Source organism: Nocardia sp. NPDC060249 (assembly GCF_042728755.1).
Classification (GTDB): Bacteria; Actinomycetota; Actinomycetes; order Mycobacteriales; family Mycobacteriaceae; genus Nocardia.
In genome coordinates, this window is the sequence record NZ_JBHXAQ010000001.1 from 1,544,386 (window position 1) to 1,658,139 (window position 113,754).

Here is a 113,754-nt window from a genome sequence, read left to right on the forward strand (position 1 = left end):
GAGCATGTAGCGCCGGTTGGTGATCTCGCCGCGGGTGGCGCGGCGCAGGTGCGACACATCGGCTTTGAGCGTGTTCAGCGACACCGGCCGCTCACCGTAGACCGCGGCGTGCAATTGCTCGGGGGTGTAGCCGTCGGGCTCGAGGGCCAGCAGCGCGAGGATCTCGAGTTGGCGCGGCGGCAGCGGCACCGGCCTGCCGTCGCGCAAAAGCCGTGCGGCGCCGAGGCATTCGAGTCGAACACCCGGTGCCGGGGTGGGCGCCTCGGCACGCAGCATGGTCTCCACGGCGGTGACCAGCGCGCGGACCGAGGTCATCACCATCGGATGCGACCGTTCCCACGTCGAGGACAGATCGAGCACACCCACCGTGCGGCCGTCGGGGCCGTGGATCGGCGCGGAGTAGCAGACCCAGCCGTGCAGCGCGGCGACGAGATGCTCGGCCGAGAACACGGTGACGGCCCTGTCGTCGTGCAGGGCCAGGGACAACCCGTTGGTGCCCATGTGGCTTTCGTCCCAGACCCCGCCCGGCGCGAAGTTCACCGCCTCCCCTTGGCGGCGCAGCGTGCGATCGCCCGCGGTCCACAAGATGGTGCCCGATTCGTCACTGACGACAGCGAGATAGCCCGACTCCTCGGCCATTCCGCGCAGCTGACCCGCGAGTTCGGTGACCGGTCTGCGCAGCGGGGATTCCGACCAGCGGTCACTGATGTCGTTGAATCCGGGCGCGACTTCGGTGGCGGGGTCGACGGTGTGCAGGGAGCGCTGCCAGGATTTGGCGACATCGTTGCGCACGGCCCCTGTGTCGCGGGGCAGGGTCAGCGGGCGTGAGGGTGCGGCGAGGCGGTTCCACTGTTTCTCGAGTTCGACCCGGTAGTCCGAGAGTCGTTCGGGCCGGTGCGGTCCGGCGATCGGGTCGTCGTGGGCGCCTGGTGCCCTGCCCAGTTCCTCGCCCACGTTCACTCCCTGCTCGTCGGTGACGCACCGTTCCAGCGACGAGAACGGGTGTGGCGCTTACTGTCTATCAGCTGTGCCACCGCCGTGGGAACGTTTGCGCCGAGGACGACCGGTCACCGGTCGCCGCGCTGTCGCGTTGCCTTGACGCCGGTCACTACTTGTTCAGGAAGATTCCGGCGATATCGGCGTTCTTGATCGGGGTGTCGACATTGCGCTGGGTCGCGCACAGCAGGTCGACCTGCACGATCATCGAGTCGACCACGGTGCCCGCCGGTTCGTTGTCGTTGCCGGTCTGCTGCTTGATCGCCTTGGTGATGGTGATCCGCTTGGTGTTCGCGTCCTGGTTGACGTAGTCGCGACAGCTCGTGTCACCACCCTGGTTGAGCACCCGCTCGACCTCGGTGCACCCGGTGGCCAGTGCCGCCAGCACCGCGACGCCCACCGCGACGGCGCCGGTTCGGGTGTTGGCGTGCATGATTCCTCCTGGAATGGTTCGCTGCGCGCGGTTGCGCGCCGACGCCAGCTTATGCGGTGGTGCTCAAACGCGGTGGATTCGCAGGGGAACCCGCAGCTCGGCGGCGGTGAGCGAGCCGTGATGGCCGACCATCATCGATTGCAGCGGCTCGGCGCCCGACCGCACGACACCGCCGTCGCCGCTCGCGATCACCACGAGATCGCCGATGCGCGCGGCGGCGTCACGGGTGACAACCGGGCCGAACCAGCCCGCGTCGATCGCCTCGTCTCGGGTGCGCACCAGGAAGCCGCTCCCGAGCACGCCGCGCCAGGTGCCGGCGACCGCGGCGGGGTCGTCGGTGTAGACGTGGCGGGCGCGTGGTTCACCGCCGAGTGCCGTGACGTTGTCCGACAGGTGGGGGTGGGTGTCGTAGTCGACGCGCTCGACGAGTTCGACCATGCCGTGATCGGCGGTGACGATGAGCGCCGAGCGCGCGGGCAGCCGGGCCGCGATCTCGGCGGCGATCCGGTCGACATTGGCCAGCTCGAACCGCCACGCCCGGCTGGCGGGCCCGCGCGCGTGGCCGGTGGTGTCGAGCTCCGAATGATAGGTGTAGACCAGGGTTTTCGGCGCCGAGGTCAGGGCGTTGAGAACGCCGTCGACGAGATCGCCGACGGAGTAGGCGGTGCGGAATCCGCCGCCGCGCCAGCCGGCCAGGGTCAGCCCGGATCCGTCCTGGTAGCTCGGTGCGACCTGGACCGCCGCGATGCCCGCCTCGGTGGCGCGCTCGAAGACGGTGCGCTGCGGCTGGATTCGGTCCGGTGGGAGTGTGGCGCGCGCGTCGACCTTCGGTCCGTCGCCCATGAGCTGCCACCGGAGCGAATTGAACAGGCGGTCCTCGCCGGGCAGGCGCATGCAGTAGCCGACGATGCCGTGCTCGCCGGCGGGCAGGCCGGTGCCGAGGGTGGTCAGGCTCGTCGCGGTGGTGCTCGGGAACCCGGCGTCGATACTCGTGTCGGGCAGGCTCGTCAGGAACGGCGCCGCCGCGGATTCGGCCGCCAGGGCTTGGGCGCCGAGTCCGTCCACGAGCAGGACGCAGACACGGTCGACATCGAGGTCGAGGCCGAGCCGATCGGTGTCGCCGGGCGCGCCGAGGCAGGCCATGACCGAGGGGAGTAGATCGGCGAGTGCGGCTGTGCCGTAACGCGGGGTGAGAAGAAGATCGTCGGTCACGCCTGTCCTGTTTCGAATCGGCTGATCAGCCCGTCGCGCAGGACGAACTGCCAGGTGGTGCGCATCGAACCCCACCGGGTGTTGGTGTAGTCGGCGGTGAGTGCGAGGCCGTCGTCGGAGTCGACCGTGTCCACGACCAGATGTCCGTTGCTGCTGAAGATCTCGGCCTCGGTCCACTGGGCGAGGTTGCGTTCGACACCATCATCGGACATCGTCGCGTCCTCGGTGAGCACACCGTAGAACTGGTCGGTGTCCTGTGCGTTGAGCGCGTCGACGAACGCTTCGACCACGGGATCGAGTTTCGCGGTGCCGGACATCGGGCCTCCTTGCTCGAAGCGGGTACGCATGGACAAAGACGGTGTCACTCACTCTAGGTGAGCGGACGTGCCGGTTCGCCGGAATTTCGGCGGCGCGTCAGGCGGTGGCCGGTCCCGGTGCGATCAGCGCGGTGAAGGTGCGCATGATCGTGTCGACGAGTTCGGGCGCGTGCGTGCCCATCTGTTCACTGCGCTTTTCGAGATGTCCGTCGAGCCACAGCGATGCCAGCCCGTGTGCCAGTCCCCACCAGGCGACGGCGAGGGTTTCGGCGCGATCGGCGGGCAGGGCCCCGACGGCGACACACTCGGCGACTGTCCGGACCAGAACCTCGAAGGCGGCGTCGCCGGCGGCGTGGGCGTCGGGATGTTTATCCGGCTGGGACAGTTCGGGCCGGAACATGAGCCGGAACTGGGCGGGGTGTTCGCGGGAGAACCGCACGTAGGCATCGCCGAGTGCGGTGAGCGCCGCCAGCGGGTCGGTGGTCGTCGCCCTGGCGGTGGTCATGTACGTGGCCAGCTGCTGGAAGCCGTCGATCGACAGTGCCGAGAGCAGCGCGGCGCGGTCGGCGAAATGGTGATAGGGCGCGCCGCTGCTGACCCCCGCCTCCCTGGCGACCCGGCGCAAGCTCACCGCGGCCAGGCCCTCGCTCTCGATCAGGCGCAGGCAGGCGTCCATCAGTGTGGCGCGCAGGTCGCCGTGGTGGTAACTGGTGCGCTTCACCCTCCGAGCGTATGCGAGACCCCGGTCGGAATTGGTACTGGACAGGAAATCTATGCAGTGTTTAGATTAATTGAGCATCGCTTAGATGCCTGCTCCACCGAATCGACGGAATGGATGACCACCATGACCACCCGGGTACTCGTCACCGGCGCGACAGGTTTCGTCGCCGGCCACTGCATCGCCGAACTCCTCGACCACGGCTACGCCGTCCGCGCCACCGTGCGCGACCTCGCCGCGCACACCACCCGCGCCCACCTGACCGAACTCGCTCGCCGCACCGGCGGTGAGCTCGAGTTCGTCGCCGCCTCGCTCGGCGACGACACGGGCTGGGCCGCGGCGGTCACCGGCTGCGACATCGTGCTGCACGTCGCATCGCCGTTCCCCGCCACGCCGCCCGAGAACGAGCAGGATCTCATCGAGCCCGCGGTGCAGGGCACCCTGCGGGTGCTGCGCGCCGCCGCGGCCGCCGGCGTACGCCGCGTCGTGCTGACGTCCTCGGTCGCCGCCGTCGCCTACGGCCATGACGTGGACGAGGTGCGCACCGAGCGCGACTGGTCGGTGGTCGACCGCATTCCCGCGTATCAGAAGAGCAAGACCCTCGCCGAGCGCGCGGCCTGGGACTTCGTCGAATCCCTGCCCGCCGCATCGGGTCTCGAACTGGTGGTGGTCAATCCCGGCATGATCCTCGGCCCGCTGCTCGAAGCCAGGACCAGTACCTCCCATGAGCCGGTCCGCCGCCTGCTGGCCCGCGACGTCCCCGGTTCGGTGAAAACCGGCTGGACCCCCGTGGACGTGCGCGACCTCGCTGTCGCGCACCGGCTGGCGATGGAAGTCCCCGAAGCCGCGGGCAATCGATACATCTGCGCGACCGATCCGCTCTGGATGGGAGAGCTGGCCGGCCTGCTGGCCCGCGACTACGCCGCTGAGGGGTTCCGGGTGCCCACCCGGGTCCTGCCGAACTGGGTGGTCCGTCTCGTCGCCGTCTTCGACAAAGGCGTGCGCCTGACCGTGCCGGTCCTCGGCCGCACCGAACACGTCAGCGCGGACAAGGCCCGCCGTGAACTGGGCTGGACCATGCGCCCGATCGAGCAGACCGTGCGTGACACCGCCGACAGCCTGATCGCCTTCGGCATCGTCACCGCCCCCGGACGGCTCGCGACGTCATCGCGTGCTGCTGTCGGAACTCGTTGAGCGGGAAGGGAACACGATGTTGATCACCGCACTCGTTCTCACTCTGCTCGGCGTCGTCCGCCGGAAACTGCGCGGTCGCGCGGACACCGAGACCGCGGGGCGTTCGACCCTCGGGAGCCGGCTCGAGCGGGCAGGTGCCGCCGTGCGGCGCGGCGCGACGCGGTTGGTTCGCGAACCGGCCCCGGCGTTGTCGGCGGCGGTCGCCGTCCTCGGGCTCGTCATCGTCGGTACGCATCTGGCCTGTTCGGGTCAGGTCTGAGGTCAACGCCATTCTTGGCGTTGCAGATCCAGGATCACCGGACGCATCAACGTGGAGACCTCGGGGTCGACGGCCCGGCGGTCCGGGGGAAAGACGGTGGCCGCGGTGAGGGTGGGTTCATCCAGCGAACGCAGGGGACCGGGGCCGCGCAGGGCCGGAGCCGGCGGTGAGCCGGCCGAGGCCAGCACGAAGCCCCAGTCGCCGAAGCTCGGGACGTCCACGTGATACGGGGTGGTGCGCAGACCCGCGGAGCGCACAGTGGCGTCGATGGTCCAGAAGGAGCGCGGGGCGAAGAACGGCGAACCCGATTGGACGACCATGCGGGCGCCGGGGGCCAGCACGCTGGCGGTCATCGCGTAGAACTCCTGCGAGTACAGCTTGGCCACCGAGGTCTGGTCGGGATCGGGCAGGTCGACGATCACCGCGTCGAAAAGGCCAGGGGCACTACGCAACCAGGTGAACGCGTCGGCGTTGACCACGGTTACCCGGTGATCGTCGAAGGCATGGCGATTGAGGTCGGTGAGCCGGTCGTCGGTGCGGGCCAGCTCGATCATCGCCGGGTCGAGTTCGACCAGGGTCACCGCGGCGATGTCGGGGTAGCGCAGGATCTCGCGCAGTGCGAGACCGTCGCCGCCGCCCAGCACCAGCACCGAACGGCGCGGGCCCGCCAGCACCGGGTGCACCAGCGCCTCGTGATAGCGGTATTCGTCGACCGAGGAGAACTGGAGTCCACCGTTGAGATAGAGCCGGGTGTCGGTGGTGGCGAACGGGGAGGACGATTCGGTGAGCACGATCTGCTGGTAGGGCGTGCGCGTCTGCCACACGATCGGGTGGGCGAACAGGGCCTGCTGCGCGGTCGCCTCGAAACGGTCGGCGTAGAGGTAACTGCCGGTCAGCCCGCAGGCCACCGCCAGGGTGGCGGCGATCAGGGTGTGGCGGGCGCCGCGCGTCATCTTGTCGCGAAAGAAGAAGAACGCCAGCGCGAGTCCGGCGATCGCGTTCACGACCCCGACCACCAGGCTGCCGCGGATCTGCCCGAACACCGGCAGCAGCAGGAACGGAAACGCCAGGCCACCCAGCAGCGCACCCACGTAGTCGGCCGCGAAGAGGTCGGCGACGGCGCTACCGGCCTCCTGCTCGCGGATGTCCTGGAGCAACTCCATCAGCAACGGGATCTCCGCACCGACGAGCATTCCGATCACGGCCGCGGCCAAGACCAGTGTGCCGGTATAGATATTGAGCCACGCGTAACTGGCGTACAGCGCGGCGACCGAGAGCCCGCCGACGACGGCCAGTGCCAGCTCCACCGCCACAAAGGCCGCGGCGGCACGCGACCGCAGCGGTTTCGCCAGCAGCGCGCCGACACCCATCGAACAGACCATCACGCTCAACGTGATCGACGCCTGCGCGGCGGTGTCCCCGATCAGATAGCTGCCCAGGGTGACCAGCGACAGCTCGTACACCAAACCGCATGCCGCACAGACGAACACGGTCGCCAGCAGCGCCGCCCTGGCCAGGCGGTGCCGGGGCATCAGGTCAGGCCTGCGGCCACCACCAGCGCGACCGCGACATGCGCCGACGCCGTGACCCACACCGCCGGATGCGGTTCGGCGTCGGCGACGACGGCCCGGAAGTCACCGGGGGTGAGCGCGTCGAGCAGCACGAACGCCACCGCCATCGCGGCCAGCCCGATCACCCCGTAGATCGCGCTGGACAGCAGCGCCTCGGCGATCTGGCCTTCCGAGGTCCAGATGGCCACGGCCACGATGATCCCGACTCCGAACAGGTTCGAGGCGAGCAGGATCGCGGCATTGCGGTTGCGTTCGATCCAGATCTGGGCGCGCAGGTCGCCCGGTGTGAGCAGGTCGACGACGCCGAAACCGACGGCCATCAACACGATTCCCACCGCGGAATAGGCGAGCGCGGCGCCCGCGTTCGCCGCCAGGTCGGCGAGCATGAGTGTCCTCCTGTGCTGTGCGGGCGAGATGCCCGAATGAACTACTTGCCGCCGTTGTCGCTGCCGCCGCCGCGGTAGTCGCCCGCCGCCGAGCCGCTGGTCCAGCCGTAACCGCTGGTGTGGCCGTGGTGGCGGCGCGTGCCGTTGGCGTAGCTGTCGACGAGTATCAGGGAGCCGCCGGCGTGCGGTGACACCGCGACGAGATCGTGGTCGAAGCGCAGATAGTGGTTGTCGCCGGTGTTGCGCTTGCCGCGTGGGTCGGTGGCTTTCGCGATCGTGGCGGCCACCGCGGCCGGTGCGGCGGTGGCGAGGAACGCCAGGCCGTTGTTCGCCTGATCGAGCTGTTGGGCTCGCCGGTACTTCTCCGCGACGAATTCACGCGGATCCTCGTCGCGGGTGACCACCACGACAGCGACCACCGCCACGACGATCGCGACCACCGCGACCAGGCTCGCGATGATCCACCTGGCGCGATTCATCGAGCCGTCCCCCCGAACCCGGTGCGCCACACAACTGTCCGTGATGCGTTGATGACTGACCCTCCCCATCGAAAAATCCTGCCGGACTGTATCACCCGGGTCTGCGGACCTCCCTTATTGATTCGGACATTACGGACCGCTGGAGGCCGGCCCGATCTCCCGCCGCCCGCGTTGTGAGCCGGCGATTCGGCAACATCGGCGAGCTCGCCGCCGTTTTCCGCGGTGACAGCTCAGCGGGGGCGCTGCCAGCGCAGCGTGTAGCGCCACATCAGGCGGCGGTGGATCTCGGCACCGGGCAGGTGTTCGGCAGCGGCGGAACGGATTTCGGCCAGGGATTCGCGGGGATCGGCCAGCGCGACATCGGGGCCGCCGAACGAGCGGCGCCGCCACCGGTCCAGGCCCCAGATCGCCGGGAGCAGAGGGAGATAGTGGAAGTCGCTGACCGGGTGCATCTTCCAGAGACCGACCACCGCGAGAGTGCCGCCGGGGGCGACGAGATGGCGCAGGGCGGTGACGCCCTCACGCACCGGGACATGGTGCAAGGTGGCGACGGCGGTGACCACGTCGAAGGTTTGGTCGAGGTCGCGGAAGTCGGCGTGTTCGAGGTGGACGTTGGGTGCGGCGGGCGCGCCGGCGATGACCCGGTCGTCGATGTCGACGCCGAGCACCGCGTCGCAGCGGGTCGCTAATTTGCGGGCGAGTAACCCGTCACCGCAGCCGATATCCAATGCCGTGCGGGCAGTGTCGGGCACCTGATCGAGTACCCAGGGGTGGTAGTGCGTGTTGTGGTTCCAGTAGGGGTCGGTCGGCATGACCGGTGAACGTGCCGGGCCGCGGATGGGTTCCGGAACTGGTGTGCGTCACAAGCTGTTTCGTGGCCTATCGCCCGGATGCCTGATCGGCCAGCCATTCGGCGAATCGGGTGAGATCCTCGAGCACCACATCGGCGCCGGCGGTCCACAAGCTGTCGGCGTCATAAGGCCCGGTCGTGACGCCGACGGCCACCACGCCTGCGGCCTTGGCGCCGCGCATATCGCCGGCGTGGTCGCCGACGAACACGTGGGCTGATTCCGCGCGCAACACCTCGGCCTTGCCCGTCGCCCACAGATCACCGGCGAGACGATCGACCTGCCAGCCCAAATGGTCGACGTGCAGGCGCGCGTGCGGCTCGAATTTCCCGGTGACGACCAACGTTCGCCCACCGCCCGCCCGCACGGCGGCCAGGGCGTCGTCGGCGCCGGGCAGAGCGGCGATGTGGCCGATGACGTCCGGGTACAGCTCGCGGTAGCGGGTGACCAGGTGGGGGATCAGATCGTCGGGCGCGCCCGCGTCGCCGAGCAGCGTGGCCAGGGGCGGGCCGAGGTGCTCGGCGAAGTGCGAGCCGTCCATCGGGAGATCGAACTCGCGCGCGAGGGTGTCGATCGCCAGGGCCACACCCGGACGCGAGTCGATGAGAGTCATGTCCAGGTCGAAGCCGACGGTGAGGGTCACGCTGTCGAGCCTATCGCCGCGGGCCGCCGATCCGGTCGATCGCTGCCCGGACCTGCTCCGAACTGCACTGATTCACGTGGAACCCCGGTTGCACTCGATGCCGAAAACAGTTGGGGGAGCGTGGTGCAGCCAGGCACGCTGTGCGTCATGGCATTTGAGTCCTGCCGGTCGGTAGTCGGACAAACCGCAGGTCACGTTCTCATCGAAAGGTGTTGGGCCAAGGTGTCACCCGGCAAACGGCAGTCAGGGCAGGTGTGCAGCAACTGCCATTGCCGAGTGTCGAACCTCGGGGCGCGGCCCTGAACCGGGCGCGCCCCGAGACGTCAGCTGCTGGCGGCCGCGGTGAACGGCGCGACGGTGGGCACCGACACCGGCCGCGAGGGGTGGGTCCACACACCCTTGCGCTCCAGGATCGGCAGCACACCCTCGCCGAACCAGTACGCCTCCTCCAGATGCGGATATCCGGACAGGATGAAGTGGTCGATCCCGATCGCGGCGTACTCGAGCAGACGATCGGCCACCTCGGCGTGCGACCCGACCAGCGCCGTGCCCGCGCCACCGCGCACCAGGCCGACACCAGCCCACAGATTCGGGGCGATCTCGAGCCCGTCGGTGCGACCGTTGTGCAGTCGCGCCATCCGGCGCTGGCCCTCGGAGTCGCTCTTGGCCAGATTCGCCTGCACCCGTTCGATCTCACCGGGTGAGATGCCGTCGAGGAGCCGCTCGGCCTCGGTCCACGCCTCGGCGGCGGTGTCGCGGCTGATCACGTGAATGCGCAGGCCGAAGTCGACGGTGCGGCCCTCGATCGCGGCCAGCCCGCGGATCCAGTCCAGTTTCTTCGCGACCGCGTCCACCGGTTCGCCCCAGGTGAGATAGGTATCGGCGTAGCGGGCGGCGATCGGCCCGGCCGGCCCCGACGAACCGCCGAAGAACACCGGCGGAACCGGATCGGGGCGGGCGCTGAGGATCGCGTCTTTCACCCGCAGATGCTCGCCGGTGAAGCTGAACGGCTCGGTCGCCGACCACAGCTCGCGCACGATGTGCAGGAACTCGCCGGTGCGCGCGTAGCGCTCGGACTTGTCCAGGAAGTCGCCGTAGGCCTCCTGCTCGCGCTGCTCGCCACCGGTGACGACATTGAGCAGCAGCCGCCCGGCGGAATGCCGCTGGAAGGTCGCCGCCATCTGGGCCGCCAGGGTGGGGCTGGTCAGGCCGGGACGCAGCGCGACCAGGAACTTCAGCGTCTCGCTGGTCTGCACGAGCATGGCGGTGGTCAGCCAGGCGTCCTCGCACCAGGCGCCGGTCGGGGTCAGCACGCCCTCGAAGCCGTTGTCCTCGGCGGCGGCGGTGAGCTGGTTGAGATAGCGCAGCGTCGCGGGACGATCACCGGACATGAAACTGCCGTGTCCGCCCGCCATCAGGCCGCGCGAGTCGCCGTAGGTGGGCAGGAACCAGTGAAACGACAGTCGGTGATCGGTCATCCCTCGATGCTGACCGGTGCGCTCGCCCCCGTCACGGATTCCGATCACCGTGCGCGCAACCCCCGACACGCCGCGGCGCGGCCACGCCGAACTAGACGTAACTAAGCGAAACACGTAACCTCGTGACAAGCTCGGGCGACGGTGCTCGGGCCGGCGACCCTACGAAACGAGTTTCCTCAATGACGCGGCATGTCGACGTACTGATCATCGGCGCTGGCCTCTCCGGAATCGGTACGGCCTGTCACCTGACTCGCGAGCAGACCGGACGCACCTACGCGATCCTCGAGCGCCGCGAGAACATCGGTGGTACCTGGGACCTGTTCAAGTACCCCGGCATCCGCTCGGACTCGGACATGCTCACCTTCGGTTTCGGCTTCCGACCCTGGATCGGCACCAAGGTGCTCGCCGACGGCGCCAGCATCCGGCAGTACGTCGAGGACACTGCCAGGGAATACGGCGTCACCGACCACATCACGTTCGGTCGCAAGGTCCTCACCGCCGATTTCGATCGGGGCACCGCGCTGTGGACCGTACAGGCCGTGATCGAGGCGACCGGTGAGACCGAGACCTGGACCGCGAACTTCGTCGTCGGCGCCAGCGGCTACTACAACTACGACAAGGGCTACCAGCCCGAATTCCCCGGTCAGGACGACTTCACGGGCCAGATCGTGCACCCGCAGCACTGGCCCGAGGACCTGGACTACGCGGGCAAGAAGGTCGTCGTCATCGGTTCCGGCGCCACCGCGATCACGCTGATCCCGTCGATGGCCGACACCGCCGCGCACGTCACCATGCTGCAGCGTTCGCCCACCTGGATTCAGGCACTGCCGTCGGACGACCCCGTCGCGATCGGGTTCAAGAAGTCGCGCGTGCCCGATTCGGTCGCCTATAAGATCGGCCGCGCCCGCAACATCGCGCTGCAGCGCGCCAGCTTCCAGCTCTCGCGCACCAACCCCGAGCTGGCCAAGAAGCTCATGCTGGCCCAGGTGCGCCTGCAGCTCGGCAAGAAGGTGGACCTGCGCCACTTCACCCCCAGCTACAACCCGTGGGATCAGCGCCTGTGTGTGGTGCCCAACGGTGACCTGTTCAAGGTGCTCAAGAGCGGCAAGGCCGACATCGTCACCGACCGCATCGCGAAATTCACCGAGAAGGGCATCCTGACCGAGTCGGGCCAGGAGCTCGAGGCCGACATCATCGTCACCGCCACCGGCCTGAACGTGCAGATGCTCGGCGGCATCACGCTCACCATCGACGGTGTCCCGGTGAAGTTCAACGAGACGGTCGCCTACAAGAGCGTCCTGTACTCCGACATCCCGAACTTCCTGATGATCATCGGCTACACCAACGCCTCCTGGACCCTGAAGGCCGACCTCGCCGCCGCGTACCTGTGCCGCGTCCTCAACATCATGCGCGACCGGGGTTACACCACCTTCGAGGTGCACGCCAACCCCGAGGACATCGCCGACGAGTCGCTCATGGGTGGCGCCCTCACCTCGGGCTACATCCAGCGCGGCAACGACGCCATGCCCCGTCAGGGCGCGCGCGGTGCCTGGAAACTGGTCAACAACTACTACCGGGACCGCACCCTGATGCACAAGGCCCCGGTCGAGGACGGCGTGCTGCGGTTCACCAAGACCGGCACCACCGTCGAGCCGGGCGAGCAGAGCATCGGCGTCCAGGCGTAACTAGCGCTCGTCCTTCGCGGCTTGACGCCGTGCCCCCGCGGCGATGCTGGAGGCCTCGAACTTCTTTCGACCGGCGGACTCGCGGGTGGCATCGGTGCGCGCTTTCCCCGCGGAGCGCACCTTTCCGGCACTGGTGTCGATCTCGCTGAACGACGGCGCGTCCTTGCGGGCGCGGGCGAGCCGCTCGGCCTTCAACTTGCGGGCATTGCGCTTCGAGGCCGTGGCCAACTGGCGGCTCACCCGGCTGAGCGCGCTTTCGAAGACTTCCGCTTTGCCTGCGTTGTGGGTGTTTGCCGATTTTCCGGCGCCACGCGCCCCCTTGGCTTCTACCTTTGCCGCGCCGGATCGGCGATACACCTTGACGAATTTGTTGCGCGCCCGACGCACACGGGTATGCAGCCGGATCAGCGCCTCTTCGTCGAGGTCGGCCATCTGGGCTTTCTTTGTGCCGCGGATCAGGACGTACTCATCTTCGGACAAGGAATTCAGCAACTTCGACATGTCGACTCCGATCTACCCGAGGGTCACCGTAGGAAACGAGTGTAGCCCCACCCATTCACGGTCATTGTCGACAATCTTGTTCAACTAATTCGTGGGCGATAAGGGTCCGGAATTGTCTGCATCAGATTTCAGCGTGGGAATTACGGGACTTCGAAGGGTGAAATGCGGATTGTCCGTACGCCGGTCGGGCCGACGCCGACGACCACCCGTGAGACACCGCGTGGCGGGCCTTCTCCTGTCTCGTTTCGGCCGATTTCCTTCCCCCGGGCGAACTTTCAGCGGCTCCCGTACTATCGCGATCGAAGACACCGCCCGGGGAGATGAAGGAGGACGGTGTGGCATCTCGCCTACCGGCGACCATCCGTGACGCGGGGACGTGGCTGCGGCGATTCGCCGCGACGACACCAGGTGCGATCGGGGTGGTCCTCGTCGTGACCACGGTGGCCTGTCTGGTTGCCGGATCCACTGCGGGCCGGCAGCTCGACGCCAAGATCGTGCGCACCGAACAGGTGCTGGATCGGACCGAGCCGCTGGCCTTCGCCGCGCAGAGCCTGTATGTGTCGCTCTCGGCCGCCGACGCGGGCGCCGCCACGGCCTTCCTGTCCGGTGGCATCGAATCACCGCAGGTGCGAGACACTTACGAACAGGCACTCGCCGAGGCCGCCGCCGCGCTGGCGGAGGCGACCGCCGGTGCCACCGACGCGCAGACCAGGGCGATCGTCGCTCGCATCGCCGCCGACCTGCCGACCTACACGGGCCTGGTGGAGACCGCGCGCGCCAACAACCGTCAGGGCTTCCCGGTGGGTTCGGCGTATCTGCGTCAGGCCTCGGATCTGATGCAGACCTCGTTGCTGCCCAACGCCGAACAACTCAGCAAGGCTCGCTTCGCCGCGGTGCGTGCCGACCAGCAGCGCATCGGCGCGCTGCCGTGGACGAGCATCGTGCTCCTGCTGCTGGTCCTCGTGGTGTGCCTGGCCGGGTCGATCGTATTGCTGCGCCGGACCAATCGCCTGGTGAACACCGGCCTGGCGATGGCGGCGCTGGCCGCCCTGGTGGCGCTGCTGTGGACCGCGGGGGCCACCCTGACCGCCGCGCAACTGCTCGAGGACGGAAGTTCGGGCGCCGGAGCGCGCGTGGAGAATCTGGCGGGGGCCCGCATCCTGGCCCAGCAGGCCCGCACCGACGAAACCCTGGCCCTGATCACCCGCGGCGACATCACCGCCACGGAGAAGGCCTTCCAAACCCACAGCGGCGACCTGCGTGGGCGCCTCACCGCGGCCGGTGGCGGCGACTCCGATGCCGAACGCGCGCTGACGAATTGGAACGCGGGGCACAACGCCCAGCGCACCGCCTACGAGAAGGCCGATTATCCCGGCGCGGTCACCCAGGCGATCGGCACCGGCCCCGACAGCTCGGCTGCCAGCTTCGCCCGCCTCGACCAGGAACTGCGCGACGACCTCGCCCAGGCCCGCGACGACCTGCGCGACGGCGTCGCCGCCGCCGCGACATCGTTGACGCTCAGCCCCTTCGGCACCCTGCTCCTGCTGCTGGCCGCGGCCGGCGCGGTGATCTCCGGACTCTGGCCACGACTCAAGGAGTTCTTGTGAGGCGCCCACTGCTGGTCGCGTTCGCCGCGGCCGTCGCGTTGGTCGCGGGCTGCGCCGACGCACCCGAACCGTCGATCATCGCCGCGTCCGCGGTCGCCCCACCGCTGCCCGGCGCCGAGGCGATCACCTCGGCACCGGCCGCCGAAGGCACCGGAACCTGCGATACCGAAGCGACGCTGGCGCCGACGAGCCGGCCGCGACCGGGCGCGATGCCCGCGGGGTCGGCGATGGCCGCCATCATCGCCAACGGCAGGCTGCGGGTGGGCGTCGATCAGAACACCTACATGTTCGGGTTCCGCAATCCCTCGACCGGCAGGCTCGAAGGCTTCGACATCGACCTCGCCCGGGAGATCGCGCGCGATCTGTTCGGTGACCCGGACAAGATCGAACTGCGCTCGGTCACCGCGGCCGACCGGATCCCGCTGTTGCAGGAGAAGAAGGTCGACATGATCGTGCGCACCTTCTCGGCGACCTGCGAACGCCGCCGAGAGGTCGACTTCTCCAGCGTGTACTACCGTGCGGCGCAACGCATCGCGGCCCCACACGGCGCGGGCATCAGCAACGGGACCGGGCTCGCGGGCAAGCGGGTCTGCGTCGCGAAGGGCACGACCGCCGCCGCACCGCTGTTCACGTTGCCCACCCCACCCATCGTGCTCGGCGTGACCAACTGGACCGACTGCCTGGTGGCCCTGCAGCAGGGCACCGTCGACGCGATCAGCGGTGACGAGCCGATTCTGGCGGGTCTGGTCGCCCAGGACCACAATCTCGAGGTCGTCGGCGACCCGATCGGCGCGGGCGCGTACGCGGTGGGGGTGCCGCGCGGCAGCGACGAGCTGGTGCGGTTCGTCAACGGCGTGCTCGACCGCGCCCGCACCGACGGCACCTGGCAGCGGATCTACGCCCAGCACCTCTCGACTCTGGGCCCCTCACAGGGCCCGCCGGTGCCCCGGTACGTCGGATGAGCTGGCCGACGCTCGGGGTGCCCGAGATCGATCGGGAACTGGCGGGGCGCACAGCGGAATTGGCGACAGTGACCACGACCCTGCTGGAACTGGACCGCCACCCCGGCCTGGCCCTGGTGCGCCGCTATCCGCCGACGGGGGAGACCGCGCGTCGCTGGGCGCCGGTGGAGAAGGCGCTGGGCGAGCTCTGGGAAGACCTGGGGCGGGTGCGCGCCATCCTCGGCGAGGCGCAGACGGTGCGTGGCGGTCGCGGCAGGGTCGACGACCGGTCGCGGGGACGGCTCACCGAGCTGCTGCGCGGTCGGCCGCACGAGGTGGCGAGAATCCCGATTCCCTTGGCGCAGCGCGGCCTGACCGGGCCCAGCGAGACCGTGGTGACGGTCGGCATCGCCGATTGCCTGGACCGGATGCGCGCGGCGTTCGCCGTCGTCGCCCCGTTCGCCGACGAGGTCGCGGCGGTCGACAGCCGGGTGCTCGGTGCGCTCGCCCCGCTGCAACAGCGCGTCGAGCACGCTCGTGGCGCGCTGGACGCGGCCACCGAACCGCTGTCCACCCTCTTGCGTCGGGCGGGCACCGATCCGCTCGGTTTCGGACCGGGCGAGATCGACACCGCCCTCGCCTCGCTCACGGCGCTGATCGACACCGAGTCCGCCCGTCACAGCGACCATCTCGCCGTCGCCGCGGATCTGCCCGGTGCTGTCGCTGCGCTGCGCGCACAGTTGGCCGAACTCGGCGAACGGCAAGATCGCGCCGACGACACCGTCACCCAGGCTCAGCACAAGGTCGCGACCGGCGAACTACCCGACGGCGGCGAACCGGCCCCGCGACTGCGCGCCGAACTCGACACTCTCGGCGCCACACCCGATCGGCCGACGGTGCACCATCTGCTCGCGCTGCGTGCTCGGGCCGGCGACGCTGCCGAAAAGACCACGCGGCGAGAGGAATTGGCCCGCGGTCTGCTCGATCGGCGCGCCGAACTGCGCGGCAGACTCACCGCCTACCGCGCCAAAGCCTCGCGGCTGGGGGTGAGCGAGGACCGGGACGTGCTCGCCGCCGACCGGATCGCGGCCGGTCTGCTCACCCGCACACCGTGCGATCTGGCCGCGGTCACCCGGGCTGTCGCGGACTATCGTTCGATCATCGGGGAGAAAGCGGGGCGGACAGCATGACGTGTAGTGAACCGGGGTGCGGCGGCACGATCGAGGACGGCTACTGCGCACTGTGCGGGACCGCGCCCGTCGCGAGCGCGCCACCGGTACCGCAGGCCCGACCCGCGGGCAACGGCCGATCGGGACGCACGACAGCCCAGCCGCGCAGCGCGAACCCGCAGCCGCCACCGATCCCCGCGCCGGTTCCCGGCGCCTGTGGCGAACCCGAGTGCGACGGCACGATCGTCGACGGGTACTGCGACACCTGCGGTACCGCGCCCGCCACGGTGACGGGCCCGACGCACAGCCCGTCCGCGTCGACGGTCAGCGCGAGCGGGCGCACCTCGAGCCGCTCGGTCCGGACCCGGTCGGGCTCGGCGCGTTCGGCCGCGCGCGGCAGGCTCGGAGCCGGGCTGGTCGAAGTGCCGCCGGTTCCGCGCGTCGACCCGGCCACGGCGGTGCTCACCGACCCCCAGGTGCCCGAATCCGACCGCTTCTGCGGCAAATGTGACAAGCCTGTCGGTCGCGGCCAGGCCGGTGTTCCCGGGCGTACCTCCGGGTTCTGCCCGCACTGTGGGACCCGCTACTCGTTCGTGCCCCGGCTGCGGGCAGGCGATCTCGTCGGCGGCCAGTACGAAGTGGCGGGGGCGCTGGCCCACGGTGGTCTGGGCTGGATCTATCTGGCCACCGACCGTGCCGTCAACAAACGCTGGGTGGTCCTCAAAGGCCTCATCGACACCGGCGACGCCGACGCGCTGGCCGCCGCCCTGGCCGAACGTCGCTTCCTCGCCGAGGTCGACCACCCCAACATCGTCAAGATCCACAACTTCACCGAACACGCCGACGCCGACGGCGAGCCCGTCGGCTACATCGTCATGGCCTATGTCGGCGGTACGTCGCTGAAGCAGATCCTGCGCGCCCACCGTGCCGAAACCCAGCGCTATCTGCCCCCCGCGCAGGCGATCGCCTATGTGCTGGAAATGCTGCCGGCCCTCGGCTATCTGCACGCTCGTGGCTGGGCCTACTGCGACTTCAAGCCCGACAACGTGATGCAGACCGAGGAACGCCTCGAGCTGATCGACCTCGGCGCGGTGATCGCGATGGACGACCGCACCAGCCCGATCTACGGCACCCTCGGCTACCAGGCTCCCGAGATCGCCGAAACCGGGCCGACCGTGGCCACCGAGATCTACACCGCGGGCCGCACCCTGGCCGTGCTGATGATGCGAGTGCCCTCTGTCGACGGCAAGCTCGGCCCGATCCCCGGCCCCGAGACCGAACCGCTGCTGGCCGAGCATGATTCGCTGTACCGATTCCTGCAGCGGTCCACCGACCCCGACCCGCTGGCGCGTTTCGCCTCGACGAGCGAAATGGCCGACCAGCTCACCGGTGTGCTGCGGGAGGTGCTGGCGACCGGTGACGGCATTCCACGGCCCGGCATGTCGAGCCAGTTCGGTCCGGCCCGCGCCGTCTTCGGCATCGACAGCGTCACACCCGAACCGGGCGCCCTCATCACCGGCCTGCCCGCCCCACTGGTCGATCCCGGCGACAGCGGCGCCGCCCTGCTGGCGACCACCGATGCCGCGACCCCGGCCGAACTCGAGCAGGCACTCACCGCCGGACTGCGCGCGGTGGTGACAGGATCGGGCGAGTCGGTCGAGATCCCGCTGCGACTGGTGCGCGCCGAACTCGAGGCGGGTGACGCGGCAGCGGCGCTGACCCGCCTGGCCACCGTGGACGCCGAGCTCGAATTCGACTGGCGTCCCGTCTGGTATCGAGCCCAGGCCGCCCTGCTCACCGGCGACTATGCCGCGGCGGCCGCGGATTTCGAATCCGTCTACGCGGCCCTGCCCGGTGAACCCGCTCCCAAACTCGCGTTGGCGGCCGCACTGGAGCTGGGCGCTGCCGCCCGCGGCGAGCAGCCGGACGCCGCGGCCTTCGAGCACGGCCGCGCGCTCTACGAGGTGGTCTGGCGCACCGACCACACCTACCTGTCCGCCGCCTTCGGCGCCGCGCGCCTGCGCCGCACCAGCGGCGACCGCGCGGGCGCGGTGGCGGTCCTGGATCAGGTCGACCGCACCTCCTCGATGTTCACCGAGGCGCGGGTCGCCGCCATCGAAACGCTACTGACACACCGTGATCCGGCCGACCTCGACGAAGATCTGCTCCGCCGGACCGGCGAGCGGGTCGACCACTTGCGCCTCGACTCGCGCAAACGCACCGCGCAGGTGCGGATGTTCGTCTTCGAGGCGGCACTGAACTGGATCCGGTCGGGACAGCGGCCGAGCGCACCAGGCAAGCTGTTGGACGTGGAATTCACCGAGCAGGGCGTGCGGACGGGATTGGAACGATGCTTGCGGACACTGGCGCGCGAGGCCGACGACATGTGGACCCGATTCGTCCTGGTGGACCAGGCGAACTCGGTGCGCCCCAGGACCACGCTGTGACGGCGCCGGGCTGTGCCGACTGCGCGGGCTCGGCGCGGGCGGGATACCGCTTCTGCGAAGGCTGCGGTCGCGAACTCGGCGTGCGCAAAGTCGCACTGCCCGTGCACGATCCGGTCGCGGTGCCGCAGTGCTCGACGTGTGGTGAACGCCGCTACGAGGGCGGCTACTGCGTCAAGTGCGGCAGCCCCAAGCCCGTTCCCGACCGTTTCGAGGAGGACCTCGGTGCGGTGTATGTGCTCACCGACCGCGGAATCAGCCACTCCCGCAACGAAGACGCGGTCGCGGCCGCGGTGCGCGAGGGCGACGGCATCCGGGTGATCGTGGTCAGCGACGGCGTCTCCACCTCCCAGGATCCGCAAGCGGCCTCCGGCAACGCCGCCCGCACCGGTGTCGATGCCGCCCTGGCCGCCCTGGCCGAGGGCCGGGCCGACTCCGACGCCGCGATGGCGGGCCTGGCGGCGGCGACCGCGGCGGTGCGCGGCATGTCACGCACTCCCGAGTACGCGCCGTCGTGCACCTATGTGTCCGCGATCGTGCGCGAGACGAGCCTCGGCACCGACATCACCGTCGCCAATGTCGGTGACAGCAGGGCGTTCTGGCTCGCCGCGGGCGATCCGACCGCCTCGCGCCGGCTCAGCGTCGACGATTCCTGGGCTCAGGCTCTCGTCGACGCGGGCGCCCTCGACGAGACCGCGGCGATGAACGACCCGCGCGCTCACACCCTGCTGCGCTGGCTCGGCGCCGACGGTGGCGAAGCGCCGTGGTCGGCGAACTGCCTGCAACGCATGCTCGCCACCGAACCCGGCACGTTGCTGCTGTGCAGCGACGGCCTGTGGAACTACCTGCCCGAGGCGGTCGCGCTCGCCGGCTTCACCGTCGAGACCTCGCCACAGGCCGCCGCTCGCGCGCTCGCCGACTTCGCCTTGAACAGCGGGGGTAGTGACAACATCACGGTCGCCCTGGCTCCGGTGCCCGTTGCCGTTTCGCACGAACCAGGAGTGTCATGAGTTCCCCTGAGACAGCCGGTATCTCGATCGCCGTCGACCAGAACGAATTCCTCGCCGAAGGCGCGAGCGTGGTGGACGCGGTGCTGACGGTGACCACCGGCCCCGAACTCGCGGCCGTCGCGACACCACCGCCGCGGCTGGAGATCCTGATCATCGACTGCTCCGGTTCGATGGGCAACAAGCGCAAGTTCGAGAACGCCCGCAACGCCACCCGCACCGCGCTGGACGAGATCCCCGACGGCACCGCGTTCGCCATCATCGAGGGCACCGAGTCGGCCCGGATGATCTACCCGAGCAACAACACCCTGTCCGCCCCCGCCGACCGCGCCCACCGTGGCTCGGCCCGTCGGGCTCTGGATCGGTTGCGGCCCGACGGCGGTACCGCGATGGGTTCCTGGCTGGCGCTGGCCCGCGAGGTCGCTGCCGGGCACCCCGGCGCGCAGGCGCACGCGATTCTGCTCACCGACGGCAAGAACGAGCACGAGACCCCGGAGCAGCTCGCGATCGAACTCGACCGGGCCGAAGGACTTTTCGTCTGCGACTGCCGCGGTGTCGGTGACGACTGGGTCGCCGAGGAACTGCGCAAGATCGCCTCGAAACTGTCCGGTGACGCGAACATCGTCGCCGATCCGAAGGACCTGGCCCGAGACTTCGCCGCGATGATGCGATCCTCGGCCGCGCGCGTGATCCCGGAACTGACGTTGAAGGTGTGGACCCCCGCCGGTGCGCGGGTGCGGATGGTCAAACAGGTCTCGCCGGTGCTCGAGGACCTCACCGGGCGCCGGATCGACGCGGGCGCGCAGGTGGGGGAGTACCCACTGTCGTCGTGGGCCGCCGAGGAACGCGAGTACCACGTGCAGATCGAACTGGAACCGGCCGCGCCCGGCCGGGAGAAGCTGGCCGCGCGGTTGAGTGTGCTGGCGGGTGCGGAGGTTCTCGGCCAGGGCCTGGTGCGCGCGGTCTGGACCACCGATTCGACCCTGTCGACCCGCATCAGTACCCGGGTCGCCCACTACACCGGCCAGGTCGAACTGGCCCAGGCCGTGCAGGAGGGTCTGGCGGCGCGCCGCAGCGGTGATGTCACCACCGCGACGGCGAAGCTGCGCCGCGCGGTGGAACTGGCCGCCGCCTCCGGCCACGAGTCCACCGCCAAACTGCTGCGCGGTGTGGTCGAGGTCGAGCACGACGGCACGGTGAAGCTGCGCGGCCAGGTCGCCGCGGCCGACGAACTCGCCCTCGATATCCGCTCCACCAAGACCGCCCGGGTGCGGCCCGAGGGCGGCTGACATGCCGATGTGCGCGGACGGACACCAGTCGCAGTCGACGGACTACTGCGATGTGTGCGGATCGGCTCTGGGCGCGGCACCCGCGCCCGACCCGGCGGCTCTGCGCCTGTGCCCGAACTGCCACGCGCCGACCAGCGGACGTTTCTGCGAAGGCTGCGGCCACGATTGCGCCCTACCGCCACCGACCGCGACGTCGCCGCGTTCCGGTGACCGACCGGAATCGGCCGACCCCGTCGGGGCCGGCTTCGGCGACCCCTCGGCCGGGCGGCGGCCCGAACCGTCACGTGCGGGTGCGCATCCCGGTCATCGAGGTGGGTTCGATCCCACCATGATCGCTTCCGGCGCGCCGCCCGACAGCGGCCGATCCGGGGTGTGGGTCGCGCGGATCTTCGCCGACCGCGAGTTCTACGCGCGCGTTCAGGCTCGCAAGGGACCCGATGCCGAACGTGTCGAATTCCCGGACTTCTACCCCGAGCGTCGAATCATCTTGCGTGGCAACCAGTTCCTGATCGGAAAAAGGTCGGCCTCGCAGGGGATCGTGCCCGAGATCGACCTCGGCATCGCCCCGGCGGATATCGGCGTCTCGCGCGCGCATGCGATGATCCAGGTCGATCAGGGCGGCGCGCTCACCATCACCGACCTCGGTTCCACCAACGGAACCAGCCTGGACGGCGCCGAAACACCGATCACTCCGCAGCAGACGGTCGCACTGCGCGAAGGCAGCCGGATCCATGTCGGCGGCTGGACCACCATCGCGATCACCGCGGAGCCGTAGACGCATCTGTTCACCAAACGTAGGGTCGGGGCCATGACGAAGTTCGACGGGAAGACCTGCCTGATCACCGGGGCCGCCAGCGGCCTCGGCCGTGCCACGGCGTTCGCGGCCGCCGCGAAAGGGGCGTCGCTCGTCCTCACCGACATCACGGCCGACGCACTCGCCACCACCACCGAGGAACTGCGCGCGGCCGGTGCGACGGTGCACCTCGCGCACGCGGCCGACGTCAGCGACCATTCCGCGGTCGTCGGTCTGGCTGCCCATACCTTCGAGGCCGTGCGCCATGTCGACATCGTCATGAACGTGGCGGGCATCGCCACCTGGGGCACCGTCGACAAGCTCACGCCCCAGCAGTGGCGCCGGACCGTCGACATCAACCTGATGGGCCCGATCCACATCATCGAGGAGTTCGTGCGCCCGATGATCACCGCCGGTCGCGGCGGTCACCTGGTGAACGTGTCCTCGGCGGCGGGCATCTTCGGCCTACCGTGGCACGCGCCCTACAGCGCCACCAAGTTCGGCCTGCGCGGAGTCTCGGAGGTGCTGCGGTTCGACCTACGCCGTCACAAGATCGGCGTCAGCCTGGTCTGCCCCGGCGCGATGGCCACCCCGATGGTCGACAGCGTCGACATCGCGGGCATCGACCGCGACAACGCGGCGCTGAACAAGGCGATCGGCCTGTTCATGCGCCACGCCGTCACCCCCGAGCAGGCGGCCACGTCGGTGATCAAGGGTGTCGAGCGCAACCGCTACTGGGTGTACACCTCCCGTGACATCCAAGTGGCGCACTGGGGTCAGCGGTACTTCCCCTACGGCTACACCTTGGCCATGCGCGGCCTGAACTCCGCGATGACCAACTATGTCGACAAGAACGCCCTGGTCCGCTAGACGAGGTCGCTGGGGTCGGTATTGGCCCCACACAGGATCACGCACACCCGTTCGCCGGGTTCGGGCCGATAGGCCGGGCCCGAACCGGTGTCGAGCAGTGCCGCCATCGCGGTGGCCGCGCCGTTCTCCACGGCGATGCGATGGGAGGTCCACAGCTGCTGCCTGGCCGCGCGGATCGCCTCGTCGGGCACCAGCAGTGAGCGCACACTCGGATGCTGGGCGGTGGCCAAGGCCATCGCCGACACATTCGGGGCGCCGAGGGAATCCGCGGCGATCGAGTCGACGGCGACGTCCACCGGGTGACCGGCTTCGAGCGCGGCGTTCAGCGATCGACAGCCCTCGGGTTCGACGGCCACCGTGCGGACCCCGAAATGCTGTGCGGCGACCGCTGTCCCGGTGAACAACCCGCCGCCGCCGACGGCGACGAGCACCGTGTCCAGGTCGGGGATGCGCGCCCCGATCTCGCGCATCAGCGTGCCGGCGCCCGCGGCCACGAGCGTATCGTCATAGGCATGGGCGGCCAGCGCACCACTGGTCTCGGCGAATTCCCGGCAAGCGGCCAACGCCTGCTTGTATTCCGGACCGATCAGTCGCACCCGCGCGCCGTAGTCACGAAGTCGACCGATTTTGACCGCAGGCGCGGTCTCGGGCAGAAACACCGTCGCGGGCACCCCCGCCTCCCGTGCCGCCCATGCGCACGCCAACCCGGCATTGCCGCCCGAGGCGATCGTCACACCCGCGTCCGGCAACGTTTCCGCGGCCGCGTGCGCGCGCACGAAATTCTGCGCACCACGCGCCTTGAACGTGCCGGTGAACTGCAAGAACTCCAGTGCGAAGCAGAGCGGGTCCGGCCCTGGTCCGGCCGGGGCGACAGTGATCGGGCGAACCAGTCCGTCGATGCGCGCCGCGGCGGCTTCGATATCAGCGAAAGTCGGGGTCACCCCCCGACTATGCCACCGGCCACGCCCCGTCGAACCGCCTGTTGAGCAGGCGAATTGTTACGACGGGTTTACGCCCGCACCAGTCTGGGTACATAACAGATCGGTAACAAGCTCGAAGGCGGGATGTCGTGTCGGTCTGGGGACGCGAAACCCCCCAGTGCACCGGCACACGCCCGGCGTGTCAGCAAAGGATGTGCACATGAGCGCGAACCTGATGATCGTGGACGACGATGTCCAGATGCGCGGCGACCTGCGTCGTGCGATGGAAGACGAAGGGTATGCCGTAGCCGAGGCAGGCGTGCCTTCCGACGCCCTCGATCGGCTGCGCAACGACGGGCCACCCGATCTGATGATCGTCGACCTGATGCGCGGCGAAGCCGACGGCTTCGACTGCATCAGGGAGATCCGTCGTGACCACGACGTGCCGATCATCGTGATCAGCACCCGTTACGACACCCACGACGTGGTCGCGGCCCTGGAGGCGGGGGCCGACGACTTCGTGAGCAAGCCGTTCGAAATCAAGGAGATCACCGCCAGGATGCGCGCGCTCCGCCGTCGCGCCCGCATCACCGCCGATCGCGACACGACCCCCGAGGCCGTGCTCGACGCCGATCCGCACGCACCACTGGTGCTGGCGGCCGACGCGGGCGCGGTGCGACGCGGCGCCGAGGAGATCCACCTCACGGTCACCGAATTCCGGTTGCTGTGTGAATTGGCGGAGACCCCCGGCCGCGTGCTGAGTCGATCCGTGCTGCTCGAAAGAGTATGGGATCAGGGCTTTTTCGGTGACGAACGCATTGTCGACGTCCACGTGCGACGCCTGCGCACCAAGATCGAACGCGACCCGTCCGACCCGCGCATCGTGGTTACCGTGCGCGGTCTCGGGTATCGCCTCGATGTGCAGTCGTAGTAAACGATTCGTCATACAACCGCAAAGAGCTCGACACAAAGACCGCAAAGTCTGCTGGGCACGTTAGATATATGACAACGTCCACCATGTCCATCGAGCCGGCCGCCAGCGCGGCGGCCCCTGGTTCGGAACCGAGATTGCGTCATCCACGGCTGGGCGACGGTGCCCAGCTGTGGCGGATCGCCCGCGATTCGCAGGTACTCGACGTCAATTCCAGCTACGCGTACCTGCTGTGGTGTCGCGATTTCGCCGCAACCTCGCTGGTTGCCGAAAGTGACGGTCAGCCCGTCGGATTCGTCATCGGATATGTGCGTCCGGAAGCTCCGGACACGCTGTTCGTCTGGCAGATCGCCGTCGACGCGCAAGCCCGTGGCCGTGGCCTCGCCGCCGCCATCCTGCACGCGCTGCTCGATTCGGTAGCCGGCGCCGGCATCACCACCTTGGAAACCACGATCTCACCCGGAAACACCGCCTCGCAGGCGCTGTTCTCCGCGGTGGCCCGGGAACGCGGTGCCGATTTGCGCACCGAGGACCTGTTCGAAGAAAACGATTTCCCCGATTCACACGAGGCCGAGCTGCTGTATGTGATTTCACCGGCTCAGCGCCAGGAGGAACGACGATGATCACGACCACCGACACCAGCATTTTCGAGGCCATGGAATCGAACGTGCGCGGATACTGCCGTGACTGGCCGGCCATCTTCAGCACCGCCGAAGGCGCCTGGTTGCGCGACGAGCAAGGCCGCGAATACCTCGATTTCTTCGCGGGCGCCGGCGCGTTGAACTACGGGCACAACAACCCGATTCTGAAGAAAGCGCTGCTGGAATACATCGGCAGCAACGGCATCACCCACGGTCTGGATATGTCGACCGTGGCCAAGCGTGAACTGCTCGAGACCGTCCGCGACAATCTGCTCTCGCCGCGTGGCCTCGACTACAAGGTCCAGTTCCCCGGGCCGACCGGCGCGAACGCCGTCGAAGCCGCCCTCAAGCTGGCCCGCAAGGTCACCGGGCGCAAGACGATCCTGAGCTTCACCAACGCCTTCCACGGCATGACCCTTGGCGCGCTGTCGGTGACCGGCAACGCCGCCAAACGGGCCGGTGCGGGGGTGCCGCTCGAGCACTCCACCCCGATGCCCTACGACGGCTACTTCGACAACACCATCGAGGACTTCGGCTGGATGCAGCGCGTTCTCGACGACAGCTCCTCGGGTTTCGATCGCCCCGCCGCGGTGATCGTGGAGACCGTGCAGGGTGAGGGCGGCGTCAACCTGGCCCGCGCCGAATGGCTGCGGCACCTGGCCGGACTGTGCGCCGCGCGCGACATCCTGCTCATCGTCGACGACGTGCAGATGGGCTGCGGGCGCACCGGGCCGTTCTTCTCCTTCGAGATCGCCGGCATCACCCCCGACATCGTGACGCTGTCCAAGTCGATCGGCGGCTACGGTCTGCCGATGGCGCTGGTGCTGCTCAAGCCCGAGCACGACCAGTGGGCGCCCGGCGAGCACAACGGCACCTTCCGTGGCAACAACCCCGCCTTCGTCACCGCGACCGCCGCCCTGCGCGAGTACTGGTCCGATGACAAGCTCGCCCAGCGCACCGCCGAGAACGGCGCCTATGTGGGCCGCACGCTGAGCGCGGTCGCGCAGCGGCACGAGGGAGTGTCCACCCGTGGGCGCGGCATGGTGCACGGCATCGTCTTCGACGACCCGTCGCAGGCGGGCAAGGTGTGCCGCACCGCGTTCGAACAGGGTCTGTTGGTGGAGACCTCGGGGTCGATGGACGAGGTCGTGAAACTGCTGCCGCCGTTGACACTCGGTAGCGACGAACTCGATCAGGGCCTGTCGGTGCTGGTCTCCTCCATCGACACCGTCTGTGGCGGTGCCGCATGATCGTGCGCACCACCGAAGAGATCACCGGTACCGAACGCGATGTGGCAGGGCCGGGTTGGCGCAGCAAGCGCATCGTGCTCGGCGGCGACAAGGTCGGTTTCTCCTTTCACGAGACGACGATCGAGGCGGGGACCGTCCACCGGTTCCACTACCAGAATCACGTCGAGGCGGTGTGGCTGGTCGAGGGCGAGGGCAGCCTGCTCGATCTCGACAACCAGACCGAATACCCGCTGGGCCCCGGCTCGATGTACCTGCTCGACGGCCACGAACGCCACCAGGTCACCGCCCGCACCCAGCTGCGGATGCTGTGTGTTTTCAATCCGCCGGTCACCGGCCGCGAGGTACACGATGAGAACGGGGTGTATCCGCTGATTATCGAGGAGGATGCCGCCAGTGTCTGACCAGCTCGACCGCTACCCGACCCGGTTGTCCGAACCGGCCCCGCATGTCGAACGCACCGATCCGACGGTGTGGGGCACGGTCACATCGCCGGAGCTGGCCGGATTCGACGCGAACGGTTTCGCGTCGATCCCCGACCTGCTCACTCCCGACGAGGTGGCCGCGTTCGGCGCCGAGATCGGCCACCTCGCGGCCGACCCCGTGCTCTACGGCGACGAACGGGTGATCGTGGAACCCGTTGCGGGGCAGGTGCGCTCGGTGTTCCAGGTACACCAGCTCAGCAAACCGATCGCGGAGCTGGTCGCGGAATCGCGGATCGCGGGCCTGGCCGAGCAGATCCTCGGTTCGCCGGTGTACCTGCACCAGACCAGGGTGAACTACATGCCCGGGTTCGGTGGTAGCGGATTCGGCTGGCATTCGGATTTCGAGACCTGGCACGCGGAGGACGGCATGCCCGCCCCGCGGGCGGTGAGCCTGTCGATCGCGCTGACCGACAACTACCCGTTCAACGGCAGCCTGATGCTGATGCCCGGCTCACACCGCACCTACGTGCCGTGCCTGGGCGAAACGCCGAGCGGTCACTATCGGGAGTCGTTGCGCGAGCAGCGGATCGGGATCCCGACGACGGACGACATCACGTTCCTCGCCGCCCGCTACGGCATCACCCAGTTCACCGGGCGGGCGGGTTCGGCCCTGCTGTTCGACTCCAATCTCATGCACGGTTCCTCGAACAACATCACCCCGTTCCCCCGCTCGAACATCTTCGTGGTGTTCAACAGCGTGGACAACGCACTGACGGAGCCCTTCGCGGCCCCCCAGCGCCGCCCGCAACACATCGCCGCCCGCGATTTCACGCCCTTGCGTGAGATCACGGCCGAAGCCGGTGCGGTCCTGGCGGACCAGGCGCCCTAAGCAGGTCGGACACGAAGCCGCCGCCCGCGGATCACCGCGGACGGCGGCTTTCTCGTCCTAGGGCAGTTCGGGCAGGGCGGTGAGAGAGGCGGCCGCACGTGGGTCGTCGTGGGCGGCTGCCGTCCACCAGTGTGCGGCGGCGGCGCGGTCGCCCTGTTGCAGGAGGAGAGTGCCCAGGTCATAGGCGGCGCCGCTGTGGCCTGCCTGTGCGGCTTGGGTCCACAGCGCGCGGGCCGAGTCGTGGTCGCCGCGTTCGTGCATGGCGGTTCCCAGGTCGTGGAGGGCGCCGCCGACGCCCTGATCGGCTCGTGTGGGCGGGTCGGCCTCGGCGATCGAGATCGCCGGCGGGGGATCCGAGGACGCCGGTTCGGTGGAAGTGATTGGGGGACTCGGTTCGACGGGGGGAGTCGAAGGAGCCGGGGGGAGCGGTGTCGTAGCCGGGTCGGTCACCTCGAGGGGTAGTTCGGGGCGGGCCGGTTGGGCCGGGCCGGTACTGAGTTCGACGACCAGTTCGTTGAAATCGGGGGTACCGGGGCCGGTGCTGCACCACAGTGTCGACGCGCCGTCGGGAAGTAGATCGACGACCATGCCGTAATTGCCGGTCCAGGACTGGTGGGTGCCCGATTCGGCCACCCAGACGGGCGTGAGGGTGAACAGCGCGTCGGGTGCGTCCGCGGTGACCGAGATGTCGATACCGTCGGCGAGGGCTTCGTACCAGATGTCGACGCCCGCCAGCGATTTCCCGTTCAGATTCACGTGCCCGTCGTGGACGGAGAGACCGAGACCGAGGCCGGTCACGTCCTCGGGCGCCATCGCCGAGAGGGCACGCAGGTGTACCGCGGTCGTTCCGGCGGGCAGCGCCTCGGTGTACATCGGATACACCGCCGCGCCACACCATTCGATCGGATCGGGGCCGTGATAGCGCTGATCGAGGGGAACAGGGTCGCCAGGGCGTTGCGCGCCGGGGTCATTCATCGGTGGCACCCACCCTCTCGCTGTCACACCCCCTCGCGGCGCCAGACGGTCCGCGGTTGCGCGCTACACCGTACTCGCCTCTACGTGTAGCCGTGGCCGATTCACGACAACGTCGGCGCGGAAAAAGACAGCGCCCCGGCGACCCGTTGACCTGGTCCGGACCTGGGTGTCCGGATGTCGGGCAACGGGATTCGCTGGGGCGTATCCCGGCTGATCGGGCGTGGCGTCCCACGCTCAGACGGCGACCGATTCGCCGATCTCCTCCTCGACCGCGGCGGGAGCGACCGGCTGGGGTGCGTGGCGTGCCTCGTACCGACCGGCCACCACGACCAGCACCACGCCCACGGCCAACCAGGCGAACAACCCGAGCAGGCGGGAACCGAACCCGGCACCACCGTCGAAATAGAGCAGACTGCGCAGCCCTTCGACGAAGTCGGCGCCGTTCCAGAACGAGTGCAGCGCACCGAAGAACCCGTTCTGCAGCTCGGGGCCGTAGACGCCACCGGAGGTGGTGAAGTTCAGCATCACGAACAGGGTGATCAAGGCGAGGGTGGTCCAGCGCTTCAAGAATGTGTGCAGGCCGAGGCCGATCAGGATGATGCCCGAGGTGTAGACCCAGGCGATGCCGAACACGCTCGCGAGGTCGCTGTCGATCACGCCGAACACCGGACCCGCCACCACTACGCCGATGAGGCTGACGATCAGCGCGGTCACCACACCGATGGTGGCGCGCACCCGCATTCGCAACAGCGCGCCCGCGGCGCCGATCACCGCGACGCTGCCGTACGCGCCCACGCTCAACGCGACCAGCAGGAAGAAGATGCCCTGTCCCGTCGGGTCACCGCCCGCCTTGGTCGTCACATCGGTGACCACCAGCGGCACGCCCTGATGATCCGAGACCGACCGGAACGCCACCTCCGCGGCCATCGCGCTGGTATCGGAGCTCGCCGTGGCGACCAGCAGTTCCGGGTCGGCGCCGGGCACGTAGGCGCCGACGAGCTCGCGGTTGCGCAGCGCGGTGACGGCCGCGTCGCGATCGGGCACGGTGACCATGTCGAGCCCGGCACCGCCTTTGTCCTTCATCGTCTGTGCCAGCACCATCGTCTGCGGGGTGTCGCCGACCACCGCGAGCGCGAGATTGTTCGGCTCGGGCTGATGGAACGCGCCGAGGTAGGCGAAAGCCATGCCCAGGCACATCAGCAGCGGCGTCAGCAGATGGCCGGCGATGTGCCGGAACTGGGTGCGAGTCATCGGGGAAGATCTCCAAACAGTTGGTAAATGCAACTAAGTATGGTTGTATGATACAACTATGAACGCGCGGAGCACAAGAACCCAGGCCGTCGACACCATCCAGCGGGAACTCACCGCCTTCGCCCGCCGTGCCCGCGGTCGCGCCGCCGAACTGCACCCCGAGCTGAGCCTGGTCGCCTACAGCATTCTCGACCTGATCCTCGAACGCGACGGTTGCCTGGCCACCGACCTGGCCGAACAGTTCCTGCTCGACAAATCGACCGTCAGCAGGCAGGTCGGCGCGCTCGAGCGGCTCGGCTACCTCGAACGCGCGGTCGACCCCGGCAATCGGCGCAATCACGTCCTGCACGCCACCCCCGAGGGCCGAACCGTCGCCCGGGAGGCCGAACGCCGTCGCCGGGAAGCCTTCCAAGCACGTTTCGCCGACTGGACGGACGAGGATGTCGCGGCCATGGCCGGTTACCTGACCCGCTACAACCGCGGGGACTGACCAGCCCCGTATTCAGCGCGTTAGGTCCGTGGGCGGGCATCCGCCTGGCTATTGTGCGCGTCACCCCGGGCGATGGGCGGTGCCCCCGTAGCGCGTGCGAGTCGGTATAGTCGCCGCGGATGAGTAGTGACACCACCCACCCCGAGCAAGAGCGTTCCCCACGCCCGATCAATCGAGCATGGTGGCTGGTGCCGGTATTGCTCACCATTGTGTCGGTGGTCTGTGTCAGGACGCCGATCTGGCCCTTCGAACGCTATTCCGACGGGTTCATCGATCTCCAGGTCTACCGTCTCGGCATCGAGGCGATGCGCGACGGCGCCGACATGTACGGCCAGCTGCCCAAGACCACGATCGGCATCGGTCTGCCCTTCATCTACCCGCCGTTCGCGGCCATCGCGCTCGCGCCGTTCGCGCTGCTGCCGTGGGGCACGGCGAAGATCCTCTACGTCGTGGTGTCGATCGCCGCCGTCGCCTGGACGCTGTACCTGGTGGCCCGCCGCTACCACCCGGACCGCAAGCAGGCGGCCCTGCTCGTCACCGCCTGCGCGGTCCCACTGGCGATGCTGCTGGAACCGGTTCGCTCGACCATCGACTTCGGCCAGGTCAATCTGTTGCTGATGGTGCTGGTCGCCACCGACTGCCTGCTCCCGAAGACCCGCTACCCACGCGGCATGCTGATCGGCCTGGCCGCCGCCATCAAACTCACGCCCGCCGCGTTCGTTCTCTTCTTCCTGGTCCGCAAGGACTACAAGGCCGCCGCGACCGCCGCGGGCACCGGCGCGATCGCCACCATCGCGTCCTTCGCGTTCCTGCCCACCGAATCCACCCGCTACTGGTTCGGTGGCCTCGGCAACGTCTCGGGCCTGAGCGGCTCGGCCTTCCACACCAATCAGTCGATCCAGGCCGTCATGGCCCGCCTGCACATCACCGGTCTCCCGTTCGACGCGCTGTGGCTCGTGCTGGGCGCCCTGCTGCTGGTCCTGGTCGTCGCCGCGATGCGCAAGGCCGCCGACGCCCCCGCGATCGCCCTGTCACTCAACGCGGTCTTCACGCTGCTGCTGTCGCCGATCTCGTGGTCGCACCACTGGGTCTGGATCGCGCCCGCGTTGCTGGCGATGGTCTGCCACGCCCGCACCCTGCCGGTGCGCAGCGCTCGCGGCTGGTACGCCACGACCGTCGCCGTCGCCGCGGTCTTCGTGATCGCACCGCACAGTTTCCTGCCCGACGGCGAACACCGCGAGACCTCATGGACATGGGATCAGCACATCATCGGCGACACCTATGTGTGGCTGGCGGTCGGGCTGGTTGTCCTGTTCCTCGTCACCGGACGCCGGCCGGCGCAGCCCGCGCAGGAGCCCGCGGCGGTCGAGGAACACGCGCGCGTCGCCTGAACCCGGCCGTCTCAGCCCAGGTGGTTGACGACGGCTACCGGGGGCCGGGCAGTGATTCCGTCGGGGTCTGCGATGTCGGCGAGTTGCCGAAGGCTCGCGTCCAACCCGCGCTGAAGGGCGTGACCGAGTACGGCAGCGTCGGCGTCTCGTAGCACCTGGCCGTGCAGGCCGGTGCGGAGAGTGGCGCACGAGAGGTCGCGCAGGTGCTCGAGTTCGACCGCGAAGGTGACCGCGATACCGGTTACCGCACCGCACGTCATCGTCCAGCTGTGGTTCGGGCGGTATTCGGTGACGACCAGACGCACGTCGTGGAGCATGTCGAACATCTGGACCTGTGCGGCGAGTTCGAGATCGGCACCGACTCGTTCCGGCGCCGTGGCGGTCCAGGCGTGGAGTTCGGACATCCACGCGGCGATATTCTCCGGTTCGGACAGCAGGTCCCACAGCGCATCCGGGGGGACGGGCAGGCAGACGGAACCGCTGACGTGCACGTAATCCACGCCGTCGCACGGCGCGCCGTCAGGCGTGATCAGCTGACCGGTCTGCCTGCGATGACTCCGCTGGGCCATGATCCCCCACTTCATCGGGACCCGGCGTGCGGTGGTCGCACGTCGACCGGTCCCGAACGGCGTGCGACAGACGATAGCCGACCCACTCGAAATGTCCATTCGGACAGTGGATTTCGCCAGCGAGACCATATCCGCGCCGTGTTCTTCGTGGAAAGTCACCATCGCCCCACGTGCGTCCACGGGGGCGATGGTGACCGAATCGGGTGCCTCAGGCGGTGACGGAGGCTTCGCGTCGGAGTTCGAGAGCGATGTCGATGAGTTGGTCTTCCTGGCCGCCGACGAGTTTGCGTTTGCCCGCGCGGACGAGCATTGCGGCGGCGGAGACGCCGTAGCGTTCGGCTTGGCGTTCGGCGTGTTTGAGGAAGCTGGAGTAGACGCCCGCGTAGCCCATCATCAGTGATTGGCGGTCGAGCAGGCATTCTTGGGGCATGGTGGGGCGGACGATGTCTTCGGCGGCGTCGGCGATGGCGAAGAAGTCCACGCCGGTGCTGATGCCGAGTTTGTCGGCGACACCGACGAATGCCTCGACGGGGGTGTTACCCGCGCCCGCGCCGAAACGGCGGGTGGAGCCGTCGATCTGGGTGGCACCCGCGCGGACCGCGTAGACGGAGTTGGCGACGGCGAGGCCGAGGTTTTCGTGGCCGTGGAAGCCGACTCGGGCGTCGGTGCCGAGTTCGGCGACGACAGCGGCGACGCGGTCGGAGACCTGTTCCAGGACAAGGGCACCGGCGGAGTCGACGATGTAGACGCACTGGCAGCCGGCGTCGGCCATGATCCGGGCTTGTTCGGCGAGGACTTCGGGGGGTTGGGTGTGCGACATCATGAGGAAGCCGACGGTTTCCAGGCCCAGGTCGCGGGCGTAGCCGAAGTGCTGGATGGAGACGTCGGCTTCGGTGCAGTGGGTGGCGATGCGGCAGATGGTGGCGCCGTTGTCCTGGGAGATCTTGATGTCTTCTTTGACGCCGACGCCGGGCAGCATGAGGAAGGCGATCTCGGCGTTCTTGGCTGTCTCGGCGGCGATCGTGATGAGTTGTTGTTCGGGGGTTTTGGAGAATCCGTAGTTGAAGGAGGATCCGCCGAGGCCGTCGCCGTGGGTGACTTCGATGACGGGGACGCCTGCGTTGTCGAGAGCGGCGACGATGTCGCGGACTTCGGTGGTGGTGAATTGGTGGCGTTTGTGGTGGGAGCCGTCACGCAGGGAGGTGTCGGTGATCCGGATGTCGAGTTCGGCAGAGAATGGCATGGTCGAGTCTCCTTACGCCCGGCTCGGCTGCGGCGGACGCAGGGCCTCGGGGGTGATGGTGTCCAGGGCTGACGAATCGGTCATGATCACACCCGCGTCGACAGGATCTGATCGGCCATGACCTCACCGACACGGGTTGCCGCGGCGGTCATGATGTCGAGGTTGCCCGCGTACGGGGGCAGGAAATCGCCCGCGCCTTCGACTTCGACGAACACCGAGACCTTCGCCAGCCCACCGGAAACGACCGACGGTTCGTCGAACTGGGGTTCGTTGAGCAGGCGGTAGCCGGGCACGTATTGCTGGATGTCGGCGACCATCTGGTGGATGGAGGCGGTGATCGCGTCGTGGTCGGCGTCGTCGGGGATGGCGCAGAAGATGGTGTCGCGCATGATCATCGGTGGTTCGGCGGGGTTCAGGATGATGATCGCCTTGCCGCGCTGGGCGCCGCCGATGGTTTCCACGCCACGGCTGGTGGTCTTGGTGAACTCGTCGATGTTGGCGCGGGTGCCAGGACCTGCCGAATTGGACGAGACCGACGCAACGATCTCGGCATAGGGGACAGGCACGACGCGCGAAACCGCGGCGACGATCGGGATGGTGGCCTGCCCGCCGCAGGTGATCATGTTGACGTTCGGCGCTTGCAGCAGCGAGGCCAGGTTCACCGGCGGTACCACGGCCGGACCCACCGCGGCGGGGGTGAGGTCGACGGCGCGGATGCCGAGTTCGGCATAGCGGGGTGCGGCCGCGCGGTGGACGTAGGCCGAAGTCGCCTCGAACACCATGTCGGGCTTCTCGTCCTGGGCGAGTAGCCAGTCCACACCTTCGGCGGAGGTTTCCAGGCCGAGTCCGCGCGCGCGTTTGAGCCCTTCGCTCTCGGGGTCGATGCCGATCATCCAGCGCGGCTCGATGGACTCCGAGCGCAGCAGTTTGTAGAGCAGGTCGGTGCTGATGTTGCCGGATCCGATGATCGCGGCGGTGACGGAACCGTGGGACACGGTCGGCCTCCTTCGAGGAATGGCGGCCCGGACGGGCTGCGGATGGGATCGGCTCAGGTGAACGACAAGCGGACGGAGCCGAGTCCGGCGAAGTCGGCGCGGAAATCATCGCCCGGTCGGGCGTCGATGGCGCGGGTACAGGAACCGGGCAGCACGATGTCGCCCGCTTTCAGCCGGACCCCGAAGGTGGCGACCTTGCGGGCCAGCCAGGCGACCGCGATCGACGGATCGCCGAGGACCGCGTCGCTGCGGCCTTCAGCGACGACCTCACCGTTGCGGGTGAGGACGGCGTCGATCGCGGTGATGTCGATATCGCCCGGGGCGACGCGTTCGCGGCCGAGGACGAACCCGGCCGAGGAGGCATTGTCGGAGATGGTGTCGGCCAGGCCGATCTTCCAGTCGGTGATCCTCGAGTCGATCAACTCGATCGACGGCGCGTACGCGACCGTCGCGGCGAGGACGTCGGCTTCGGTGCAGTCCTCGCCGGGCAGATCGGCGCCGAGGATGAACCCGACCTCGACCTCCACCCGGGGAAGCAGAAACCGCGAGGCCTGGACGGGGACGTCTTCGAAGACCTCCATGTCGGCGAGCAGATGACCGTAGTCGGGCTCGTCGACCCCCATCATCTGCTGCATCGCCTTCGACGACAGCCCCACCTTGTGCCCGACGACCTTCCCGCCGTCGTCCAGCCTGCGCCGGATATTGAGCAGCTGGACCTCGTACGCGTCCACCACATCGATGCCCGGATACCGGTCGACGATGGGGGACACGGCCACCCGATCCAGCTCCGCCCGCGCCAGTTCGGCGGCGAGCTCGGTGCGCATGCCGGTTGTCAGCATCCTGGCTCCCTCTTCTCGTCTGGTGATGCCACCCCATGCTCGTGGTCGAGGCGGCCTGCCGGGCCGGGCTCTCCCGCTGGATGGACAGGAAATTCCAGGGCCCGGCGAGGGATCACCGCGCACGCGGCCACCAGGACAACGGTCATGACCGCGATCGACACGAACACGAGATGTATCGCGGCGGACAGTGATTGCGGAGTCGGCGCACCGACGCCGGAAAGGCGTGCGTTGACGATCGCACCGAAGACCGCGACGCCCACCGCGCTGCCCAGCGACCGCGCGAACATGGTGGCGGAGGTGACGACCCCGCGCTCGGCCCACCGCGCACTCGTCTGCGCCGCGATGAGCGTGGGTGTGGCCACCAAACCCATGCCCGCGCCGACCACGAAACACGACGCGGCGACCTGCCACAGGGCCGCATTCTCGTCGAGCAGCAGGGTGGTCGCCGCGCCGAGCGCCGCGACGGTACTGCCGAGCACCGCGCACGTGCGAAACCCGAAGCGCAGATACACCGTTCCCGCTCTGGCCGCGGCCAACGGCCAGCCGAGGGTCAGCGCGCCGGTGACGAGCCCCGCGACCAGGGCGCTCGACCCGAGCACGCCCTGATTGAACATCGGCACATACGTCGTGAACCCGAACAGCAGCGCCCCGCCCAGCATGGCAGCGACACTGCTCGCGATCACCACCCGCCGGGTGAACACCCACAGCGGCAGAATCGGTTGCGTGGCACGCGCTTCGACGGCAACGAACAGTGTGAGCGACAGTCCCGCGCACCCGAAGACCGCGATACCGACCGGCGATCCCCACGCCCACCCGTGACCGCCCTCGAGCAGTCCGAGCACCAGTGCTCCCGCACCGAGCGTCAGCAGCGCCGCCCCGGCGTAGTCGATGCTGCGCCGGCGCCGCGGGACGGCCTCGTGGAAGTTGCGGATCAGCATCCAGGCGGCGAGCGCGGCCAGCGGCAGGTTGACCAGGAAGATCCACCGCCAGCCGAGATAGTCGGCGCAGAGGCCGCCGAGCAGCGGGCCCGTCACCGACGCCACCGCCCACACCCCGGCCAGATAGCCCTGGACCGTGGCACGTTCGGCCAACGTGTACAGATCACCCGCGATGACCATGGTCGTCGGCTGGATGGCGCCGGCGCCGATGCCTTGGACGGCACGGAACACGATCAGGGCGAGCATGCTGCTCGCCAGCCCGCACAGCAGCGAGCCCAGCGCGAACACCGCGATGCCGAACACCATCACCGGCTTGCGCCCGAACGTGTCGGCGAGCGCGCCGTAGATCGGCACGGTGACGGCTTGGGCGAGCAGATAGCTCGTGAACAGCCACGGGAACAGTGTGAAATCGCCGAGGCTGTCGGTGATCGACAGCACCGCGGTCGCCAAAATCGTCGAATCGAGGGCGACGAGTCCGGTGACGAGCATCAGCGAGGCGAGCACCGGCCCACGGTCCGAGCCGAATCCGACGTCGGACCGCGCGGTATCGGTTGCCACAGAACACCTCTCGCTCAGAAGCGGATACGGACCCGGTCGGTGCGCGGGCGGGCCTGGCAGGCCAGGGTGTAGCCGGCGTCGATGTCGTCCTGATCGAGGATCGCCGAGTTGGTCATCGTGACCTCGCCGTCGACGACGGTGCACGCACACGAGCCGCACTCGCCCTCGCGGCAGGAATAGGGGACATCGAGCCCGTCGGCGAGCATGACGTCGACCAGGGTGCGCGAGCGCGGCCAGCTCAGCGCGTGCACCGTCCCGTCGAGCTCCACCTCCACGCGCGCGGCGTCCGCGTCGTCGACGGGGTCGAGCGGCTCGGGTTCGGCGAACGGATCACCGGACAGCGAGACGAACACCTCGGTGGTGATGCGTTCGCGCGGCCATCCGGCGCCCGAGAGCGCCTCGGTCACCGCCGACATGAACGGGCCGGGCCCGCACACGAACGATTCGAAGGATGGATACGGCGCGGCGAATTCGGCCAGTTGGGCCGCGGTGGGCAGGCCCTGCAGCGATTCGAGCCAGTGCGCCACGGTGATCCGGCCCGGGTACCGCGCCACGAGATCGCGCAGAGCGCCGGCGAAGATCACCGATTCCTGCTCGCGATTGGCGTAGAACAGCACCACCCGGCCCGTGCCGCGGGCCAGGGCCGAACGCAGGATCGACATCACCGGCGTGATGCCGCTGCCCGCCGCCCACAACAGCAGATCGGTGTCGAGCGAGGCCGGGGTGAAGGCGCCCTGCGGCGGCAGCACGTCGAGGGTGTCGCCGACAGAGATGTTGTCGCACAACCAGTTCGAGCCGTAGCCGCCGGGCGTACGCTTGACCGTGACCTGCGGCGCGTCGCCCGTGAACGGCGAACTCGCCAGCGAATAGCAGCGCGCCACCGGTTCGGGCCGCTCGCTGGGTATCCGCAGCGTGAGGAACTGGCCCGGCCGGAACGCGAAGCGGTCGGCGATCGCGTCGGGCACCTCGAACACCAGCGTTCGCGCGTCCGCGGTCTCCTCGATCACCGCCGATACGCGCAGCGTCACCACCCGCGAGCTACGCCCGACGTCGACAGTCGCCCTCGTCACTGGTGTTCTCCTCGATCTCGGAACCGGACTTGCGGAGCAACCGTCGCAGGCTCGCCGGCGCTGCGGAGCCCGTGGTTCCCGGTGGCCGGGACATCGCGGCGCACTGCCCGCTGACCGGGAAGACCAGGGCGGACGCGGTGGACGGCGACCCTAGCGTCGGGCTCGTGGACACCAGATTCTCCGGGGGCACCCGATGAACCGCATGCAGCACACCGTCGCGCTGGTGACCGGCGCGGCCGGGGGAATGGGCCGCGCCCATTGCCGTCGGCTGGCCGAGGAAGGCGCCGACATCATCGCACTCGACATCGAGGCCGCCGCGGCCGAATTGGCCGAGACGGCACGGGAAGTGGAGGCGATGGGTCGCCTGTGCGTCACCGGCGTCGCCGACGTGCGCGATCAGGCATCCCTGGACGTGGCGGTCGCCGACGGTGTCGCCGCGCTGGGCCGCCTCGACGTGATCGTGGCCAACGCCGGCATCTACACCGATCTCGGCCTGTCCTGGGAACTGTCGGACCAGGCCTGGCAGCGCACCATCGACATCAACCTCACCGGCATGTGGCACACCGTGCGCGCGGCCGTTCCCGCCCTGTCCGACGGCGGCTCGGTGGTGATCGTGAGCTCCACCAACGGCATCGTCGGCGCGGCCGCCGCCGCGCACTACTCGGCGAGCAAGCACGCCGTGGTCGGGCTCGCGCGCACCTTGGCCAACGAGCTCGGCCCGCGCGGGATCCGGGTGAACACGGTGCACCCCGGCTCGGTCGCCACGCCGATGATCCTCAACGACGCGGTGTACGCCAAACTGCGCCCCGACCTGCCGAACCCCACGCAGCAGGACGCGGCGGAAGCGCTGGCCCGGCGCACGATTCTGCCGGTGCCGTGGGTGGATCCGGTCGACATCAGCAATGCCGTGCTCTTCCTCGCATCCGACGAGTCCCGTTACGTGACGGGAATCCAGCTCGTGGTGGATGCCGGACTTACTCAGAAGGTGTGACATGGGACGGGTTTCGGGCAAGATCGCGCTGATCACCGGCGCCGCGCGCGGTATCGGCCGCGCACAGGCGATCCGGCTGGCCGAGGAAGGCGCCGACATCGTCGCCGTCGACATCTGCGGGCCGGTCGAGACCGTGGTGTCGCCGGGGGCGACCCACGACGACCTCGCCGAGACCGTGCGCGCGGTCGAGGCGACCGGCGCGCGGATCGTCGCCGCGACCGTCGACGTTCGCGACGGCGCGGCGCTGCGGGCCGCGGTCGACGCCGCGGTCGAGCAGCTGGGCGGGCTCGACATCGTTTGCGCCACCGCCGGAATCAGTTCCAGCGGCGGCGCGCTGGAACTGACCGAACAGCAGTGGCAGACGATGATCGATGTCAACCTGACCGGTGTGTGGCAGACGTGCAAGGCCGCCACCCCGCATCTGATCGCGCGCGGTGGCGGTGCGATGGTCCTGACCAGCTCGATCGCCGGACTACGCGGCCTGGTCGGCGTCGCGCACTACACCGCCGCCAAACACGGGGTGGTGGGGCTGATGCGGTCGCTGGCCAAAGAGCTGGCCCCGCATCATGTCCGGGTGAACTCGGTGCATCCGACCAATGTCGACACCCCGATGATCCAGAACGACATGGTGCGCAAGGTGTTCCGGCCCGACCGGGAGAACCCCACCCGCGAGGAATTCGCGGAGGCGGCCGTGACGATGAACATGCTGCCCATCCCGTGGGTCGACCCGGTCGACATCGCCAACGCCGCCCTGTTCCTCGCCTCCGACGAAGGCCGCTACATCACCGCGGTGACGTTGCCGATCGACGCGGGCAGCACCCAGCGCTAGCGCACTAGCAACGTTCGTACCGACGCGCGAACGGCTCCCACTCCGGCGCGATTTCGCGCTCGGATGCCGGGCAGCCGCCGACAAGGACGGCGACCCCGGGGCCGTCGCGCGTCACGATCGTGTAGTCGACCACAGCACCGGGCCGGGCCAGGTATCGAAGGTGCCGGTCGGCGAGTTGTGTCGCCTGCGCGGCACTGAATCATCACCACGATGGCGGGCACGGTGCAGCGCATAGCAGTTCATCCTGCCAGCAGCCGGCGTGGGGTCAGCCGTGAAAACCAGAAATGCGCGGGCCGCCCGATGGCGGCCCGCGCAGTGTGCTGGTTCAGTGTGCGGTGTCCTCGCGGGTGAGGAAAGCCAGGACGGCCGACTCGAATTCGATCTTGCGTTCGATCATCGCCCAGTGCCCGCAGTTCGGGAACACGTGCAGTTCGGCGCGGGGGATCGTGCGCATCGGGATCAGCGCCATATCCAGGGGGCTCACCCGGTCGTCGCGTCCCCAGGTGATCAGCGTCGGGGCAGCCACCTTGTGCAGCATCGCCCACGGCGGCGGCGCGTCGGAGGCCTCCATCGCCTTGATCATCATCGCGAACGCGGCCTTGCTGTACATCCGGCGGGCACTGTCGAGGGTCGCCGGATCGGTGGCCTGGGTCCAGCGCTCCTCGATCAGTTCCTCGGTCACCATCGCGGGGTCGTAGACCATCGAATGCAGCCACTGGACCAACCGTTCGCGGGTCGGTTCCTCGGTGAACTCCTGGAGCAGCTTGATGCCCTCACCGGGGCCGGGGCTGAAGAGATTGCGGCCGATGCCACCGATCGTCACCAGCTTGCCGACCCGCTCGGGATGGGCGATGGCGTAGTTGAGCGCTACGCCGCCACCCATCGAGTTGCCGATGATGTCGACGCGGTCGAGGCCGAGCGCGTCGACGAACCGGACCACCGAATCCAGCGCGGTGATCATCGGATGTCCGCCGAAGTCGTCGCTCACCCCGAAACCGGGGAATTCCAGGACGAGGCAACGGAATCGTTGCGCGAAGGCGGCGAGATTGCCGCGGAAGTTGCGCCACCCGGTGACACCGGGCCCCGATCCGTGCAGGAGCAGCAGCGGCGGTCCCTCGCCGGCCTCGTGGTAGCGCAAGACGCCCGCGTCGGTGGTGATCTCGCGCAGCGTGCCCTCGTAGCTCAGGTCGGTCACGCGTGGGTACCGCCGTCGATGCGGATCTCGGTGCCGGTGATGAACGCGCCGTCTTCGGAGACGAGCATCGCGATCACGCCGGCCACCGCGGCCGGGTCGCCCATGCCCGCGCCGCCCGATTCGAGGTCGGTCGGCAGGACGGGAGACAGCTTGCCGAACAATGCCCAGTTGGCGTCAGCGGGCACGTATCCACCGGTGGCTTCGGTGATTCCGGACTTGATGCTGCCGGGCGCGACGCAGACCGCGCGCAGGCCCTTGCCGCCGTACTCGAGGGCGATGGCGTGGGTGAAGGACTGGATGCCGCCCTTGCTCGCCGCGTACGCCGCCATGTACGGGTGCGCGAACGCGGCCGAGGTGGAGCTGAAGTTCACCACGGTCGCGCGCGGGTTGGCCAGCAGGGTGGGCAGTGCCTCGCGGACCACGAGGAACGTGCCGGTGAGGTTCACCCGGATGATCAGGTCCCACAGGTCGAGGGGGGTCTGATCGGTGTGCGAGGCCCGCAGGATGCCTGCCGCGTTCACCAGCGAATCCAGGCCGCCGAGGGTCTGGATCGAGGATCGGACGCCCTCGATCACCGACTGTTCGTCGCCGATGTCGAGGGTGAGGGTGGTGAGCCGGTCGGCGGTGCCGCGCTCGGCGGCCTGCGCGCTGGTCGCGGCGAGGCCCTCGGCCGATACGTCGGCGGCGACTACGCGGGCGCCCTCGTCGAGCAGTCGCAGCGCGGTGGCCTGGCCGATGCCCGATGCGGCGCCGGTGACCAGCGTCCGGTGGTTGTCGAGTCTGTTCATGGTTGTCACTCCTGGTCTTGGATGTCAGCCGAGCCGGCCGGGAACCGGTTCGTGGCGGAGCTGATCGGTCGCCAATACGCCTGCGCGGACGGCATTCTCGACGGAATCGCGCAGGGCAGGGCAGGTGGGGATCCAGCTGCTGTGCTCACCGAGAGCCGCGCGCCGAGCGAACTCGGGGCACGCGGACTCGGCGTCGTCGAGCCACTGGATGCTGGTGTGGCTCGGACTGAACTTCTCTGCCAGCACCTTGTTGCCACAGGTCGCGCATTCGACGGGTTGCACGGCTGCCCGCCTTACCGCTCGCCCGCGGCGTGACGCGCGCCGATGTACCCGAACACCATGGCCGGGCCGATCGTCGCGCCCGCACCGGCGTAGTCGTTGCCCATCACCGCGGCGGCGGTGTTGCCCGTGGCGTAGAGGCCGGGGATCGGCGAGCCGTCGGGTCGCAGCACCTGGGCATCGGCGTTGTAGACGAGTCCGCCCTTGGTGCCGAGGTCACCGATCCGCACCCGCAGCGCGTAGAACGGGCCCTTGTCCAGCACATCGAGTGCGGGGGTGGCCAGGGTCGGATCGCCGTAGTAGTTGTCGTAGGCGCTGACGCCCCGGCCGAAGTCCGCGTCGTGCCCCTCGCGGGCGAAACCGTTGAAACGTCCGACGGTGTCGCGCAACGTCTCGGCGGGCACGCCGATCGCGGCGGCGAGTCCCTCGATGTCGGGTGCGGTCTGCATCAGGCCGGTCGTCAGCCACGAGGACGGGAACTTCTGGCCGGGCACGATGCCGCCGATGGGGTAGCGGCTCTTGGCTTTCGCGTCGAAGACCAGCCAGGCCGGATCGTGGCTGCCCTTCAGCTGGGCGTGCACGAACGTCACGTACGGTGACGCTTCGTTGGTGAAGCGCCGGCCCGTGCTGTCGACGATGATCGAACGCGGGATCGACCGCTCCGACACCAGCACCTGGTTGATACCTTCCGGGCGCTGGAACGACGGCATCCACCACGCGTCGTCCATGAGATCGACGGCCGCGCCGACGGTTTCGCCCGCGATGATGCCGTCGCCGGTGTTGTCCGCCGATGCCGCGCTGAAGTTGTCGCGCCCACCCTCGGGCAGGTAGTCCTTGCGCATGGCCTGATTGAACTCGAACCCGCCGGTGGCCAGCAGCACCCCGTCGCGCGCCCTGATCCGGATCTCGCGGCCGTCGCGCTCGGCGAGGACGCCGAGCACCGCGCCGGTGTCGTCGGTGATCAGCGAGCGCAACGGGGTGTCGAGCCACAGCGGCACTCCCGCATCGCGCACGGCCAGGCGCAGCCGGGCGATCAGGGCCCGGCCGAGCGTGTCCATGTGCCTGCCCAAGATGATCGCCTTGATCGCCCGCAGGCCGGTCAGCAGCGCGGTCCAGCGGGCCTTCCAGGTGCGGGTCACCATGTTGAGCTGGACGAAGTCCTTGGAGGTGATGAACAGGCCGGGCGGTGTCGCGAGCGCGGCCGGACGCAGCAGATCCTCGTCGGCGCCGAGCTGTTTGAGATCGACCGGCAGCGGCTCGATGGACCGGCCGGCGGGCCGCCCGCCCGGCGCTTCGGGGTGGTAGTCGGAATAGCCGGTGCACCACTGGAAACGCAGGTGCGGGCTGGTCTCGAGGAAGGCCAGCATGCGCGGGCCCTCGTCGATGAACGCGTCGAGGTTCTTCGTCGGCACCCGGTCACCGACCACGGCGTCGAGATAGGCGCGCACGTCGGCGCGGGAATCGCCGAGGCCCTCGCGCAGCAGCGTCGGGTTGTTGGGCACCCAGATGCCGCCGCCCGAGAGGGCGGTGCTGCCGCCGTAGACCGAGGCCTTCTCGATGACCAGGGTATCCAGGTCGCGGTCGGCGGCGGCGAGCGCGGCGGTGAGCCCGCCCGCACCGCTGCCGACGACGAGGAAGCCGACCTCGTGATCCCAGTGTTGTTCGGTCGCAGTCATCTTCGCCTCGCTCAGCCGACGACCATGTCGTCCTGGGACCAGAACGCGCGCATGCTCACGATGCGGGCGTCCTCGTCGAAGGTCATGACATCGATCGGATCGAGGGTGAAGGTCTGCTCGCCGAACGTGGTGACCACCCGGAAGCTGAACGCGGCGCTGTTGCCCGCGACGCGGACGGAGAACAGTTCGGTCGAGCGCTCCAGCGGCTCGATGTTCTCGTAGAACTTCGTGATCGCGGCGTGGCCGACGTGCGGTTCGCTGCCGACCGGGTCCTCCACCGTCGCGTCCTCGCGGTAGAGGGCGACGACGTCGGCGGCCGTACCGCTGCCGACGGCCTCCACATATTTGCGCACCGTCGCGCGAATGTCGTCCGCTGAAGCCATCGTGTCGCTCCTGAAATGTCGAAAGGGATGAATATGTGAACCGAACCACATCCGGTGGCCCGGGTGCCCCGTTCGTTCCCGACCAGCGGGAGAGAACGGGGGTGGGTCATTCTCCGAGGATGTGGCGTACGGCGAGGTGGCTGAACAGCATGGACGCGCCGATCGGATTGCCGCCGCCGGGGTAGACCTCGCCACTCACGGCGGCCATGGTGTTGCCCGCGGCGTAGAGGCCCGGGATCGGCTCGCCGTCGCGGCCGAGTACCCGCGCCGCGCTGTCGGTGCGCAGGCCGCCCTTGGTGCCCAGATCGGAGATGCCGAACGCCGCCGCGTGGTACGGGCCCTTGTCGATGGTCACCAGCGGCGGCTCGCCGTTGGAGAAGGCACGGTCGTAGGCCTCGTCGCCGCGCCCGAAATCGGGGTCGGCGCCGGTGGCGACCATCGCGTTGAACCGCTCGACGGTGGCCTCCAGGTTCGCCGCGGGCACACCGATCTTCGCGGCGAGCTCGGCGAGGGTGTCGGCGGTGTGCCACAGACCGGCCTCGACGTACTTCTCGGTCTCGACCATGGTGACGTTGGTGGCTTTGATCGGCGGCACCTCGCCCTCTGTGTCGTCGTAGATCATCCAGAACGGCAGGGTGAGCCCGCGGTCGTTCATCTGACGGATCACCTCGCGCCCGAGCCGGTCGTAGGGGGCGGACTCGTTGACGAACCGGTTGCCGTCCTGATCGACGAAGATGCCGCCGGTGAACCACAGCGCGAACGCGGACCGCCCGTCGGGATGGGTCAGGCCGGGCGACCACCACGCCTGATCCATCAGATCGGTATCGGCGCCGGCCGCGATGCCCGCCGTGTGCGCATTGCCCTGATTTCCCCAGGGCCCCATGGTGTCTCGTGCCTCGCCCGGCACACCGTAGTGCTTGCGCAGTTCGTCGTTCTGCTCGAATCCACCCGCCGCCAGGATCACGCCCCGCCGCGCGCGGATCGCGACCCTGGCGCCGTCGCGTTCGACGATCGCGCCGGTCACCACGCCGTCCTCGACCACCAGTTCCACCAGCGGCGACTCCAGGTGCAATTGCGCGTGCGGGTAGCTCGAGATCGCGCGCAGCATCCGCCCGATCAGTGCCTGACCGCCGATCAGCAGGTCCTGCGGGGGAGCGCCGAGCCGGTCGGTGTCGAGCGTTCCGCGCAGCGACGCGCGCAGGGGGCCCAGCTCCGCGGCGGGCAGCGGGGTCGGCATGATGTGGCGCTGACCGTCGAGCCGGGCCTTGGGCGCCTTGCCGAAGTAGTCCGGCCACGGCAGCACCATGAACGCGAAATGATCGTCGGCTTCGAGGTATTCGATGAGATCGCGACCCCGCCGCACGTAGGTCTGCTGCAGCTCGTCGGGGGTGCGGTCACCGACCACGGCCCGGTAGTAGGTCAGCGCGTCGTCGATGGTGTCGTCGGTGCCGGCCCGCTCCAGCACCGGGTTGCACGGGAACCACACCCCGCCGCCGCCCGAATACGCCGTCGTGCCGCCGAACTTGTCGGTCGCCTCGACCACCGCGACGCTGAGTCCCTCGCGCGCGGCGGTGTAGGCGCCCGCGAGGCCGCCACCCGACCCCGCGACCAGCACATCGACCTCGTCGTTCCAGTCCACCACTGTTTTCCTCCTGGTACCGCCTCGAATTGCGCTCGACGGTAGGCCCGGCGCCGGTAGTCGTGGGGCGGCTCTCCCGATCACCGGGAGAGCATCGATGCGCGAATGTGCCGGTCAGCGGGAAGGGGACCTGCTCGAACGCGGCGCGCGTCCTTAGCGTCGCCCGCAGAGAAACCGGTCTCCATCGAAAGGTAGGCACTGTGAACCCCGAGACCCCATCGGCACCAGCGAAAGGCCCGGCCGACGTCGACGTGGTCGTCGTCGGCGCGGGCATCGCCGGCCTCTACGCGCTGCACCGCTTCCGCGGTAGCGGCCTCACCGTGCGGGTGTTCGAAGCCGGCGACGGCGTGGGCGGCGTCTGGTACTGGAACCGCTACCCGGGCGCGCGCTGCGATGTCGAGAGCGTCGACTACTCGTACTCCTTCGACGACGCGTTGCAGCAGGAGTGGAACTGGAGCGAGAAGTACGCCACCCAGCCCGAGATCCTGGCCTACCTCGAGCATGTCGCCGACCGCTACGACCTGCGCCGTGACATCGAATTCGGCACGCGCGTCACCGATATCGTGCTCGACGAGCAGACCCTGCGCTGGCGGGTCGGCACCGACACCGGCCGGGCGGTCTCGGCGCGGTTCGTCGTGCTGGCCACCGGCCCGCTGTCCAACGCCAACACTCCGGCCATCGCCGGACTCGACACCTTCGCCGGGCAGATCCTGCACACCTCGCACTGGCCGCACGACGGGGTCGATCTCACCGGCCGCCGGGTCGGCGTGATCGGCACCGGCTCCTCCGGTATCCAGACGATCCCGTGCGTGGCCGAGCAGGCCGAACGGTTGCACGTGTTCCAGCGCACCGCCAATTACAGTGTGCCCGCAGGGAATACGCCGCTGACCGACCAGGATCGGATCGCGCAGAAGGCGAACTATCCCGAGCGCAGGCGGCTGTCGATGGCCAGCGGCGGCGGTTCACCGCACCAGGCGCATCCGGAATCCGCGGTCGCGGTGAGCGAGCGGGAACGGCGCGAGGCCTACGAGAAGCGCTGGGCGCTGGGCGGTGTGCTGTTCAGCAAGACCTTCCCCGACCAGCTGACGACCCTCGCCGCCAACGACACCGCCCGCGAATTCTGGGAGGAGAAGGTGCGGGCCGTGATCGAGGACCCGCGCGTCGCCGAGCTGCTCGTTCCGCACGACCATCCCATCGGCACCAAGCGGATCTGCACCGACACGAACTACTACCAGACCTTCAACCGCGCCAATGTCGACCTCGTCGACCTGAAGGCGACACCGATCACCCGGGTCGATGCCGAGGGCGTGCACACCACCGACGCGCACTACCCGCTCGACACCCTCGTGCTCGCGACCGGCTTCGACGCGATGACCGGGTCGGTGTCGCGGATGAACATCGTCGGCCGGGCCGGCGAGACGCTCAACCACGCCTGGCGGGAAGGCCCGAAAACCTATCTGGGACTGGGGATGACAGGATTTCCGAACCTGTTCAACCTCACCGGCCCCGGCAGTCCGTCGGTGCTGGCCAATATGGTGCTGCACTCGGAGCTGCACGTCGACTGGGTCGCCGAGGCGATCGGCTTCCTCGACGCCAGGGGAGCGGTGGCGCTGGAGGCTCGCCAGGACGCGGTGTCGGAGTGGGTGCTCGAATGCGTCAACCGGGCCGCGGGAACGCTGATGACACAGGCGAACTCGTGGTACCTGGGTGCGAACATCGAAGGCAGGCCACGGGTGTTCATGCCCTTCGTCGGCGGCTTCGGTGTCTACGGCCAGATCATCGCCGAGGTCGCGGCCGCCGGGTACAAGGGCTTCGACGTCATCGAGGCGTGAACGAGCACGACGGGGTGGTCCACACCGGACCACCCCGTCGTCGTGTCAGGCCGCGAAGCCGCCGAACCCGCCCTTGTAGAACAGCAGCGGCTCGGCGCCCTCGGCGGCCCGGAGGTCACCGACGCGGGCGAGCACCACGGTGTGGTCGCCCGCATCGTGCTCGAGCTCCACGGTGACCTCGATCTGGGCCAACGCTCCGGCCAGCGCGGGCGCGCCGTTGCCCGCCCTGTCCCACTCGACGCCGGCGAACTTGTCGGCCCCGCTCACCGCGAACTGGCGGCACAACGCGCTCTGCTCCTGCGCCAGGATGTTGATGCACAGCGCGCCCGCCGCGCGCAGCAGCGGCCAGCTGGTGGAACTCTTGGCCGGGCAGAACGACACATACGGCGGGTCCAGCGACACCGACACCACCGACTGACAGGTGAAGCCGAGCGGTCGCGTCCCGTCGTGGGCGGCGATCACCGCGACGCCCGTCGCGAAGTGCCCGAGCACTCTGCGCAGGTCCGCGGGGGCCGGGATACCTGCGTCGACGACGACGTTGTCCGCATTCATAGGGGTCCTTCCGAACGGAATTCGATGCTTCACAGAATCCGGGAAGATCGGGCAGCGGCTCAAGACGCCTTCCCGGTCAGCGGTTGCTGACGGGTGAATTGCGGGAAGAGCGGTTGCTAGCATTCAGCCATGGCTACCCCTGACCCCGACTCCGGCGTGCCCAACCTGCCGCCGACCAGCTGGGCGGTGCTCGCCATGCTCTCGTACGAGGAGGAGATCTCCGGCTACGACCTGAAGAAATGGGCGGACTGGAGTCTGCGCTACGTCTATTGGACCCCGTCCTACAGCCAGATCTACGCCGAGCTGAAGAAGCTCGAACAGCACGGCTTCGCGAGTTCGCGGCTCGATCCCGACAACACCATGCGCGCCAGGCGGCTGTACCAGATCACCGCGGCGGGCCGGGCCGCGGTGACCACGTGGTGGAACAAGGCGCCGGTCGACCCGTCGGTGCTCAAACACCACGTGCTGCTGCGCGTCATGTTCGGCCATCTCGGGTCCCCGGATCGGCTCAAGCAGATCCTGCACGACCACATCGCCGACGTCGACAAGCTCGCGCAACGCGCCGCGATCGATGCCGAAGCCGCGAAATCCGAACCGGGCTGGGCCTATTCGCAGCTCGTGCTGCAATGGGCGCAGCGCCACTACGCGACCGAACGCGACCTCGCGCAGCAGCTGATCGACGACATCGACAACGCGGCCACCGTGTTGGCGGGCGCCGAACACGACGACCGCGCCGACTACCCCCATCCGACGCCTGGTCGCTGGCGCGAGATCGAGCAGCGCGTGCGCGACGAAGAGCTCGAGCAGCACGACCCAGCAACCTAGGCCGTATCTCTGCACCGCGGCATCTTTTGCCGAACCGGCAGCTACCGATCGCGGGTACTGTCGCACGGAAAAGGAGAGAAATCATGATCGCAGTCATCGCCGAGGTCACCGTCAAAGCCGGTGCGGGGGCGGAGTTCGAATCCGTCGTCGCCGACCTGATCGGACAGATCAAGGCCAACGAGCCGGGTAACCTGACCTACCAGCTGGTGCGTTCGCGGACCGATGCCGATCACTACCGGTTCTTCGAACTGTATTCCGACGACGCCGCGGTAGAAGCGCACGGCCGGTCGGAGCATTTCCGCGCGGCAGGCAAGTTGATGGCTCCCTTGCTGGCCGCCGCGCCGAAGATCGAGTACTTCACCGCGGTCTGAACCCGAACCGCTACGCCGGGTCCCGAGGCAGGTCGAGCAGCGCGCGCACCGCGGCCCAGATCTCGGCGCGCGCGGCCACCGTGGCGTCGAGGGACGGGATGCTGAGGAAGCCGTGGAACAGCCCGGCGTAGCGGCGATGGCTGACCGCGACACCGTCGGCTGCCAGGCGCTGGGCGTAGGCGTCCCCGGCCGAACACGGCGGGTCCAGTTCGGCGGTGATCACCACCGCGGGCGGTAGCGCGGCCAGTGAGTCCGCCCTGGTCGGCACGAGACGCACGTCGTCGGTGCCGTGCGGTGCGTAGTTCGCCCAGTACCACCGCATGGCGCTGGTCGTGTTGTAGTGGCCCGTGCCGAATCGCCGGTAGGACTCGGTCTCGAAATCGTCATCGATCACCGGATAGATCAGGATCTGCGCCGCGATCCGCGGTCCACCGGTGTCCCTGGCCGCGATGGCCACGGTGGCGGCGAGATTGCCGCCCGCGCTGTCGCCGGCCACCGCGATCCTCGACGGGTCGCCGCCGTAGGCGCCCGCGTTCTCGGCGGCCCACCGCAGCGCCGCGAACATGTCGTCGTGGGCCGCGGGGCCCGCGTGCTCGGGCGCGAGCCGATAGTCGACCGAGACCACCACCGCACCCACGCCCGCCGCCATCGAGCGGCAGAATTCGTCGTGACTGTCGAGGTCGCAGAACACGAAGCCGCCGCCGTGCGCGAACACGATCACCGGCAGCGGTTCGCCGTCGTGATGGGGCGCGAACACGCGCAGCGGCAGCGGGCCGCCGGGCCCGTCGATCGTGAGGTCACGGGCGAGCGCCAGATCGGGAAGTCGTTGCAGCGGAGCGCGTCTGGCGCGGATCGCGGCGCGTACCTCGGTCGCGGCCATCGTGGCGACATCGGGGAATCCGGCGTCGAGCGTGGCGAGCATGGTCGCGACTTGCGGATCGGGAACCGCACCGGGCCCGGTGGTCGGGAAAGTACGCACAGTCACTGGTCCTCCTGAATTTCGGCGACGGAATCCGCCGTCGTCGGCCTCACCGTAGGGCCGGGGTCCCGCGATCCGCACCGCGTTCTCCCACTGGGCGGAAACACCAGGTCGATGCCTGTCGGAGGCTGCCTACGGTCGGTGCATGGAAGCCACGAAGGTCTACGTGATCGACACCGTAGTGACCAAGCCCGGGCGGGCCAGAGAATTCGTCGACGCCTATCTGCGTGACTACGCCCCGGGTGCGCGCGACCGCGGCATGACGCTGGAGCGGATCGTGGTGAGTCCGCCCGTGTGGTTCCCGGACGAGTCGAACACGATCATCGCGAGTTGGGTGCTCGACGGCGCGCAGGGCTGGTGGGAGATGACCTGGAAGGGGCGCCCGGACGAGTCGGTACGACAGTGGTGGGACTCGGCGCAGGAGCTGATCGTCGAACGGACCCGCTCGACCGGCGCGCTCGCCACCGACATCGACAGGCTCGGCGATGTGTGAAGTGACTCGGCTGGTACATCTCTCGCCCGGCACCGATGCCATGGTGCGCGACCGGCTGATGACCAGGGTGCGCGACATCGCCGCCCCGGCCGCACGTCGCGTGCTGGTCGAGCCCACCTTGCCTGGCGTGCGCAACGGTGGTGATGTCCTGGTGCACCTGCGCTTCGACGAGTCCGCGGACTGGCTGGGGACAGCCACGGAGGTCGATACTTTGCTGAGCGAGAGCCCGGTCGCCCACGTCGACGGCGTCGAATATCAGGGCGGCACAGCGGGTACCGCCGAGCCGGGCGCCACCGGGTCGGTATACCGGGTACTGCTGCTACGAGTAGAGCAGGACACCCCGTGCGCGATGGTCGAGCGCTTCGAGGCAGATCTGCTGCGGATGCCCCGCTACCTGCCCGGTATTCGGTCCTGGCAGTTGAGCCGGGTCACCCGTGGCACCGGACTGGCGGCGTGGACGCATGTCTGGGAGCAGGAGTTCGCTGACCTCGACGCTCTCGTAGGCCCCTATTTGATGCACCCGGTCCACTGGGCGCACGTCGACCGCTGGTTCGACCCCGAATGCCCGGACATGATCGTCCGCGACCGGATCTGTCACAGTTTTTGCGTGAACCGCCCGCTCTGACGAAAGTGACTGTCCGCGAACTGTTCTGACCTTGTTGCCGCGTGCACAAACGAGTCTCATCCGTCGCGCCGTAGGCCGCCCGCGTTCGGGCGGCATACGGCGCGAGATGGGATCACGCCGTACGCGGCCCGCGATGGTCGGCGTACGAACGGCTCACGCCCAGCGGACGAGGATGCTGCTGCAGCGTCGGGTGTACCCGGACCCGGCCGTCGTCGACATGGCGCCAGATATTGAGCGCGGTCGTGCGCACCGGCGCGCTGAGCCGGTGATCGAACAGCATCCGATCCACCGGTCCGCACACCGACACCGCCGCCACGGCGGCCTCGCCGAGATCGCCGATGGGCGCCGCGATACAGCCGAAGCCGGGCAGCGACTCCTCGCGCTCGACGGCGATCCCGTGCGCGCGCACCTTGTTCAGTTCGGTGTCGAGCTGGGCCTTGGTGGTGATCGAGTAGCGCGTACGCGCGCCGGACTGGCCGGCGAGGGCGTCGGCGATGCGGCGCTCGTCGGAGTAGGCCAGGATCGCCTTGCCGACCGCGGTGCAGGCGGCGGGGCGCCTGCCGCCGACGCGGGTGGGCACCACTGCCGACAGCTCGCCGCCGACCTTGTCGAGGTACACGACGTCGGGACCGTCCAGCACGGCCAGATGCACCACGAATCCGGTGACCCGGTGCAGCTCGTGCAGGAACGGCATCGCCGCACGGTGCAACCGGTCCTGGTGCACCGCCAGCGAGCCGAGCTCCATCAGCCGGATGCCGAGTTCGTAGTCTCGCCCCTCGCGACGTAGCCAGCGCAACTGCACCAGCCGATCGAGCATGCGATGCGCCGAGGACCGGGGTAGACCGGTGCGCCGGACGATCTGGGCGAGCGTGAGCCTGCCCGGCCCGTCGAAGGCGTCGAGCAGCAGGGACGCGCGATCGAGGATCGCGCTCGGGGTGGTGGCCTCGGCCTGGATGACCATGAGCTCTCCATTCGGATCTACGAGCTGATGCCCAGTCGCATATTTCGATTAGGCATATACCTATTCATACCATCCGTTGTGGTCGTTGTCACATGAATCGGCAGGTCAATATGAAAAAGACGGCCCCTGGCCCGAGCGAGAAGCTCGGGCCAGGGGCCGTCGTCGTGGGACTACCTGCGGATTACATCGCCGCGAGCGGCTCGCTTCCGGACCAGTCGTGGCCCCAGTAGCTGTCCGCGGTGATCTCCTCGGCGCTGTAGTAGGTCTCGTCGACCCGCATGCCTTCGGTGCCGAACTCGATATCCCAGCCGCCGGGCGCGCGGACATAGAACGACACCATCTTGTCGTTGGTGTGCCTGCCCAGCGTCGAGGACACCGAGAAGCCGTCCTTGGTCACCCGATCCAGGGCTTGGCCGACCGCGTCGAGGGAGTCGACCTCCACCATGATGTGCACCAGGCCGGGCGCGCCACCGTGCGGGGCCGGGCACAGCGCCAGGCTGTGATGGCGCTCGTTGACACCGAGGAACCGCACCCGCATCGGGCCGTACTCCGGCGGCGCCGGGATCCGGAACGCGCCGCGCGGCAGGAATCCGAGCACGTCGGTGTAGAAGCCGAACGCGCCGTTGGGGTCCATGGTCGGCAGCACGACATGGCCCAGACCCTGTGCGCCGGTGACGAATCGCGCGCCGAACGGGGTCACCACCGGACTGTGGTCGAGCACCGCGCCGTGGAAGATCTCGAGCGTCGCACCGGTCGGGTCCTGGAACGTGATGACCTCCTCGACCCGGCGCGCGTCGGCCTCTTCGACCGAGAGCGGTTTCACGGCGATACCCGCGGCCGTGACCGCCTCCTGCACGCGGACCAGGGCGGCGTGATCGCGCACCTCCCAGCCGATGGTGACGATGGCGTCGCTGTCACCCGGCACGACCGTGATGCGGGCCGCGCGCTCGTCCATCCGCAGGTACAGCGCGTCCTCGTCGGGGCCGCTGCCCTGCGCGAAGCCGAGCACCTCGAACGCGAACTTGCGCCACCGGTCCATGTCGGCGGTCTGGATTTTGACGTAGCCGAGGCCTTTGATGTCTGTCATTTCCGTTGTCCTTCGTGGTTTTCGGGTCAGATCATCGAGCGCAGGTTGTCCGCGGGCTCGAGACCGAGGGAGCTGACGGCCGAGGCGTGGTACACCGTGCTCGGCACGTGGATGGCGTGGGCGAGGCCGACGTGCGCGTCGCGCCAGTAGCGCTGCAACGGCTTGTCGATCCGCATGGCGTTGCCGCCGGAGCGGGCGAAGATCTGGTCCACGGCGGAGACCGCGCGCCAGGCCGCGCGGACCTGGGTGCGCCGGACCGCGGCCCGTTCGGCGAAGCCGATCTCCTTGCCCGCGTCGACCTTGTCGAAGATCATGTCGGCGTTCGCGAGGAGTTCCTGGCGCGCGGCGTTGATGTCGGCGGCGGCCTCGCCGATGGCGAACAGCACGTACGGATCGTCCTTGACGGCGGTGCCCTGGGCGCCGACCCGGTCGCGCTGGTAGTCCAGGTGCGCGGCCAGCGCGCCCTCGGCGATGCCGACCACCGCGGAGCTGATGCCCAGCGGGAACATCGTCGACCACGGCATCTTGTACAGCGTCTCGGTGACCCCGTACTCCTTCTGCGCGGTGCCGTCGATGACGTGGTCGCCGTTCATCACCCGGTAGTCGGGCACGAACGCGTCCTTGACGATGATGTCCTTGGACCCGGTGCCCTTGAGGCCCACCACATTCCAGGAGTCCTCGACGATCTGGTAGTCCTGGCGCGGCAGGATCATGTGCAGCATCGTCGGCGGCAGCGCCATCTTGCCCTCGGCATCACCGAGCATGGCGCCCAGGAAGATCCAGTCACAGTGGTCGGTGCCGGAACTGAACTGCCAGCGGCCGTTGAAGATGTAGCCGCCGTCGACCGGGCGGGCGATACCGGTCGGCGCGTAGGGCGAGGCCATCCAGGTGTCGTGGTCGTCGGCCCACACCTCGTCCTGCACCTTCGGGTCGGCGAAGGCCAGCTGCCACGGGTGCACGCCGACGATGCCGGCGATCCAGCCGCTGGCCGGGTCGAGCGCGGCGGTGGCCATCACCGTCTCGGCGAACTCGCGCGGGTGCGCCTCGTAGCCGCTGTACTTCTTCGGCTGCAGCAGGCGGATCGGACCCGCCGTCTTCAGCAGCTGGGCCGTGGCATCGGGCAGCTGCCCGAGACGCTCGGCCTCCGGGGCCTGATCGCGCAGCTTGTCGGCGATCGCGGCGATATTGTCGAGAACCTTGGTCATCTTCGGTGGTGCTTTCTGTTCGGAGTGGTCGGAGTCAGGACATGGTGTCGACGACGGCGCCGCGGGCGATGTTGTCGGCCACCTCGGCCTCCCAGCTCGTCACCGCGCGTTCGGTATCGATCTCGAACTCGAATCGCTTGGTCATGTCCTCGGTGACGTCCTCGACGTCGACATAGAACTGCTTGTACCAACGGCGCAGCTGGTACACCGGGCCGTCCTCCTCCGACAGCAGCGGATTGTCGATGGGCGCCTTGTTCTTCCAGATCTCGACGTCCTGCTCGAAGCCGTACTCCACGCCCTGCGCGAACTGCGCCGCCATCGCGTTGGCGTCCTCGTCGGACATACCCTCCGGCTTCTTGACCATCGCGCCGTACTGCAGCACGAACGAGTTCTCGTCGACCGGGTAGTGGCAGTTGACGAGCACCGTCTCGATTGTCATCCCGTTCGATTCGCTCCACAGCCAATCGAGCATGTAGGACGGCCCGAAGTACGAGGCGTCCGAGCGCAGCGCGGAATCCGGGTCGTCGTAGCTGGTGCCGACGGTGACATCGTGGCGCGGGGTCGAGCGCATGTACTGGGTGGCGACGTGGCCCTCGAAGACGTTCTTGAAGTAGCGCGGGAACGAGTAGTGCACGTAGAAGAAGTGCGCCATGTCGACGACGTTGTCGACGATCTCGCGACAGTGCGAGCCCTCGATCAGAATCGAATTCCAGGTCAGGTCGGTCCACTCCGGCGTGCCGTAGCCCTCGATCTCGGGAATGGTCACGTCGTCGGTGGGCTTGCGGCCCTGCGGGTCGTGCCAGACGTAGAGCTGGCCGTTGCGCTCGAGCGTCGGCCAGGTGCGGGTCTTGGCGAGCGGCGGCACTCGGCGCGCGTACGGAATGGCCGTGCACTTGCCGTTGCCGCCCCAGCGCCAGTCGTGGAACGGGCAGGCGATCGAGTCGCCCTTGATGGTGCCGTGGGCGAGGTTGCCGCCCATGTGGCGGCAGTAGCCGTCGAGCACGTGCAACGCGCCGTCGGATTCGGACTGGAACACCACGAGCATGGTGCCGAAGGCCTTCACCTCGTGCGGTTTGCCGTCGCGAAACGACGAGAGCAGGCCGAGGCAGTGCCAGCCGCGGGCGAACCGAGTCGGCGCCGCGGCGGCCTCGATCTGCCGGTAGTCGGCGGTGGTGTCCTGCGATCGGCCGTTCGGCGAGTTCTCCGGCATCGAAACCTCCATGTTCGGACGGAGTAGGGATGAGCTGCGCCGATGGTCGCGCCGCGCGAGGGTCGGCGGGTCGTGGTGTTCCCGGTCAGCGGACATGTTTTCGTCCCGGTCGGCCGCTGTCCCGATGACCGGGAGAGGAACCGATCACAGCAGGCGCACCGCCCTACCGTGACAGCATCGGTTTCGACGAGCAGGAGTGAATCATGGGTAACGTCGCGGTGGTACTGGACACCGAGGCCATCCGGCTGTTCGCGCGAGCGGCGCGCTCGGACAATCCGGCCTACCGGCTCGCCGATCGGCCCGTGGTGCCGCCGACCTTCCTGCCCGCCGACGGATCCCGGGTGGGGGAGCGGGTCGAGACCGATCACCGGTTCTTCGGTCCGCCGCCGCGCGCGGGCGACCAGCTGACCGCGATCCGCGCCGGTGCCCCCGGTCAGCCCGCCGTCGGCGCCGCCGAATCGCTCACCCGCTACTTCGACCGCACGGGCGGACTGGTCGCCGAGTCGTGGGCGGCGGCGGAAGCCTTCGCGGGCGAGCAGGTGTCACCACAGGCGGCGGCGCTGCTGGCGACCTACGCCACCGACTGGCTCGGGGCCGAGGCCATCCGCCGTTTCCGCACCAGGTCGGTGCGACCCCTGCCGCCCGGCGATGTCATGTCGTGCTCGGGGCGGGTGACGCAGAGCTATGTGCAGGACGGCGAATCCCGTGTCGATGTGAGTCTGAGCGGCGCCGACGCCGCGGGCACTGTCGTGGTGCGTGCGTGGGCGACCTTCGCCGTGACCGGCGACGGGACACCGGACCCGCGATAGGGGAGCCGCCGCCGGCTCGGCCCGCGGGCGCGGACAACGGGTAGTCGACTACTCGTGAGGATGTCCGCGGTGGCGACGACGATCGTGTGCACGCCCATCAGGGTGAACTGCCGACACACATCGTCCACCCTTCGGGAAGGGGCTTCCGATGACCGTCAACGTGGATTCTCCGTCGATAACCGGTATCGACAGCGACGTACCGCGGACCGGGTACGACCCGGATTTTCTCGGGTCGAGAGTCGAGGTTCCGGAACTGGATGCCGCCGTGCGCGGCGACGCGTTCCGCCTCGACGGCTCCGACGTCATCAGCTACACCCACTTCTCGCTGGCGCTGAGCACGCCGCGGCGGTTCGCGTTCTGGGTGGCCTGGAATATCGACGGTGCCGCGATGCGCAAACTTCCGCGCACCGGCATCGACTTCGTCAAGGACCCGCGCATCCCGGCCGCGGCGCAGGTGGGAAACGAGCTCTATCGACGCAATCGGCTCGATCGCGGACACCTGGCGCGGCGCGCGGATCTGCTGTGGGGCAGCGAGACCGAGGCCGAGCAGGCCAATGCCGACTCCTTCTTCTACACCAACATCACCCCGCAGATGGACGACTTCAACCAGAGCAGCCGTGCCGGGGTGTGGGGGCAGCTCGAAGACGCGGTCTTCGCCGACGTCGACATCGACGACCTGAAGGTGAGCGTGTTCGGCGGGCCTGCCTTCCGCGCCGATGACCAGCTGCATCGAGGCGTGGCCCTGCCGCGGGAGTACTGGAAGGTGATCTGCTTCGTCGAGGAAAATCGACTGCGGTGCAAGGCATTTCTGCTGACCCAGCACCTCGACGAACTCGAAGCGCTCGCCCTCGACGAGTTCCGCGTCTTCCAGGTCGCCGTGGCCGAGATCGAACAGCGAGCGCACTGCCGATTCCCGGCCGCGCTGCACATCGCCGACACGTTCGTCACCCAGGAGTCGGTGGCCGAGCGCAGCCCGCTCGAGTCGACGGCCGACATCCACTGGTAGTTCGCTACCGGACACCGGTGCCGGTCAGGACGTCCCCGCCCGGCGTGCCGCGACGCGCGCCCAGACCTGGGGATCGGTGCGTGGGCCGCCCGCGGTGGTCGCGCCGTACCGCCGGATCTGGGCGTCGATGTCGAGGGGCGCGGTCAGCGAGGTACCGGGAGCGAGCGCGTCCTCTACGTGTTCATCGGGTACCAGCCAGCACACCTCGAACTCGATGCCGTCGGGGTCGCGGGCGTAGAGCGCCTTGGTCGACCCGTGATCGCCGGCACCGGTCAGTGCCCGCGCCGCCGTCAAGCGGTCCCGGACGGTGACGAGCTCGGACAATGTGTCCACTTCCCAGGCGACGTGATAGAGCCCGACCGAGCCCGCCGGGCCCGCCGCGGGTGTTCTGGCCTGGAAGAGCCCCAGGTCGTGGTCATTGGCCGAGCCGGGGTGACGCAGAAACGCGCCGCCGGGGAACCCTTCGGCGAGCCGCTCGAATCCGAGCACGTCCTCGTAGAACGCGATGCTGCGCGGCAGATCCGCGACGAACAGAACGATGTGATTGATTCCCCGCATCGGGCGGTGGCCTCCTCGATCGGCAGTTCTCGACCTCCGAGCGTCTCACGCCGGCCTCCGGCGGCACCACCGGATGACCGGCGAGTGGGAGACTTCGTGCCCGGGCTACTTCGCCGACTTCGTCGCGGTGACGTGTTGTGCGCTGTCGGAGCTCAGCAGCAGCCGGGCGATGAGATCGGTGAGATGTTCCCGGGTGGTGTCGAATTCGCCGCGCATCCAGGCCGCGACCAGCTCCAGCGCACCGCTGACCACGCTGTAGGCGGTCATATCGGCGTCGAGCGGATCGGCGGGTTCGGCGAGGATCTCGCGGCCCACCGCCGACATCGCGCGGGCGATCGCGTGCTGGGTGGTCAGTCGCGCGGCCTGCAGCGCCTCGGTGCTCTGCGCGTTGAGCAGCAGGGCCGATCGGCGGGGGTCGGCGAGCAGGAAACCCAGCGCGGCGCCGGCCGCCGCGCGCACCTGGCTGTGGACGTCGGGCTCGGCGTCGTGGGTGGCGGTCACCACCGCGGCGATGCCAAGGGCGGTGTGCTCCTCGACCAGCGCGGTGAGCAGGGCATCGCGGTCGGTGAACTGCTCGTAGAAGTAGCGATCGTTGAGCCGGGCTCTGACACAGACGGCCCGCTTGGTGACCGCGGGTGCCCCGCCCTCGGCGAGCAGGTCGAGCGCGGCGTCGAACAGCGCGCCGCGACGGCGGGATCGGCGTTCGTCCGCGGCCACGCCGCCGTAGACGCGCGACGTCGCCGCGTCATCGGAGTCGTTGCGCATGGCCGCCTTTCCTCGTCCTCGGGCGCCAGAATAGTCCACCCGTACTCTTGACCAGCCCTCAATTCTGGTGCACTCTGACACCAGACTAGTTTGTGGTGTCGTCCTGCACCAGAACTGTCGGCGGAACAAAGGAGTTCACCGATGACCTGTCCTGTGCCACATCAGGAAACCCGCGCGGTCGACGTCGCCCCGGCGTCCTCGCGCGAATCCCGCAGCGCCGTCGCACGATTCGAACGTGTCGGCGGGTCGGTCCTGTTCGGTTTGTTCGGTGTCGGCCTGTTCGACCAGCCGATGCTGCCGCCCGTCTCGGCCGCGCTCGAGGCCACCGGACGTTCGCGAAACCAGCCGTGGGCGCGGGCGGCGCGCACTGCCGCGGCCGACCAGCTGATCTACCACGGCGAAGACGCCGACCGGGATGCCGAGTCGCAGCGGCTCATGCTCCTGCATCGCGACGTCAAAGGGGTCGGCCCGGACGGTGCGCGCTATTCGGCGCTCAACCCGCACGCCTGGAACTGGATTCTCTACTCGACCTTCTTCGTCCAGCGCGGCGCCTACCTGGCATTGACCGGCGACTCCCCGTCGCCGGCCGCTGACCAGGCCATCTGGGATCACTACCTCGCCAAGACGCGCGGGCTGCACCTGCCGGGCAACTCACAGCCGATCGCGAACTACGCGGATCTGACCGTGCACTACGACCAGATGATCGCCGAACTGCGCGCGACGCCGGCGCTGGAGGCGGCCACCACGACGGTCCGCCGTGCACCGCGCCCGGACGTCCTGCCCGCCGTCGCCGCTCCGCTCTGGTGGGTGAGCGCACCCACTTTCGGCTATATCGCGATGGTTCTCGGCTGCGGCATCATGCACCCCGAGGTGCGCGCCAAGATGCCGATCACCTGGACCGCTCGCCACGACCGCCACTTCCGGGTGCTCACGACCGCCCTCCGCGTCGCCTTCACCCGGCTGCCTGCCACGGTCACCGACTCGCCGATGGCCCGCAATCGGCGCAAGTACGAACGCCTGGCCGGGCGATACCGGGAGGTCGGGCTCACTTCGTTCGCACCGGAGACCGGCCAGGCCCGATCGCGGCGGCGCGTGCGAGCGTAGCCACGATCGGGTGGTGCTCAGTCCGGCGCGGCGCCCGGCAGGTGCGGATCCATCCAGCGCAGCATCCGGTCGACCGAATCCGCGCAGTCGCCCTCCGCGCCGGACTCGGCCCACTCGATCAGCGCGGCGAAGGTGGCGGACTGGTAGGCGGTCGCGATGGCCCGGCAGATGGGAGCGGGGGAGCCGTGCAGCCGGCCGGCGAGGTAGCCCGACAGTGTATCGATCCACGGGCGGTAGATCCGGGGAGCGGTCGCGGCCAGTTCGGGTTCGGAGGAGATCAGGCGCAGCCAGTCCGGCGCCAGCTCCTGGATGCGCGGATCGCGCGACACCGATTCGACGATCGCGGCCCGCACGACCACCGCGGCCGGCTCCTCGGGGGCGGCCCCGGCGAGCGCGTCCCGTAGCCGCTCCGTCGCGGGCGCGACGCCGATCCAGGCGATCTCGGATCGGGACGAGAAGTGCCGCAACAGGGTGCGCGTGCTGATCCCGGTGGCCGCGGCGAGGTCGTTCCAGCTGGTGGTGGCGAAACCGCGATCGGTCCACAGGCGCAGCGCGCCGACCGACACGGCCCGGGTGTCCAGCACGGAGGGACGGCCGGGACGGCGGGGGGCTGGCGGGGTCACCGCGAAAGCCAAACAGTTTTGGCGAAGTGTGTCAATATTCAGTGAGACCCCACCGAAAACAGGAGAAACAGTATGGATTTCGTCAACTCGTCCGCGATCGTCACCGGCGGTGCGTCGGGTCTCGGCTTGGCGACCGTGCAGGAACTGCACGCCAAGGGCGCCAAGGTCGTCATCGTCGACCTCCCCTCGTCCAACGGTGCGGCCATCGCCAAGGAGCTGGGCGAGGGCGCGGCTTTCGCGGGCGCGGACGTGACCGATGAATCGGCGGTGGCCGCGGCACTCGACGTCGCCGAGTCGCTGGCGCCGCTGCGGATCGCCGTGAACTGCGCCGGCATCGGCAACGCGATCAAGACGGTCGGCAAGAAGGGCGCGTTCCCGCTCGCCGATTTCACCAAGGTGATCAACGTCAACCTCGTCGGCACGTTCAACGTGATCCGGCTGGCCGCCGAACGCATGTCGGGCACCGACCCGGTCGGTGAGGAGCGCGGCGTCATCATCAACACCGCCTCCGTCGCCGCCTACGACGGCCAGATCGGCCAGGCCGCCTACGCCGCGTCCAAGGGTGGCATCGTCGGCCTGACCCTGCCGATCGCGCGCGACCTGGCGAGCTTCAAGATCCGTGTCGTCACGATCGCGCCCGGCCTGTTCCGCACGCCGCTGTTCGAGACGCTGCCCGAGGAGGCGCTGCAGTCCCTCGGCGCGCAGGTGCCGCACCCCTCGCGACTGGGGCAGCCCGCCGAGTTCGCCGCGTTGGCCCGCCACATCGTGGAGAACCCGATGCTCAACGGCGAGACCATTCGCCTCGACGGTGCCATCCGGATGGCGCCGCGCTGAATCGACCTGTGTCACAACGCATCCGGCCGGGCGCTCGGCCCGGCCGGATGCGTAAGTAGCACCGTCGTACCACTTGTGATCGTCGTCGGAGTTCGGTCCGTGCTACGGCAAAACTAGAACGTGTTCTAGTAGGCTTCTGCTATGGAACAACTCACCGGACTGGATGCCAGTTTCCTCTATCTGGAGACCGGCACCCAGCATCTCCACGTCTGCGCGCTGCTGATCCTCGACCCGGCCGACGGGCCCTACTCCTTCGACGGCATCCGCGACGAGCTCCGCAAGCGGTTGCCTCTCATCCCGCACATGCGCCGCCGAATCCACTCGGTGCCGTTCAACCTCGATCACCCGCTGTGGGTCGACGACGCCGATTTCGACCTCGACAACCACCTCCGGCGCGTGGAATTGCCGGAGTCGGGCGGTCTGGCCGCGCTGATCGGCGCCATCGCCAGCTATCCGATGGACCGGAATCGGCCGCTGTGGGAGATGTCGGTGGTGGAAGGGCTCGACGACGGCAAGGTGGCCGTCGTCTGCAAGTACCACCATTCGGCCGTCGACGGCATCACCGGCACCAACATGATGATGCATCTGTGCGATCCGGAGCCGGGGACCAGTCGCCCGGAACCCGAACCGTGGCAACCGGAACCGGTGCCCGGTGATCTGGAACTGGCCGCACGGGCCGCGGTCCGTCTGCCCGCCAGGGCCGGAATGCTCGGCATGGTTCCCAAGACCCTCGGGATGGTCGCGGGCTTCGCGCGGCGGCGCCGCAACAATCAAGCGGGGATGGAACTTCCGTTCTCCGCGCCACGCACCCCGTTCAACCAGGCCGTCACCGCGGCGCGGTCGGTCTCGTTCACCAAGACCGACCTCGCCGCGATCAAGGAGATCAAGGCCGCGTTCGGGGTGAAGGTCAACGATGTGGTGCTGGCCGTCGTCGGCGGGGTGCTGCGCCGCTACCTGGAAGAACGAGGCGAGCTGCCCGATCGCTCCCTGATCGCCTCGGTGCCGGTGTCGGTGCACGAATCCACGCGGCACACCGAGGGGATCAACAAGGTCTCGACACTGTTCTGCCGCCTCGGCACCGATGTCGCCGATCCGGCCGAGCGGCTGGCGGTGCTGGCCGTCGCGAACCGCGAAGCCAAGGCCGAACACGACCTGATCGGCGCCGACTTCCTCCAGGACTGGTCGAAGTACGCCCCGCCCAACACCTTTCGGCTCGCCTCACGCGTGTACTCCTCGCTGAAGCTGGCCGAACGGCACCCGGTCGTGCACAACCTGGTGGTCTCGAATGTGCCGGGTCCGCCGATGCCGCTGTACTTCCTCGGCGTCCGGGTGGACGGGATGTTCCCGTTCGGCCCGGTCTTCCACGGGGCCGGTCTCACCGTCACCGTGCTGTCGAACTGCGACGACCTGGATTTCGGCTTCATCGCCTGCCGCGACCTGGTCCCCGACATCCAAGCACTGGCCGACGCCGTGCCCGCCGTGATCGATGACCTACTCGCCGCGGCGCGGGCCAAGGGCTGACTACGGTTCAGAGGAGTGGGACCGGGCGGTCGAGTAGGCGTTGTACGGGGTCGATGCAGGTGGGGGCGTCGGCGAGGGCGAGGCTGGTGAATTCGATAATGGCCAGTTCGTGGTGGACGACGTAGTCGAAGAACTGTGCCTCGGCGGTGTTTTCGTAGTGGCGGGCCAGGCGATGAAAGGCGGGCAGGTAGCGGGTGGTCGTTTCGCGGACCGCGCGCAGTTGGAGCCCGTAGGGCAACAGGTGCATACCGCTGCCACCGATGCGGCCGACGGTGTCGGCCACCGCGTTGGTCGAAGGAATGGCCTGCTGGGCGCGTGCGAGGAAGGCGCTGACGCCGGCCTGGGTCCGGATCTCCAACTCGTGCAGGGCTTGCCAAGCGTCACGGTGACGGGCGGACGAGGCGTGGTCGGCGGCAGCGGCGAAGAAGGACGAGCCGAGATCTTCCGATTCGACGAGACGGTGTAGATCGGCAGCGATGCCGGCGGGGATCGTGGTCATGATTGTCACCTGGATTCTGTTTCGGCGGAAAGGAATTCGGCGACGAGCCGATTGAATTCGTCGGGCTGTTCGAGCATCGGCAGATGCCCGGCCCCGGACAGGATTTCCACCCGCCGCACCGCCGGGTTGGCGGCGGCGAAGCCTCGCAGGTCGGCTTCGGGGGCGATCCGGTCGAGTTCGCCCCCGATCAGCAGCGTCGGGCGGGTGTGCGTCAGCGCCGCGGTGAAGTCGTAACCGAATCCCTGCCGCAACGTCGACAGGGTGCCAGGGCCGCCCACGCCGGCGAGGAAGTGGCCGAACATCTCCTCGGAGATGTCCTCCGGACGCGGAACATACGGTGCCAGCGCGAGTTTGCGCGCCCAGGGCGTGCGAACGATCAGCGCCTGGATCGCGGACGGCAGCGGCAGCCCCGCGGTCGCCGCCTCGATCAGGAAATTCACCAGTCCGGGGTCGCGGCGCAAGGTGGCGATCGGCGAGTCGAACAGTGCCAGCACCGAGGTGATCGGGCCGCCGGCCAACACGATTCGGTCCACCGTGTGGGGAAGTCCGGCCGCGACCTCGCACGCCACCAGGGTGCCCATCGAATGTCCGATGACATCGATCCGCTCGACCTCGCTGTGCCGGCGCAGAGCGTCGATCACCGCCACGGCGTTGCCGATGGTCGACACCTGTGGTTTTTCGGAATCGCCGAATCCCGGCAGGTCGACCGCGAGGACCCGGTGCGTGCGCGCCAGCGCCGGGATTGTCGCGGCCCAATGCCGCCGGCATCCGCCCAAACCATGGACGAGGATGCACACGCGATCACCGGTACCGGCCTGCACGTACGCGACTCGTCGGCTGCCGACGACGAGATCGTGGCGTTGCGGCTCCGCTCGGCTCACGAATCCGACGTCGACTGTGGAATTTGTGCCCACCCCTGGCTCCTACCTCGCACTGGCGGTGGTTTCGAAGCCCCACCAACCTGATAGTCACTGTCTGTCTGACAGTGACTATCAGAGATTAGCGTCGCTCGGGAAGGTTCTGCAAGTCACTGTCAGTCGGCGGGGATGGGCTCGCGTATCGTTTCGGGGTGCCCGATCCCGTCCGTCAACCCCCAGCGCCCGGCCTCGTCGAGCGCCGCAAGATGCAGGCGATGCTGGAAATTCAGGACGTCGCCCTGGGATTGTTCGAGTCCGACGGCTACCGCAAAGTGTCGGTCGAGCAGGTTGCCGCCGCGGCCGGGGTCTCGGCGAGCACGATCTATCGCTACTTCGGGACCAAGGAACAACTGGTTGTCTGGGACCATGTCGACACCCAAGCCCTCACCCTGCTGACCGCGGGCACCGATGTCGTCACCCCGGCCGAGCTCCTGGCCGCGGTCACCGCCGTCGCGCCGATGGTCATCGCGGCCCTCGCGCATTCGGGCGAGGAGCAACGCATCCGGCGCCGAGTGCGACTGATGACCTCCGAACCCGAGGTCCGCACCGGTGAGCTGCACCAGATCCACAGCCTGGAGCGCCAGATCCAGCACCTGCTGATCCAGCGGCTCGGGCGCGACGACATCGACCTGACCGTCCGCTACGCCGCCGCTCAGGCGGCCTGGGGATACCTCGCCGCCGTCGACCACTGGGCGGCAACCGACTTCACCGAATCCCTGACCGATGTTCTCCAGCGCGCCACCGACCTGATGGTGGAAGCCGTCGGCGCTGTGCTGAACACCGCCGACTGACCGAGGCGCCGCCGACGCCGCGGTACGGCGGCCGACTCGCAAGTCCTTACAGTCGAGCCGCCACAGCCCGGCACGCATCGGTCAGCGCCGCGACGAACCGGTCCGGCGCGACGGCACACGCCGCATGACCCGCCGCGACCGGATGAATGCTCGAACCGGGGACGGCGGCCGCGAGTTCGATCTGCCGGTACACCGGAATCGCCCTGTCCCTGGTCGTGATGACCACCGCGGTCGGCATCCGCAGCTCCGGCAGCCACTCGGTGGCGTCGAAGGTTCCGATCTCGGCCAGCACGGGCGCCAGCGCCCACCCGCTCGTGCTGCGGAATTCGCCCACCGCCCAGCGACGGAGCTGGCCCGGCACCAAGGCGGGCGGCAGATCCGGCAGGGTCCGCGTCAACCGCCGGGCGCGGCGATAGGGATAGTCACCCAGCGCCTCGGCGACGGACGCGAAACCGCGATGGAACGCCCGCTCGCGCCACTTCTCCTGGAAGCGATACGGAGTCGCGCACAGCACCAGCCCCGCGACCCGGTCGGGGTGCCGGTGCGCCGTGAGCAGCGAGACGATCCCGCCGAGCGAATAGCCGACGCAGACAAAGCGATCCAGGCCCAGTGCGTCGGCGACCGCGACGACGTCGTCGGCGCAGTCGTCGAGCCGGAATCGCGCCGACTGGATCCCGCGCCCGTGCCAGCGCTGATCGAAGAGCACCACCCGATACCGGGCGCTCAGCGACGCCAGCGCGGGAAACCAGTTCAGTGCCGCCGTGCAGGCGGTGCCGTGTAGCAGGATCAGCACCGGCGCGCCGGGTGGTCCGGGGATGTCGACGACGTAGGTCTGTCCACGTCCGGGAAGCTCGAGCATCCGCCCGCCGGGAATCTCGTCCACGGGGGGCACGACGAACGGCCCCGTCCGTATCGATCGCGCAGATCCCACGCGGGCCTCCTCGGACATTTCTAGAACTCGTTACAGTTCATGATGGCATATCGAGGCGACCGGCTCGGCGATGGCAATGTCAGGCGTCGAGGTCAGCGGCCGGTGGCGCCGTCGATCAGTTCGCGCAGGATGTCGGCGTGGCCTGCGTGCCGGCCGGTTTCCTCGATCATGTGGGTGAGCGCCCAGCGCACGCTGGGAGCGCGGCGGCCCGGTAGCGGTCGGGGCAGCGGCGCGCCGAGATCGGTGCAGCCGTCGAGTACTTCGTTCGCCTGCTCGACCGCGGCCCGGTAGTGGGCGACGACGTCAGTGACGTTGTCTGTCGCCGGGGCATGAAACGTCGCCTGCCAGTCGGTCACGTTCTCCCCGAGGAACATCGAGCGTTCGACGAAGGTCAGGTGCTCGAGCAGCCCGAGCAGGTTGGTGCCCGACGGCACCGCGGCCGTCCGTACTCGAGGTTCGGGGGCGCCGATGACCTTCGCGACGATCGAGGTCCGCAGGTAGTCGAGGAATCCGCGCAGAACCTCGATCTCATCGCTTCCCGTCCGCGGGGGCGGGCTGTCCCGGCGGCGGCGCGTTGTGCTGGGCACAGTGGTCACCTTTCCTCTGCCGCCGACGTCAGGCGGCGTGATGGGTGAGCGGGCGCGCCCAGTTTCGCCGAGGCGGCCACGATCTGGCACGCGAATTTGCGGGTTCGGCAAACAAAGGTCGGTCAGCGGACCTTCTTCGCGTCCCGGATCGTGGTGGCCAGTCGTTCCAGCAGGGGAGCGGTGGCGGCGTGGGAGAAGCGGAAGATCGGCGACCACGGTGCGACCTGTCCGGCCGTGACCGCGGCCAGGCTGCGCCAGACCGGCCGGTCGGCGAGCGCGGCCGGCTGTAGGCCCGAGGTGCGGTCGTCGAGCAAGATCACATCGGCGTGATACCGGTCGGCGGTCTCCCAGCTCAGTGATTGGAAGTAGCCGCCGGGATCCACCTGGTCGGGGACGACGAAATCGAGGCCGAGTTCGGTGAAGTAGCTCAGTTCCGCCGAGGCGCGGGGGTCGGAGGCGTAGAAGAGTTCGGGGGTTGCCGAGGCGGCGAGTACGCGCAGGCCGGGGCGCGCCGCCACGGCGTCTCGCACCGCCTGGGACGCGGCGTCGAAGCGCTGCTGCGCGGCCGATACCGCCGGTCCGGCGGTATCGGCGCCGAGCGCCGCGGCCAGGGCGCGGTAGCGCGCGATGATGTCGGGGAGTCGCTGACCGGCGATCTCCACGGCGATCACATTCGGGTTCGCCGATTCGATCTTGGTCAGGTTGTCGTCGGGGATGTACCAGAGTCGGCCCGGCACATAGGAATCGGTGACGAGCAGATCGGGCTCGAGTGTCGCGTACTTCTCGATGTCGAACTGACCCCAGGCGTCTCCGACGACGGTCAGCGAGCCCGGATCGAGGTCGCCCAGCAGATCGCGGTCACGCGCTTCGCCGAAAATGCCCACGATGGGCTCGCGCACTCCGTAATCGGCCAGCGCGCCCGCCGAACCGGTGAACGCGACCACCCGGCCCGGTGTCCCCTCCGTGCGCACGGTGCCGCCACGGCCATCGGGAAACTCCCAGCTGCCGGTGTTGTCGCGTCCATCGCCGGTGCCGCCCCCGCACGCCGCGAGGCTCGCACTCACCCCGACCGCCCCCGCCACCGCGAAGAATCGGCGTCGGGTGAGGGCGGGGTCCGGTCGATCCTGCTTCGCGATCACGATTCTCCTCCGCACGTGGCTACCGGTTCGCGATCACTAGACCATATTCAATAAGGCAAGGCAAACCTTACTATCTGTGGGTTCAGCCGTGCCAGCGACGGTAGACCTCGGCCGCTCCAGGGTGCAGCGGGACGGTTCCGGTGCCGATCAGGAATCGGCCGTCGAGGAACTGGGTGCCCGCGGCCTCGGCCGGGACGAGCGCGTCCGCGTGCCGGACCAGCAGGTCGACGATGGCGGCCGCGGTCTCGTCGGGCAGGGTGGCAGCGGCGAGGAGAAGGTTGGCGACGCCGATCGTGTGCACCGCCGGGCTGCCCGGATAGGCGTCGGCGGGAATGGCGACCCGGTCGTAGACGGGGCCGTATCGCTCTCGCATAGGTGCGGCGAGGCCGCCGAGGTCGATCAGTCGCAGGGGATCGGGTACGGCGAGCGCGGCGGTCGGCACACCACCTGCCCACAGCAACGCGTCGATGACGCCGTCGGTCAACCGTTGCGCGGCCTCGCGCAGCGGGCGATGCTCGACCACGACATCGACGGTCGGATCGAGCCCGGCCGTTGTCAGCAATCGCTGACCGGTGACCGCGGCTCCCGAACCCGCGGCACCGAGATTGACTCGGCGCCCGCGCAGGTCGGCGACCTCGTGGATCGGACCGTCGGCGCGGACCGCCAACTGGAGATAGTTCTCGTAGACGCGACCGAGTGCCACCACGCGCCCACCGAAGTCGCTCGCCGAATCCGCCAGCGCCAGTGCGGTGTCGACGTCGCCATCGGCGATCATCCGGAGATTCTGTTGCGATCCAGCGGTTTCCACCGGTTCGATGCGCACAGTGTCGGTGTCGCCGGCGGCCGCGGCGGCCAGCAGCCGCGCGAAGGCGTAGTAGAAGCCACCGTCCTCACCCGAGGCCAGTCGCACCGTTGTTCGATCGTTCGCGCCGCACCCGGCCACGCTCGCCGACACGAATGCGGCCAACGTCAGCATCCGGCGACGTGACATCAGCGGTCCACCGCTCATCGCGCCACCACCGGCACCCGAACTGTCACGGCGAGCCCGTGCGGGCGCACCGCCTCGACCGTCAATGTCGCGCCCCACGCCGTGGCCAGCGCCTGCGCGATCGACAGGCCGAGTCCCGTTCCGCCCGCGGTCGCGGTGGAACCGCGGAAGAACCGTGTCGTGAGTTTGCCGAGTTCGTCCGGCGCGACGCCTGTCCCGTCGTCGGCGACCCGGACCGTCACCCAGCCCGGTTCCTCGCGCACCCCGACTACCGTGTGCGCGCCGGATCCCGCGTACCGGCACGAATTGCTCAGCGCCACATCGAGAATCTGGGCGAGCGCGGCCGAACTGATCGCCGCCGCGCTGTGGTTGCCGCGACCCTCGCCATTACCCGGCGGCGCAGAGCTGGTCGACATCGCCGAGACGGATCCCTCGGGTCGGAGTGCGGTGGTCAACCGCATCTCCGCGTCGTCGAACGCCGACGCCCACGCGTCGATGCGGTCGGCCACGACCTGCGCCGGGTCACACCGCTCCTCGGCGGATGCCGCCGTGCCGAAGGAGGCGGGCGCTTGCGCCACGGCCAGCTCCAGCAGATCGTCGAGGAGCGCGGTCAGTCGTTCTCCTTCCGCGGTCGCGCCGCGGAAGGTCGCCGACGCCTGGCCGGGAACCGCGTATTCCAGTGAGTCGAGACGAATCATCAAGGCGGCGAGTGGGTTTCGCATGGCATGGGCGGTATCGGCGACGAGCTGGTGTTGCGCGTCGACGGAATCGGCCACAGCGGTGGCCATGGCGTCGACGGATTCGGCGAGGTCACGGACCTCCGGCGGGCCACCGTAGTTCTTGGTGATCGGGGCGCGGCCCCGTGGCTTCGGCAGCGTCGCGGTGAGTTCGGCGACCGCGTCCGACATGGCGGCCAGCGGGCGCAGCACCCAACGGCTCAGGACCAGCGCCAGCAGCACGAAGACCACCATCGCGGCGAGTCCGCCCACCGCGATCACCGCCCACACCCGGGCGATCGTCGCGCGCGCCGCGGCGGTCGACGCCTCGATCACGACGGCGCCGTTGACCTGCACGCCGGTGCCGACAGGGCGAGCGATGAGCATGACCGGAGCGCTCCACGGCATCAGCCGGTCCACCTGCTGCGGGCGCTGGTTGCGGCGAGCCGAGGCCACCGCGGCCCGGATCCGCGGATCGCTCACCTCGACTCCGGCGTTGACGATCGGTGCCCCGCGCGCATCCACGACCAGGACGTTCTCCCCGTACAGCTCGTGATAGCGGCCGACCTCGGCGGCCAGTGCCTGCACCCCGCCCGCCGATCCCGCCGCGTCCGCGAGGGTCGCGAAACGGTCGGCGTCACCGGACCGGCCGAGCACCAGCTCCTGGGTTCGGCTGGTGGCGGCGGTCAGCGACAGCGGAATCGCGAAAGCCAGCACGGCGAGCGCCGCGAAGACGGTGAGGGCGATCAGCAGTCTGCGGCGCATACCGGTCCTTCGGCGCTCACTCGCCCCACCGATACCCGTAGCCGCGAATGGTGGTGATCAAGCCGGGCCGGCTGAGTTTGGCGCGCAGCCCCGTCATATGGACATCGAGCGAGCGCGAGACCGCGACGAACGCGTCTCCCCAGATGCGGTCCATCAGCTGCTGCCTGCTCACCGCGGCGCCCGGCCGTTCCACCAGGACCTCGACGAGCTCGAACTCCTTCTGGGTGAGCGCGATCGGGGCACCGGCCACCTCGACGACTCTGGCTCGCAGATCCACCCGGACGTCACCGGTGACGACTTCGGTCCTGGTCTGTGTGGCGACGGCCGCGGCCCGGCGCAGCACGGTCTCGAGCCGCGCCATCAGCTCGGCGATCCGCGGCGGCTTGACCACATAGTCGTCCGCGCCGCCTCGCAAACCCCGCACGATGGAGCGTTCGTCGCTGCGGGCGGTCAGGATCAACACCGGGATCGTGCTGACCTCACGCAGCTGACGCAGGACCTGCAACCCGTCCGCATCGGGCAGGCCGAGGTCGAGGAGTACGGCGTCGAAGTCGCGGTGGGCGATGAGCAGATCGGCGCCACGGCGCAGGCGCTCGGCCCGGTAGCCGCGCGCGGTGAGCGCCTCTACCAGGGCGTCGCCCACTCCGTCGTCGTCCTCGACCACCGCAAGCCGCACGCGCCGATCCTCCCATAGCGGCAGGACCGGCCCGTGTTCCGGACGGTCAGCCACGCACGGCGGCCATCGTCCGTTCCGGCTCGACCGCACCGGTATCGACGACGTCGTCGGCGTCGATGGTCGACTCGGCCGAGGTCTCCCGCATGAAGTAGTAGGTGATCAGCGAGATCGCGATACATCCGGCGACATAGAAGAAGTAGAGCGACTCGAGGCCCGCCTTCTTCAACGCCAGCGCGATCATCTCCGCGGTACCACCGAAGATGGCGACCGTCAGCGCGTACGGCAGCCCGACACCGAGCGCGCGGATCTTGGTGGGGAACAGCTCGGCCTTCACGATCGAGTTGATCGAGGTGTAGCCGGTGACGATCACCAGCGCGGTCATCATCAGGCCGAAGGCCGCGAGTGCGTTGGCGGTGTGCGCGAGCGCCGTCATGATCGGCACGGTCAGCACGGTGCCGGCGACACCGAAGAAGATGAGCAGTCTGCGGCGGCCGATCCGGTCCGACAGGCCACCCGCGATCGGCTGGAGCACCACGAACACCAGCAGCGCGACGAAGTTGATCCAGGCCACGGTGTCCTTGGAGATGCCCGAGGTGTTGATCATGAACTTCTGCATGTAGGTCGTGTAGGTGTAGAACGCCACGGTTCCGCCCAGGGTCAGTCCGACCACCAGCAGACATTCCCGCGGGTACTGCAGCAGGACCCGCAGCGAACCGCGTGAGCTGCTCGCGGCCGCCTTGCCGGTCTCGGCCGTCTTCTCCATGGCCTTGAACGAGTCCGACTCGTCCATGCCGCGTCGCAACAGCATCACCACGATCGCGCCACCGGAACCGATCAGGAACGGAATGCGCCAGCCCCAGCTGTACATCTGCTCGGACGAGAGCATCTGCTGCAGGATGATCTGCACGCCCAGCGCGACGAGCTGGCCCGCGACCAGCGTCACGTACTGGAAGCTCGAGTAGAACCCGCGCCGGCCCGGGGACGCGACCTCGGACAGATACGTAGCGCTGGTGGCGTACTCACCGCCGACCGACAGCCCCTGCAGCAGCCGCGCCATGAGCAGCAACACCGGCGCCGCGATACCGATGGTCTGGAATCCGGGTGTCACCGCGATCATCAGCGAACCCGCGGCCATCACGGTCACCGACAGGGTGAGGGCGGAGCGGCGGCCGAACCGGTCGGCGTAGCGCCCGAGTGCCCAGCCACCGATCGGGCGCATGATGAACCCGACCGCGAACACCGCCGCCGTCGACAGCAGCTGCGCGGTGGGGTCGCCGTCCGGGAAGAACGCCTTCGCGAAGTACACGCTGAACGCGGCGTAGACGTACCAGTCGTACCACTCGACGAGGTTGCCGATCGAGCCGCGCAGCACGTTCGCCACGACTCGCCGTTCACCACCGGCCTGTGTCGTTGTCACCTTGGACCCTCCTCTATCGGCGCGGCATTGCGCCGTCGGAGACCACTGTGTCGGCGCTCACATGCCGAAGGGAAGCGCCGCGGGCGGTTCCTAACCTTCCCTTAGGACGATCCACATCCTGGCGTGGGCGCGGCGATCCGGTCGAACGTCAGTACGCCGTAGAGGAGTTCGCCTTTGCCGAGACGTCGACGTGTCGTGTCGTCATCACAGAGTTCCATCCTGGTGAGCGATCAGATAGTCGCGGTCGTCGGGTTCGGTGAGCAGGGTGGTCATCGTCGTGCGGTCGAACGGCCACAGGTCGATGGTGTTCTCGTCGGTGAAGTACCAGGAGTTGCACCCGGTGTTCCACACGGTCGGGCCCATGGCCTCGGCGACGGCGTCGTTGAACCGGACGGTTGCCTCCTCGGTCACCTCCACGGTGTCGAACTCGTTGTCGCGGAAGCGTTTCAGCCACTGCGTGATGTAGCGGGCCGTCAGTTCCGCGGAGTACTGCAGCGAGATCGACCCGGTCGGTGAGTTCGGGCCCAGCACGGTGAACAGGTTCGGGAAGCCGGGGATCGCGGTCATCCGGTAGGCGCGCGGACCCTTCGCCCAGGCGTCGTCGATGCTCAGTCCGTCGCGGCCGCGCAGGTTCATCGGGCGCATGTAGTTGTGTGGGTGGAAGCCGGTGGCGTAGACGATCACGTCGAGGTCGTGGTGGGTGCCGTCCGCGGTGCGGATCCCGGTTTCGGTGATCTCGCTGATCGCTTCGGTCACCAATGCCGCGTTGCCGGCGCCGATCGCGCGGTGATAGGTGCCGGAGAGGACCTGCCGTTTGCAGAACGGTTCGTAGTCGGGGGTCAACGCCGCTCGAAGCTGTCGGTCGCGCACCTGGGTGGTCAGCGACCACCGGGCGAGTCGTTGGGCGGCGCGGCGTCGCCATGTCGGCTTCAACGCGATATCGGCGAGGATGCCCGAGCCCCACAACAGCATGGCGTAGAGCTGCCGGTGCGCGGCGGGCGCGGCAGCGAGGAGCTTGGCGAACAGTCGCGGCTGCGGCAGACCCATCGGAGCCCAGAGCACCCACTGGGGAGTGCGGGTGAACTGGGTGAGTTTCGCGGCCTGTGGTTGGAGCGCGGAGACCACCTGCACGCCGGTGGACCCGCTGCCGATCACCGCGATGCGCTTGCCGACGGTCTCGATCGCGTCGTCCCAGCGGGCGGTGTGCACGACCGCACCGGTGAACCGATCGGCGCCCGGGATGTCGGGAGTGAAGGGGTGGTGCAGCACGCCGGTGGCGGCGATGAGGAAGTCCGCCCGGATCTCTCGGCCGCCCGCGAGGGTGACGGTCCACCCGTCGGTGCCGTGAACGGCGTCGGTGACCTCACTGTTCAGCGTCAGATGCTTGGTCAGACCGAACTGCTCGACCACGTCGCGGTGGTAGCGCTGGATCTCGCCACCGGTGGCCCAGATCTGTGACCAGTCGGGCTTGGGGGCGAAGCCGAACTGATAGATCTGCGAGGGAACATCGCAGGTCAGTCCGGGATAACGGTTCCAATGCCAGACCCCGCCGACATCGGAGCCCTTCTCCAGGATCACGAAGTTCTCGAAGCCGGCCTGCTTGAAGATCACACCGGCGGTGATACCGGCGACGCCGGCGCCGATGATGACGATCTTCGGGTCACGCATGACGAACTCCTTTGTTCTGTCGACACTTGGTGGACTGACACGTCATTCTACTTACGGAATGAAGTGTCACTCAACTTTGACGGAGGCTATCATCGCAGGCGTGGTCGGACCAGAGGCACTCGGAGACAGACGCGCTCAGCGCGCGGAACGCATGCGCGAGGAAACCCGCCGCGACATCATCGACGCCGCCTTCGATTGCTTCGCGACGAGCGGCTACCACGACACCTCGATCGCCGATATCGCCACGCGACTGGGGATCGGCCACGGCACCTTCTACCGGTACTTCCAGAACAAGCGCGACATCATCGACCACGTCGTGGACGATCTGTTCGGTCGCGTGCTGGAAGCCTTGGCGACCGACAACGCCCCCGCCGCCGCGGAAACCCTCGACGACTACCGCGCCCAGGTCGGCCGCATCGCCGACGGCCTGACCGACATCCTGTACTCCGACCCGCGCATTCCCCGGTTCCTGTTCACCGGAACGGTCGGCGTCGACGCCGAACTGAACAAACGAATGTTCAGCGTGCTCGACTCGGCCAACGCACTCACGGCCGGTTACCTCGAACACGGGATCGAACGCGGGTACCTGCGCGCCGACCTCGATGTCGACCACACGGCGCAGGCGGTGATGGGCATGCTCCTGGCCGGGGTGATCGCCGGTGCGAGGGATGCCGCCGAACGCGGCATCACCGACGCGAGCGAGCCGCCCGAAAAGCAACGACAGCTCAGCGGCGCGATACAGCGGCTGATGTTCGACGGAATCGCCCTCTGACCCACCGCCCCGCGCCCGGGGGCCGCGGGAATCTCAGCGCGGTATCCCGGGTCCGTCCGGCGCGTCGGTCTCGTCGGTGCGCAGGATCCACCGGTTCTTGCCCAGCGCCTTGGCCTGGTAGAGGCAGTCATCGGCCTCGGCGAGCAGTTCGTGAACGCGTCTGCCGGTCAACGGCGTCACCACCGCGCCGATGCTGACCGATATCGATACCGCTCCGTGGGGGAGGGCGAACGGATCGACGACCGCGGCGTGGAGCAGATCGACGGTCTTGCGCGCTCGGTCGACCGCGGACGGGGGGAGCACCACGATGAACTCGTCGCCGCCGAGGCGAGCGAGCAACTCCTGATCGGTGCTCGCGCATCGCCGCAGGCGTTCGGCGAGCTCGACGAGAAGCTGATCGCCCACGGCATGTCCGTAGGTGTCGTTGACCGCTTTGAACCCGTCGACATCGAGTGCGCACACCGCCGCGTATTGCCCGGGGTGGGCGTCGCCGACGAGCGCGTGCAGCGCGGTGTGCAGGCCACGCCGGTTGGTCAGGCCGGTGAGCGGGTCGTGGTGGGCCTGCCACTGCAGTCGTTGTGCGGCGGTGTGCTGTTCGGTGAGGTCCTGGCCGAAGCCGAGCATGTAAGCCCGTTCGCCGTCGGCCGAGACGCACTGGGTGATCGTCCAGCCGACCCACCGCATCGTTCCGTCCGGGCGAGACTGTTCGCTTTCGAACCGCACGGTGCCCGAATCGGCGCCGGCGAGTTCGGTGAAGATGCGCCGGCGCTCGGTGTCGGCGGTGTCGCCTGCCAGGGCGAAGCCGTCGAGTCCCCGTAGCTGGTCGAGCGGGTACCCCATCAGGCGTTCGAAGGCCGGATTGGCGTCGATGATGCGGCCTCGGGCGTCGCCGATGGAGATGGCCACCGACGCGTGGCGGAACGCGATTTCGAAACCGTCGGCGGCGTGCGACGCCACCGATTCAGCGGTGAGACCGCGCCCGACGCCGAGACCGAATCGCGAGGCCAGGCTCGTCAGAACCTCGGGTGTCGCTCCGGCGTGCCGACAGATGTCACGCAGGGTCGGCAGCGAGGCATCGATGACGTCGGGGGAGCGAAAACCGAGATCGGCGACGGCGATCCCGAGGTTCTCGCCGACGGTGGGATCCCCTGCGGGGTCGGTCAGCGAGATCAGCACACGGTCCAGGAGATTTTCGAGGACCTCGACGAGTTCGTCTTCTCCGCGTACCGGGGTGGTCACCGCAGCCAGATGTGTGGCCCATTGCCGGGCGAACCGTCGAGCGGACACTGCCGATGACACCTCCCTCTCTCCGCGGTATCGTCACCGGCCCGTCGTGGTCGGTCCGGCGGGCGTGGTGGGCGCGGTCGTCGCGCCGGTGTTCGGCGCGGCCGGGTTGCCCGGCACCGCTTCGTTACCGTAGAACACCGGCAGCATGGCCTTCACCAGCACCAGCGCCGAACCCTCGCCCGACGGAACGGTCGCGAGGTTCGTGGCGACCACGATCGTGAGGTCCGACTCCGGGTCATGGCCCATGAAGGTCATGTACCCGGGCATCTGACCGTCGTGCCCGAACAGATGCAACCCGAATCGGATGATGCCGAGCCCGTATCCGGCGACCTCGGGGGCGGCCGGATCGATCGGCTGGATGCTGTCCATCCGAGTACGCTGCATCGTCTCGTCCAGCAGTTCACCCTCGACGAGGGCCCGCACATACCTGGCGACATCATCGACTGTCGAAATCGCGGCCCCCGCGGTCCACGTCCACGACGGGCTCGCGTCGGTCGCGTTGCTGGGTTGCAGTGTGCCCGCGAGAGCGGCGGCCTGTTCTTCGGGCGGCAGGGCGAACGTGTCGATGGTCGAGACATTGGTGCCGAACGCGTAGCCCTGCGGGTGCGGATCGGGGATCGAGTGGTCCGCCGCCGCGGGCAGCGAAGTGTGCTTCAGGCCGAGCGGTTCGAAGATCCGCTGCTGGAAATTCTCGGCGGCCGACATCTTCGTGATCTTCTCGATGACCAGGCCGAGCAGGATGATGTTGGTATTGCTGTAATCGAATTTCTCCCCCGGTGCGAAATTAACCGGGTGGGAGAAGGCGATCGCCAGCAATTCCTCGGGTGTCCACACCTTGTTCGGGTCACTGTCGAGCATGGCGTTGAATTGCGGATCGAACGTGTAACTGTAGAGCCCGCTTCGCATTTCGGAGAGCTGAGCGATGGTGATCTCATCCCCGTTCGGCACATCCGGCCAATATTCGGCAATCGGGTCGTCGAGTGCGAGCTTGCCCTCCTGCACCAACTGCAGAATGACCGTTGATGTCATAGTTTTGGTGTTGCTGGCAATGCGGAAGTAGTCGTCCACCGACATGGGGTCGTCGGCACCGATGACGCGGGTGCCGAACGTCTCCGTCCAATCGCCCTCCTTCGGCGATTTGACGACCACGACAGCACCGGGAATGACGTTGTCCTTCATGAGCTGGGTGATCACCGGCCGGAGGGTGGTGGCGTAGGCGGGCTCGGCTCGCGAACCGGCCGACGTGCTGGTGGCACTGCCGCCGGAATCCGACGACGTCCCGCAGCCCGTGGCGATGACCAAACTCGCGGTCGCGACGAACACTGCGAAACTCGTCCGGTGTCCCATGATTCTCCGATCAACGTGTGCTCAGGAGGGATGGTGTCGCGCTGTGTACCGCAACTCTGCTCCCTGCGCACCGAGGAATCAATCAGCAACCCGGTAACAGCGGAACGGCGCGCCGCGCATTCACCATTTCCAGGCGAGGAAAATCGGGTTCAGCTCCGGAAATCCTCGAAATCGAAGCCCGGTGCGACTACGCAGCTCACCAATACCTCCTCACCACCACAGGGCCGGGCCGCCTGCCAATGACCCGCCGGGATGAGTTGCTGCACGCGGTGCCCCGCCTCGATGGCGGGCCCGAGGAGCACGGTCTCGGTCGTGGTGGGGGTCTCGCCGTCGCCGCCCAGCACGAGTTCCAGTGGTCCGCCGCGGTGCCACATCCAGAGTTCGTCGGAGCGCACCGCATGCCAGATCGACTGTTCGTGCTCGGGGAGCAGGAACAGGATGCCGGTCGCGGCAGCGCGCGGTCCCGGATAATCAGTGGGGGCGAAGGTGTGCGGACTGCGCCAGGTTTCGCGAAACCAGCCGCCTTCGGGATGCGGCAGCAGGTCCAGGGTTTCCGCGGTCGATGGCCGGTGCAGCAGTTCGGTATGGCGGCCCGCCGGGCCGCGCCGGGCCCACCGCACCTTCCTGACGGGCAGGTGCCCGGCGGTCGGCGACATCTCGTGCGGGGTGACGACGAGGATCTGTGCGCTCGCGGGCAGTGCATCGGCGACCAGAAGCGCGGACTCGTCGTCTGCCGCCCAGGCAGTCCGGTCGTCGTCGACGGGCAACTGATCACCTCCCGACCGCCAGGCATCGAGCGTGGTCACCAGCATCGGTTCGGTGTCGGGCACGAGGGGTTCCATGGCATCGAGTGTTCACGAAGACCGCAGACATTGCCCGGAGTCAGCTCGCTCTGGTGGACCAGCAGGCCCTCCGCGACCTGCTTCAGCAGGCAGTGCCTCGCGAAACTCCTCGGTTTCTCGTCGAAGGGCTACAGTCCGGTGGCATCGCCGAACACCGCTCCGCTGTCGTCGACTTCGGGAGTTCTGGTTTGCACGTAGGTGTATTGGCGGATGGTGGCCGGGCCCGCGCAATTGTCGACTTTGATGTGGAAGTCGCGGGTCACGATCCGCACGGTCTTACCCGGAATGAGCGGCTTGCCTTCGCCGATATCGACGTTGGTGATGTCGCCGGGTTGCAGTTCCAATTCCAGGAAAAGACCCGGGTCCAACGCGATGGAGGGAACGAAGCCGTTGTACTCCTGCACCTGTCCCGACTCGAACTCCTGCACCTGCCCGGACTCCTGCGTCTGGGACTGCACCGACTCGCCGGTACTCGACTGCTCGAGGGTCTGCGACTGCGCTTGCTCCGTCGCCTGCCGCTGCACCTGCTCCGTCGCGGAGTTCTGTTGCGGCCCCTGGAGGTCGAATTCGGTGGTGGGATCGATGCCGGGGAGCACGGCATCGATCCTGGCCGCACAGGCGACGGAGTATCCGGTCCTGAGCACGCCCTCGGCCTGCCCGTCGAGTCGCCCGTACGCAACAGTGGAGACCAGCGCCTCACGGCTGGTGGGGGAGCCGTTCAACGGCGCGATTCGATAGATGACTTCGTCGTGTGTGCCGACGGTGAAACTGCCCATATCCGACTCGAAAGTCTTCTCGTGCGGAGGCAGATTGACGGTATCGGCATGTGCGGTCGGCTGCGACAGTAAGGCCAGCGCTGATGCGATATAGCTCACTCTCCGGATGATTCGCAACATGACCCCTGACACTAGCGAATTCGACAGCCGTTCCCCCTCGTCGCGCGTCGCGTGTCCTGACCGATGCTGCTTCTTGTTCGCCTGTTCATCCGGCAGCAATTCGCTTCGGCACCGTGATGAGGTTCCGGCGACCGCGGAAACCACCCTGCGCGGCAACCCAGAGCACGGCGATGGCCGAAGACAGCAACACCAACTCGATCGACGCAGTTTCCGAGAACCGGCACTGGCCGCAGGCGCCGTCGCTTGACTCTCACGTGGCGTGAGGCCGCATAGTCGATCCCGTGGAGGAGCACCTGACCGTAGGGCGTGTGGCCGAGTTGGCGGGCGTGAGCGTGCGCACCCTGCACTACTACGACGAAATCGGACTGGTTCGGCCGGCAGAACGAACGGCGGCCGGGTACCGAACCTACTCACCCGGTGATGTGGAGCGACTCCGCGAGGTACTGGCCTACCGGCGCTTGGGTTTCGGGCTGAGTGAGATCGCCGACCTGGTCGGTGACGTGTCCACCGATCCGATCGCGCACCTGCGCCGACTACGCGGCCTGCTGGTTGCACGGCGCGATCAGACCGACGCCATGGTCGCTGCCATCGACAGAGAACTCGAGGCACGGGCGAAGGGAGTCACGGTGAGTCCACAGGAGCAACTGGGGATGTTCGGCGCACGGCTCTACGACACGATCGGTAGCGCGTACACCTCCACACGGCGCACCGACCCCCGGATCGCCGCACAGATCTGGGCTGGGCTCGGTGACGCGCGGACGGTGCTGAATGTCGGTGCGGGGACCGGATCCTACGAGCCCTACGACCGCGACGTGACCGCCGTCGAACCGTCGGCGGTGATGCGGGCGCAGCGGCCCGCCGGCTCTGCGCCGTGCGTGGCTGCCGCGGCCGAAAGGCTGCCGTTCGCCGACCAGTCCTTCGATGCGGCGATGGCCGTCTCCACCGTTCATCACTGGCGCGACCCGATCGGCGGGCTGCGCGAGATGCGGCGCGTGGCCCGCCGGGTCGTGGTGCTCACGTTCGACGCCTGCGAGCCGGGATGGCGGGACCGGTTCTGGCTGACCCGCGACTATCTGCCCGAGTTCGGCGACCTCCTCGCCGACTTTCCCTCGCTGGCGGCGATGGCCGAGCCGATCGGCGCTGTCGCGGAGCCGGTGCCCATTCCGTGGGACTGCACCGATGGTCTGTTCGAGGCGTATTGGCGCCGCCCCAGAGCGTATTTGGAGGACCATGTGCGCCGTGCGGTATCGACCTGGACGAGGGTCGGACAGGAGGTCGAGCACCGGGCGGTGCGCAGCCTTCGCGACGATCTCGCCTCGGGGCGGTGGGCCGAGCGCAATGGTGACCTCGCCGGTCTCGAGGCAACAGATCTCGGCCTTCGCTTGCTCATAGCCTGAACCTGTGCTTCGGCCGGTTGTCGGGATGACCAGAGCCCAACGGGGATCAGCGCCGTCGAGGATTTCGTCGATGGTGTGGCGGGCGTTGGCGGCGATGATCGGATTGGTGGCTCAGTAGTCCGGGAGCTGTATGACTGCCATGGACAGTGCCCAGCCGCGCCCGCGACTCCACTGTGGCGTCGTCGACGTCGACGGCATTGCGGAAAACCTCTCTGGCGGAGTGCGGCAGCAGATTCCATGTGGGGATCAGGTCGCCGACGCCGGTGGTGGCGAAGTCGAGTACTCCGGTCAGTCTGCCTGCGGTGAGGAGCAGGTTGCTGGGCATCAGATCCGAGTGCAGCCAACAGGGCGCCGCGGTCCAGGGCGTCGCGGCGAGGGCTTGCTCCCACGCGGAGGTGGCAGCGGCAGCGTCGAACGGCTCGCCGGTGTGGCTCAGGTCCCCGATCGCGGCGCGCGTGCGTCGATCGACGGTGACGAGCGGGGCGCCGCGGTAGGCGGCGGGCCCGGAGTCCGAGCCGACCTTGCGCATCGCCGTCACGAACTCGGCCAGGTCGTGGGCCAGCTGTATCGGCTGGGCGAGACGGCCTTCGACCGGAGTTTCACCGTCGATCCACTGGTGCACCGCCCAAGGCCAAGGGTATCCCTCGGCCGGAGAGCCCATGGCGACCATGATGGGGATCGTGACCCCCAGCGCGGGTGCGATTCTCGGGAGCCACCGACGCTCTCGTTCCAGATCGTGGGTGCCCGCGACGGTGAGGGGGAGCCGGACTGTCAACGTGTCTTGTCGCGGTATCGTCGCCGGTATGTGGGGGTGCGTGATCTGCGACAAACACAATGGGACCGGACCACTGGTGAGCCCGGTGATCCATCTCGACGACCTCGTGGTGGTGACCCACCGGCCCGCCCATGGCGAGTGGGCGCGGCCGGGCTATCTGTTCGTCGAGCCTCGTCGCCACGTTGCGTCCCTCGATTTGCTCGATGACGACGAGACGGTCGCCTTCGCCCGCGCTGTCCGCTCATCGATCGGCGCCCTGCGCCAGGTTCTCGAACCCGCCCACGTCTTCACGTTCGTCGCGGGACTGAGCGCGGCCGGTATCCACCTTCACCAGCACATCTTCACCCGGCCTGTCAGCACCGCACGAGATGTACCGTGGCACGACGTCGATTCCCCGGACGCGCCTCGAATCCCCGCATCCGGACTGGATGCGCTCTGTGAAGAGCTGGCTGCGGCGATGCGGGGCTAGCGGCGTACCCGGGGCCGACGCGCACCGCGCCCGCCGAACGTGTGTATCGCCTTGTGCGCGGGGCGATTCGAAGTGCAGACGGCGGAAGGCGACGTCTCTATGGTGGACCGATGGCGTCGGTCAAACAGATCCAAGTCACCTTCGACTGCGCGGCACCGGAGCGCGTCGCTCACTTCTGGTCCGAGGTATTGGGGTACGAGCACCGGGGTTCAGCGTGTATCGACCCGTCAGGCGTGGGCCCACGCCTGTATTTCCAGCGGGTGCCCGAGGGGAAGGTCGTGAAGAATCGGGTGCATCTCGACGTGCGGGTCGGCACCGGGCTGGTGGGTGAGGAACGCGTGGCGGCACTCGAGTCCGAATGCGCGCGACTGGTCGCGCTCGGCGCGGAACGGGTGCAACTACTGCGTGCCGACGGTGTCAACGAGTCGTGCCTGGTGATGCGCGATATCGAGGGCAACGAGTTCTGTCTCGACTGAGCAGCCGAGAACGCTTGCGGGCTATGGCCGGTGGATGGGGTCGATCCACTGCACGGCTTCGGGCTTCTCGACCGGCTCGATCTCGAGATTGACGACGACGGCTTCGCTGTCGCTGCGCACCAGCACGCATTCCAGGGGTTCGTGGGTGCTGGCGTTGATCTCCTGGTGCGGGACATACGGCGGCACGAAGATGAAGTCGCCCGGCCCCGCCTCTGCCACGAATTCCAGCTGCTCGCCCCATCGCATCCGGGCGCGGCCGCGGATCACGTAGATGACACTCTCGAGCGCGCCGTGATGGTGTGCGCCGGTCTTGGCGTCCGGATGAATCGTGACGGTCCCGGCCCAGATCTTCTGCGCACCGACCCGGGCAACATCGATCGCGGACGCCCGCTCCATTCCGGGTGTTTGCGCGGTGTTGGGATCGAGCTGATCCGCCGTGATCACCCGGACACCGTTGTGCCGCCAGTCTTGGGCAGTCATGGGTGCGCTCCTGCACTTCGGTCGGTTCGAGCTGTTGCCGAACGCGATCGGTGGACCGTCGCGTTCGGATGAGATTACGCAATCATGATTCGGCTGCCCGGTAGACGTTTTCGCGCGTCGGGATCGAAAGGCACAGCCCTGGATCAGATCGGTGTCGACAACTCGCGCCCCCGCAATGTCCCCGGGCCCGAATGCGCGCCGCGGTAGTGATCGACGCACGCGGATCGCAACCTTTGACCACCGTTACTGCTCCTGCCAGGCTACTCGAGTAGACCAGCAGATCCATCCGATTGTGCACGCTGGTCGAGACGTATGGTCGCGCCGGGCAGGCCCGGCGCCGTGGCTCGATGAGGAAGACCTGCCGGTGAACAAACCCGTCCCCCCATCGCGACTCCGCTCCCGGAGACTGTGGTGGTCCCTGTCCGTGCCGTTGACCGCGTCGATGCTTCTCGCCGCCTGTAGCGCCGGATCGGGCGAGAGCACGCAGCCGCCGCGCACCGGTGGCACCCTGAACTTCGCGATCGGGACCGATTCCGGATGCGTCGATCCGCACCAAGCGGGCAGCAGCGACACGATGTATTCGCTGCGCCAGACCGTGGATTCACTCCTGGACCAGGATTTCTCGACCGGGAAGCTGGTTCCGTGGCTGGCCGAGTCCTGGCAGGTCAGCGACGACGCGCGCACCTTCACCTTCCGGCTGCGACCGCACGCGACATTCAGCGACGGAACCCCCGTCGACGCCGCGGCGGTGAAGGCCAGTTTCGACGCGATACCCGGACTCGGTGCTCTCGCGATCCAGGCGACGTCGTATCTCGAAGGCTACGTGGGCACCACGGTCGTCGACTATCGGACCGCCGCGGTGAGCTTCGCGCAGCCCAATGCGCAGTTCCTGCAGGCAACCACGACATCGTCGCTCGGTGTGGTCGCGCCCTCGACCGCGAGCCGGCCTGCGGCCGAGCGGTGCAGCGGCGGCGTGATCGGGTCGGGTCCGTTCGTCCTCACCGAATACCTCAGGAACCGGTCGGTCACCCTGACCAAGCGGCAGGGCTACGACTGGGGCTCGGCGCTGTGGACCAAACCGGGCGAGGCCTACCTCGACACCCTGGTGTTTCCGGTGATACCCGAAGCCGGTGTGCGCACCGGCAGCCTGATCTCCGGTCAGGTCGACGCGATCGGCCGTGTCGCCCAGGCCGAGGAGGCAGCGCTGGCCGGGGCCGATGTCACGGTGCAGGCGTACACGATTCCCGGCGTCGGCTACAACCTGGGCTTCAACAACAGCAAGGCGCTGTTCGGCGATGCCCGAGTGCGCCAGGCGATCCAGATCGCCGTGGACCGCAAGCAGATCGTCGAGACCGTCTTCTCCCGTGGCACGAACCCGGCGACGAGTGTGCTGGCGAAGAACACTCCCGGTTACCTCGACCTCGGTGCGGTACTGGCGGTCGACGTCGCACGGGCGAAGCGGCTGCTCGACGACGCGGGCTGGACCCTCGGGAGCGGGGGAGTGCGGGAGAAGGACGGAACGCGGCTGAGTCTGAAGACCGTGTGGTTCACCACCGCGGCCACCTTCCAGCCCGCGCTGGAACTGATCCAGCAGCAGCTCAAGGACATCGGTGTCGAACTGGTCCTGCACCAGCTGCAGGTCGCGCAGTTCCCGGAGCTGATCCGCTCCGGTGATTTCGATCTGTTCTGGGGCGGCAACTACAGCCGCGCCGATCCGGATGCGCTGCGCACGCTCTACTCCACCAAACTGCGCAACGCCTACCGCGTCCCGCCGACCGAGCTGGAAGGGTTGCTCGATCAGCAGGCCGCGACGCTGGATCCGGTGGCCCGCAACCGGATCGTCGCGCGGATCCAGGAACTGATCGTCGCCAACGCCTATGTGGTGCCGATCGTCGACCAGCAGTCGGTGCTCGGCGTCCGCACCGCCGTCCACGATCTGCGGTTCGCCGGTGCGGGTGACGTCCACCTGCACGACACCTGGAAGAGCTGAACAGTCGTGTGGCAGTTCGTTTTCCGTCGAACAGCACAGGCGGTGGCGGTGCTGTGGGCGGCCTACACGGTGTCGTTCCTGCTCCTGTTCGCCCTGCCGGGAGACTCCGTGGACGCCGTGGCGGGCGCGTCGGGAGCGGCGACGACGGTCGATCCCGCGGAACTGGACCGTCGGCGTGCCGAGTACGGCTTCGACGAGCCGCTGCTCACCCAGTACGCGCATCATCTCGCGGATGCGCTGCGCGGCGACTTCGGCGCGTCCTTCGCCAGCGGTGAACCGGTGGGGGCGCTCATCGCCGAGGCGCTGCCGCAGACTCTGCAGCTGACCGTCCCGGCGCTGGTACTGGCGGTCGTCCTCGGCGCGACGGTGGCCACCCTGGCCACCTACCGGGTGAGCCGCTGGCTCCAGCAGTTGCTGCTGTCGCTGCCCTCGCTGGCCATCTCGATTCCGACGTTCTGGATCGGGTTGATGCTGATCCAGGTGCTGTCGTTCCGGGTGCCGGTGTTCCCGGCGTTCGGCAACGACGGATGGCGTGGCCTGGTGCTGCCGACGATCACCCTGGCCGTGCCGACCGCGGCGTTGCTGGCACAGGTGCTGGCCAAGAGCCTGTCGAAGACACTCGACGAGCCCTATGTGCAGACCGCCCTGGCCAAGGGCGCGGGTCCGACCAGGATCCGGCTGCGGCACGCGCTGCAGAACGCGTCGTTGCCCGCGCTCACCGTCGTGGGTTTGCTCGTCGGCGGTCTGCTGGCCAACGCCGTGCTGATCGAGATCGTGTTCTCCCGCAACGGATTGGGCCGGATCGTCGTCGACGCGGTCACCGTGCAGGACGTTCCGGTGGTGCAGGGTGTCGTCGTCTTCAGCGCGGCGGTCTTCGTCTCGGTGAACCTGCTCGTCGACCTGATCTATCCGCTGCTCGATCCGCGGATCGTGACGAGCAGGGTGAGGAGTGCGGCGTGACGGCCTCGACGATCATCGGAGCGGTCGCTGCCCCTGCGGTGACCGAGCCGCCCACCGAAAGACCTCCCGCGTCGAGCCGATTCGACGTCGCCGGGACCGCGCGATTCCTGCTCCGCAGGCCGGGTCTGATTCTGTCGATCCTGGTGGTGGGGTCCGTGGTGCTCGCCGCGTTCGTCCCGAAACTGTTCGCCTCTGGCGATCCGCTGCGCGCGACGCCCGCGCAGCGGTTCGCGCCACCGAGCACGCAACACTGGTTCGGCACCGACGAACTGGGCCGTGACCACTACACGCGCGTGATCCACGGCACCGCGCTGTCGTTGCAGGCGACGCTCATCGCGGTGGGGGTGGCCTTGGTCGTCGGCGCGGCGATCGGGTTGCTCGCCGGATTCGTGCGCGGGTGGGTGGAGAGCGTCTCGATGCGGCTCGTCGACGTGGTGCTGTCCATTCCGGCGCTGTTCCTGTCGCTGGCCCTGGTGACCGCGCTCGGGCGCGGGACCGTCGAGATCGCCGTCGCCGTCGGCGTCGCGGGGGTGGCCGGTTTCGCGAGGGTGATGCGGGCCGAAGTGCTGCGGGTGAGCGAAGCCGACTATGTCGATGCCGCGCGCGCGTCCGGAACACGCTGGTACGTCGTGATGGTGCGGCACGTGCTGCCGAACGCGCGCGGCCCGGTACTCGTGCTCGCGACGCTCGAACTGGGCACCGCGGTGCTCGCGGTCGCGTCGCTGAGCTTTCTCGGTTACGGCGCCGCGCCCCCGGCCCCGGAGTGGGGCACCTTGATCGCCGGCGGCCGCAACTACCTGGCCAACGCCTGGTGGCTGTCGACCCTGCCGGGTCTGGTCATCGTCGCGACCGTGCTGTCGGTCAACCGGATCGCCCACGCGCTCGACGGCGAATGGAGCCGTCGCGCGACACCACACGTACCCGCCGGCGACCGCGCTCCCGCGGCCGTTTCCACCACCGAGACCGAGGAGAAGCACCAGTGACGACGACGAACAGCCAGCAGAATCCGGCAGTCGCGACCGGGAACGGGGATTCGCCCGGGTTCGCGGCGCTCACCGAACCTCTGCCCGGCCTGCGCGAGTTCCTCATCCACAAGCGTGCGGCGCTGCTGGCGCTGGAGGCGAAGGCCGAGCAGACACCGCCGGTCGAGCCGATCGTGATCCGCGCGCACACCGTCGCGGAAGGGCGCAGTGGCGTGCGCCGCATCAGGATTCGCGATCACCGGATCATCAGCGATTCACCGCCCGAGTTCGCCGGGTACGACCTGGGTCCGGGATCGCCCGAGATCCAGCTGGGGGTGCTGTCGAGTTGCCTGACCCATATCTTCGAGATCACCGCCGCGCGCCACGAGATCGTGCTCGACGAACTGCGGGTCGAGGTGACGGCCGAGATCGAACCACGCCGAGGCACACCGGGTTTCGAGAACGCACCGATCGAACCCCACAACATCAGCTACCAGGTTTTCGTCACCTCCCCTGAGGCTGCCGACCGGATCGACGAGCTGTTCCGGATCGTGGAGTCGCAGTGCCCCATCCTGGCGTTGCTGACCAATCCGCAGACGATCACCGGTTCGCTGACGCTCACCCCGACGCCATCGGACCAGCGGCGATGACATCGATCGCGCAGCGCCTGGCGAGGCTGGAAGCGGAGGGGGAGATCAACCGCACCTTCTTCCGGTTCTTCGAACTCGTCGACAGCCGGCGGTACGAACTCATCGCACCCCGATGCCTCGCGCCCGACGCGCAGATCGAATACCGGCTCCCGGCGCCACACAGCTTCAACGGCCGCGACGAGTTCACCCGGTACATGGTCGACAAGGTCGCGCCGCGCTCACAGCGGGTGGCGCACGTCCTCGGCCAGACCGTCGTGGAGTGGCGCGGGGACACTCCACGGCTCAAAGCCCGTGCGACGGTGTGGCACTGGTACCAGCAGTTCGCCGACCGTGGTGATCTGCGCCCGGCCGACTGGACCACGATCGGCCAGGTCGAGGACGATTTCGCGTTCGTCGACGGGAGTTGGCTCATCGCACGGCGACTCGTCACGCCGGTCGCGGGCCTGGTGGCCGCCGGATCACCGCCGCCGAGCCTGCCCGGACCCGTCGCCGCGCGGCCGGCTCACCCTGGATCGGCCGAAGCACCGTAGGCGCGGAGGAAGGTATCGACGGCGCCCTCGGCGACGAAGCGAATGTCGGCGGCGGGCACGTCGCGCGTTCCCATGCGCGAGCGCGCCTCGGCGGGCGCGCTGAGCATGGCCAGCAGCTGTTCGGCCGCTTGATCGGGGTCGCACGGACGCAGCTGACCCGACAGCACCAGTCGTGCCAGCCGGTCGGCCAGGGCGGGGCCGAGCCGATCGGAGGTTCGGTTCTGCACGACCTCGATCAGATGCGGAAAGCGAGCGACCTGGGCGTAGGTCAGCCATCGCAGGGCGCGCGAACGATGCTCGCAGTTCACCGCGAGGATCTCGCGCGTCACCTCGTGCAGGCTCGCCCGCAGATCGGCCACGGGCGTGCGCAAACGCTCTATCGCGGCCAGGTTGTCGGCCAGGACGGATTCGGCCGTCGCCGCCATCGCCTCGTCGAACACGCGCTGCTTGTCCTCGAAGTGGTTGTACACCGTCTGCTTCGAGACCCCGGCCTCGTCGGCGATGTCCTGCACGCTCGACTGGTCGTACCCCTGGCAGGAGAACACCGAGAACGCCGCCTCGAGAATCGCACGCCGTTTGTCGATACGTCCACGCGCCGCCGGCTGATCCACCACGCCTCGACTTTACCGACAGGTGCCTCACACCAGACCCGCGAGTCCAGTTCCGCGTACCAACGGTGGCCCACCCTTCGACTCATCGGCAGCCGATGCAGACTCCCGTTGTGCGCCGATTTCGGTCGTGCTGAAGCCTCCGAAGCCGAGCTGAGAGTGGCGCTCGAGCGGGAGTTCGGTGCGGGCGCGCGGTGCGCACCGAGCATCTGAACACCACGCTGATGATCGCGGCCGGTGGCGGTCTCAGGTGCACGCCGCGCTATCCGTCGCTCGCATTCCGCATGTGCACCGAATATGCTGCACTTCGTGTCGAATCTGCGGATCAGCGAAGTAGCTGCCTTGATGGGTGTCAGTGATGACACCGTGCGTCGGCATATCGACCAGGGCCGGCTCACCGCGATCCAGCTCGACAGCGGGCGCAAAGGAATAGAAGGGCGCGAGCTGGCCGAATTCCTGCAGAACAACGCGGAGGCACCGGGTCCGGGAGTCACGGTCGCGTCCTCGGCGCGCAATCGTCTGCGCGGGATCGTCACGCGGATCGTGAAGGACACCGTGATGGCGCAGGTCGAGATGCAGGCCGGGCCGTTTCTGCTGGTGTCGCTGATGAGTCGCGATTCCGTCGACGAGCTCGGTCTCGAGGTCGGCAGTATTGCGGTGGCCTCGGTCAAATCGACCCATGTCGTCGTCGAAGTCCCGGAAAGCTGACGAGGTCGAACGTGACGTGTCCAGTGCGCGCGGTCTTCGCCGAGGCCGGATTCGGCAACCCGTGACACAGGTCGCACGACGGCGTGGCGTTCGAGGGCGGCGACCGCTGATCCTGATGGTGCCCGCCGTGTGCGGTCTGGTCTTTCTGACCCTGCCGCTGATCGGCCTGCTGTGGCGCACGCCGTGGCGGACCTTGCCGGAACGGTTGGTCAGCGCCGAGGTGGGGCAGGCGCTGCGGCTGTCGCTGATCTGCGCCACGTCGGCGACGCTGGTGTGCCTGGTACTCGGCATCCCACTGGCGTGGCTGCTCGCGCGGGGCGATGTCCCTGGGCTCAGATTCGTCCGTGCCCTGGTCACGGTGCCGCTCGTGCTGCCGCCGGTGGTCGGCGGCGTGGCGCTGCTGCTGGTACTGGGCCGGCGCGGCTTGGTCGGCCAGTACCTCTACGAATGGACCGGCTTCTCCTTGCCGTTCACCACCGCCGGGGTGATCGTGGCCGAGGCGTTCGTCGCGATGCCGTTCCTGGTGATCTCGGTCGAAGGTGCGCTGCGCGGCGCTGATCCCCGCTACGAGGAAGCCGCCGCCACGCTCGGCGCGTCGCGATGGCTGACCTTTCGCAGGGTTACTCTGCCCTCGGTGATGCCCGGCGTCGTCGCGGGTGCGGTGCTGTGCTGGGCCCGCGCGCTCGGCGAGTTCGGTGCGACGATCACCTTCGCCGGTAGCTTCCCCGGCACGACAACGACGATGCCGCTGGCGGTGTATCTCGCCCTGGAAACCGACCCCGAGGACGCGATCGTGCTCAGTGTCGTGCTGCTCGCGGTCTCGGTGGCGGTGCTCGTCGCACTGCGCGACCGGTGGACGCGAGGCACACTGTGACCCTGAACGCCGAAATCCGCGTCATGCGTGAGTCTTTCGTGCTCGACATCGCTTTCCAGGTCGCACCGGGTGAGGTCGTCGCCCTCCTGGGGCCCAACGGCGCGGGCAAGACGACCGCCCTGCGGGCACTGGCCGGGCTCACACCGTTGAACGAAGGGCGGATCGTTCTCGACGACCACGTCTGGGACGCACCCCCGAACCGGTTCGTCCCGGCGGAACGACGGGAAGTCGGCGTCGTGTTCCAGGACTATCTGTTGTTCGCTCATATGAGCGCTCAGGACAACGTCGCCTTCGGACTACGTGCTCGCGGACAACACCGCAGCACGGCCAGGACCAAGGCCACCGCGTGGCTCGAACGAGTCGGACTCGACAGCCACCTGCACGCGAAACCCCGTGCGCTGTCGGGTGGTCAAGCCCAGCGAGTCGCGCTGGCGCGTGCCCTGGTGACCGATCCCGCGCTGCTGTTGCTCGATGAGCCACTGGCCGCACTCGACGCGGGCACCCGGCTGCAGGTCCGTTCGGAACTGGCTCATCATCTCGGCGACTACCCCGGCCACACCGTGCTGGTCACCCACGATCCCTTCGACGCGATGATCCTGGCCGACCGGCTGATCATCGTCGAGAACGGCGTCATCGTCCAAGAGGGCGCACCGAGCGACGTCGCGCGGCGCCCCCGCACCGACTACGTCGCCCACCTGGTCGGACTCAACCTCTATCGGGGCACGGCCGCGGGCACCACGGTCGATCTCGGCGACGGCGCCGCCTTCACCATCGCCGAACCCGCGCAAGGCCCGGTGCATGTGTCGTTCGCTCCCACCGCGGTGAGCCTGTATCCGCAACGCCCCAGCGGCAGCCCACGCAACACCTGGCAGGTCACCGTCACCGGCCTCGAACAGCACGCGCACACAACCCGCGTCCGGCTCGACGGCGCACCACCGGTCTTGGCCGAGGTCACCCCCGCCACCGTCGCCGACCTACGACTGCACAGCGGAGCACAGCTGTGGGCCTCGGTGAAAGCCACCGAAATCCACACCTATCCCGCGTGATCGACACCGGCGGGAGCCTCGGCGGCCAAGACGTACACCCACGCCACCGCCCTGGCTCTCGTATCTTCCGCGAGTGAACCTCACCCGCTGGCCGAGTTGATCCTGCTGCCCCGGTAGCCCGTGCAGGCAACGGCGGGAACCGAGGTGACAATGCTCGTAGTTGCAGTACGATCAGCTTCGTTATGCCGCATCCCAGATATTATCTCGCAAGGATCACCGTATTTGCGGAGGCGTGGCTGCAATCGGCGGCCGGATCGGGTGCAGCCCGACCGAGACGGCCAGACCTCATCCCGTTGTATCCGGAACCGCTGAAAGTTGAAGAAGTTGAAGATGACTCGCATGGTCTGTGGCGTTGCGACGGCCGCCACCGTGGCGCTGGCCACGGTCGGCTGCGGAAACGACACGAAGACCGAACCCGCATCGGCGGACGAGGTCACCGGGACCGTGACTGTGTTCGCCGCCGCCTCGCTGACCGAGACGTTCACCGAACTGGGTAAGCAGTTCGAGGCGGCGCACCCCGGGGTGAAGGTGGTCTACAACTTCGGCGCCAGCTCGGCCCTGGCCGAACAGATCAAACAAGGCGCACCCGCGGACGTGTTCGCCTCGGCCGCGCCCAAGAACATGCAACAGGTCGTCGACGCCGGCGAGATCACGGCGAAACCGGTGACGTTCGTGCGCAACCGCCTCGAGATCGCGGTGCCCGCCGGGAACCCGGGCCACATCACCGGTCTGGCCGACTTCGGCAAGACCGAGCCGAAGATCGCACTGTGCGCCGAACAGGTGCCTTGCGGTGCGGCGGCGAAAACCGTCTTCGAGGCCGCCGGAATCGCCCCGCAACCCGACACCCGTGAATCCGACGTGAAGGCCGTGTTGACGAAGGTGACCTTGGGCGAGGTGGACGCGGCCCTGGTCTACCGCACCGATGTGCACGCCGCCGGTGCGAAGGTCCAAGGCATCGATTTCCCCGAGTCGACCAAGGCTGTCAACGACTACCCGCTCGCACCGCTGGCCAAGGCGCCCAACTCCGCGGCTGCCGCGGCGTTCGTCGAGTTCATCGCCTCGGACAAGGCGCGTGCGGTCTTCACCGAGGCCGGATTCGACAAGTCGTAGCCGCCGCCCCGCGCTGCCACCGACCGCGAATCCGGGTCTCAGTGACGGCGCAGTCAAGGGTTCACGCGCTCCACATCGTCGGGGATCCAGGTCTGGTCGAAGAAGGCTCGGGTGGGTCCGTACAGGCGCAGGGTGAGCAGGAATCCCTCGTCCGGGTTGGTCGGGATCCAGTTGGCATCAGTGGAATCGGCAGGTTTGGACGGGCCGGTGTAGATGTCGTAGGAGCCATCGGCGTTGGCCGTGACGCGCTTGTCGAGGGAGTTCACCGAGGGGATCGGGTGACCGTCGACGGTGATCATGGTGCCGTCGACCGGGTTGTAGAGGGTGACGGCCCAGAACAGGCGTGCGGGCGGGTTCGGGGGCAGACGCAAGCGGTAGTGATTGGCGCCGGTCAGGTACTCGCCGTCGGCATCCCAGAAAGTGGAGGGGTACTTCGCGCCGCCGCCGATGATGTTGAGCGCCATCGCCGGGCTGGCGGAGTAGGCGACGGTGAAGAAGGTGGCCTGGTGGTCGAGGCTGAGGTAGGTGCCGGCGTTGAAGTTCTCGTCGACATCGGGGAACCCGTTGAGCCAGTGGCGTTTCTCGGCGCCGGTGTAATACCGGCGGCCGGGGTAGCTGTCGGGTGTGGTGCTCAGTGCCACCGCCAGCTGGGGAGCGAGGCGGGCCGCGGCGTCGAGGATCTCGCGGTGCCGCGCATCGGGTTCGAACGGCTCGCCCTTTCTGATGCCGATGGAGGCCATCATCCCGCGCAATCGCAGGTCAATCGCGTCGACCGGTTCGTAGTCGACGAACCCCGCGAGGAGGTCGAAGAAGCCGGCGTCGCGGGGGAACAGCATGTCGACCCGTTCGCCCGAGGCGTCGGGGAACTGCATCGGTTTCCAGGTGGCGGGATTGGACTGGTACAGGGGATGGATAACGGTCTGTTCCAGCGCCGCCACACCGGTCGCGGTCTCGGGGCCCTCGTCGCCGCTGGTCAGAAACGCGCGCCAGAACAGGAAGACGTTGTAGGTGGGTGAGTGCAGCACGTGGTAGCCCCCGGGCAGCGGCGGACCGTCGTAGCCGGGCGGCACCAGCAGATACTGTCCGCCTTTGCCCTGGTCGGGCCCGGCCAGGCCGACATCGGAGAGGGCGTGCTGCCAGAAGTCGGTGAGCATGCCCAGGATGCCGGGCGGCGCCGCGATCACCAGCGGTCCGTCGGCAGCGAGGTCGAGATAGCTCATCGCGTAGATGACGTCGGCATTCGGCGTCGGTACCCGGCAGGCGGAGTCCATCCGCTGCTTCCAGATCGGCAGCACGTTGTAGCCGCCGCCCCAGCGGCCGTGGGACCCGTCGCGCAGGGCGATGACGTTCACGATCGGGAGTGCCTGCAAATAGACCTGCACGGCCCGCTGGAAGAAGTACTCCTCCAGCAGTCGCTGACGGTCGTCGTCGGACAGGTAGTTCCCGTCGGGCTCGATTCCCGCGAACTCCGACCATCGAGCGCTTTCGACCTGCGTCATCGCCAACGTCCTTTCCGAGCGGATCCGGGGCTCCCGGTACCGGACCGTAGGACGGATGGCGCCGCGCCGAATCACCCGTGGGGGATGAAGTTGCGCATCATCGGCGGGTTCCGTAGAGCTCGATGTGCCACATCTCGGCGATCACCCGCTCGATGCCTTGCGTGAGGTGGCGGCGGTAGGTCGAGAACGGCAGCCCGAGTAGTTCGGCGGCCCGTTCCTGGGTGGGTGCCGGGCGCAGGTAGGTGCGGTCGAGGACGCGGTAGAGCTTCTCGCCGCGTGCGTCCTCACGCACCGACTCGACGATCGTAACGAGTAGATCGCGCAGTGCGGCACCGGTGGCTGGGCCCGGCCGGTCGGCGACCACCTTCGAGCGCAGCAGCGGATTGCGTTCGAGGCCGCCGCCACGCCCCATCCCGCGCAACGCGCAACGGACAGCGTCGGCGAATTCGGGCTGGGACAGAACGAGTTCGGGTGCGGGCCGCGCTGGTCGCGCGGAGACCCCGCCGACGACGCGATCACTGGTCAGGTCGAGCCATTCGGGAATGCCCACCCGCCGCCAGTCGTGGGCGTACACCGCGTACCGGCGGCCGCCGACCTCGTATTCGGCATCGTGGGCACGATGGAAATTGATGTGGGCCATGAAGGGTTCCCAGGCGTCGGAGGCCTCGAACGCGCCGATGAAGTCCCACGTCAGATCCGGGCGCGACAACCAGAACTGGGTCGAGCACGCCGTCACCACATTGATGGTCGGTGACGCGAGCTGGTTGAGTTCCGCGTCGACGAGGAACCGTCCCGCGTGCACCGGCTCGCCGGGTCGTGGCCTGCCGTACCTGGTCGCGTAGTCCCACATGGCGTGGGTGCCGGGGTCGGCGGCCAGCTCGGCCTCGGTCGCGTCGTGCAGGGCCAGCCGGCAGAAGTAGCCGATCGGCGCGCTGCCGGAGGCTCGGACCACGACGAACTGTTCGGGCTGACGAGCCAGCCAGAAGTCCACCAACTCGGCCTGCTCGGGGCCCTGGTGCCGCTTCGTCATCGCCAGGATGGACTCCCGGTACTCCGCGCGGTAGCGGTCGGGGAAGGCCCGGCCGAACGTCGACCAGTCCCAGTACGCCGAGATCGACGGGTTGTGGCGGTGCAGGAAGACGAGATCGGCCACCGGCCACCGATTCTGCTGCGCGGTGGCGTCGAGCACCTCGATGAGGTGCGCGCGTACGCGGCGATGCACGTCGAGGTAGGACTCCGGATCACGCCAGCGCAAGTCGGCGTCGAGAACGTCGCGGGCGATCTCGTGCGGCGCGAGCCCGAGCGGCCCCGGCTCGATGATCGCCAGCTCGCACAGCCACTCGAACACGTCCGCGCAGTCGGATTCGCCCAGCGCGGCCCGCAGCAGCGCCTCGGTGGTGAACCGGACGTGCGCGCACACCTCCAGTGCGGCCCGGTGACGTTTGCTCGGCACCGAATCGACGAACCGCGCGAGCAGGGCGCGCACCGCGTCGGGAGCCTCGACCAGTGCGGCGGGCAGCTCGCCCGCGGTCTGGGCGAGCACGTCGACCAGTAGCGACAGCGCCAGCGGGTGGCCGTGGGTGAGCGCCAGCATCCGTTCGTGCTTCTCGTCGGGCACCTCGGCGACCCGCAGGTAGGCGCGGGCGTCGTCGGGTGCGAGGTTGCGCAAGGAGATCGTGCGCAACAGATCCCGCCAACCGGGGTCGTCCGACCACGACCGGGCAGGCGGATGACGGCCGGCGATCACGACGAGGACATTCGTCGCCAAGGTGGGCAGAAATGTCTCGCGCAGCCAATCCTCCAGCGGCGCGAGACGTTCGAACGTGTCGATGAACACGACCGAGGACATGCCGGGGCCCAGCACGGCGCGCAACGACTCCGGCGACGGCTCGACCGTGCGTCCGTCGACCCGTGTCGTCGTCGCGCCCGCGAGTTCGGCGAGTTCGACCATTTCGGTCAGCAGCGCGGACTTGCCGATGCCGCCCGGCCCGTGCAGGAACAGCACCGTGAACGGTGGTTCGTCCGCGTCGAGCGCCGCACGGAACAGTTCCACTTCGCCCGCCCGCCCGACGAACCGCCGCCTGCGTGCCGATCGGAGCCGGTCGGCGACGGTCCTCGCGTCGTCAGTCATGTCTGTCAGTTCCGTTCATCGACGGTGCCCGCTGGCGATCGTCACCGGGCGAGCACCCGCGGTGGTGGCGCCACCGAGTCGCGTCTGCGCATCCCGACCGATACCCGCGCGAGGGTACCCGGCCGGAGCAGCCACGCGGGCGGGTCGAGCAAGGCCGAGACCCGCAGGAACCGCGCGGCGACCACGGGGTCGTGTCTGCCCACTTCGAGCAGCCGGCGGACGTAGGCGTTGACCAGCCGGATCCGGAGGGTCCGGGTCCCCTCCACCAGCGGTTGCGTCAGGTCGGCGCCGACGGCGAGCTGCCAGGCGACGTCCACCGGTACCGCGGAGTCGCGGAAGTACCGCCGTTCCATGTCGTCGCCGCCGGTGCGCAGGCACTCGCGCAAGGCCATGGCCTGCAATGCGGCCACCGACATGCCTTGGGCGTAGATGGGATTGAAGCCGCACAGCGCGTCACCGAGCGCGATCAGTCCCCGTGGGAAACGGCTGACCCGGTCGTAGCGGCGACGGCGGTTGGCGTCGTACCGGTAGGTCGACACGGGGGACAACGGCTGCGCGGCGCGCAACGCGTCGAGCACGTGCGGTGGCGCGAACGGCGCCACGAACTCGACCAGTTCGCCGAAACTCGTGCCGGGGTGATGGTCCCGATACCCGGTCGCGGTGAACAACCAGGTGTCGTCCTCGGTCGCGAACAACGCCATCCCGATCGGCCGGTCGGGGGCGGGTCCGATCAGCACCAGGGTCTCCGGTTCGCTGCCCGGGCGCAGCCGCAGCGCCACACTCGAGTACCCGATGTGGACGGAAACCCGGTCCTCGGTGGGCATTTCGTAGCCGAGCTCGGCCAGCCAGGCCGGTGTGCGGGTGCCACGGCCCATGGCGTCGACGACGAGATCGGCGGGCAGCACCTCCTCGGCGCTGCCCGCCGTACGGGAGATGATCCTGACGCCGGTGATCCCGGCTTCGTCGGCGACCAGGCCGACCACATCGTTGCCGCCGGCGAACCGCACGTTCGGCAGCACCCGAACACGGTCGCGCACTCGGCCTTCCAGATGCGGCCTGGTCGGCAGATAGGTCGCGACCTCCGGTTCGACCGCGGGCGAGAGCCGGTGGCCCGCGATCGAGAAATAGAAGTCGGTGTAGTCCTCGATCACCTTCGTGCCTGCGCCGACGAGCTCGTCGAGCAGGCCGGGAAACAGCCGCTCGAGTGCCTGGGATCCGCTGGGCAGCAACGCGTGCACGTGCTTGCCCTGCGGTACCCCGCGACGCGTCGTGTCCCCGCCGTCGAGGCGGTCTCGTTCCACCACGGTGACCCGGTCGTAGGAATCGGACAGCACTCGGGCGGCGAGCAGACCTGCCATGCTCGCGCCGAGTACCACTGCGTGTTCACCTCTGCGAACCATCGCGCACCTCCTGGAGTCTCAGCGATGGTGCGAGCGTGCGACACAGGACTGTTCGGTTACCAGTCCATTTCCCTGCTCACCTCGCCGGCGAGGTGAGCAGGGACGAGTGGGTTCGCGGCGCGTGGTTCAGCGCCGGCGGTATCCGCGAATGGCGATCGTCCCGAAAACCACGGTCAGCGCCACCGTCCACGCCAGCGCACGCAGCGTGGGCGATGCGACCGGTCCGGCGGCCGCCATCCCGCGCATCGCCTCGACCACCGACGACACCGGGTTGGCGGCGGCGACGGGCTGGATCCACGAGGGAAGATCCTGGCGTGGCACGAATCCGGTCGACAGGAACGAGGCCACCAGCAGGATCGCGTTGAGCGCCGAACCCACCGCCTCCCCGGACTTGGCGTGGACCGCGATCGCCACCATCATCCAGGCGACCCCGGTGCCGAAGACCAGCGGCAGCACGAGGAAGCCGACCACACCGAGCACGTCGCCCGTGAAACGGAATCCGAGCAGATAGCCGACCCCGATCACCGCGAGCAGCGTGATCAGGTTGCGCACCGCGTCACCGGCGATGCGCCCGATCAGCGGGGCCGCTCGCGCGATCGGCATCGCCCGCAACCGGCGGTCGAATCCCGATTGCAGATCGTCGTAGGTCGTCATCGCGGTGCCGAGCCCGGCGAACGCGATGCCCATCACGGCGAACAGCGGCAGGCTGAAATTCACGTAGTCGGCCCGGCTGCCGCCGGGGGCGACCAGCGAGCCGAACGACACCGTCATCAGCACCAGCAGGATGAGGGGGAAGAACGTGGCCATCATCAGCAGGACCGGGTTGCGCAGCGTCACCCGGATGGCGCGGATCGTGAGTGCCCATCCGTCGATGAGCACGTGCGGGCGGGGTCCCGTCGCGGTGCGGGTTTCGTTCACAGTGACCTCCGATATGCCCTGGCCGCGACCGCGACACAGACGACGAACCCACCGCTCAACCACAGCAGAGCGATCGTGACCGGCCTGGCGAGGGCCGCCTCGGCGTCGGCCAGCGCACGCAGCGCGTCCGCGGTGCGGCTGAGCGGCTGATTGGCGACGAACGGCTGCAACCAGTCCGGGAACGCCTCGGTCGGTGTGAAGGCGTTCGACACCAGCAGGAACGGGAAGAAGATGACATTGGTGATCACCTGCACCGAGTCCACCTTGCCCGCCGCGAAACCGATCGCGATGAACCCGGTGCACACCACCGCGGCGAAGAACAGTGCGATGAGCACGAATCCGATCGATGCGAGAAGACCACCACCGAGGTGGAAGCCCATGACGGCACCGGCGGGCAGCAGGACGGCGATCGTCAGCAGGGCACGAGTCAGCTCGGCGCCGACCAGTCCGAGTACCGGGGACATCGGCGAGACCGCCATGGAGCGGAGTCTGCGGATCATGCCGCCGGTCACGTCCTCGACCGACAGAATGGCCGCCGACATCGCGGTGAACAGCATCGCCTGCAGAATCACCGCGGGCAGCATGTACTGGCCGTAGTCACTGCCGATCCGGCGTTCGACCACGGTGCCGAACACGACGTAGAACATCGTGGCGAAGACCAACGGCAGCACCACGGCGCCGATGACAGAGGCGGGGCGTCTGCTCATCAACCGCAGGTGGCGACCGGCCAGGATCGCGGTGTCGGCCCGCAGCGACGGAGATGGACGGGTCACCGTGGCAACGGTTTTCGTTGCGGCGGTGGTAGTCACGGGGTGTCCTCGGGCTCGCCGGAGACGCTGGGGTGCCCGGTCAGGCGGAAGAACACGTCGTCGAGAGTCGGGCGGCGCAGGGCGATGTCGTCGACGGCGATCTCGGCCGCGTCGAGCTTGCGCACGACATCGACCAGTGTCGAGGCGCCCGCCGCGGCGACGGCGACGCCGTCGCTCAGCTCGGCGAGCCCGGTCATGTCCGCCAGCGCGGCAGCGATCCGGGCGCGGTCGCCCTCGGCGGCGGTGACGTGGCAGACCGAACCGCCGGCCTGGTCCTTGAGCTCGTCGGCGGTGCCGTCCGCGATGACACGGCCGTGGTCGACCACCACGATCCGGTCGGCCAGTTCGTCTGCCTCGTCCAGGTATTGGGTGGTGAGCAGGATGGTCATGCCGTCGTCGCGCAGGTCCCGGACCACGTCCCACAGCACCGCGCGGCTGCGCGGGTCGAGACCGGTGGTCGGTTCGTCGAGGAAGAGCACTTCCGGTCGGCCGATCAACGACGCCGCGAGGTCGAGCCGTCGTCGCATGCCGCCGGAGAAGGTGCCGCTGCGCCGATCGGCGGCCTCGGTGAGATCGAAGCGGCTCAGTAGTTCCTCGGCGCGCTCGGCGGCTCGCCGACGTCCCAGTTTCAGCAGCCGCCCGAACAGGACCAGGTTCTCGCGCGCGGTCAGGTTCTCGTCCAGGGCGACGAACTGCCCGGTCAGACCGATCACCGACCGGACCGCGCCCGCGTCGGCCACCACATCGTGACCGGCGACCCGCGCGTGACCCGCGTCGGGAACCAGCAGTGTGGTCAGTACATCGATTGTTGTCGTTTTTCCCGCCCCGTTCGGTCCGAGCACCCCCGCGATCGTGCCCCGTTCCACCGCGAAACCGAGACCATCCAGTGCGGTCACCCCGCCGAACCGTTTGACGAGGCCCTCCGCCTCGACCGCATAGTCAACCATGGAAGTTAACTTAACCTAACCTAACTAGGTTGGCGAGCCGATCGCCTTGCGCAGACTCGTCAGCGCTTGGGTCTGTGCGTGCATACGGCCGGCCGACTCGCGGTTGACGTGGTCGACGGCGGCATACAGCAGTGCCCACATCATGTTCAGGATCCACGAGGCGTCGAGCGCCGCGTCGATCGAGCGGTCGTCGCGCCCCCGCTCTATCGCCGCGATCGCATCGTCGTCGGACAGGCACGACGTGGTCTCGTCGTACACCCCTGACGTGAAGAAGAGGACCGTGAGGACATCGCTGAGTTCGAAGTACTCCTGGCACAGCCGCAGGACCGCGTCGAGCCCGGTCCCGTCGGCCAGGCGCGCACGCTTCGCGGCGTCGGCCACGGCCTGCTCGGTGAGCCGCCCGACGGCGGTGATCAGGTCCGATCGTTCGGGAAAGTAGCGGTGCAGCGTCGTACGCCCGACACGTGCCTTCTCGGCGACTTCCGTCAGCGACGCGTTGGGCGATTTCGCGAACGTCGACACCGCCGCGTCGAGAATCGCGCGACGGGTGCGTTCGCGGGCACTGGTCTCTTCGACATCCACAGGTGCAGCATAAGCGAGATCCATCCTGGATATTCACTTTACTAAAATGGAACAATGCTGTTCCATTGAAGGGTGACGACGATTGCGCCTCCGACTGAAACCGCTCCACCGATGACCCTGTCGAACCTGCGTGTCCTGATCGCCTATGCCCGACCGCACACCCGCATCCTGCTGGTCGGACTCGTCCTCGCCCTCGGCAGTTCCGCGACGGTGATGGCGACGCCGATGGTGACGAAACTGATTCTCGACGCGCTCGGCACCGGCGCGTCCATCATGGGTCCGACCGTCGCGCTGTTGGTGCTGCTCGTCATCGGCGCCGCACTCGGGTGGGGCTATTGGATCCTGCTCGGAACCGTCGCCGAGAACATCGTCTTCGACGCGCGCACGACGCTCGTAGGACGACTGCTCGGCGCGACGGTTCCGTCGGTGCAGGCGCGTCCCACCGGCGAGTTGGTCACGCGCGTTACAGCCGACACCTTGCTGCTGAAAGAGGCCGCGTCGTCGGCGGTGATCGGGATCATCAACGCCACCTTCCTGACGGTGGGCACCGTGATCTTCATGGGCGTGCTCGATCTGATGCTGCTCGGTGTCACCGTGCTGGCGATCGTCGTCGTCGGCATCCTGTTCGGGACGCTCATGCCGCGAATCGCCAAGGCGGACGCGCAAACTCAAGAATCGCTCGGCCGCCTCGGCGGAGTGCTGGAAGGTAGCCTGCGGTCGGTGCGCACGGTCAAGGCGGCACGCGCCGAGCACCGCATCGCCACCTTGATCGGCGCCGACGCGAGCAACGCCCGGACCCACGCGATCGAGTCGGTGCGCGTCTCGGCCACGGCATGGACCGTCGCGTGGACAGGCGTGCAGGGCGCCATCATCGCGATCCTGGCCATCGGTGCATGGCGCGTCGACAACGGTTCGCTGACCGTCTCGACGCTGATCGCGTTCCTGCTGTACGCGTTCACGCTGATGGGACCGATCCAGGAACTGACCACGCACATCACGGCCATGCAGTCGGGGATCGCGGCCGCCATGCGTATCCGGGAGATGGAGACGCTGCACTCCGAAGCGGACGTGGCGCACGAGCCCGCGCCGGCGACGACCACCGAGCCCGACGCCGCCGTGCGCTTCGATGCCGTCACGGTCCGCTACGCACCGGACGCACCGCACGCGTTGAAGGGATTGACGCTGCGGATTCCCGCGACCGGCCACACCGCCATCGTGGGACCTTCCGGCGCGGGTAAGACCACGGTGTTCTCGGCGATCCTGCGATTCGTCGAACCCGACACCGGGACGATCTCGGTGGGCGGCGTGGCCTACCGGAACCTGACGATGCGCGAAGTTCGCGCGCGTATCGCCTACGTCGAGCAGGAATCCCCTTTGGTGCCGGGCACCTTGGGCGACAACCTGCTGTTCCTGCGGCACAGTGCCACCGACGACGAGGTGGCCGAGGTTCTTCGCCTGCTCCGACTCGACTCGGTCGTCGCGGCCCAGCCGAAAGGCTTGGACACCCATGTCCGCGACACCGACCTTTCGGGCGGGCAGCGGCAACGGATCGCGATGGCGCGCGCGATGCTCGGTGACGCCGACGTGCTGCTGCTCGACGAAGCGACGTCGCAGATCGACACCCTGACCGAGGCGGCGATCGTCGAAGCGATCGCCGTGCGGGCGCGCACCCACGCCGTCGTCACGATCGCCCACCGCTTGTCGACCGTGCGGCACGCCGATCGGATCGTCGTGATGGACGACGGCAGCGTCCGGGCGGTCGGGACGCACGACGAGTTGATGCGCGCCGACGACCTCTACGCGCGAATGGTCCGCGCCGGTGGATTCGCGTAGGCGCACATTCTTCCGCGGCGGCGTCGACCACGGCCCGGCCTCATCCGCCTAGCGGACCTCGGACGGGTCGGCGACCGGGGTCGGCAGCAGACCCGCGGTGATGAAACCGTCGACATAGCGCTGGAGGACAGCGGCATCGATGGCCGGGCAACGCACACCCGATTGCGCGAGTACCGCTCGGGTGCCGGTGTCGTCGACGATCAGGGCGTCGCCGCCGCCGTTGAGGTAGTTGTCGGCGACGAGCGCGGCGCGCATGAGGTCGGCGTGCTGCGCGATTCGGCCGGCCAATCGCTCGGCGGCATCGGCCACCGACACTGTTTCGACGGGAAAACCGCTGCGGCGCAAGGTATTCAGGATGTCTCCGACATTGGTGGGCGCGCTGTTGACCAGATGGTAGATCTCGGTGTTCGGCTGCCGGCCGGTGGCGAGGGTGACCAGCGCCCGTGCCACGTAGTCGACCGGGGCCAAGGTGACGTCGGCGGATTCGATGTCGGGCGCGACCCCGAGGTGAGCGGCCGACCGGATGAGCGTCCAGAACGCGTCATCGGCACTGTTCGCGCCGCTGCTGATCGATCCGGCGACCAGACCGGGCCGGTGCACCGCGACCGGCAACCCACGTTCGGCTGCCGCGAGGACCAGCTGCTCGGCCACCCATTTGGTGGCCAGGTATCCGTTGCGCGGAACCTGATCGGCGGTGATCGCGGTGCGCTCGGTGACGATTCCGGTGTGCCCGACACCGACCGCGGCCGACACGGTGGACACGAAATGCAGGGCCTTCACCCGGGTGTCGACCGCCAGCCGCAGGATCTCGACGGTTCCGGCGATATTGGCCGGGCGCAGGGCGGCATAGGATTCCAGATGATTCACGCGGGCGCCGTTGTGGTAGATCACCTCGATCCGCGCGGCCAGCTCGGCCCAGGTATCGGCGGCGAGCCCGAAGCGCGGCGCGGCGAGATCGCCCGGCACCGGCACGACCCGGTCCGCGAGCCCCTCGGTCCCGAGTCCGTATCGCTGGAGCGTCGTTGCGAGGCGGCGGAGCGCGTCGTCGGCGTCCTGCGCGCGGACCAGACACCAGACACGCGAGGCGGTACGGTCGAGCAGTTCGCGCAACAGATGGATGCCGACGAAACCGGTGGCGCCGGTCAGGAGCACATCGTCGGCCGAGATCGGTGGCGCCGCAAACGCTTCCGGCACCGTGATCGTGGGGTCGAGGCGCGCGTCGTCGATCAGCATGTCGGTCCAGTGCCCGGCGGCCGCCGCGCCGGACTCCGCTGTCACGGCCGCCGTCACCGCCCGCGGCGTCGGCGCTTCGAACAGCATGCGGGGGTCGGCGTCGATGCCGAGCCGGTTCCGCAGCTCCGATCGGAGGGTGAAGACCAGCAGTGAGGTGCCGCCGAGATCGAAGAAGCTGTCGTCGATCGCGACCGAATCTCGTTCCAGCACATCGGCGAACACCTGGGCCACCGCGAGCTCGCGCACGGTGGCCGGCTCACGGCCATCGGCCGCGGCGGCGTCGCTGTCCCGCTCCGGACGCTCGGGCAGAGCGGGCCCGGCCGCGACGGAGCCGGACAACTGCGCGACAGTCGCGTCGGGATGTGCGGCGATCGCCGTCAGGATCTCGACGAACCGCGTTGCGAACCCGGCCACCGTCGCCGCGTCGTAGAGGTCGGTGGCGTAGCGCAGGCTCGCCGTCAGTCCGCCCGTGCCCGACTGCTCACGTAGCGTCAAGGCCAGGTCGAAATGCGTTGTTTCCCAGGGGATATCGAGGGCGTTCACGGTCAGCCCGCCGAGGTCGAGCGTGGGCGAGGGGGGCAGGTTCTCGTAGGAGAACACGGCCTCGAACAGCGGGTGTCTGGTGCTGTCGCGCGGCGGATTCACCGCTTCGACGATGTGATCGAAGGGAACGTCGGCGTTGTCGAGCCCGGCGAGCGCGACCTCCCTGGCTCGCGCCAGCAGCATGGTGAAGTGCTCTCGCGGATCGAGGGTCAGGCGCAGGGGCAGGGTGTTCACGAACATGCCGACCAAGCGGTCGAGGGCAGGGTGGCCACGGCCCGCGACGGGGGTCCCGACCGTCACGTCCGTGATCCCGGCCAGGTCGCCGAGCAGCACGGCGAACGCCGCGTAACCGGCCATGAAGGGAGTCGCGTTGTGCCGGTGAGCCAGCTCGGTCAGTGCCGCGCCGATGTCGGCGCCGATCTCGAAGTCGATCACCGCGCCGGTGCCGCCCGGCCTGCCGGAGCCGGGAACACGGACTCGATCGGTCGGTAGCGGCAGCCGGTCGGGCGCGCCGTCCAGCGCCTGCACCCAGTGAGCGAGCTGACGAGCGGCGGTGGACCGCGGATCGTGTCGATCACCAAGCCGCCGATGCTGCCACAGCGTGTAATCGGCGTACTGCAGCGGCAGCGGCTCCCACTGCGGTGGCCGTCCGGCCGCCCGCGCGGTGTACGCCGCGGACAGGTCGGCCACGAGCGGGCCGTGCGACCAGCCGTCGGCGGCGATGTGATGGGCGACCAGCGCGAGCACGTGGTCGTCGGGACCGAGGTTCCACAGCGCCAGCCGGATCGGCGCGTCGGTGGTGACGTCGAAGGGCGCGGCGACCGCCACCGCGAGTTCGGCGTCCAGCTCGGCCCGGGCGAGTGCGTGCGCGATCAGCGGTGCACCGCCCAGGGCCGCGTCGACGGTGAGGATGCGTACCTGCGGCCCGGCGCTGCCGGCGGGATACACCGTGCGCAGCACCTCGTGCCGGTCCACCACATCCCGCACAGCGGCATCGAGCGCCGCCACATCGACAGATCCCGTCAGGCGCAACGCGATCGGCAAGTGGTACGCCGAGGAATCCCGGTAGAGCTGATTGAGCAGCCACATCCGCAGCTGCGCCGGGGCAGGCGCCAGGTGTTCGGGCCTGGCTGTTGGCACCGGTGGGTCCTCGGCCTGGTTCTCGGCGTCATCGAGTCGTAACGCCAGCGCCGCGACGGTCGGTGCGTCGAAGACGGTGCGGACACCGATGCCCAGGCGCGCCGCGAGTGTGGTTGCGGTGAGCGAGGTCCCGCCGAGTTCGAAGAAGTCGCTCTCGGCCCCGGCGACTTCGACCGCGAGTACCTCGGCGAAAGCCGCCGCCATCGTCCGTTCGGTGTCCGTCGAGACGGGCCGGGAACCGTCGTGACCGAACACCGGCGCGGGCAGGCGACGGGTGTCGAGTTTGCCGTTGGAGGTCAGTGGCAAGGTGTCGAGTACCAGGTAGGCGCTCGGCCGCAGATACGCGGGCAGCCGCTCGGCGATCTGGAGCCGCACCCGCTCCACCTCGAGTGGACCGTCCGGCACCAGGTAGGCCACCAGATGGGTGCCCCGGGAGTCCTGATGTGCGGTGACGGCGGCCCGGCCGACGCCGGGGAGGCCGGTGAGCGTGGTCTCGATCTCGCCCGGCTCGATGCGGTGACCGCGCACCTTGATCTGGAAGTCGCTGCGGCCGTGGTAGATCAGTTCGGGCTCGGCATCGGCGGTGAGCGTCACCAGGTCGCCGGTGCGGTACACCCGCCCGCCGGGCGGGCCGAACGGATCGGCGACGAATCGGGCCGCGGTCAACGAGTGCCGTCCGTGGTAGCCGCGGGCCAGGGCCGGGCCGCCGAGGTAGAGCTCGCCGATGACGCCGGGTGGCACCGGACGCAACCGGGCATCCAGCACCAGTGCGTGGAATCCGCGCAGGGGCGCGCCGATCGTCACCGGCCGGTCCGGCGTCAGCTCCGCGATGGTCGCGATATCGGTGGCCTCGGTGGGGCCGTACCCGTTGCGCATCAACCGGGTTCGCGACCAGGCCGAGACCAGATCGGGTCTGATCGCCTCCCCGCCCACGCCGAGGACACGCAGGTCGGGCAGGGTTTCGGGGTCGAGGGTGGCCAGCACCGCCGGGGTGATGATGGCATTGGTCAGCCGTTCGCGCCGCATGAGTTCGGCAAGATCCGGTCCGGCCATCACATAGCGCGGGGCCACTACCAGCGTCGCCGCACCGGCCAGTCCGCACAGGATTTCGCCGACCGCCATGTCGAAACCGGGGGAGGCGTGGTGCAGCGTGCGGGCTCCGGGTCGCAACGCATACCGGTCGCGGCGCTCGGCGGCCAGGTTCGCGAGTCCACCGTGGGTCACCAGCACGCCCTTGGGGACACCGGTGGAACCGGAGGTGTAGATGAGGTAGGCGGGGTGCGCGGGCCGGGCGGAGACCGGCTGCCGCAGCTCCGCATCCGGCGCCGCGTCGGGGTCGGCAATCGTCCAGTGCACCGAGTCGGGCAGATCGGTGGGGTGCTCGATGCCCGTGACGCCGAGGGTGGCGCCACAGTCGCCGAGGATGTGGGCGATGCGCTCGGCCGGGTATCCCAGGTCGATCGGCACGAAACCCGCCCCGGTCTTGGCGATCGCCCAGATCGCGCCGACCGAGGCGGCGCACCGTTCCATGACCATCGCGACCAAGGTCTCGGGGCCGGCGCCGGCGGCCTGCAGCGCACCGGCGAGGCGGTCGGTCCACGCGTCGAATTCCCGGTAGGTCCAGCGCTTCTCGCCGTAGACGACGGCGATGCCGTCCGGGTTCGCCGCGACGGCGGCGGCGATCAGCTCACCCAGTGTGGCCGGTGCACCCGCCGCCGGCCCGCACCAGGGGACGAGCAGGTTCGCCTCGGCGGTGGTGAGGACCGGCAACCGGTCGATCGGAACATCGTTGTCAGCGGCGGCGAACGCTGTCAGGAAGCCGACGAACCGGTCCAGTTGCGTGGTGACCTCGGCCTCGGTGTAGCGATGGAGGTTGGCTTCGAACTCGATCCGCAAGCCGGAACCGGTTACCGGATACACATTGAGCGCGAGATCCTCGACCGGCCCGGTGGACAGCAGTTCGATGACCCCGCGCGCCGGACCGAGCATCAGTTCCGTGTGGAAGTTCATGATGTTGACCGCCGGTCCGAAACTCAGCGACTCGGCTCGGCGCCCACTGTCGCGGACCATCTCGGCACCGCGATAGCGCTGGTGGCGCAGTGCCCCGCTCAGCTCGGCACGCGCGCCAGCGATGGCGGTGCCGACAGTGGCACCCGAGCAGCGCAGCGGCACGATATTCGATGTCATGGCGCCGCATGCACGCACCGCGGCGGTGGTGCGCGCGGTGACCGGCAGGCTCAGCGTTACCGACTCGGTGTCGGTCAGCCTGCCGAGGAACGCGGCGAACGCCGCCACCAGCACGGGCGCGAGGCCGGGGAAGTCGGCTCGCGTCCGCAGTCGCTCGACCAGCGATGCCGGCAGCTCGGCGCGGGCGTGGATCGGCAGCGGATCGGGCGAACCGGGTCGCGTCGCAAGGGTGACCGGGGCAGGCAGCCCGGCGAGCTGCTCGCGCCAGTATTCGCGGTCGGTTCCGTATCGCCGCGAGCCCAGGTAGCTCTCCTGCGCGGCCGTGAGCACAGCCGTCGAATCGACTGCGGCCGAGGGTAGTTCGGTTCCCTCCAGCAGGGCCGTGTAGTGACCGCTCAGCAGGTGCTGCATGCGGACGGCGCCGAACCCGTCGAGCGCCAGGTGATGGGCACGCGTGTAGAGCAGGTGACGCTGGGAGCCCAGTCGCAGGACCGTGGTCACCATGGGTGGATCGGCGATCAGATCGAACGGCGCGCACTGATCGGCCCGCATCCAGGCTCGGGCGGCGGCCTCCGGGTCGGATTCCCCGCTGCAGTCGATGACGGCGATGTGGTCGTCGATGCCGTCGTCGTGCACCTGTCCCGGTTGCCCGTCGACGATGGTGAAGCGCACATAGGCGCCCAGATCGCGCGCGGCCAGGTGGGCCGCGCGGCGATATGCCGCGAGGTCGAGCGGTCCGCGTAGGTCGACGTACTGGGCGATGGTGAGCGGCACCGGTCCGAGCAATTGCTGAGCGAACCACACCTCGCGTTGTGCCGCGGTGAGCGGGCGGACAGCAGGGATCGAACCGTGGGGAATCATGGTGCCTCGGAACTGGGAGAGAAGGTGGAAGACAGCGCCCGTGTCGTCGGCCGGGCGCTGCGGAACCGGGAACTCAGGCGGGGGAGTCGGTGAGATAGCCGCCGCGAGCGAAGAATTCGGCACCGTCGTGGTCGGTGCCCGCCGCGCTACGGACGCGGGTGATCACCAGCGCGTGGTTGCCACCCCGGTGTGGCTGGGGACCGCACACGACCGCGCCGCCACCTTCCTGGACGATCACTCGGCCCGCGGTACCGCCGTAGCGTGCCTCGGAGATCACCGCGTCGAGAATCTCGACGCGTTCACCGCGGTAGTAGGAGTAGGCGCGCGGATACGGCGCGGACAGCGCTCGCACGAACCGCTCCGAATCGGTCGCTTCCAGCGACCAGTCGACCCGGCTGTCGCGATCGGACCGCTTGTGGAAGTAGGTCCGCTCGGCCTTGTTCTGCGGCGTCCACACCGCGGTGCCGTTCTCGAGCGCCACGAGAGCCTCGCGCACCGCCCCGGGAATCAACTCCATTCCGGCGAGAACGAGCTCGGTGCCGGTGGCACCGGGCGGAATCGGCAGCCGCTTCTGGACCAGGATGTCGCCGGTGTCGAGTTGGGCGTCCATGCGGTGCACCGTGAGGCCGAATTCCTCGGCGCCGCTGATCAGCGCCCACAGCACCGGCGAGAACCCGGTGAACTTCGGCAGCAGCGAATCGTGCAGGTTCAAGGTGCCGTGGGGCGGCATGTCGTACAGCTCCGCGGGCATCCAGGTGTACCAGCTGTTGACCACGATCACATCGGGTTCGGCCTGCTTGACCAGGGCGATAGTCTCGGCGTCGGCACGTTCGGTGAGGTGCACCGGAATGCCGTGTTCCCTGGCCAGTTCCTCGACCGAATCGTTCCAGATGGCCTTGTAGGCGGATTCCGCGGCCGGGTGGGTGACGGCGAGGACGACCTCGTGCTCCGAGTCGATCAGAGCCTGCAGGGTCTTGCGACCCCAGGTTTGGAAACCGAACGACACGATGCGCATGGAACTGCCCTACTTTCGTCTATGTGTAGGCTTACCTTACATAGATGGGGGTATGTTCGTGTGCGCGGCCGCGATGTCGAGGGCGAGGAACGGCGCGGCGAGACGGAGCAATTCCGTGGGCCGGTCCAAAGGGATGATGTGCCCGCAGTCCGGGATGAGATGGCCGGTCAGATCGTCAGCGATCGGGCGCAGTTGCCGTTCGAGCGTGGAACCGACCGGATGCGCGCCGATCGCGAGCGTCGGTGCCGTGAGTCGGCGGGTGGCGACGGCGGCTTCGATCTGACGAGCGCTGATCGGGAGTGCCCGGTAGTACTCGAAGGCGCAGCGCAGGGCTTCCGGTCGCCGGAAGGCGTCGACGAAGACATCCCGAAGATGTTGTGGCACGCCCTTTCCGTTCGTTCCCGTGTCGAGGAACCAGTCGATGTACTCGGCTTCGTTGCCGGTGAGTACGGATTCGGCGAGGCCGGGGACGGTGTGAAAGCCGAACCACCACGGTGGGCCCGCCGCCAGGAATTCCTCGCCGCCCGGAAGGCGCCCGAGAAGCGATTCCATGAGGATCAGGCGCCGGATCCGGTCCCGGCGTCGCAGGGCGAGCAAGAACGCGACCGGTGTGCCCGCGTCGATGGCGACGACGGCGGCAGACGGTTCGTCGAGAGCATCGAGAATTCCGTCGATATCGGCGGCGAGCGTGCCCGCGTCGTACCCGGTTTTCGCCCGGCTGCTGTCACCGAACCCGCGCAGGTCCGGCGCGATGACTCGATGGGCGGTGGCCAGCGGGCCGATGATCTGCTGCCACAGTTGCCAGGTGTGTGGAAAACCGTGCAGGAGTACGACAGCAGGACCGGAACCCGCTGTGGCCACGTTGGCGTGGATGCCGTTGGTGGGGATGGTGTGCAGGGTGATGCCTGCGGACGGGATGTCGGACACAGCGGCCTCCTGGTTACGATTGGTTACCAGGAAACGGTAGGAAACCCTTGCTGGGGTGCCAAGAAGGCACTTTTCCGAAAGGTGGTGAGGTCGAGGTGACCACCCGATCAGCGCGCGGCGATGTATTCGATCCGCAGTGCCCGACACGTCGGCTCCTGGACCGCATCGGGACGAAATGGACGTCGATGGCGGTCAAGGTGCTCGCGGATGCCGCGCCGCAGGAAGTGCGGTTCGCCGAGCTGCGACGGCGGATGCCGGGAGTTTCGCAGAAGATGCTGTCGGTGACGCTGCACAGCCTCGTCCGTGACGGCCTGGCCACTCGCCGGGTCGAGCCGACCGTGCCGCCGCGCGTGCACTACCAGCTCACCGAACTCGGCTTGTCCCTGGCGATCCCGCTGGCGGCGCTGCGTGACTGGGCCGAGGTGCACATGGCCGAGATCGACCTGGCCAACGCGGCCGCCGACAGCGGCACGCAGGAGAACGGCGAGAATCGGTTGACCTTGCCGTAGCGGCAATGTTTATGGTCGCTTGTCATGACCATTTCACTGATCGACAGTGCCTCGGGCATGCGCCGAGTCCTCACGGCGGACGAGCAGGATCGCGCCGACCTCATCCGCGAGTTCTGGGCCCCGATGGCGGGGATGTACCACTTCGTTCCCGGCGGCGTGGACATGGCCACCGTGCACCAGCAGAACTTCGGCTTCCGCCCGGACTCCGCCGCGATCGAGCAGGTCCGCGAAGGACTGGACACCCTTGTCGCGGCCGATGCGTGGACGCGCGTCGAGAAGGCCCTCGCGGACGGCGTCACAGCGTTGGCGTCGGCCCGACCAGGCGTGACGATCCCGGACCTGACCGTGCTGCTCGTCCTGGGTGATCCGACCAGCAAGCACTTCGTCGACGAGGTGCAGGGGATCTCAGCGTTCGGCGGTATCAGCGGATACATCGCCATCACCGTCTGGCCTTCCTCTTGTGTCCTGGACCGTCTGGAGGCGATCGCGGTGCACGAACTGCACCACAACGTGCGCTACTCACCCGGCGGGGTCGTATGGGACCCGCGAACGGTGACGGTCGGCGAGCAGGTGGTCGCAGAAGGACTCGCCGATATTTTCGCGGCCGAGCTCTACGGCGACGCCGGCTACACCCACTTCGTGCGCGACGAAACCCGCGCCGACGACCAGGTTCTGGCCAAGGTCGCCGGCGGGCTGGGCATCACCGGGATGGCGGACTTCGCCGCCTGGGTCCTCGGCGACTCCAGCGCACGACTGTTCGGCACCGAGCCTGTCGGCCTGCCGACCGGGGCCGGCTATGCGGCCGGCGCCCGACTCGTGCGCGCTTACCTCGACGCCACGGGCACCACGGCTGCCCACAGCATCCACACTTCCGCCTCCGACATCCTGCGCATCGCGATGCCACGGCTGGGCCTGACAGCAGACGCGCCACACTGAGCGCGACGCCGAACGACAGGAGCCCGGTCATGGAATGGACGGTGCACGAGCTCGCGGAACGCGCAGGCATCAGCGGCCGCACGCTGCGCCACTATCACCGCATCGGGCTGCTCGAGCCCGATCGCGTCGGGTCCAACGGCTACCGCTACTACGGTCCCGACGCGGTCGCGCGCCTGCAGCGCATCCTCCTGCTCCGCGACACAGGGATGGCACTGGCCGACATCGCCGCCGTCCTCGACGCACCCCAGACGCCGACCGCCGAGATCGCGGCGCTCGTGGCCCACCTGACACAACTCACCGAGGACCGCGCGGCCATGGACCGACGCATCAGCGCGGTCGAGCACACCCTGCGGATGCGTCGACAGGGTCGCGAACCCCGCATGGACGTGATGCTCGAAGGCTTCAACGACCGCTACGAAGCCGAGGTCGTGCGACGGTGGGGACGCGAAGCCTTCGACGCCTCGCACCGATGGTGGCATGCGAAGTCCGTTGACCAGCAACGTGACTGGCAGGCCGGTGCCCAGGCCCTGCTCGACAGGTGGGCAGAGATCCACGAGGCCGGCCACACACCCGGCTCCCTCGTCGCTCGAGAGCACGCCGCTGTCCATATGGCGTGGTTCGCCGACATCCCCGGAACACCCACGCACGCCGGCGATGCCGAACGATCCGCGGCGATGGTGCGAGGCATGGCCGACCTCTACGAGACCGACCCCGACTTTCACCAAACCTTCGGCAGCTCAGAGGCCGCGCAGTTCGCCGCGAACGCCTTGCGTATCCACGTGCAGCACTTGGCTTGATCCTCGCAGTGGAGCACCAGCCGCCCGGCAGAGAGCGAGCCCTCGGGCAACCCGGGTGGCGGTGGTTGCGCGTTGTCAGCAATTCGGCGGGGCAGGTTCATTCGCGCCACGGAATTCGAATCTGATCGCTCCGGGTGGTGCGGCGGGTAGTGCGATGGCCGCGCCGTGGTCCGGGGTCCAGGTGCGGGGGACCAGGACATAGTGATTACCGATGCGGGTCAGCGGGACCAGCCCGTCATATCGGAACCGATATGCGGCGGGAACCGCCGGATCGGGATGACAGTCGACGGTGCGGACCTCGGTGCGCGACAGGTGCAGGTCCTTTTCGCTGTAGATGACCACTCCGGGCTGGCCGGCCAATTGCGCGGCCCACTCGCGTGCCCGGGTCTGCCCGACGGCCACCGAGTAGTCGGTGGCGATCCAGAACAGGCTCAGCCCGATGATGACGAACAGCACCGACCATTCCGCGGCCGCCGCCGCGAAGGCTCGTGACCGTGCGGCCGCGTCGTCGGGTAGCGGCTGCGGCCTGCGGGCACGGCGTCGCACCACCATCAGCCACAGGATGAGCGTTCCGGCGATGATCGACAGGGGCGCCACACACAGCCCGCGATTGAACGGTGTCACCACGTAGATGCGGCTGAGTCCGTTGACGAGCGCGGCCGCGGCCACCAGCACGATGACGGCCTTCACCCACCGGGCTGGTTCGCGGCGCCGTACCGACTCCGGCAACGCCAGATACCCCCAGAGCAAGGTCATTCCGACGACCGCGACCACCGTCAGCGGGACGAACAAGGCATCGACGGTGCGCATCAGGTACTCGCGGATGCTGGGATCGAGGGTGGTGGAGTCGACCCCGAAGTAG

The 113,754-nt window shown here is 68.5% G+C and carries 112 protein-coding genes (2 of these 112 cut by a window edge); 48 read left to right on the top strand and 64 right to left on the bottom strand.

Translation table 11 applies throughout. From position 1 onward, the window contains the following. From ACFWFP_RS06965 to ACFWFP_RS06985, 5 genes are all read right to left on the bottom strand, one after another. A protein-coding gene (locus ACFWFP_RS06965) for a transcriptional regulator (protein ID WP_378987832.1) crosses the window boundary here: on the bottom strand, nt 1-954 show its 5' portion. 318 nt of this gene lie to the left of the window's left edge; only the first 954 of its 1,272 coding nucleotides appear in the window; its start codon is at nt 952-954; its stop codon lies beyond the left edge, outside the window. A 154-nt stretch (nt 955-1,108) separates the two neighbouring features. Beyond that, nucleotides 1,109-1,429, bottom strand: a complete 321-nt coding sequence (locus ACFWFP_RS06970; protein WP_378987829.1) for a hypothetical protein — start codon at nt 1,427-1,429, stop codon at nt 1,109-1,111. 63 nt (nt 1,430-1,492) lie between these two features. Then, on the bottom strand, nt 1,493-2,641 hold the full coding sequence (locus ACFWFP_RS06975; RefSeq protein ID WP_379293582.1) for an alkaline phosphatase family protein: 1,149 nt from the start codon (nt 2,639-2,641) through the stop codon (nt 1,493-1,495). Next, a complete protein-coding gene (locus ACFWFP_RS06980; RefSeq protein ID WP_379293583.1) occupies nt 2,638-2,958 on the bottom strand; it encodes a nuclear transport factor 2 family protein in 321 nt (106 codons plus the stop codon). The genes ACFWFP_RS06975 and ACFWFP_RS06980 overlap by 4 nt, the downstream gene beginning before the upstream one ends. A gap of 97 nt (nt 2,959-3,055) precedes the next feature. After that, nucleotides 3,056-3,679, bottom strand: coding sequence for a TetR/AcrR family transcriptional regulator (locus ACFWFP_RS06985; protein WP_379293584.1), 624 nt, complete (start codon nt 3,677-3,679; stop codon nt 3,056-3,058). A 114-nt stretch (nt 3,680-3,793) separates the two neighbouring features. Here ACFWFP_RS06985 and ACFWFP_RS06990 point away from each other — a divergent pair, with 114 nt between their 5' ends. Beyond that, nucleotides 3,794-4,870, top strand: a complete 1,077-nt coding sequence (locus ACFWFP_RS06990) for an NAD-dependent epimerase/dehydratase family protein (protein ID WP_379293585.1) — start codon at nt 3,794-3,796, stop codon at nt 4,868-4,870. Nucleotides 4,871-4,886: 16 nt separating this feature from the next. Then, nucleotides 4,887-5,129 carry a hypothetical protein gene (locus ACFWFP_RS06995; protein WP_379293586.1) on the top strand — a complete coding sequence of 81 codons (243 nt, stop codon included), beginning with the start codon at nt 4,887-4,889 and terminating at the stop codon, nt 5,127-5,129. A gap of 2 nt (nt 5,130-5,131) precedes the next feature. Here ACFWFP_RS06995 and ACFWFP_RS07000 read toward each other — a convergent pair whose 3' ends face one another. The 6 genes from ACFWFP_RS07000 to ACFWFP_RS07025 form a co-directional block, all read right to left on the bottom strand. Continuing rightward, entirely contained in the window at nt 5,132-6,661 is a 1,530-nt protein-coding gene (locus tag ACFWFP_RS07000) for a polyamine aminopropyltransferase (protein ID WP_379293588.1), read from the bottom strand. Further along, on the bottom strand, nt 6,661-7,086 hold the full coding sequence (locus ACFWFP_RS07005) for a DUF350 domain-containing protein (RefSeq protein WP_379293589.1): 426 nt from the start codon (nt 7,084-7,086) through the stop codon (nt 6,661-6,663). Before ACFWFP_RS07005 ends, ACFWFP_RS07000 begins: the two co-directional genes overlap by 1 nt. Before the next feature lie 41 nt (nt 7,087-7,127). Further along, nucleotides 7,128-7,565, bottom strand: a complete 438-nt coding sequence (locus ACFWFP_RS07010; protein WP_379293590.1) for a DUF4247 domain-containing protein — start codon at nt 7,563-7,565, stop codon at nt 7,128-7,130. A 230-nt stretch (nt 7,566-7,795) separates the two neighbouring features. After that, nucleotides 7,796-8,377 (bottom strand): class I SAM-dependent methyltransferase, encoded by a 582-nt coding sequence (locus ACFWFP_RS07015; RefSeq protein WP_379293591.1) that lies wholly within the window; start codon nt 8,375-8,377, stop codon nt 7,796-7,798. Nucleotides 8,378-8,444: 67 nt separating this feature from the next. After that, nucleotides 8,445-9,056 (bottom strand): HAD family hydrolase, encoded by a 612-nt coding sequence (locus tag ACFWFP_RS07020; RefSeq protein ID WP_379293592.1) that lies wholly within the window; start codon nt 9,054-9,056, stop codon nt 8,445-8,447. A 323-nt stretch (nt 9,057-9,379) separates the two neighbouring features. Next, nucleotides 9,380-10,534, bottom strand: coding sequence for an LLM class flavin-dependent oxidoreductase (locus tag ACFWFP_RS07025; protein WP_379293593.1), 1,155 nt, complete (start codon nt 10,532-10,534; stop codon nt 9,380-9,382). A gap of 179 nt (nt 10,535-10,713) precedes the next feature. On the opposite strand from ACFWFP_RS07025, the gene ACFWFP_RS07030 reads away from it, so the two are divergent. Then, entirely contained in the window at nt 10,714-12,219 is a 1,506-nt protein-coding gene (locus ACFWFP_RS07030) for a flavin-containing monooxygenase (protein WP_379293594.1), read from the top strand. Here the strand turns inward: ACFWFP_RS07030 and ACFWFP_RS07035 are convergent, their stop codons facing one another. After that, nucleotides 12,220-12,720 (bottom strand): hypothetical protein, encoded by a 501-nt coding sequence (locus ACFWFP_RS07035; protein WP_379293595.1) that lies wholly within the window; start codon nt 12,718-12,720, stop codon nt 12,220-12,222. Between the two features lie 335 nt (nt 12,721-13,055). Here ACFWFP_RS07035 and ACFWFP_RS07040 point away from each other — a divergent pair, with 335 nt between their 5' ends. The 8 genes from ACFWFP_RS07040 to ACFWFP_RS07075 all read left to right on the top strand — a co-directional run bounded on the left by ACFWFP_RS07040 (nt 13,056) and on the right by ACFWFP_RS07075 (nt 22,840). Continuing rightward, complete coding sequence (locus tag ACFWFP_RS07040; protein WP_379293596.1) at nt 13,056-14,327, top strand: hypothetical protein; 1,272 nt, start codon at nt 13,056-13,058, stop codon at nt 14,325-14,327. Beyond that, nucleotides 14,324-15,289, top strand: coding sequence for a glutamate ABC transporter substrate-binding protein (locus ACFWFP_RS07045; protein WP_379293597.1), 966 nt, complete (start codon nt 14,324-14,326; stop codon nt 15,287-15,289). The genes ACFWFP_RS07040 and ACFWFP_RS07045 overlap by 4 nt, the downstream gene beginning before the upstream one ends. Continuing rightward, the gene (locus ACFWFP_RS07050; protein WP_379293598.1) at nt 15,286-16,458 is read left to right on the top strand and encodes a hypothetical protein; all 1,173 of its coding nucleotides are present in this window, start codon (nt 15,286-15,288) and stop codon (nt 16,456-16,458) included. The genes ACFWFP_RS07045 and ACFWFP_RS07050 overlap by 4 nt, the downstream gene beginning before the upstream one ends. Beyond that, nucleotides 16,455-18,884: a tetratricopeptide repeat protein gene (locus ACFWFP_RS07055; protein ID WP_379293599.1), complete on the top strand. Its 2,430-nt coding sequence runs from the start codon at nt 16,455-16,457 to the stop codon at nt 18,882-18,884. Before ACFWFP_RS07050 ends, ACFWFP_RS07055 begins: the two co-directional genes overlap by 4 nt. Continuing rightward, nucleotides 18,881-19,891: a PP2C family protein-serine/threonine phosphatase gene (locus ACFWFP_RS07060; protein ID WP_379293600.1), complete on the top strand. Its 1,011-nt coding sequence runs from the start codon at nt 18,881-18,883 to the stop codon at nt 19,889-19,891. Before ACFWFP_RS07055 ends, ACFWFP_RS07060 begins: the two co-directional genes overlap by 4 nt. Continuing rightward, the gene (locus ACFWFP_RS07065) at nt 19,888-21,177 is read left to right on the top strand and encodes a VWA domain-containing protein (RefSeq protein ID WP_379293601.1); all 1,290 of its coding nucleotides are present in this window, start codon (nt 19,888-19,890) and stop codon (nt 21,175-21,177) included. Before ACFWFP_RS07060 ends, ACFWFP_RS07065 begins: the two co-directional genes overlap by 4 nt. Nucleotides 21,178-21,505: 328 nt before the next feature. After that, a complete protein-coding gene (locus tag ACFWFP_RS07070) occupies nt 21,506-21,952 on the top strand; it encodes an FHA domain-containing protein (protein WP_379293602.1) in 447 nt (148 codons plus the stop codon). A 33-nt stretch (nt 21,953-21,985) separates the two neighbouring features. Next, on the top strand, nt 21,986-22,840 hold the full coding sequence (locus tag ACFWFP_RS07075; protein ID WP_379293603.1) for an SDR family oxidoreductase: 855 nt from the start codon (nt 21,986-21,988) through the stop codon (nt 22,838-22,840). On the opposite strand, the gene ACFWFP_RS07080 is transcribed toward ACFWFP_RS07075, so the two are convergent. Continuing rightward, complete coding sequence (locus ACFWFP_RS07080; RefSeq protein ID WP_379293604.1) at nt 22,837-23,781, bottom strand: threonine/serine dehydratase; 945 nt, start codon at nt 23,779-23,781, stop codon at nt 22,837-22,839. The two genes, ACFWFP_RS07075 and ACFWFP_RS07080, sit on opposite strands and share 4 nt — an antisense overlap. 199 nt (nt 23,782-23,980) lie before the next feature. On the opposite strand from ACFWFP_RS07080, the gene ACFWFP_RS07085 reads away from it, so the two are divergent. From ACFWFP_RS07085 to thpD, 5 genes are all read left to right on the top strand, one after another. Beyond that, nucleotides 23,981-24,691 (top strand): response regulator transcription factor, encoded by a 711-nt coding sequence (locus tag ACFWFP_RS07085; RefSeq protein ID WP_357369059.1) that lies wholly within the window; start codon nt 23,981-23,983, stop codon nt 24,689-24,691. A 71-nt stretch (nt 24,692-24,762) separates the two neighbouring features. Further along, nucleotides 24,763-25,314 (top strand): diaminobutyrate acetyltransferase, encoded by a 552-nt coding sequence (gene ectA / locus ACFWFP_RS07090; RefSeq protein ID WP_379293605.1) that lies wholly within the window; start codon nt 24,763-24,765, stop codon nt 25,312-25,314. Further along, on the top strand, nt 25,311-26,582 hold the full coding sequence (ectB, locus tag ACFWFP_RS07095; RefSeq protein WP_379293606.1) for a diaminobutyrate--2-oxoglutarate transaminase: 1,272 nt from the start codon (nt 25,311-25,313) through the stop codon (nt 26,580-26,582). Before ectA ends, ectB begins: the two co-directional genes overlap by 4 nt. Further along, nucleotides 26,579-26,983 (top strand): ectoine synthase, encoded by a 405-nt coding sequence (locus ACFWFP_RS07100; protein ID WP_379293607.1) that lies wholly within the window; start codon nt 26,579-26,581, stop codon nt 26,981-26,983. Before ectB ends, ACFWFP_RS07100 begins: the two co-directional genes overlap by 4 nt. Next, nucleotides 26,967-27,893: an ectoine hydroxylase gene (gene thpD / locus ACFWFP_RS07105; RefSeq protein WP_379293609.1), complete on the top strand. Its 927-nt coding sequence runs from the start codon at nt 26,967-26,969 to the stop codon at nt 27,891-27,893. The genes ACFWFP_RS07100 and thpD overlap by 17 nt, the downstream gene beginning before the upstream one ends. A gap of 57 nt (nt 27,894-27,950) precedes the next feature. Here thpD and ACFWFP_RS07110 read toward each other — a convergent pair whose 3' ends face one another. Together ACFWFP_RS07110 and ACFWFP_RS07115 are read right to left on the bottom strand one after the other, a co-directional pair. Continuing rightward, complete coding sequence (locus tag ACFWFP_RS07110) at nt 27,951-28,868, bottom strand: hypothetical protein (RefSeq protein WP_379293611.1); 918 nt, start codon at nt 28,866-28,868, stop codon at nt 27,951-27,953. A gap of 234 nt (nt 28,869-29,102) precedes the next feature. Continuing rightward, nucleotides 29,103-30,119 carry a hypothetical protein gene (locus ACFWFP_RS07115; RefSeq protein ID WP_379293612.1) on the bottom strand — a complete coding sequence of 339 codons (1,017 nt, stop codon included), beginning with the start codon at nt 30,117-30,119 and terminating at the stop codon, nt 29,103-29,105. Between the two features lie 58 nt (nt 30,120-30,177). Here ACFWFP_RS07115 and ACFWFP_RS07120 point away from each other — a divergent pair, with 58 nt between their 5' ends. Both ACFWFP_RS07120 and ACFWFP_RS07125 read left to right on the top strand, forming a co-directional pair. Beyond that, the gene (locus tag ACFWFP_RS07120) at nt 30,178-30,609 is read left to right on the top strand and encodes a MarR family winged helix-turn-helix transcriptional regulator (RefSeq protein WP_379293613.1); all 432 of its coding nucleotides are present in this window, start codon (nt 30,178-30,180) and stop codon (nt 30,607-30,609) included. 119 nt (nt 30,610-30,728) lie between these two features. Further along, a complete protein-coding gene (locus tag ACFWFP_RS07125) occupies nt 30,729-32,000 on the top strand; it encodes a glycosyltransferase family 87 protein (protein WP_379293614.1) in 1,272 nt (423 codons plus the stop codon). 11 nt (nt 32,001-32,011) lie between these two features. On the opposite strand, the gene ACFWFP_RS07130 is transcribed toward ACFWFP_RS07125, so the two are convergent. The 6 genes from ACFWFP_RS07130 to ACFWFP_RS07155 all read right to left on the bottom strand — a co-directional run bounded on the left by ACFWFP_RS07130 (nt 32,012) and on the right by ACFWFP_RS07155 (nt 38,212). Then, nucleotides 32,012-32,749 carry an SRPBCC family protein gene (locus ACFWFP_RS07130; RefSeq protein WP_379293615.1) on the bottom strand — a complete coding sequence of 246 codons (738 nt, stop codon included), beginning with the start codon at nt 32,747-32,749 and terminating at the stop codon, nt 32,012-32,014. Nucleotides 32,750-32,777: 28 nt separating this feature from the next. Next, complete coding sequence (gene dmpG / locus ACFWFP_RS07135) at nt 32,778-33,812, bottom strand: 4-hydroxy-2-oxovalerate aldolase (RefSeq protein ID WP_379293616.1); 1,035 nt, start codon at nt 33,810-33,812, stop codon at nt 32,778-32,780. Between the two features lie 86 nt (nt 33,813-33,898). Further along, on the bottom strand, nt 33,899-34,807 hold the full coding sequence (locus ACFWFP_RS07140; RefSeq protein ID WP_379293618.1) for an acetaldehyde dehydrogenase (acetylating): 909 nt from the start codon (nt 34,805-34,807) through the stop codon (nt 33,899-33,901). A 53-nt stretch (nt 34,808-34,860) separates the two neighbouring features. Next, entirely contained in the window at nt 34,861-35,646 is a 786-nt protein-coding gene (locus tag ACFWFP_RS07145) for a 2-keto-4-pentenoate hydratase (protein ID WP_379293619.1), read from the bottom strand. Beyond that, nucleotides 35,640-37,142 (bottom strand): MDR family MFS transporter, encoded by a 1,503-nt coding sequence (locus tag ACFWFP_RS07150; protein WP_379293620.1) that lies wholly within the window; start codon nt 37,140-37,142, stop codon nt 35,640-35,642. Before ACFWFP_RS07150 ends, ACFWFP_RS07145 begins: the two co-directional genes overlap by 7 nt. Nucleotides 37,143-37,156: 14 nt before the next feature. After that, on the bottom strand, nt 37,157-38,212 hold the full coding sequence (locus tag ACFWFP_RS07155; protein ID WP_379293621.1) for a 2Fe-2S iron-sulfur cluster-binding protein: 1,056 nt from the start codon (nt 38,210-38,212) through the stop codon (nt 37,157-37,159). Between the two features lie 193 nt (nt 38,213-38,405). On the opposite strand from ACFWFP_RS07155, the gene ACFWFP_RS07160 reads away from it, so the two are divergent. Then, on the top strand, nt 38,406-39,203 hold the full coding sequence (locus tag ACFWFP_RS07160; protein ID WP_379293622.1) for a mycofactocin-coupled SDR family oxidoreductase: 798 nt from the start codon (nt 38,406-38,408) through the stop codon (nt 39,201-39,203). 1 nt (nt 39,204) lies between these two features. Continuing rightward, nucleotides 39,205-40,032, top strand: a complete 828-nt coding sequence (locus ACFWFP_RS07165) for a mycofactocin-coupled SDR family oxidoreductase (RefSeq protein WP_379293623.1) — start codon at nt 39,205-39,207, stop codon at nt 40,030-40,032. Between the two features lie 325 nt (nt 40,033-40,357). Here the strand turns inward: ACFWFP_RS07165 and ACFWFP_RS07170 are convergent, their stop codons facing one another. The 6 genes from ACFWFP_RS07170 to ACFWFP_RS07195 all read right to left on the bottom strand — a co-directional run bounded on the left by ACFWFP_RS07170 (nt 40,358) and on the right by ACFWFP_RS07195 (nt 45,995). After that, nucleotides 40,358-41,227, bottom strand: a complete 870-nt coding sequence (locus ACFWFP_RS07170) for an alpha/beta fold hydrolase (RefSeq protein WP_379293624.1) — start codon at nt 41,225-41,227, stop codon at nt 40,358-40,360. Then, nucleotides 41,224-42,015 carry an SDR family NAD(P)-dependent oxidoreductase gene (locus ACFWFP_RS07175; protein ID WP_379293625.1) on the bottom strand — a complete coding sequence of 264 codons (792 nt, stop codon included), beginning with the start codon at nt 42,013-42,015 and terminating at the stop codon, nt 41,224-41,226. Before ACFWFP_RS07175 ends, ACFWFP_RS07170 begins: the two co-directional genes overlap by 4 nt. 24 nt (nt 42,016-42,039) lie before the next feature. Further along, nucleotides 42,040-42,297 carry a hypothetical protein gene (locus ACFWFP_RS07180; RefSeq protein ID WP_378951581.1) on the bottom strand — a complete coding sequence of 86 codons (258 nt, stop codon included), beginning with the start codon at nt 42,295-42,297 and terminating at the stop codon, nt 42,040-42,042. Nucleotides 42,298-42,308: 11 nt separating this feature from the next. Next, nucleotides 42,309-43,970, bottom strand: a complete 1,662-nt coding sequence (locus ACFWFP_RS07185) for an FAD-dependent oxidoreductase (RefSeq protein WP_379293626.1) — start codon at nt 43,968-43,970, stop codon at nt 42,309-42,311. A gap of 11 nt (nt 43,971-43,981) precedes the next feature. Continuing rightward, complete coding sequence (locus ACFWFP_RS07190) at nt 43,982-44,353, bottom strand: nuclear transport factor 2 family protein (protein ID WP_379293627.1); 372 nt, start codon at nt 44,351-44,353, stop codon at nt 43,982-43,984. A 106-nt stretch (nt 44,354-44,459) separates the two neighbouring features. Then, nucleotides 44,460-45,995, bottom strand: a complete 1,536-nt coding sequence (locus tag ACFWFP_RS07195) for an FAD-binding protein (RefSeq protein ID WP_379293629.1) — start codon at nt 45,993-45,995, stop codon at nt 44,460-44,462. Nucleotides 45,996-46,192: 197 nt separating this feature from the next. On the opposite strand from ACFWFP_RS07195, the gene ACFWFP_RS07200 reads away from it, so the two are divergent. After that, nucleotides 46,193-47,824 (top strand): flavin-containing monooxygenase, encoded by a 1,632-nt coding sequence (locus ACFWFP_RS07200; RefSeq protein ID WP_379293630.1) that lies wholly within the window; start codon nt 46,193-46,195, stop codon nt 47,822-47,824. 45 nt (nt 47,825-47,869) lie between these two features. On the opposite strand, the gene ACFWFP_RS07205 is transcribed toward ACFWFP_RS07200, so the two are convergent. Beyond that, nucleotides 47,870-48,376, bottom strand: coding sequence for a flavin reductase family protein (locus ACFWFP_RS07205; RefSeq protein ID WP_379293631.1), 507 nt, complete (start codon nt 48,374-48,376; stop codon nt 47,870-47,872). Nucleotides 48,377-48,505: 129 nt separating this feature from the next. Between ACFWFP_RS07205 and ACFWFP_RS07210 the strand changes: the two genes are divergently transcribed. Further along, complete coding sequence (locus ACFWFP_RS07210; RefSeq protein ID WP_379293632.1) at nt 48,506-49,201, top strand: PadR family transcriptional regulator; 696 nt, start codon at nt 48,506-48,508, stop codon at nt 49,199-49,201. A gap of 83 nt (nt 49,202-49,284) precedes the next feature. Next, entirely contained in the window at nt 49,285-49,572 is a 288-nt protein-coding gene (locus tag ACFWFP_RS07215) for a putative quinol monooxygenase (protein ID WP_379293633.1), read from the top strand. Nucleotides 49,573-49,582: 10 nt separating this feature from the next. Here ACFWFP_RS07215 and ACFWFP_RS07220 read toward each other — a convergent pair whose 3' ends face one another. Then, on the bottom strand, nt 49,583-50,557 hold the full coding sequence (locus ACFWFP_RS07220; protein WP_379293634.1) for an alpha/beta hydrolase: 975 nt from the start codon (nt 50,555-50,557) through the stop codon (nt 49,583-49,585). 139 nt (nt 50,558-50,696) lie between these two features. Between ACFWFP_RS07220 and ACFWFP_RS07225 the strand changes: the two genes are divergently transcribed. Together ACFWFP_RS07225 and ACFWFP_RS07230 are read left to right on the top strand one after the other, a co-directional pair. Next, nucleotides 50,697-51,044, top strand: a complete 348-nt coding sequence (locus tag ACFWFP_RS07225; RefSeq protein ID WP_379293635.1) for a hypothetical protein — start codon at nt 50,697-50,699, stop codon at nt 51,042-51,044. Further along, on the top strand, nt 51,037-51,669 hold the full coding sequence (locus ACFWFP_RS07230; protein ID WP_379293636.1) for a Dabb family protein: 633 nt from the start codon (nt 51,037-51,039) through the stop codon (nt 51,667-51,669). The genes ACFWFP_RS07225 and ACFWFP_RS07230 overlap by 8 nt, the downstream gene beginning before the upstream one ends. A 112-nt stretch (nt 51,670-51,781) precedes the next feature. Here ACFWFP_RS07230 and ACFWFP_RS07235 read toward each other — a convergent pair whose 3' ends face one another. The 4 genes from ACFWFP_RS07235 to ACFWFP_RS07250 form a co-directional block, all read right to left on the bottom strand. After that, complete coding sequence (locus ACFWFP_RS07235) at nt 51,782-52,630, bottom strand: IclR family transcriptional regulator (RefSeq protein WP_379293637.1); 849 nt, start codon at nt 52,628-52,630, stop codon at nt 51,782-51,784. 181 nt (nt 52,631-52,811) lie between these two features. After that, nucleotides 52,812-53,717 (bottom strand): biphenyl-2,3-diol 1,2-dioxygenase, encoded by a 906-nt coding sequence (bphC, locus tag ACFWFP_RS07240; protein WP_379293638.1) that lies wholly within the window; start codon nt 53,715-53,717, stop codon nt 52,812-52,814. Between the two features lie 26 nt (nt 53,718-53,743). Beyond that, nucleotides 53,744-54,922 carry an acyl-CoA dehydrogenase family protein gene (locus ACFWFP_RS07245; protein WP_379293639.1) on the bottom strand — a complete coding sequence of 393 codons (1,179 nt, stop codon included), beginning with the start codon at nt 54,920-54,922 and terminating at the stop codon, nt 53,744-53,746. A 34-nt stretch (nt 54,923-54,956) separates the two neighbouring features. Further along, nucleotides 54,957-56,132 (bottom strand): Rieske 2Fe-2S domain-containing protein, encoded by a 1,176-nt coding sequence (locus ACFWFP_RS07250; protein ID WP_379293640.1) that lies wholly within the window; start codon nt 56,130-56,132, stop codon nt 54,957-54,959. A 203-nt stretch (nt 56,133-56,335) separates the two neighbouring features. Between ACFWFP_RS07250 and ACFWFP_RS07255 the strand changes: the two genes are divergently transcribed. Continuing rightward, nucleotides 56,336-56,941, top strand: coding sequence for a hypothetical protein (locus ACFWFP_RS07255; RefSeq protein WP_379293641.1), 606 nt, complete (start codon nt 56,336-56,338; stop codon nt 56,939-56,941). 148 nt (nt 56,942-57,089) lie between these two features. Then, a complete protein-coding gene (locus ACFWFP_RS07260; protein WP_379293642.1) occupies nt 57,090-57,947 on the top strand; it encodes a DNA/RNA non-specific endonuclease in 858 nt (285 codons plus the stop codon). Between the two features lie 24 nt (nt 57,948-57,971). Here the strand turns inward: ACFWFP_RS07260 and ACFWFP_RS07265 are convergent, their stop codons facing one another. Both ACFWFP_RS07265 and ACFWFP_RS07270 read right to left on the bottom strand, forming a co-directional pair. Further along, the gene (locus ACFWFP_RS07265; RefSeq protein WP_379293643.1) at nt 57,972-58,505 is read right to left on the bottom strand and encodes a VOC family protein; all 534 of its coding nucleotides are present in this window, start codon (nt 58,503-58,505) and stop codon (nt 57,972-57,974) included. A gap of 105 nt (nt 58,506-58,610) precedes the next feature. Beyond that, entirely contained in the window at nt 58,611-59,270 is a 660-nt protein-coding gene (locus tag ACFWFP_RS07270; protein WP_379293644.1) for a TetR family transcriptional regulator, read from the bottom strand. Between the two features lie 141 nt (nt 59,271-59,411). On the opposite strand from ACFWFP_RS07270, the gene ACFWFP_RS07275 reads away from it, so the two are divergent. Next, nucleotides 59,412-60,374 carry an oxygenase MpaB family protein gene (locus ACFWFP_RS07275; RefSeq protein WP_379293645.1) on the top strand — a complete coding sequence of 321 codons (963 nt, stop codon included), beginning with the start codon at nt 59,412-59,414 and terminating at the stop codon, nt 60,372-60,374. A 17-nt stretch (nt 60,375-60,391) separates the two neighbouring features. Here the strand turns inward: ACFWFP_RS07275 and ACFWFP_RS07280 are convergent, their stop codons facing one another. Beyond that, complete coding sequence (locus tag ACFWFP_RS07280; RefSeq protein ID WP_379293646.1) at nt 60,392-60,997, bottom strand: TetR/AcrR family transcriptional regulator; 606 nt, start codon at nt 60,995-60,997, stop codon at nt 60,392-60,394. A gap of 72 nt (nt 60,998-61,069) precedes the next feature. On the opposite strand from ACFWFP_RS07280, the gene ACFWFP_RS07285 reads away from it, so the two are divergent. Beyond that, nucleotides 61,070-61,831 carry a 3-hydroxyacyl-CoA dehydrogenase gene (locus tag ACFWFP_RS07285; protein ID WP_379293647.1) on the top strand — a complete coding sequence of 254 codons (762 nt, stop codon included), beginning with the start codon at nt 61,070-61,072 and terminating at the stop codon, nt 61,829-61,831. A 141-nt stretch (nt 61,832-61,972) separates the two neighbouring features. Next, on the top strand, nt 61,973-63,352 hold the full coding sequence (locus tag ACFWFP_RS07290; RefSeq protein WP_379293648.1) for a wax ester/triacylglycerol synthase family O-acyltransferase: 1,380 nt from the start codon (nt 61,973-61,975) through the stop codon (nt 63,350-63,352). Nucleotides 63,353-63,359: 7 nt separating this feature from the next. Here the strand turns inward: ACFWFP_RS07290 and ACFWFP_RS07295 are convergent, their stop codons facing one another. Together ACFWFP_RS07295 and ACFWFP_RS07300 are read right to left on the bottom strand one after the other, a co-directional pair. Further along, nucleotides 63,360-63,851 (bottom strand): hypothetical protein, encoded by a 492-nt coding sequence (locus ACFWFP_RS07295; RefSeq protein WP_379293649.1) that lies wholly within the window; start codon nt 63,849-63,851, stop codon nt 63,360-63,362. A 5-nt stretch (nt 63,852-63,856) separates the two neighbouring features. Then, nucleotides 63,857-64,765, bottom strand: coding sequence for an alpha/beta fold hydrolase (locus ACFWFP_RS07300; protein WP_379293650.1), 909 nt, complete (start codon nt 64,763-64,765; stop codon nt 63,857-63,859). A 155-nt stretch (nt 64,766-64,920) separates the two neighbouring features. Here ACFWFP_RS07300 and ACFWFP_RS07305 point away from each other — a divergent pair, with 155 nt between their 5' ends. Next, a complete protein-coding gene (locus ACFWFP_RS07305; protein WP_379293651.1) occupies nt 64,921-65,559 on the top strand; it encodes a TetR/AcrR family transcriptional regulator in 639 nt (212 codons plus the stop codon). Nucleotides 65,560-65,605: 46 nt separating this feature from the next. On the opposite strand, the gene ACFWFP_RS07310 is transcribed toward ACFWFP_RS07305, so the two are convergent. From ACFWFP_RS07310 to ACFWFP_RS07345, 8 genes are all read right to left on the bottom strand, one after another. Then, nucleotides 65,606-66,490: an alpha/beta fold hydrolase gene (locus ACFWFP_RS07310; RefSeq protein ID WP_379293653.1), complete on the bottom strand. Its 885-nt coding sequence runs from the start codon at nt 66,488-66,490 to the stop codon at nt 65,606-65,608. 92 nt (nt 66,491-66,582) lie between these two features. Then, the gene (locus tag ACFWFP_RS07315) at nt 66,583-67,077 is read right to left on the bottom strand and encodes a DinB family protein (protein ID WP_379293654.1); all 495 of its coding nucleotides are present in this window, start codon (nt 67,075-67,077) and stop codon (nt 66,583-66,585) included. 122 nt (nt 67,078-67,199) lie between these two features. Next, nucleotides 67,200-68,216 carry an ABC transporter substrate-binding protein gene (locus tag ACFWFP_RS07320; RefSeq protein ID WP_379293655.1) on the bottom strand — a complete coding sequence of 339 codons (1,017 nt, stop codon included), beginning with the start codon at nt 68,214-68,216 and terminating at the stop codon, nt 67,200-67,202. Nucleotides 68,217-68,298: 82 nt separating this feature from the next. Further along, on the bottom strand, nt 68,299-69,225 hold the full coding sequence (locus ACFWFP_RS07325; RefSeq protein WP_379293656.1) for a TAXI family TRAP transporter solute-binding subunit: 927 nt from the start codon (nt 69,223-69,225) through the stop codon (nt 68,299-68,301). Then, nucleotides 69,222-70,685, bottom strand: a complete 1,464-nt coding sequence (locus tag ACFWFP_RS07330; protein ID WP_379293657.1) for a sensor histidine kinase — start codon at nt 70,683-70,685, stop codon at nt 69,222-69,224. Before ACFWFP_RS07330 ends, ACFWFP_RS07325 begins: the two co-directional genes overlap by 4 nt. A gap of 16 nt (nt 70,686-70,701) precedes the next feature. Next, nucleotides 70,702-71,361, bottom strand: a complete 660-nt coding sequence (locus tag ACFWFP_RS07335) for a response regulator transcription factor (protein ID WP_379293658.1) — start codon at nt 71,359-71,361, stop codon at nt 70,702-70,704. A gap of 46 nt (nt 71,362-71,407) precedes the next feature. Next, nucleotides 71,408-72,778, bottom strand: a complete 1,371-nt coding sequence (locus ACFWFP_RS07340; protein ID WP_379293659.1) for an MFS transporter — start codon at nt 72,776-72,778, stop codon at nt 71,408-71,410. Nucleotides 72,779-72,982: 204 nt separating this feature from the next. Continuing rightward, a complete protein-coding gene (locus tag ACFWFP_RS07345) occupies nt 72,983-74,446 on the bottom strand; it encodes a flavin-containing monooxygenase (protein ID WP_379293660.1) in 1,464 nt (487 codons plus the stop codon). A gap of 100 nt (nt 74,447-74,546) precedes the next feature. Here ACFWFP_RS07345 and ACFWFP_RS07350 point away from each other — a divergent pair, with 100 nt between their 5' ends. Next, entirely contained in the window at nt 74,547-75,218 is a 672-nt protein-coding gene (locus tag ACFWFP_RS07350) for a TetR/AcrR family transcriptional regulator (RefSeq protein ID WP_379293661.1), read from the top strand. A 33-nt stretch (nt 75,219-75,251) separates the two neighbouring features. On the opposite strand, the gene ACFWFP_RS07355 is transcribed toward ACFWFP_RS07350, so the two are convergent. The 4 genes from ACFWFP_RS07355 to ACFWFP_RS07370 all read right to left on the bottom strand — a co-directional run bounded on the left by ACFWFP_RS07355 (nt 75,252) and on the right by ACFWFP_RS07370 (nt 79,569). Beyond that, nucleotides 75,252-76,505 carry a diguanylate cyclase domain-containing protein gene (locus tag ACFWFP_RS07355; RefSeq protein WP_379293662.1) on the bottom strand — a complete coding sequence of 418 codons (1,254 nt, stop codon included), beginning with the start codon at nt 76,503-76,505 and terminating at the stop codon, nt 75,252-75,254. Nucleotides 76,506-76,538: 33 nt separating this feature from the next. Further along, complete coding sequence (locus ACFWFP_RS07360) at nt 76,539-77,852, bottom strand: serine hydrolase domain-containing protein (protein ID WP_379293663.1); 1,314 nt, start codon at nt 77,850-77,852, stop codon at nt 76,539-76,541. A gap of 149 nt (nt 77,853-78,001) precedes the next feature. After that, a complete protein-coding gene (locus ACFWFP_RS07365) occupies nt 78,002-78,508 on the bottom strand; it encodes a cupin domain-containing protein (RefSeq protein ID WP_379293800.1) in 507 nt (168 codons plus the stop codon). 314 nt (nt 78,509-78,822) lie between these two features. Continuing rightward, on the bottom strand, nt 78,823-79,569 hold the full coding sequence (locus ACFWFP_RS07370; RefSeq protein ID WP_379293664.1) for an MspA family porin: 747 nt from the start codon (nt 79,567-79,569) through the stop codon (nt 78,823-78,825). A 302-nt stretch (nt 79,570-79,871) separates the two neighbouring features. Between ACFWFP_RS07370 and ACFWFP_RS07375 the strand changes: the two genes are divergently transcribed. Beyond that, nucleotides 79,872-80,987: a MerR family transcriptional regulator gene (locus tag ACFWFP_RS07375; protein ID WP_379293665.1), complete on the top strand. Its 1,116-nt coding sequence runs from the start codon at nt 79,872-79,874 to the stop codon at nt 80,985-80,987. 46 nt (nt 80,988-81,033) lie between these two features. On the opposite strand, the gene ACFWFP_RS07380 is transcribed toward ACFWFP_RS07375, so the two are convergent. Beyond that, nucleotides 81,034-81,822 carry an aminoglycoside phosphotransferase family protein gene (locus tag ACFWFP_RS07380; RefSeq protein ID WP_379293666.1) on the bottom strand — a complete coding sequence of 263 codons (789 nt, stop codon included), beginning with the start codon at nt 81,820-81,822 and terminating at the stop codon, nt 81,034-81,036. Between the two features lie 25 nt (nt 81,823-81,847). Here ACFWFP_RS07380 and ACFWFP_RS07385 point away from each other — a divergent pair, with 25 nt between their 5' ends. Both ACFWFP_RS07385 and ACFWFP_RS07390 read left to right on the top strand, forming a co-directional pair. Next, on the top strand, nt 81,848-82,231 hold the full coding sequence (locus ACFWFP_RS07385; protein ID WP_379293667.1) for an HIT family protein: 384 nt from the start codon (nt 81,848-81,850) through the stop codon (nt 82,229-82,231). 110 nt (nt 82,232-82,341) lie between these two features. After that, nucleotides 82,342-82,707, top strand: coding sequence for a VOC family protein (locus ACFWFP_RS07390; RefSeq protein ID WP_379293668.1), 366 nt, complete (start codon nt 82,342-82,344; stop codon nt 82,705-82,707). Nucleotides 82,708-82,728: 21 nt separating this feature from the next. Here the strand turns inward: ACFWFP_RS07390 and ACFWFP_RS07395 are convergent, their stop codons facing one another. Continuing rightward, complete coding sequence (locus ACFWFP_RS07395; protein ID WP_379293669.1) at nt 82,729-83,187, bottom strand: cupin domain-containing protein; 459 nt, start codon at nt 83,185-83,187, stop codon at nt 82,729-82,731. A 424-nt stretch (nt 83,188-83,611) separates the two neighbouring features. Here ACFWFP_RS07395 and ACFWFP_RS07400 point away from each other — a divergent pair, with 424 nt between their 5' ends. Genes ACFWFP_RS07400 through ACFWFP_RS07420 form a run of 5 tightly spaced genes read left to right on the top strand, consistent with a single transcriptional unit; the run spans nt 83,612 to nt 88,279 of the window. Then, on the top strand, nt 83,612-85,177 hold the full coding sequence (locus ACFWFP_RS07400) for an ABC transporter substrate-binding protein (RefSeq protein WP_379293670.1): 1,566 nt from the start codon (nt 83,612-83,614) through the stop codon (nt 85,175-85,177). A gap of 6 nt (nt 85,178-85,183) precedes the next feature. Then, entirely contained in the window at nt 85,184-86,137 is a 954-nt protein-coding gene (locus tag ACFWFP_RS07405) for an ABC transporter permease (protein ID WP_379293671.1), read from the top strand. Further along, the gene (locus tag ACFWFP_RS07410) at nt 86,134-87,120 is read left to right on the top strand and encodes an ABC transporter permease (RefSeq protein WP_379293673.1); all 987 of its coding nucleotides are present in this window, start codon (nt 86,134-86,136) and stop codon (nt 87,118-87,120) included. The genes ACFWFP_RS07405 and ACFWFP_RS07410 overlap by 4 nt, the downstream gene beginning before the upstream one ends. Next, nucleotides 87,117-87,749, top strand: coding sequence for an OsmC family protein (locus ACFWFP_RS07415; protein WP_379293674.1), 633 nt, complete (start codon nt 87,117-87,119; stop codon nt 87,747-87,749). Before ACFWFP_RS07410 ends, ACFWFP_RS07415 begins: the two co-directional genes overlap by 4 nt. Continuing rightward, on the top strand, nt 87,746-88,279 hold the full coding sequence (locus ACFWFP_RS07420) for a nuclear transport factor 2 family protein (protein ID WP_379293675.1): 534 nt from the start codon (nt 87,746-87,748) through the stop codon (nt 88,277-88,279). Before ACFWFP_RS07415 ends, ACFWFP_RS07420 begins: the two co-directional genes overlap by 4 nt. On the opposite strand, the gene ACFWFP_RS07425 is transcribed toward ACFWFP_RS07420, so the two are convergent. After that, nucleotides 88,252-88,893 carry a TetR/AcrR family transcriptional regulator gene (locus ACFWFP_RS07425; RefSeq protein ID WP_379293676.1) on the bottom strand — a complete coding sequence of 214 codons (642 nt, stop codon included), beginning with the start codon at nt 88,891-88,893 and terminating at the stop codon, nt 88,252-88,254. The genes ACFWFP_RS07420 and ACFWFP_RS07425 overlap by 28 nt on opposite strands. Before the next feature lie 303 nt (nt 88,894-89,196). Between ACFWFP_RS07425 and ACFWFP_RS07430 the strand changes: the two genes are divergently transcribed. The 4 genes from ACFWFP_RS07430 to modA all read left to right on the top strand — a co-directional run bounded on the left by ACFWFP_RS07430 (nt 89,197) and on the right by modA (nt 92,625). Then, on the top strand, nt 89,197-89,595 hold the full coding sequence (locus ACFWFP_RS07430) for a molybdopterin-binding protein (RefSeq protein ID WP_379293677.1): 399 nt from the start codon (nt 89,197-89,199) through the stop codon (nt 89,593-89,595). A gap of 61 nt (nt 89,596-89,656) precedes the next feature. Further along, nucleotides 89,657-90,469 (top strand): molybdate ABC transporter permease subunit, encoded by an 813-nt coding sequence (gene modB, locus ACFWFP_RS07435; protein ID WP_379293680.1) that lies wholly within the window; start codon nt 89,657-89,659, stop codon nt 90,467-90,469. A gap of 23 nt (nt 90,470-90,492) precedes the next feature. Continuing rightward, entirely contained in the window at nt 90,493-91,515 is a 1,023-nt protein-coding gene (locus ACFWFP_RS07440) for an ABC transporter ATP-binding protein (protein ID WP_379293681.1), read from the top strand. Nucleotides 91,516-91,845: 330 nt separating this feature from the next. Beyond that, nucleotides 91,846-92,625 (top strand): molybdate ABC transporter substrate-binding protein, encoded by a 780-nt coding sequence (gene modA, locus ACFWFP_RS07445; RefSeq protein WP_379293682.1) that lies wholly within the window; start codon nt 91,846-91,848, stop codon nt 92,623-92,625. Between the two features lie 53 nt (nt 92,626-92,678). Here modA and ACFWFP_RS07450 read toward each other — a convergent pair whose 3' ends face one another. From ACFWFP_RS07450 to ACFWFP_RS07480, 7 genes are all read right to left on the bottom strand, one after another. Continuing rightward, complete coding sequence (locus ACFWFP_RS07450; RefSeq protein ID WP_379293683.1) at nt 92,679-94,124, bottom strand: DUF1254 domain-containing protein; 1,446 nt, start codon at nt 94,122-94,124, stop codon at nt 92,679-92,681. A 97-nt stretch (nt 94,125-94,221) separates the two neighbouring features. After that, the gene (locus ACFWFP_RS07455) at nt 94,222-96,255 is read right to left on the bottom strand and encodes an ATP-binding protein (RefSeq protein WP_379293684.1); all 2,034 of its coding nucleotides are present in this window, start codon (nt 96,253-96,255) and stop codon (nt 94,222-94,224) included. Between the two features lie 41 nt (nt 96,256-96,296). Beyond that, nucleotides 96,297-97,655, bottom strand: coding sequence for an FAD-dependent oxidoreductase (locus ACFWFP_RS07460; RefSeq protein WP_379293685.1), 1,359 nt, complete (start codon nt 97,653-97,655; stop codon nt 96,297-96,299). A 126-nt stretch (nt 97,656-97,781) separates the two neighbouring features. Then, complete coding sequence (locus ACFWFP_RS07465; RefSeq protein ID WP_379293686.1) at nt 97,782-98,573, bottom strand: ABC transporter permease; 792 nt, start codon at nt 98,571-98,573, stop codon at nt 97,782-97,784. Next, complete coding sequence (locus tag ACFWFP_RS07470; protein ID WP_379293687.1) at nt 98,570-99,382, bottom strand: ABC transporter permease; 813 nt, start codon at nt 99,380-99,382, stop codon at nt 98,570-98,572. Before ACFWFP_RS07470 ends, ACFWFP_RS07465 begins: the two co-directional genes overlap by 4 nt. Continuing rightward, a complete protein-coding gene (locus ACFWFP_RS07475; protein ID WP_379293688.1) occupies nt 99,379-100,329 on the bottom strand; it encodes an ATP-binding cassette domain-containing protein in 951 nt (316 codons plus the stop codon). Before ACFWFP_RS07475 ends, ACFWFP_RS07470 begins: the two co-directional genes overlap by 4 nt. A gap of 24 nt (nt 100,330-100,353) precedes the next feature. After that, nucleotides 100,354-100,911, bottom strand: a complete 558-nt coding sequence (locus tag ACFWFP_RS07480) for a TetR/AcrR family transcriptional regulator (protein ID WP_379293689.1) — start codon at nt 100,909-100,911, stop codon at nt 100,354-100,356. 111 nt (nt 100,912-101,022) lie between these two features. Here ACFWFP_RS07480 and ACFWFP_RS07485 point away from each other — a divergent pair, with 111 nt between their 5' ends. After that, a complete protein-coding gene (locus ACFWFP_RS07485) occupies nt 101,023-102,744 on the top strand; it encodes an ABC transporter ATP-binding protein (RefSeq protein WP_379293690.1) in 1,722 nt (573 codons plus the stop codon). A gap of 48 nt (nt 102,745-102,792) precedes the next feature. On the opposite strand, the gene ACFWFP_RS07490 is transcribed toward ACFWFP_RS07485, so the two are convergent. The 3 genes from ACFWFP_RS07490 to ACFWFP_RS07500 form a co-directional block, all read right to left on the bottom strand. Then, nucleotides 102,793-108,708 carry an amino acid adenylation domain-containing protein gene (locus ACFWFP_RS07490; protein ID WP_379293691.1) on the bottom strand — a complete coding sequence of 1,972 codons (5,916 nt, stop codon included), beginning with the start codon at nt 108,706-108,708 and terminating at the stop codon, nt 102,793-102,795. A 73-nt stretch (nt 108,709-108,781) separates the two neighbouring features. Further along, the gene (locus tag ACFWFP_RS07495) at nt 108,782-109,723 is read right to left on the bottom strand and encodes a methionyl-tRNA formyltransferase (RefSeq protein ID WP_379293692.1); all 942 of its coding nucleotides are present in this window, start codon (nt 109,721-109,723) and stop codon (nt 108,782-108,784) included. 36 nt (nt 109,724-109,759) lie between these two features. Continuing rightward, entirely contained in the window at nt 109,760-110,650 is an 891-nt protein-coding gene (locus tag ACFWFP_RS07500) for an alpha/beta fold hydrolase (RefSeq protein ID WP_379293693.1), read from the bottom strand. Between the two features lie 95 nt (nt 110,651-110,745). On the opposite strand from ACFWFP_RS07500, the gene ACFWFP_RS07505 reads away from it, so the two are divergent. From ACFWFP_RS07505 to ACFWFP_RS07515, 3 genes are read left to right on the top strand one after another with little or no spacing between them, the layout of a single operon-like run. Beyond that, complete coding sequence (locus tag ACFWFP_RS07505) at nt 110,746-111,159, top strand: winged helix-turn-helix transcriptional regulator (RefSeq protein ID WP_379293694.1); 414 nt, start codon at nt 110,746-110,748, stop codon at nt 111,157-111,159. A gap of 24 nt (nt 111,160-111,183) precedes the next feature. Beyond that, nucleotides 111,184-112,095, top strand: a complete 912-nt coding sequence (locus tag ACFWFP_RS07510; RefSeq protein WP_379293695.1) for a DUF2268 domain-containing protein — start codon at nt 111,184-111,186, stop codon at nt 112,093-112,095. A gap of 29 nt (nt 112,096-112,124) precedes the next feature. Next, a complete protein-coding gene (locus ACFWFP_RS07515) occupies nt 112,125-112,892 on the top strand; it encodes a MerR family transcriptional regulator (RefSeq protein ID WP_379293696.1) in 768 nt (255 codons plus the stop codon). Between the two features lie 75 nt (nt 112,893-112,967). Here the strand turns inward: ACFWFP_RS07515 and ACFWFP_RS07520 are convergent, their stop codons facing one another. Then, on the bottom strand, nt 112,968-113,754 hold the 3' portion of the coding sequence (locus ACFWFP_RS07520; protein ID WP_379293697.1) for a hypothetical protein. 167 nt of this gene lie beyond the right edge of the window; only the last 787 of its 954 coding nucleotides appear in the window; its start codon lies off the right edge, out of view — the gene reads right to left on this strand; the stop codon is at nt 112,968-112,970.

Bases quoted from the DNA above. Each gene is read 5' to 3' on its own strand.
- ACFWFP_RS06970 (WP_378987829.1), bottom strand. From the start codon at position 1,429: ATGCACGCCAACACCCGAACCGGCGCCGTCGCGGTGGGCGTCGCGGTG.
- ACFWFP_RS06980 (WP_379293583.1), bottom strand. From the start codon at position 2,958: ATGTCCGGCACCGCGAAACTCGATCCCGTGGTCGAAGCGTTCGTCGAC.
- ACFWFP_RS06990 (WP_379293585.1), top strand. From the start codon at position 3,794: ATGACCACCATGACCACCCGGGTACTCGTCACCGGCGCGACAGGTTTC.
- ACFWFP_RS06995 (WP_379293586.1), top strand. From the start codon at position 4,887: ATGTTGATCACCGCACTCGTTCTCACTCTGCTCGGCGTCGTCCGCCGG.
- ACFWFP_RS07000 (WP_379293588.1), bottom strand. From the start codon at position 6,661: ATGCCCCGGCACCGCCTGGCCAGGGCGGCGCTGCTGGCGACCGTGTTC.
- ACFWFP_RS07005 (WP_379293589.1), bottom strand. From the start codon at position 7,086: ATGCTCGCCGACCTGGCGGCGAACGCGGGCGCCGCGCTCGCCTATTCC.
- ACFWFP_RS07010 (WP_379293590.1), bottom strand. From the start codon at position 7,565: ATGAATCGCGCCAGGTGGATCATCGCGAGCCTGGTCGCGGTGGTCGCG.
- ACFWFP_RS07015 (WP_379293591.1), bottom strand. From the start codon at position 8,377: ATGCCGACCGACCCCTACTGGAACCACAACACGCACTACCACCCCTGG.
- ACFWFP_RS07025 (WP_379293593.1), bottom strand. From the start codon at position 10,534: ATGACCGATCACCGACTGTCGTTTCACTGGTTCCTGCCCACCTACGGC.
- ACFWFP_RS07030 (WP_379293594.1), top strand. From the start codon at position 10,714: ATGACGCGGCATGTCGACGTACTGATCATCGGCGCTGGCCTCTCCGGA.
- ACFWFP_RS07035 (WP_379293595.1), bottom strand. From the start codon at position 12,720: ATGTCGAAGTTGCTGAATTCCTTGTCCGAAGATGAGTACGTCCTGATC.
- ACFWFP_RS07050 (WP_379293598.1), top strand. From the start codon at position 15,286: ATGAGCTGGCCGACGCTCGGGGTGCCCGAGATCGATCGGGAACTGGCG.
- ACFWFP_RS07055 (WP_379293599.1), top strand. From the start codon at position 16,455: ATGACGTGTAGTGAACCGGGGTGCGGCGGCACGATCGAGGACGGCTAC.
- ACFWFP_RS07065 (WP_379293601.1), top strand. From the start codon at position 19,888: ATGAGTTCCCCTGAGACAGCCGGTATCTCGATCGCCGTCGACCAGAAC.
- ACFWFP_RS07070 (WP_379293602.1), top strand. From the start codon at position 21,506: ATGATCGCTTCCGGCGCGCCGCCCGACAGCGGCCGATCCGGGGTGTGG.
- ACFWFP_RS07075 (WP_379293603.1), top strand. From the start codon at position 21,986: ATGACGAAGTTCGACGGGAAGACCTGCCTGATCACCGGGGCCGCCAGC.
- ACFWFP_RS07085 (WP_357369059.1), top strand. From the start codon at position 23,981: ATGAGCGCGAACCTGATGATCGTGGACGACGATGTCCAGATGCGCGGC.
- ectA (WP_379293605.1), top strand. From the start codon at position 24,763: ATGACAACGTCCACCATGTCCATCGAGCCGGCCGCCAGCGCGGCGGCC.
- ectB (WP_379293606.1), top strand. From the start codon at position 25,311: ATGATCACGACCACCGACACCAGCATTTTCGAGGCCATGGAATCGAAC.
- ACFWFP_RS07100 (WP_379293607.1), top strand. From the start codon at position 26,579: ATGATCGTGCGCACCACCGAAGAGATCACCGGTACCGAACGCGATGTG.
- thpD (WP_379293609.1), top strand. From the start codon at position 26,967: ATGCCGCCAGTGTCTGACCAGCTCGACCGCTACCCGACCCGGTTGTCC.
- ACFWFP_RS07110 (WP_379293611.1), bottom strand. From the start codon at position 28,868: ATGAATGACCCCGGCGCGCAACGCCCTGGCGACCCTGTTCCCCTCGAT.
- ACFWFP_RS07115 (WP_379293612.1), bottom strand. From the start codon at position 30,119: ATGACTCGCACCCAGTTCCGGCACATCGCCGGCCATCTGCTGACGCCG.
- ACFWFP_RS07120 (WP_379293613.1), top strand. From the start codon at position 30,178: ATGAACGCGCGGAGCACAAGAACCCAGGCCGTCGACACCATCCAGCGG.
- ACFWFP_RS07125 (WP_379293614.1), top strand. From the start codon at position 30,729: ATGAGTAGTGACACCACCCACCCCGAGCAAGAGCGTTCCCCACGCCCG.
- dmpG (WP_379293616.1), bottom strand. From the start codon at position 33,812: ATGCCATTCTCTGCCGAACTCGACATCCGGATCACCGACACCTCCCTG.
- ACFWFP_RS07145 (WP_379293619.1), bottom strand. From the start codon at position 35,646: ATGCTGACAACCGGCATGCGCACCGAGCTCGCCGCCGAACTGGCGCGG.
- ACFWFP_RS07160 (WP_379293622.1), top strand. From the start codon at position 38,406: ATGAACCGCATGCAGCACACCGTCGCGCTGGTGACCGGCGCGGCCGGG.
- ACFWFP_RS07165 (WP_379293623.1), top strand. From the start codon at position 39,205: ATGGGACGGGTTTCGGGCAAGATCGCGCTGATCACCGGCGCCGCGCGC.
- ACFWFP_RS07175 (WP_379293625.1), bottom strand. From the start codon at position 42,015: ATGAACAGACTCGACAACCACCGGACGCTGGTCACCGGCGCCGCATCG.
- ACFWFP_RS07185 (WP_379293626.1), bottom strand. From the start codon at position 43,970: ATGACTGCGACCGAACAACACTGGGATCACGAGGTCGGCTTCCTCGTC.
- ACFWFP_RS07190 (WP_379293627.1), bottom strand. From the start codon at position 44,353: ATGGCTTCAGCGGACGACATTCGCGCGACGGTGCGCAAATATGTGGAG.
- ACFWFP_RS07205 (WP_379293631.1), bottom strand. From the start codon at position 48,376: ATGAATGCGGACAACGTCGTCGTCGACGCAGGTATCCCGGCCCCCGCG.
- ACFWFP_RS07210 (WP_379293632.1), top strand. From the start codon at position 48,506: ATGGCTACCCCTGACCCCGACTCCGGCGTGCCCAACCTGCCGCCGACC.
- ACFWFP_RS07215 (WP_379293633.1), top strand. From the start codon at position 49,285: ATGATCGCAGTCATCGCCGAGGTCACCGTCAAAGCCGGTGCGGGGGCG.
- ACFWFP_RS07225 (WP_379293635.1), top strand. From the start codon at position 50,697: ATGGAAGCCACGAAGGTCTACGTGATCGACACCGTAGTGACCAAGCCC.
- ACFWFP_RS07230 (WP_379293636.1), top strand. From the start codon at position 51,037: ATGTGTGAAGTGACTCGGCTGGTACATCTCTCGCCCGGCACCGATGCC.
- ACFWFP_RS07235 (WP_379293637.1), bottom strand. From the start codon at position 52,630: ATGGTCATCCAGGCCGAGGCCACCACCCCGAGCGCGATCCTCGATCGC.
- bphC (WP_379293638.1), bottom strand. From the start codon at position 53,717: ATGACAGACATCAAAGGCCTCGGCTACGTCAAAATCCAGACCGCCGAC.
- ACFWFP_RS07245 (WP_379293639.1), bottom strand. From the start codon at position 54,922: ATGACCAAGGTTCTCGACAATATCGCCGCGATCGCCGACAAGCTGCGC.
- ACFWFP_RS07250 (WP_379293640.1), bottom strand. From the start codon at position 56,132: ATGCCGGAGAACTCGCCGAACGGCCGATCGCAGGACACCACCGCCGAC.
- ACFWFP_RS07255 (WP_379293641.1), top strand. From the start codon at position 56,336: ATGGGTAACGTCGCGGTGGTACTGGACACCGAGGCCATCCGGCTGTTC.
- ACFWFP_RS07260 (WP_379293642.1), top strand. From the start codon at position 57,090: ATGACCGTCAACGTGGATTCTCCGTCGATAACCGGTATCGACAGCGAC.
- ACFWFP_RS07265 (WP_379293643.1), bottom strand. From the start codon at position 58,505: ATGCGGGGAATCAATCACATCGTTCTGTTCGTCGCGGATCTGCCGCGC.
- ACFWFP_RS07270 (WP_379293644.1), bottom strand. From the start codon at position 59,270: ATGCGCAACGACTCCGATGACGCGGCGACGTCGCGCGTCTACGGCGGC.
- ACFWFP_RS07275 (WP_379293645.1), top strand. From the start codon at position 59,412: ATGACCTGTCCTGTGCCACATCAGGAAACCCGCGCGGTCGACGTCGCC.
- ACFWFP_RS07285 (WP_379293647.1), top strand. From the start codon at position 61,070: ATGGATTTCGTCAACTCGTCCGCGATCGTCACCGGCGGTGCGTCGGGT.
- ACFWFP_RS07290 (WP_379293648.1), top strand. From the start codon at position 61,973: ATGGAACAACTCACCGGACTGGATGCCAGTTTCCTCTATCTGGAGACC.
- ACFWFP_RS07295 (WP_379293649.1), bottom strand. From the start codon at position 63,851: ATGACCACGATCCCCGCCGGCATCGCTGCCGATCTACACCGTCTCGTC.
- ACFWFP_RS07325 (WP_379293656.1), bottom strand. From the start codon at position 69,225: ATGAGCGGTGGACCGCTGATGTCACGTCGCCGGATGCTGACGTTGGCC.
- ACFWFP_RS07330 (WP_379293657.1), bottom strand. From the start codon at position 70,685: ATGCGCCGCAGACTGCTGATCGCCCTCACCGTCTTCGCGGCGCTCGCC.
- ACFWFP_RS07345 (WP_379293660.1), bottom strand. From the start codon at position 74,446: ATGCGTGACCCGAAGATCGTCATCATCGGCGCCGGCGTCGCCGGTATC.
- ACFWFP_RS07360 (WP_379293663.1), bottom strand. From the start codon at position 77,852: ATGGGACACCGGACGAGTTTCGCAGTGTTCGTCGCGACCGCGAGTTTG.
- ACFWFP_RS07365 (WP_379293800.1), bottom strand. From the start codon at position 78,508: ATGTCGCCGACCGCCGGGCACCTGCCCGTCAGGAAGGTGCGGTGGGCC.
- ACFWFP_RS07390 (WP_379293668.1), top strand. From the start codon at position 82,342: ATGGCGTCGGTCAAACAGATCCAAGTCACCTTCGACTGCGCGGCACCG.
- ACFWFP_RS07395 (WP_379293669.1), bottom strand. From the start codon at position 83,187: ATGACTGCCCAAGACTGGCGGCACAACGGTGTCCGGGTGATCACGGCG.
- ACFWFP_RS07420 (WP_379293675.1), top strand. From the start codon at position 87,746: ATGACATCGATCGCGCAGCGCCTGGCGAGGCTGGAAGCGGAGGGGGAG.
- ACFWFP_RS07440 (WP_379293681.1), top strand. From the start codon at position 90,493: ATGCGTGAGTCTTTCGTGCTCGACATCGCTTTCCAGGTCGCACCGGGT.
- modA (WP_379293682.1), top strand. From the start codon at position 91,846: ATGACTCGCATGGTCTGTGGCGTTGCGACGGCCGCCACCGTGGCGCTG.
- ACFWFP_RS07450 (WP_379293683.1), bottom strand. From the start codon at position 94,124: ATGACGCAGGTCGAAAGCGCTCGATGGTCGGAGTTCGCGGGAATCGAG.
- ACFWFP_RS07455 (WP_379293684.1), bottom strand. From the start codon at position 96,255: ATGACTGACGACGCGAGGACCGTCGCCGACCGGCTCCGATCGGCACGC.
- ACFWFP_RS07460 (WP_379293685.1), bottom strand. From the start codon at position 97,655: ATGGTTCGCAGAGGTGAACACGCAGTGGTACTCGGCGCGAGCATGGCA.
- ACFWFP_RS07475 (WP_379293688.1), bottom strand. From the start codon at position 100,329: ATGGTTGACTATGCGGTCGAGGCGGAGGGCCTCGTCAAACGGTTCGGC.
- ACFWFP_RS07485 (WP_379293690.1), top strand. From the start codon at position 101,023: ATGACCCTGTCGAACCTGCGTGTCCTGATCGCCTATGCCCGACCGCAC.
- ACFWFP_RS07490 (WP_379293691.1), bottom strand. From the start codon at position 108,708: ATGATTCCCCACGGTTCGATCCCTGCTGTCCGCCCGCTCACCGCGGCA.
- ACFWFP_RS07495 (WP_379293692.1), bottom strand. From the start codon at position 109,723: ATGCGCATCGTGTCGTTCGGTTTCCAAACCTGGGGTCGCAAGACCCTG.
- ACFWFP_RS07510 (WP_379293695.1), top strand. From the start codon at position 111,184: ATGACCATTTCACTGATCGACAGTGCCTCGGGCATGCGCCGAGTCCTC.
- ACFWFP_RS07515 (WP_379293696.1), top strand. From the start codon at position 112,125: ATGGAATGGACGGTGCACGAGCTCGCGGAACGCGCAGGCATCAGCGGC.